Below are 115,343 nucleotides of genomic sequence, written 5' to 3' on the forward strand. Positions count from 1 at the left end.
CCGGTTCGAGGAAGAGAACCCGGCCATCGTCGTCACCCGGCTGCGGCCGGGATTCGTGTTCAGCCGTGACGCTGCCACCGAGATCGCCGGCCTCTTTGTCGGCAAGGTGGTCCCGCTCGGCTGGCTCAAGTTCGTGCCGGTGCCGTTCGTGCCGCTGCCGCCGCAATTCGTCGCGCAGATCGTGCACTCGAGCGACGTCGCCGACGCGTTCTGGCGTGCCATCGACCGCCGGGCAGCCGGTGCCTTCAACCTGGCCGCCGAGCCGGTGATCAACGGCGAGGTCGTTGCATCCGTTCTCGACGCCAAATGGGTGCGGATCCGGCTTCGTGTCGCCCGGGCCGTTGCCTCGGTGACGTGGAAGCTGCGGCTGCAGAACTCCGACCCGGGCTGGATCGACCTCGGCGCTCTCGTGCCGGTGATGTCGACGGAGCGGGCACGGCGGGAGCTGGGCTGGCAGCCGATGGTGTCGTCGACGGATGCGCTCGCTGAGATTCTCGAGGGCGTCGCCGAACACTCGCGGGTGGAGGCGTCGCCGCAGCTGCGCGGGGTGTAGGTACCCGCGCTCAGCGGGGGTGCCGTCCTACCGTCTGCTCGAGCGCTGCACTTCCAGCGTTGCGCTGCAGATGCTTCTGCAGCGCTGGGCAAGAATCTGCAGCGCTCGGCGCGCACCCGCGCACCCGCGCACCCGGTGACTGGGGCCGCTGCTAACCGACGAGGTTGGCGGCGGCCTCGTCCATGTGCGCGATGATTGTCGTGCGGGCCGTGGCTGCGTCGCCGGTTTCGATGGCGTCGACGATCTCGCTGTGCCGGTCGACCTGCATGTTGGAAATGGCGCGGTCGGCCCCAGCGAACATGATGGACATACGGACGGTGCCCTCGAGCGCCTGCCACGATCGCATCAGGGTCTCATTGTCGGTGAGTCGGCACAGGGTGCGGTGGAAGTTGAGGTCGGACTCGATCCGGTCTTCGAGGCCGTCTTTGGCTGCCCGCGTCATGCCCTCGATGGCGTCGCGGAGCTCGGCGATGACGGCGGAGCGATCGGGCAGGCCGCTGAGGATTCTGGCTGCGAGGGACTCAAGCACCGCCCGAACAGCAAAGACATCGCGGATCTCCTTGTCGCTCAGGCTGCGCACGCTGAGTCGCCCCCTGGCGCCGGCGGAGACGAGGCCTTCCTGCTGCAGTTCGCGCAGTGCCTCGCGCAGCGTGCCCCGGCTGATCTGCAGCGTCTCGGACAGTTCGGTTTCGACGAGGTGTGTTCCCGGGGGAAGCTCGCCGGTTGAGATGGCGCGGCGCAGGGCATCGAGAGCCTGCTGCCTGAGGCTCGTCCGCTCGAGTCCGAGCAGGGATGCCGGTGCCACCATGAGTGATTCCTTTGGTCAGTTGTCGACATTAAGAAGTTGACATTGATGCTAGCAAAGCGCGTGGCGCTCGAGCGGTGTAAAACCGCTCGAGCGCCGTGCTTCCCCCTGTGGCCGCATTCAATCGAGTTCGGAGAGGACTGTTGCGACGATTTTGTCGACCGACAGTCCGTAACGGTCGTGCAGTGTGGGCAGCGCCCCAGCGGCGAGGAACTCGTCGGGGAGCCCGATCGGCACCACCCGCTTGCCGAGTCCCGCCCGCACCGTCGCGCTCGCGACGGTCTCGAACAGCCCGCCGACGACCGAGTGGTTCTCAAGCGTCACGGCGAGGCGGTTGGTGTTGATCGCCCCGAGTACCGTCTCGCTGTCGAATGGCTTGATCGTCGGGGTGTGCACGACCGCGACGTCCACTTTGTGTTTGGCGAGAGCATCCGCCGCCTGAAGCGCGCGCATCGTCATCAGCCCGCTGGAGATAAAGACGACGTCGGTGCCGCCACGCAGCTCCTTGGCCTTGCCGAGTTCGAACGAGTAGTCATACTCGTCGAGCACGGTCGGCACCTTGCCGCGCAACAGGCGCAGGTAGGTGGGGCCGTCGCTCGCCGCGAGCTGCGGCACAGCCTGCTCGATATCGACCGAGTCACACGGGTCGACGATGGTGAGGTTCGGCATGCCGCGGAAGATCGCCATGTCCTCGGTGGCCTGGTGGCTCGGACCGTACCCGGTGGTGAGACCGGGCAGGCCGCCGACGATGTTGACGTTGAGGTTGGGCTCGGCGATGTCGAGGCAGAGGAAGTCATACGCACGCCGCGCCGCGAACACCGAGTAGGTGGATGCGAACGGCACGAGTCCGGTCTCAGCGAACCCGGCGGCCGCACCGAACAGCAGCTGCTCGGCCATGCCCATCTGGAAGAACCGCTCCGGGAACGCCTGGGCGAAGATGTGCATGTCGGTGTACTTGCCGAGGTCGGCGGTGAGGCCGACGATCCTGTCGTTCTCCTCGGCCGCCTTCACCAGCGCGTGCCCGAAGGGGGTCGGTGCCGTCTTCTGGCCGGGGTCGGCGAACGAGGCGATCATCGCCGAGGTCTTGAGCTTCGGTGTTGAGGTTGTCGTGCTCATGAGCGAGCCGTCCCTTCGTGTGCAGCGGCCTCGAAGCCCGCGGTCAGCTGGTCGCGGCAGATCTGCCACTCGCTCTCGTCGATGCGCATGAAGTGCGCCTTCTCCCGGTTCTCGAGCAACGGCACACCGCGGCCGACGAGCGTGTCACAGAGGATCATCGAAGGCCGGCCGGTGGCGGATGCCTGCTCGCTCGCGTTCGAGAACGCCCGGACGAGCTGCTCAGGATCGTTGCCGTCCACCCGCTGCGTGAACCAGCCGAACGCTTCCCACTTCTCGGTGACCGGTTCGGTGCTGAGCACGGTGTCGGTCTTGCCGTCGGCCTGGAGCGCGTTGATGTCGACCATCGCGGTGAGGTTGCCGAGCTGGTGGTGGTGCGCGCCCATCGCGGCTTCCCAGGTTGAGCCCTCGTCCAGCTCGCCGTCGGAGAGGAAGTTGAACACCCGGGCGTCCGAGCCCTGGAAGCGCAGGCCGAGCGCCATGCCGACGGCGACGCCGAGTCCGTGGCCGAGCGAGCCGCCCGAGATCTCCATCCCTGGCGTGTAGCTCGCCATGCCGGACATCGGCAGTCGCGAGTCGTCGGACCCGTAGGTGTCGAGTTCATCGACCGGGACGATGCCCGCCTCGGCCAGCGCCGCGTAGTGGCCGATGGCGTAGTGCCCGGTCGAGAGCAGGAATCGGTCCCTGCCCTCCCACTCGGGCTCGTCCGGCCTGAACCGCAACTGGTCGGCGTAGACGGCGGCCATGATGTCGGCGGAACCGAGCGCCTGGCCGACGTAGCCCTGGCCCTGCACCTCTCCCATGTTGAGTGCGTAGTGGCGCATCCGGTAGGCGGCTGCGCCGACCCGCTCGACGCGATCCTCGAGTGAGGCGGCGGCGGCCGGTGGCCGCTCGTGTGTGAGCTGGCTCATGTCAGGACACTCCTTCGTGGCTGGTGGGGGTGACGCGAGCGGCATCCGTGTGCTCCGAGGCATCCGCCCGGCGTGCGGCGTGCGAGTGCCGGGCGGCGCTCGAACCCTCGGTGGACACTGCCCGGTGCGCGACGTCGGCGGTCGTGGCCTGGTCGGCGAGCTGGCGTTCGCGCTTGCCCCAGGTCTCCCGGGTGATGAGCGCCGCCCAGAGGCCGATCGCCGCGTAGAAGCTGAACAGCAGCGCCGGTCCGACCCAGCCCATCCCGATGAAGAGGAGAGTGGTGACGAACGGGGTGAAGCCGGCGACCATAGCCGAGATCTGGTAGGCCAGTGATGCGCCCGACGACCTCGTGTTCGCATTGAACAGCTCGGGGAACCACGCGCCCTGTGCGCCGGCCAGTGAGTTCTGGCAGATGGCGTACGAGATCACCATCGTGGCGATGATGACCGGGAAGAGGCCGGTGTTGACGAGCAGGAACATCGGGATGCCGTAGAGCATGGCGAACAGGCACGACCAGATGTAGACCGGCCGCCGGCCGACACGGTCGGTGAGCCTGCCCCAGGCCATGGTGGCGAAGATGCCGATTCCGGATGCCACCACCAGGCCGATGAGGGTCTCCGACTTGTCTGCAAGCTCTGTGGTGTGCAGGTACGAGATCATGTACGTGATCGACACCGCGTAGCCCGCTGTCTCGGCGATCCGCAGGCCGATGCCGCGGACGATGTTGCGCCAGTCGGTCTTGATGACCTCGATGATTGGGTTCTTGACGATCTGGCCGTGTTCCTTGACGTCTTCGAAGACGGGGGACTCGGGGACCTTCGCGCGGATGATGAGTCCGACGGCGACGAGCACGATGCTCGCGAGGAACGGGACCCGCCAGGCCCAGTCGCCGCCGAGCGATCCGCTGGCGAGGAAGACGAGGTTGGCGAGCAGGAGCCCGACCGGGAAGCCGGCCTGGACGATGCTCGTGTACTTGCCCTTCTGCTTCCACGGCGCGTGTTCGTAGCTCATCAGGATCGCGCCGCCCCACTCGGCGCCGAACGCGAGGCCCTGGACGATGCGTACGAGCACCAGCAGGATCGGGGCGATGATGCCCGCCGTCTGATAGGTCGGCAGGAGCCCGATCGCGAACGTCGCGAGGCCCATCAGGATGAGGGATGCCACAAGCACGGGCTTTCGGCCGAGCTTGTCGCCGAGGTGACCGCCGATGATGCCGCCGATCGGGCGGGCGGCGAAGCCGACACCCAGCGTGGCGAAAGCCGCGAGGGTGCCGGTGACCGGGTCTCCGCCCGGGAAGAAGGCGGTGCCGAAGTAGAGGGCCGCTGCCGTGCCGAAGCCGATGAAGTCGTAGGTCTCGATGACTGCGCCCACACCGGAGCCGATGGCCACTTTTCGGGCATCTTTCGTTCCCGAGACTGGTCCGCGCATTGTCAGAGCGTCGTTGCTCATTGAAATACCTTTCAATCGCTGTGACTGTCGACCGCCGACAGCATCACGTTCAGGACAGTCTGAGCTTCTTGATCGAGCTTGTCAACAGGCAACATAAAACTGCTAGCCGTTGACTGTTGACAGTGAAATCCGTAGTCTCGATTCACCGCGGTTGTCACTCACCGCTGACACTCAGAGGATCACAATGACGTTTAACCCTCGCCTCGGCTGCTCGACGATCAGCTTCCGGCACCAGCGCCTGGCCGACGCGCTCGCCACAATTCGCGCGGCAGGCTTCGAGGAGGTCGACCTCGGCGCGCTGCCCGGCGTCTGCGACCACGTCCCCTTTGTTCTTGATGCGGATGCCGTCGGCGCTGTCGCCGAGACGGTACTCTCCTCAGGGCTGCGCGTGCGTTCGGTCAACGGCGATATCGGTGACCTGAACCGCGTGCTCTCAGCTCATGAGCGGGCGGCCCGGCGGGAGCACCTCGACATGCTGCTCTCGCTCACTCGGGCCATCGGCGCGCGGGCGCTCGTGCTGCCGTGCGGCGCGCTCGATCACGAACCCCTCCGCAGCCTCGACCAGGACCTCGACACCGTCGCCGCCGAATTGATCGCCGCGTCGGACCGAGCCCGAGAGGTCGGGGTGGAGCTCTGGACCGAGTCGCTCCACTTCCTCCGGCTGTGCTGGAACATCGACCGCGCGGCCCGACTCACCGGCCGGCTCACGGGTACCGGCGTGGGCATCGTGATGGACTTCAGCCACGTCACGGCATCCGGTGGATCGCCGATCGACTTCGTGGACCGCTTCGGCCCGGCCATCAGGCATGTTCACCTGCGTGACGCCGTGCCGGGCAACATCCGTCTCAGCATCGGCAACGGTGTCGCCGACTTCGCCGGTGGGCTGCGGGCGCTCGCCGAGTCGGGTTATCGCGGGCACTTCTCACTCGAGCTGGAGACCGGCGACGTGACGGATGCCGAGCGGCCGGCGGCGGCCGTCGCGGCGGCATCCGTTCTCTCGCCCCTTCTCGGAACTCGCACCGATCCCGCCCTTCACTCTCTACTCTTCTGACTGCCCAATCGATCTCAAGGAGACATCATGACCGACAACATCCAGCGCACCGCCGTTCTCACGGGCGCTACCTCCGACCGCGGAATCGGTGTGACCACCGCCAGGCGTTACGCCCGCGAGGGGTGGGCGATCGTCATTCTCGATCTCGACGGGGAGAAGTCCACGGCGGTCGCGGCGGAGATCAGCGCGGAGTTCGGGGTGCCGGCGTTTGGGCACCGGGTCGATGTGGCTGATGAGGCGTCGGTGCTCGCCGCCCAGGAAGCCGTTGCCGGCGAGGTGTCGGCCGGGCGGCTGCCCGCGATCGGAGCGCTCGCGAACATCGCGGGCATCACGTCGCCGGTGCCGTTCCTCGAGACCACGCTCGAGCTGTGGAACAAGGTGATGGCCGTCAACGCTACGGGCACCTACCTGGTGACGAAGGCGTTCCTGCCGGCGATGATCGAGAACCAGTGGGGGCGTATCGTGAACATGTCGTCGGTGTCGGCGCAGCGTGGTGGTGGCGTGTTCGGCAAGGTGCCGTACTCGGCGGCGAAGGCGGCGATCCTCGGGTTCACGAAGGCACTCGCGCGGGAGCTCGGCGACAACGGCGTGACGGTGAACGCGGTGACGCCCGGTGCGGTCGACACGAACATCCGCGTGGGCAGCACGCCGGAACAGGAGGAGGCGATTGCGGCGGGCATTCCGCTCGGGCGCACGGCGACTGCCGAGGAGGTCGCCGCCGTGATCACGTTCCTGTCGTCGCAGGACGCCGGCTACGTCACCGGGACCACCGTCGACATCAACGGTGGCAGCCACATCCACTAGTCACCCCGGCGCGCCCTCCACTCGAGCGCTGCACTTCCAGCGTTGCGCTGCAGATGCTTCTGCAGCGCCGGACAAGAATGTGCCGCGCTCGGTGCGTGAACCCGCTGGGTGCTCAACGGTCACGCCCGGTTTGGTGCCCGTTCACGCGGAGTTTGCCCGTGCCCGCTTGGGTGGGAGCGTCCGCCGCTCGACGGACGCGAGACTCTCACAGGGGAACAACCAACAATGCATGCACCTGACACCGTGCGCCGGCGCCGAATCGTGACGTCCGTGGCATCCGCAATGCTGATCGCGGGGATCAGCATTGCCTCTCCGCTCGCCGCCTTCGCGGCGCCCGACGACAATGGCGGAGCAGCGCGCAACGACTCGGACCAGACCGAGGCGCTGCGACAGTCGATTCTCGACAGCGACGCGAAGAACGTCATCCTGCTCATCGGCGATGGGATGGGCGACAGCGAGATCACCGTCGCTCGCAACTACGCCGAGGGCGCCGCTGGTGAGTTCGCCGGAATCGACGCACTGCCGCTGACCGGCCAGTACACGACGTACGCGCTCAACAAGGACGGCACCCCCAACTACGCGTCCGAGTCGGCGTCGACGGCATCCGGCTGGTCGACGGGAACCAAGACTTACAACGGGGCGCTCTCGGTCGACATCGCGGGTGAGGCCCAGTCGACGCTGCTCGAACTCGCCAAGGCGAACGGGCTGAAGACGGGCAACGTGTCGACGGCGGAGATTCAGGATGCCACGCCGGGCGCGGAGATCGCGCACGTGTCGGCGCGGTCCTGCTACGGGCCGACGGCCACCACGAAGACCTGCCCTGAGGCGGCGCTGGAGAACGGCGGGCTCGGCTCGATCTCGGAGCAGTTGCTCAACGTGCGCCCCGACGTGACGCTCGGTGGTGGGTCGAAGACCTTCAACGAAAAGGCGGTTGCAGGGCCGTGGCAGGGGCAGACGCTGTTCGACCAGGCCGAAGAGCGCGGCTACCAGCTCGTGAACGACGCTGCTTCGCTCGCCGCGGTGTCGGCGGCCGACGCGACGGCGCCGGTGCTCGGCCTCTTCACCGAGGGCAACTTTCCGACCCGCTGGGTCGGGCCCGAGGCCACGGTGGGCGGCGGAGACCTCGCTCCGGTCAGCTGCACCGAGAACCCCGCGCGGCTCGACACCGGACTCTCCCTCGGATCGTTGACCAGCAAGGCCATCGACCTGCTGGCATCCGACGACCAGGGCTTCTTCCTCCAGGTCGAGGGCGCGAGCATCGACAAGCGCGACCACGCTGCGGATGCCTGCGGCCAGATCGGTGAGACCGTCGACCTGGATGAGGCGGTGCAGGAGGCGCTCGAGTTCGCGAAGGCCGACGGTGACACCCTCGTCGTCGTGACCGCTGACCACGCGCACACGAGCCAGATCCTCGGTTCGACGCCTCCCGGTTTGAGCGCACACCTGCTCACCGAAGAGGGCCAGCCGATGATCGTTGGCTACGGCACGGCTGAGGCTGGCGAGTCGCAGCAGCACACGGGTTCGCAGGTGCGCATCGCCGGGTACGGACCGGGTGCGGCCAATGTCGTCGGGCTCACCGACCAGACCGACCTGTTCTTCACCTCCGCGAACTCACTGTCGTTGAACCGTGACCTGGCCTCATTGAGTGCGGATGCCACGCTGTCGCTGTCCGCGTCGGCCGTGAAGCCCGGCGAGGAATTCACGGCCACGGTCGACGGTCTGGACGCCGACTGGCAGGTGGGTGGCGTGATCGAATCCGACCCGGTCGACCTCGGCCAGGCCGACGTTCTGCGGGGTGACGCATCGTTCACGGTGACGGCGCCCGCCGAGTTGGGGGAGCACACGGTTACCCTCACCGGGGTGCAGACGGGAACCGTGCTGACGGCATCCGTCGTTGTCGCTGAAGACCCGGCGTCGGTGCCGGTGCCTGTGCCGGCGGCGCCGGCTGATCCTGCGGCGGGGGCTGCGGGTTCGGGTGCCGGGGGCGGCTCGGGTGTGGGCGGCTCGGGTGTGCTCGGCTCGACGGGTGCGGTGGTCGGTCCGCTGGCGGCGCTCGCCGCGCTGCTGATGGCGGCCGGCACGGTGCTCGCACTGCGGCACCGGCGCAGGCAGGGGCAGCTCGCGTAGGGGGTCGTTCGTTCAGCCGCTCAGCGGGGCCGGTGAGTCGCGGGGGCGGCTGCCGGCCCCGCTGGTCTCTGTCGGTCTCGCTGCCGGCAGCTGTGCCTCACGCGATCCACTCGAGCGCTGCACTTCCAGCGTTGCGCTGCAGATGCTTCTGCAGCGCTGGGCAAGGATCTGCAGCGCTCGGTGCGCACCCGCACTCGCGCGCACCCGCGCACCCGCACTCGGCGTGCACCCGCGCTCGCCGAACCCAGCCGCGCGACCGTCGGCATCCGTTTCGTGGGGATGCCGTCACGCCATTTACTTGAGCGCCGCACTTCCAGCGTTGCGCTGCAGATGCTTCTGCAGCGCTGGGCAATGATCTGCCGCGCTCGGTGCGCACCCGCGCTCGCCGAACCCAGCCGCGCGACCGCGGCATCCGTTTTCGTTGGGATGCCGTCACGCCATTTACTCGACCGCTGCACTTCCAGCGTTGCGCTGCAGATGCTTCTGCAGCGCTGGGCAAGGATCTGCCGCGCTCGATGCGCACCCGCGCTCGGGGACACCCGCGCACCCGTGCTGGCGGGCACCTGCGCTCGCCGCGCACCCGCGCTCGCCGAACCCAGCCGCGCGACCGCGGCATCCGTTTTCATTGGGTTGCAGTCGCGCCATCTACTCGAGCGCTGCACTTCCAGCGTTGCGCTGCAGATGCTTCTGCAGCGCTGGGCAAGGATCTGCCGCGCTCGATGCGTCCGCTAGAGCTGGCCCTGGATCTCGTCGCCCGCGGGGAGCGGCTCGAGGCGGGTGACCTCGACCGGGCGCGCCAGCTTGCCCTCGAGTGCGATGTTGAGCGCGGCGACCGCTGCGCCGCGGCCGTGGGCGTCGAGAAGCTCGGCGGACTCCCACTTTTCGATCATCATGATCGTGTTGTCGGGGGTGCGGTGGATCGCGTAGAGAATGCAGCCCGGCTCGTCGTGCACGGCGGCGATGGCGGGAACGAGTGCTTCATGCACCGCGTCGAACTGGCCGTCGACGGGAACGAAATGGGCGGTGACAACGATGGGCTGGGTCATCCTGCGATGTTACAGGCGGCCGGTTAGCTCGCGGAGATCGGGCCGCTCACGAGCGTGAAGCCGGCCGCGTCGATTTCTGAACCGACGGCATCCGGATCGAGGTCCGTTGCACTGATCACGGTAACGACCGAGGTTCCGCCGGGGTTGAGGTCGACATCGACCGAGTCGACACCCTTGATGCGTTCGAGCGTGTTCATCATCGTGGCGATGCAGCGCCCGCGGGTCATCCCGGTGACGCCGAGCACCGACGACACCCGTGCCCGCGAGCCGGACACGCGCGGCGCACCGATCACAGTGTCGGAGCGGACCATCGGAGCGGGCGCGGATGAGCAGGCGCATGCGCCGCCGTTTCCGCAGCCACCGGCGTTGCTTCCGCAGCCGCCCGCGTTACTCCCGCAGCCACCCGCACTGCTCCCGCCGCCACCCGCACTGCTCCCGCCGCTGCCGCAGACGCACTCGCCGCCGCAGCCGCCGCTCGGTTCGGAGTGTCCTGCGTCTTTGGCGGTCAGGCCGAGGTCGTTGAGGGGTCCTGTCGACATGGTGTCCCTGGCCTTTAGTCGGCCGAGAGCGGTGCGCTCACGAGCGCGTAACCGGCCTCTTCGATGGCCGCGGCAACGTGGGCTTTGTCCAGCGGAGCCTCGCTCATCACGACGACCGACGAAACACCCTCGGGGTTGAGCGTGATGTCGACACCGTTCACGCCGTAGATCTCGGCCAGTTCCTCGGTGACGCTCTTCACGCAGTGCTCGCAGGTCATGCCCGACACGGAAAGCTCAGTCACGACGCTGCCCGCCGGTACGGATGCCGTGCCGCGGCTGATATTGACGCCGTGACCAGCCCCGTGACCGGCTGCCGCGCCGTGACCGCCGCACATGCATCCGCCGCCGCCGCGGCCGCATCCGCAACCGCCGCCCGAGCCCCCGCTCGCGTGGACATCGGTGAGGCCGAGGTCACGAATGGGGCGCTGCTCGCCGCGCGCGGTCAGGCCGAGGTCGGTGTGGTCGGTCATGAAATCTCCTTGGGATGGAACAGGGTCGGTTAGGAGCGGACGAGTCGGGCAATCGCGGCCGACGCCTCGCGGATCTTCTCTTCGGCGACAGGACCACCCTCGCGGGTCGCCTCCGCGACGCAGTGGGTGAGGTGATCGTCGAGCAGCTGCAGGGCGACGGTCTCGAGAGCCTTCGTCGCCGCTGACACCTGCGTGAGGATGTCGATGCAATACACGTCGTCTTCGACCATGCGCTGGATACCGCGAACCTGGCCCTCCGCCCGGCGAAGCCGCTTCACGAGATCGGCCTTGTTGTCGACGTATCCATGCATGATGACCTCCGTATGCTCCCTCCAATATACCCGGCAGGGGTATTGGGGGCAATCGAGCGGATGCTGCCCGCTGAGCACTAAGCCTCTTGTGTAGATACCCCTAGGGGGTATATCTTTCCGGTATGAAAGACCATGAAATTCCGGATGCCGGTGCGTCGCGGTCGGATCGCCAGGCGCCGGTTTCCCGCAGCGAAGACACGCCACACGAGGCGGGTGCGGCGAGCGATTACGCGGCTCACTCCGGGAGTGACACTGACCACGCCACTCATCTCGGGATGGATCACGACGCCATGAGTCGCGGTGCCGGACATGGTGGTGGTGACGAGCGGGGCGACCGCGCCGGGATGGACCGCGGCGTCGGCGGTCACGAGAGCCACACCGGGATGGCGCACGGCGGCGGCGGTCACGAGAGCCACACCGGGATGGCGCACGGCGGCGGCGGTCACGAGAGCCACACCGGGATGGCCCGCGGCGGCGGCGGGCACGAGAGCCACACCGGGATGGACCACGCCGGTATGGGTCACGGTGGCATGAACCACGGGGGCGGGCTCGAGCACCACGCCGGGATGGATCACTCGGGTACGGACCACGCCGGGATGAACCACGTGGGTATGAACCACGCCGGCGGGCTCGAGAACCACGCCGGAATGGATCACTCAACCATGGGCCACGCCGGGATGGACCACTCGGCCATGGGCCACAGCGGGCACAGCGGTCACAGCGGACACGCCGGACACGCCGGCCACGGCGACCACGTCGGCCAGTTCCGCCGCCTGTTCTGGGTGATGCTCGTGATCGCGATCCCCGTCGTGGCGTTCAGCAGCATGTTCGCGTCAATCATCGGCTACTCGCTCCCCGACATCCCCTGGATCAGCTGGATCTCACCGGTCCTCGGCACCGTGATGTTCGTCTGGGGTGGCAGGCCGTTCCTCACCGGAGCGGTCGCCGAGATCAAAGCCCGCCAGCCGGGCATGATGCTGCTCATCGGACTCGCCATCTCGGTGGCGTTCGCCGCATCCTGGGGCGCGAGCCTTGGCATCCTCGACCACCAGCTCGACTTCTGGTGGGAACTCGCCCTCCTCATCGTGATCATGCTGCTCGGGCACTGGATCGAGATGCGATCGCTGGCCCAGACGTCGTCGGCGCTCGACTCTCTTGCCGCGCTTATTCCGGACGAGGCCGAGCGCGTCGACGGTGACAGCATCACCGTCGTGCCGCCGGCCGACCTTCGGGTGGGGGACCTCGTCGTTGTGCGGCCGGGAGGCCGGGTTCCCGCTGATGGACGTGTGGAGGACGGCACCGCCGACGTCGATGAGTCGATGATCACCGGTGAGTCGATGCCCGTCCGACGGGGGCCCGGCGACCCGGTCGTCGCCGGAACCGTCGCCACCGATTCGGCGCTGAGGGTGCGCGTGACGGCGGTCGGTGAGGACACGGCGCTTGCCGGCATCCGTCGGCTGGTGACCGATGCGCAGAACTCGACCTCGCGGGCGCAACGGCTGGCCGACAAGGCCGCGGGCTGGCTGTTCTGGTACGCGCTGGGTGCCGCCGCGATCACGGCTGTGGCGTGGACGCTCCTCGGCACGCCCGACGAGGCGATCATCCGCACGATCACGGTGCTGGTGATTGCCTGCCCGCACGCGCTCGGCCTGGCGATTCCGCTCGTCGTGTCGATCTCGACCGAGCGGGCCGCCCGCGCCGGCGTGCTCGTCAAGGATCGGCTCGCGCTCGAGAGCATGCGCACCGTCGATACCGTGCTGTTCGACAAGACCGGCACCCTCACCCGCGGCGAACCCGCTCTGGCTGGCATCGCGCCTGCTGACGGGTGGACCGAGGATGAGGTGCTCGCCCTCGCGGCAGCCGCCGAAGCTGACAGCGAGCATCCGCTGGCGCGCGCCCTCGTTGCGGCGGCGGCGAGTCGCGGGGTGGCACTCGCGGCGGCATCCGATTTTCGGTCATCTCCCGCGGTGGGCGTCGAGGCGATGGTCGAGGGTCGGCGGGTGGAAGTGGGCGGCCCCGGCCTGCTCGAGCGGACGGGCGCGGCACCGCTGCCCGCGACCGCGGAGTGGAGCGACCAGGGTGCGACGGTGCTGCACGCTCTCGTCGACGGGCGGGTCGCCGGTGCGTTTGCGTTGCGCGATGAGATCCGGCCGGAATCTCGGGATGCCGTCAGCGCGCTTCACGCCCGCCAGGTCCAGGTGGTGATGATTACCGGCGACGCCGAGGCCGTGGCACAGTCGGTGGCGGGTGAGCTGGGCATCGATCGGGTCTTCGCCGGCGTGCGCCCGGGGGACAAGGCGGCGAAGGTCGCCGAGTTGCAGGCCGAGGGGCGCAGGGTTGCGATGGTCGGAGACGGCGTGAACGACGCCCCGGCGCTCGCGCAGGCGGATGTCGGGCTCGCCATCGGGGCGGGGACCGACGTCGCGATCGCCTCCGCCGGCGTCATTCTGGCCAGCGATGACCCGCGAGCCGTGCTCTCCGTGATCGAGTTGTCGCGCGCGAGCTACCGCAAGATGCAGCAGAACCTCTGGTGGGCTGCCGGCTACAACCTCGTGTCGGTGCCGCTCGCCGCCGGGGTGCTCGCGCCGGTCGGTTTCGTGCTGCCGATGGCGGTCGGCGCCGTGCTCATGAGCCTGTCGACGATCATCGTCGCGCTCAACGCTCAGTTGCTGCGACGGCTCGACCTGCGGCCCGGTGCTGCTGCGGCGGTGTCGGCGCGGGCGGATGCCGTCCGCGCGAGATAGGCGGGCTGAGGATGCCATCGGCGCGAGATAGGGACAACGGCCTGAGATAAGGATCCTGGAGCCGGTTTGGTCCTTATCTGGGCGCTTTGTCCTTGTGTGGCGGTGCCTGCCGGCCCGTGCCGCGGCATCCGCCCGCTATACAACACCGCGAGTTGCTGACTTTGCCCGGGTTAGGGCACCGCGGACCCGTGCAAACCCAGCAACTCGCGAGCGGCGCGCTACGGCGCCTTGAACCCGATCGCCTTGTGTGTCCCGTCGCAGAACGGCTTGATCGCCGATACCCCGCACCGGCACAGAGCCACAGTCTTGCGGGTGCGCTCGATCGGCTCCCCGTCGGGCGTGGTGAGGTCCATCTCACCGCGCACGAGCAGCGGCCCGTTCGGGCAAGCGATGATCTGCGTGGGCTCGGGCTTACCAGCCATGCTCGTCACGCTGCGGTCCCGGATGTCGTTGCTCGCGGCATCCGCAACGCTGACGCGCCTGCGCTCCACGCCTCGACCATGACCTGCCCGGCCCAGTCGTCGACGGTGAGGCAGGCTGCGGCACCGAACAGGATGTCGGGGAGCAGGTCGGGCTCGTCTTCGGCGAGGGCACCGGCGAGGTCGCGGCCCGCGATCTGCTCGTGCACGGCGTCAGCTTCAACGTGCTCGTCGAAGTACCAGCACACGGCGTCGTCGAATCCGTTGCGGCGGAATCCGCGCGCGTACAGCCCGTTCGGAATCGACGAGGTCATCTCGAACGCGGCGAGGTGCCCGGCGATCGCGCCGCGGAGACGGCGGTTCAGCCCGAACATCGACATCATGTTCTGCGATGCGAGGGTCACGGCGGGCACGAAGTCGAGGTAGGCGCCGTAGGTGGTGTCGAGACCGAGGCCCGTCATGGTGCCCGCGAAGATGGCGGCGTGCATGCGGTCGGGGCGGCCTCCGCCGTACTCGTCGGCCTGGATCTCCACGAGGGCCGCCTTGGGCCGACCCGAGAGCCGCGGAATCGCCCAGGAGTGCGGGTCTGCTTCCTTGAGCGTGTAAATGGAGCGGTGGATGAGGAACTCTTCGAGCTGCTCGCGGTTCGCCTTCGCCGCGACGAAGCGCGACAGGCTGGGCCCACTGCTCTCGGCACCGGTCAGGGTGAAGAGGGTGTCAGCGACGGCGGCCATGGTGGGCTCGGGAGCGTCCGGCACCGGAACGTCGCGCCGCAGTTGAGCTTCGAACGCCGCCTCGATCACGCGGCGGGCGGCGATGAGGTGCGGATGCCATTCCCACGCGTCGTTCGCGTCGGCGAGCGATCCGTAGTGCAGGCCATAGAGCAGGAACAGCGCCAGCTGAATGTCGTCGTCGTTCACGATGTCGATCGACGCGGCGACGGCGGCAGCGGCGTCGGCGGCGAGGTCGGCGGTCGCGGAGTCGTCGTCAGTTGGCGTCGTGCGAACGAGAGTGAGGATGCGGTTGCTCAGCGGGCCCCGCGCGGTGGGCGTCCGGGGTGCGCCGGTGGTGGCCGCGAGGCCGTCTGTTGCGGTCGAGTCACTCGATGCAGCGGGGGCGTCGGCAGTGTTCATCGGACGGGAGTCGGTGGGAAAGGTCAGTGCCATATCTCTACTCTGTGCAGCCCCTGCAGCGTCGTCAACCCCCGCTCCCCGATGCGGTATTTCGGCGCTTTTCGTGCTACGCATCCGGGTTTTTTGGGGGTGCGGGTCGCGCGTGCCGCGCACCATTGCCGACCGCATCGCCGACCGCATCCGCACCGTCGACAGCATCCGCGCGCCGACAGCATCCGTCCCGCGGAATATGACGGCGTGAGACACGCAACCGGGCACACGGGAAGCGGTCGTTCTAGGGTGAAGGCAGATCCCGATGACGACAAGGACGTGCACCATGACAGGCATCCCCACTGTGGAGCTCGGCGACGGTCTCGCCACCTCCGCGCAGGGCCTCGGGGGCATGGCCCTCACCGACGTGTATGGCGCCGCCGACCCCGACCGGTCGGTCGCGACGATCAACCACGCGATCGACATCGGCGTGACCTTTCTCGACACCGCGAACGTGTACGGGCAGGGCGCAAACGAGGAGCTCTTCGCCCGCGTGCTCAGGCACCGCCGCGCGGAGGTCGTGCTCGCGACCAAGTTCGGCATCCTGCCGACGCCCGACGACGGTGGGTTCCGGGCGAGGGGCGACGCTGCCTACGTGCACGAGTCGATCGACGCGAGCCTCACGCGACTCGGCACCGACAGCGTCGACCTCTACTACTACCACCGCGTCGATTCGCGGGTGCCGATCGAGGAGACGGTTGGCGCGCTCGCCGAGCTGGTCACCGCGGGCAAGGTGCGGCACATCGGCCTCTCGGAGGTCACCGCCCTCGAACTCGAACGCGCACACGCGGTGCACCCGATCGCCGCTGTGCAGAGTGAGTGGTCGCTGTGGAGCCGCGACATCGAGGAGTATGTCATCCCCACCGCGGCGCGGCTCGGCATCGGGTTCGTCGCCTACTCACCGCTCGGTCGCGGGTTCCTGACGGGCGGGGTGACGGATGCCGCGGCGCTGGGTGAGAAGGATGCCCGGCGCAACTTCCCCCGCTTCAGCGACGAGAACTTCGCCGCCAACGTCGCGGCGGTTGAGGTTGTGCGGCAGGTGGCTGACGTCGAAGGTCTCGCGCCCGCGCAGGTCGCGCTCGCCTGGGTTTACGCCTCGGGCCGGCGGCTTGGCGTTCCCGTGGTGCCGATTCCCGGCACCCGCAAAGCGCACCGGGTCGACGAGAACGCCGCGGCTGTCACGGCGACGCTCAGCGACGCCAGCCTCGCCCGGCTCGATGGTATTTACGCCGGCATCGAGGGCGAGCGGGCCAGCGATCCGCTCTACATCTCCCGCGGCAGAGAGCAGCGGGAGCACGCGCACGAGCGTCGCGCATCCGGAACGGAAGGACCCCGATGACCGAGCCGAAGAAACTCATCGTCAACCTCTTCGAGATGAACTGTGTCAGCCACATCTCGCACGGGTTGTGGGTGCTGCCGGGCAACAACCGGCACCGGTTCAACGACATCGACTACTGGACCGAACTCGCCCAGCTCCTCGAGGCCGGCGGCTTCGACGGCATCTTCCTGGCGGATGTGGTCGGCGCGTACGACGTGTTCCGCGACGGTCCGGAGACGGCGTTGCGCGAGGGCGTGCAGATCCCCAACAACGATCCGCTGCTGGTGATCCCGGCGATGGCCGCCGTCACCAAACACCTCGGCTTCGGCGTCACCTTCTCGACCACCTACGAACCGCCGTTCGCCTTCGCGCGCCGGATGAGCACACTCGACCACCTCACTAAAGGCCGCATCGGCTGGAACGTGGTCACCTCGTACCTGCCCAACGCGGCGCGCAACTTCGGCCTCGACGGTGAAATGCCCAAGGCAACACGGTACGAGCGCGCCGATGAATACCTCGATGTGCTCTACAAGCTGTGGGAGGGCTCGTGGGATGACGACGCGGTGCTCAACGACCGCGACAACCGGGTCTACACCGACCCCGACAAGGTCCGTTACATCAACCACGAGGGCGAGCACTTCAAGGTCGCCGGGCCGCACCTGAGCGAGCCCTCGCGGCAGCGCACGCCGGTGATCTACCAGGCCACCGGCTCGCCGGAGGGGATCGAGTTCGCCGGGCGTCACGCCGAGGTCGTGTTCACCGGCGGTCGTACCGTCGAGGACTTCCAGAAGAACGCGAACGAGATGCGGGATGCCGCGATCCGGCAGGGACGCGACGGTGACGACATCCGTTTCATCGTCCAGGCTGGCGTTGTGGTCGGTCGCACCGACGAGGAGGTCGCGGCGAAGCTGCAGAGCTACCGCGAGAATACGAGCGTCGATGGCATCCTCGCGCACGGCAGTCTGCCGTTCGACCTGACCGCGTACCCGTCAGACGCGACCATCGCCACGGTGATCGACGACGTCGGACCGCACCCGATGCTCTCGAGCATGGGACCCGAGACCACGGTCGAAGAGGCGCTCGGCCGCATCACCGCGGGCCGGGAGGGCCGCTTCTTCGTGGCGGGGACGCCGCTCGAGGTCGCCGACACGATCGAGAGCTGGCTCGACGATGACGGGATCGACGGCATCAACCTGCGCCAGTACCACTCGTTCGAGACGGCGCGTGATTTCATCGAGCTCGTCGTTCCCGAGCTGCGCAAGCGCGGGCGGATGCGCGAGAGTTACCCCGAGGGTGAGACCCTCCGCGAGCGGCTCTTCGGCGAGGGCAACGCCCGCCTGCCTGAGCGCCACGTCGCGGCGCGGTATCGCGGGGGAGCGAACCTCGATGTGCCGGTGGAGCCGATCCGCTACCGCTGACGGGGCGGCATCGACAGGTTCGCAGGTGATCGCACGCTTATCAGGATGCGATGGCCGAGATGGTCCTGATAAGCGCGCGATGTCCTGTTTGCGGGCGGCTGGAGAGCGGCGGTGCTGCCACGGCGAGCCAGCGAACGGATGCCGCCGCGCTGGCACAAGGACAAAGCGCCGGGATAAGGACGGGATGGGGCCAACCGTCCTTGCCTCGGCGCTATTTCCTTGTCTCGGCTCGCTCGAGCGGGACGCGAGCGGGGAGTGGGCCTGGGTTTGCGGCATCCGCTCGACGGGTTTACAGGTGATCGCACGCTTATCAGGATGCGATGGCCGAGATCGTCCTGATAAGCGTGCGATGTCCTGTTTTGCGTGCGGCGCTGGGTGGTGCTCGAGCGGCGGAGAAGCAACGGCGGGATCGAACGGATGCTGCCGCGTCGGCACAAGGAGATAGCGCCGAGATAAGGATGGGATGGGGCCGACCGTCCTTGCCTCGGCGCTTTTTCCTTATCTCGGCTCGCTGGAGCGGGACGCGAGCGGGGAGAGCGCCTGGGTCGGCGGCATCCGGATGCCGCCGCGCCGACACAAGGAGAAAGCGCCGAGATAAGGATGGGATGGGGCCGACCGTCCTTGCCTCGGCGCTATTTCCTTAGCTCGGCACCGCCGCAGCCTCGCGCAGCTCCTTCCACGCGGCATTGGGCGCCCGATCGTTGAGGAAGAACTCGCCGACCGTGCGCTTCTTGTAGATCACCGGGTTGTGCGACGACACCGTGCGTGCGTTCCGCCAGTGCCGGTCGAGCTTGCGGGCCGACGACGCAGCGGATGCCCCACCCACCTCAAAAAGTCGGGTCGCGGCGGCAAGCACCACGTCGACGATCGCGACCTGGGCCGAATACACGGCGATCTCGGCCGCCGTAACCGCGGCGTCGTCGAGCGTGCCGTCCGTGTTCGTGCGGTACGCGGCATCCACCGCAGCAGCCGCGCTCGCCACGAGGGCATCGGCCGTGAATGACGCGGCCGCCACCTCGCCGACGACGCTCTGCACGAGCGGATCCTCGCGCGGCAACGGGTTACTCGCCGTGATGAACGTGCGCGTGCGCGGCCGAACGTACTCAACGGTGTCGGTGAGCACCGCCTTGCCGATCCCGGCGAGAGTGGCAACGAGCACCAATTGGAAGAACGCCGTCACATGGTTGATGCGGGCGTCGGTGTAGCGGGTGATGTCATCGGCGTCGACCTCCGCGTGGTCGAAGATCGTCGTACCGCTCCCGGTCAGCCGCTGCCCGAATCCGTCCCAGTCATCGAGGCGCTCGACGCCGGGGTCGTCGGTGCGCACCACGTACGAAACCCGCCCGCCGTCGGCATCCCGCGCGCTCCCGCTCACCCAGTCGGCAAAGATCGTGCCGGTGCTGTAGTACTTCTTCCCCGTGACGAAGAACCTGCCGTTCTCCTCCGAGACCACCGTGCTGACCTCGGCGAGTGACGCGCCGGTCAACTCGCTCGACGCGTTGCCGACGAGATCACCCGCGGCGACCCGGCGCAGCCACTTCTCCCGCACCTCGGCATCCGGATGAACGAGTCGCGTCTCAACGAACGCAAAGTGGCCACGCAGCAGCTGCGGGAGGTTCGAGTCGGCGGCCCCAAGCTCGCTCAACAGGCGCGCGAGCTGGCCGACCGTTGCACCGAAGCCGCCGTACTCCCGCGGGACCCGCACCGCACCGAAGCGCTCGGCCTTGAGCCACGCGACCGCCTCGAACGGAAGTGCCCGCTCGGCCTCCCGCTCGACGGCGCCCTCCCGAATGCGCTCGAAGACCGGCGCGAACAGGCCGCTGAGCTCGTCATCGCTGAGTGCCCGGGCTGTGGTGTCGGTTGTGGTGTCGAGAAGGGTGGTCATCGTCGTCTGCTTTCGTTGCGGTTCAGTAAGTGGGGTGCGGATGCCGTCAGCCGCGTGCGGAATCAAAGTGGGGCAACGCATCGAGCAGGCCCCTGGTGTACCCGTGTGCCGGCCGGCTGAAGACCTCGTCGACGGCGCCCGCCTCGACGACGCGGCCGTCTTTCATGACGAGGACCTCGTCGCTGACGTGGAAGATCACCCCGAGGTCGTGCGAGATGAAGAGGTACGTCAGATCGAGTTCGTCCTGCAGGTCGGCGAGCAGGTCGAGGACCTGCGCCTGCACCGACACGTCGAGCGCCGACACCGGCTCGTCGAGGACGAGCAGTGCCGGGTTCGCGGCCAGAGCCCGTGCGATCGCCACCCGCTGGCGCTGGCCGCCCGAGAGTTCAATCGGTCGCCGGTCGAGGTGTGCCGCCCCGAGCCTCACAAGCCCGAGCAGTTCGGACACCCGGGCCGCGCGATCAACGCGCGAGGCTCGTCCGCTGGCCGACACCGCCTCGCCGATGATGCGCGACACCGTGTACCGCGGATCGAACGAACTCAGCGGGTCCTGGTAGACCACCTGGACCTGCCGACGCAGCCGCGTGCGCTCCGCCGGCGTCGCCGATGCCCACGATACCGAGTCGATCGACACCGAACCCGAGTCCGGCGTCTCGAGGTTCGCGAGGATCCGCGCCGTCGTGGTCTTGCCCGACCCCGATTCGCCGACGATCCCGAGCGTGGTTCCGCGGCGGATGCTGAACGATACGTCATCTACGACGGTGCGCCGCGTGCGGTCGTGGCCGGGGAAGCTCTTGCTGATGCGTTCGACAACGACGAGAGGGGCGGCGTCACGGTCCCGTTTCGGCCTGGTGTGCGTGGCCGTGGGGTCGGAGCCGGTCGCGCCTGAGGTCGCGCCCAAACCGGTCAGGCCCGCGTTCGAGTCCGCGCGAGCCACACTCGCGCCCGCATCCGTGCCCTCGACCGGCGCCGACAGTCGCCTGCGCCGCGAGCTGGGGGAGGGCACCGCCGCGATGAGGGTCTTCGTGTAGCTGTGTTGCGGGTCGAAGAGCACGGCATCCGTTGTGCCTTCCTCCACGATCTCACCATGTTGCATGACGGCGATCCGGTCGGCGATGCGGGCGACGACAGACAGGTCGTGGCTGACGACGAGCATGCCGGTTGAGGAGCCTTTGAGCGTCTCGAGCAGCCGGATGATCTGCGCCGCGATCGAGGCGTCGAGTGCGGTCGTGGGTTCGTCGGCGATAAGGAACTCGGGGTCTGCGGCGATCGCGGACGCGATGAGGGCGCGCTGGCGGAGGCCTCCCGACAGCTGGGACGGGAGCTGGGCGTACCGCAGTTCCGGTTCGGGTACGCCGACGCGAGCGAGAAGGTCGAACACCTTCGCGGTGCGCTCGCGGCGCGACAGGGAGGTGTGCAGTTTGAGAGGCTCAGCGATTTCGGCACCGACCGTGCGGAGGACATCGAGCGAGGAGAGGGCATCCTGAAGCACGAAGCCGATCCGGTCGCCGCGGGTGGAGCGCCACTGCCGGTCCGACCAGGTGCGTGTGTCGGCGCCGTCGAAGCTGAGCCGGTCGGCGCGAACCGTCGAACCCAGCCCGGCGAGGCCGACGAGGCTGCGGGCGGTGACGGACTTGCCTGAACCGGACTCGCCGACGAGCGCGAGGCACTGGCCCCTGTCGATGCGGAAGGACACGTCGCGCACCACCGTCGTGGCGTCGTGACCCGCACCGAAGCCGACCGTGAGGCCCTCGACATTGACGAGAGCGGGGGCGGCGGCACCCGCGGCGGCACCGGCACCGGCGAAGGAATCGACCCGGGCCCCAACGGCGGACCCAACAGCGGAATCGCGCGCGCTCACCGGGCCACCCGCCCTTCGGAACGGCGGCGGAGGTCGCGGCCCACCGCGGTGATGGCGAGCACCGTCGCGACGAGGAACGCCGACGGTACGAGGATCAGCCAGGGCGCGTTGGAGATGAAGTTGCGACCGACCGAGAGCATCGCGCCCCACTCGGGAGCGGGTGGCGGCGTGCCGAGGCCGAGGAAACTCAGCGAGGCGCCGGCACCGATGGCCCCGCCGACACCGATCGTGGCGAGCACGAGAACCGGCTTGATGGCGTTCGGCAGCACGTGGGTGAGAACCACCCGCAGCCGCGAAAAACCGAGGGTCGTGGCAGCCTCGACGTACGCCGACTGTCGCACGATGTGCGTTTGCGCACGCACGAGCCTGGCGTAGTACGCGATGCCGGCGGCTCCGATCGCGAGAATGGCGTTGAGGGTCCCCCCGCCGATGAGCGCGATCACGACGAGCGCGAGAAGCAGCTCGGGAACGGCGAGCGTCACGTCGAGGAACCGCATGACGGCGCTCTCCACGAACCGGTTGCTGAGCCCGGCGAACAGGCCGATGATGGTGCCGAACACCACGCCGATCGCCGTTGCCGCGAGCCCGATCAGCAGCGACGTGCCCGCTCCGTGAACGACGCGGCTGTAGACATCCGCCCCCGATTCGTCGGTTCCGAAGATGTGGCCGGGTCCAGGGGGAGTGAAGCTGTCTGCCGGAGAAACCTCGAGGGGGTCGACGGATGTCAGTAGCTGCGGCGCGAGGGCGGCGACCGTCACCCAGACGAGAAAGAGCACGGCGAGCGTGAGGCCGGGGCGGAACTTCCGCCGCCGTGCACGCCGAACCGGATTGACCGGTGCCGGTGCGAGCGTGGGGACGACGAGCCCGTCGTCGATGGTGGCGCGGGGTGTCTGGTGCGAAATGTCAACGGTCACGATGTGACTACTCTCGGATCGACGAGCGTGTACAGAATGTCGACGACGAGGTTGACGACGACGTAGACGGCGGCGGAGATCAGGACGATCCCCATGACCACCGGAAGGTCCTTGTTGTAGACCGAGCTGAGCATGAGCCCGCCGACCCCCTGCCGGGAGAACAGCGTCTCCACGATCACCGACCCGCCGAGGAGGGTCGCGACGACGAAGCCGGACATCGTGATGGTGGGGAGGACGGCGTGCCGGAGGGCATGGATGATCCGCACCGGGGTGTCCCGCATCCCGCGCGCTCGGGCCGTGAGGATGAACGGCTGTTCGAGCACGTCCTCGAGTTCGTTGCGCAGCACCTGCGAGAGCGAACCGACGAGCGACAACGCGAGGGTGAACGCGGGCAGGATGAGCGGAACCAGTCCGTCGCCGCCACCGGCAGGAACGAGCCGCAGCGTGAACGAGAACACGATGAGCAGTCCGAAGCCGATGATGAAGCTCGGGGTCGCGGCGAGCACGACCTCGATGCCCGAGATGATCGACCGCAACCACGGGGTGCGCTGGGCGGTGAGCACCGCGATCGCGACGGTCAGGACGAGAGCGAGGACGGCGGCGGTTCCGGCCAGGACGGCGGTTGGGCCGACCTGCTGGCCGATGGCATCCGTTACCGGCATTCTCAGCCGGTAGGACTCACCGAGGTCGCCCTGCAGGAGGTGGGTGAAGTAGTGCAGGTACTGCACCAGGAAAGGCTGGTCGAGGAGGTAGTCGGCGCGAACCTGGGCGAGGGCCTCGGCGGAGGGACGAGCGTCCGCTCCGCCGAGGATGATCAGGGCCGTGTCGCCGGGGGTGATGTACAGCGCGAGGAACGTGAGCGTTGCAGCTCCCCAGAGTACGAAGACGCCGAGGAGAAGGCGCGTCGAGATGCGGCGGAGGATGGTCATTGCTCGAGCCAGGCTGTCGTGAAGACGGGCACCGGGTGTGAGGTGTCTGTCGTGATGCCCTTCAGCGCGCTCTTCGAGTACGCCCACTGGCTGTGGTTCTCGTAGAGCGGCAGGCCGGGAACCAGCTCGAGCAGGCGGTGCTGCACGAGCGAGTAGGCCTCGCGCGCCTCATCGCCATCGGGAGCCTGGCGGGTGGCGGTGAGCAGTTCATCGAGCTCAGGGTCCGACAGGTATGCCGCGTTCTGGCCGATCCGTTCGCCGGTGATTTCGCTGGAGTTGTAACGGATGAACAGGGCGTCAGGCGTGTTCGTGTGCCACACTCCGGCGATGCCGTCGTAGTCCCCGGCGTATCGGATCTCGGTGAGCTGCGCGAGCGGATACTGGTTGACCTGCAGTTCGATGCCCACCTTCTTGACCTCGCCCTGGAGCTGCACCAGGAGGGCACTCGGTGTCGCGCTCTCCACGGTCGGCACAACGACGGTGAGTCGCTTGCCGTCCTTCGTGCGGTAGCCGTCGCTGTCGCGCGTCGCCCAGCCCGCCTCGTCGAGGAGGTCGTTGGCCCTGTCAGGGTCGTAGGTGAGTACGCCCTCGGTCGACTCGTCGTAGTACGGCGTCTCGGACGAGAGGTAGTTGTCCTTGACGTTGAACGTGTTGAAGCCGACGCTGTCGGTGACGGCTTCGCGGTCGACAGCGGCGACAAACGCTTCACGAACGCGGATGTCGTCGAACGGCGCCCGCGAGAGGTTGAAGTGCAGCACGTTGGGGCTGCCGGCCCGCACGAGGTTCTCGTACACGAACTGGTCGTTGGCCTGGATGGCCTCCGCGTTCTGCGGCGGGAGGTTCTCGGTGATGTCGTACTGGCCGGAGACGAGCGTCTCGTAGCGGATGACCGCCTCGGGCACCACGGTGATCTCGATGCCGTCGAGGTGCGCCTCTCCGTCGTAATCGAGCCACTCGGGGCCCCAGTTGTAGCCCTCACGCTTGACGTAGCTGATGCTCTGTCCCACTTGGTAGTCCTCGACCACGAACGGCCCCGAACCGATCGGGTTCTGGCACAGCGTCTCGGGAGACTCGGTGATCGCCGTGCCCGAGGTCATGGCCAGCCAGGACTGGGCCAGCCCGTAGAGGAACGGGGTGTACGCGTAGGCGAGGTGTGCCTCGAAGGTGTACTCGTCGACGACGGTGCCGTCGACGTACGGCGCGATGTACGCGGCGGCGAGCGGCGACTTCGTGGCTGGGTCCCTCATGTGCTCGAGGTTCTGCCCGAGCACCTCGGCGTTCCACGGTGAGCCGTCGCTGAACGTCACACCCTCCTGGAGGTGGAAGGTGTACGTCTTTCCGTCGTCCGAGATCTCCCAGCTCTCCGCGAGATACGGCGCGATGTTGCCGTCGGCGTCGAGCGTGACGAGGTTGTCGTAGATGATGCGCCCGAGCAGCTGGTGCTGAGTCGCTGAGATCGAGTGGGCGTCGAGGCAGCCGGGTTCGGCCGAGATGGACAGTGCGAGGGTGCCGCCCTCGACCGGTTCGCCGGTGGTCGAGGTGTCGCCGGCACCGGAGCCCGATGCGCAGCCCGTGAGCAGCAGCGTCGTGCCCATGATGAGTGCGAGGCCTGAAACGAGGGCGGACCGTGCGCGTCGTGAAGTCATGGGTTCTTCTCCAGGGTGTCGGCGCCCCAGCGGAAAGCTCAGGCGAGTACCCCAAGAATGACGAGGTTCCCTCACCCGTCCAACTCACGGTTACGACATGTTGGCTCCCGTTACGTTCTGTTGTGCAGCGTTACGATTTCGCGCCGTTCTGCCCACAGTGCTTCGTCATATTTCGCACACCTGGGCCGTTGTAGGGCATACTCGCCCGGCATCCGTTCGACGGTTCTGCAAGAGATCGCACGCTGATCAGGGCGAGAACGCCGACTCTGTCCTGATCAGCGCACTATCTCCTGTCACCCGGGCGTGGCCGGTGGCGGTGGCGTGCGGATGCCGTCGGCCGGGCGTGCGGATGCCGTCACACCGGGACAAGGACAAAGGCCCGAGATAAGGACGCAAGCGCCGCGAACGTCCTTATGCCAGCGCGATGTCCTTGTGCGGGGACGCGGTGAGAGGATGCCGTGGCGCTGGCAGCAGCCGGCGGCCTCAGGAGAGAGCTACGCGGACGGCTCCGGCTTGGCCGCGGTTGCCGGCGGCTCGGGAACAATTTCGAGCCCCGACACGGAGTTCGACGACCGGACGAGCGCCTGCACCCATGCCGGGTTGATGATCGGGCTCTTGCCGCCGTAGTACTGGAAGGTCAGCGAAATCGCCGAGTGGATCCAGATCGTGGTGCGGCCAAGACCGTTGGCCTTCTCGCTCCAGGTGAAGGCAAACGATTCACCGCGGCGCAGCTTGGCAAGCATGACGATCTGCAGGTGGGAGAGGATACGATCGTCGATCGATGCTGTCACTTTTGAGTCGTAAGTGAGCGTTCCCACCGGGCGGACCTCCGTATTTACTCTGTCGCCTCTCGGGGTCTCCGACAGGGCTTCTTGATTCTAGGGCTGCGCACCGCCGATACCGGAATCGGCCACGCGCCCGGACGGGGACTTGACAGCGTTCCTGTCGGTCACACAGTGACGACGGTCACCCGGTCCTTGCCCGCGTTCTTCGACTGGTACATCGCGGCGTCCGCCAGTTTCAGGATGCCGTCTGTCGTGACCTCCGATTGAGCGTCAGGTGCGAGGAGCGCGACGCCGACGGAAGCAGACACCGGGAACTCGTCGGGAACGTCGATGAGCGGTTCTTTCACCGCGGCGCGGATCCTGTCGGTGACGTGGCCGACGGCATCCGCGTCTGTGTCTTCGCAGACGATCACGAACTCGTCGCCGCCGTACCTGGCGATGGTGTCGTTGGTTCGGACTGAGGTTTTAAGGCGCTCGCCGATCTGCCGCAGAACCTCGTCGCCGATGGCGTGGCCGCAATTGTCGTTGACAACTTTGAACCCGTCGAGATCAAGGAAAACGACGGCGAGGGGACGTCCGCTCCTGGTCGCTGTCGCGAGTGCCTGCGTCAGCCTGACCTGCAGCACCTTGCGGTTCCCGAGGCCGGTGAGCTGATCGCACAACGCCATCCTCGCCAGCTGCGCCTGCAAACGGATGCGGCCCAGAACGTGCGCCGCCTGCCTCGCGAGCGTTGTGAAGAGTTCGACGGCCTCGTCGTCGATATCCCGTCGCCGCCCGAAGAAGCAGACGACCGCGCCGATCGGACGTCCAGCCTCCATGAGCGGAACAGCGCTCACCGTTTCGAGACGGGCGGAACGCAGAACGGATGCCGTCTCTTCCGACCGAAGGTCTTCCTCCTCGGAGGTCGACACGGTGACGACCCTGCCGAGTTCCATCGCACGCTGCTCTGGCATGCCGGGAACATGCATCAGATGCCGGAGCGGGTGGGTGCCTGCTGCAACGGAAAGGGTCCCGGACTGGTCGGCGAAGAGAACTGCCGTGTGGGTCGCGGTGAATGCCTCGCGCGCGCTCTCGGCGAGTGCCTCGGCGAGTGCCTCCTCGGTTTCGGCGATCGTGAACGCGCTCGACGCCGACTGGAGCACCCGGATCCACGCCTCGGAGGCTTCTGCGGCGCGCCGGGCAGTAAGGAGTTCGCGCTCGTAGTCGCGACGCTCGGTCGAGTCGAAAACCGCGATCCGGACCTCGCCGGACTCGTCGGCCTGGACTCCGTTGACGAGAGTGGGCAGCGTCGACCCGTCTGCACACAACAGGGAGAGTGCGATCTCGTCGACCCGCCCCCGCAACCGCAGCACGGGGAGGTACCGCGTCTCGTGGAAGAGTCGGCTGCCGACGGTGAGGAGTGATTGAAAGGAGCGCCCGGTGACGTCGGCGGGCGTGAGTCCCACCATGCGAAGGAAGGTGGTGTTCGCCGCTGTGATCGTTCCATCGGCGTCAGTGACGAGGTACCCGCACGGCGCGTGTTCGAAGAGTTCCTCGAAGTCGAGCTGGCTCGCGGTCAACGCCTGGTTGGGCGCATCATCGCCGGTGATGGTCACCGCAGGTATGCCTTGATCTGGGTGGTCAGCTCGTCGGGGGCGGAGAGGTTGGGGCAGTGCCCTGTCGCCTCGAGTACGACGAGCGTGCTTCCGGGGATCGACCTGTGTACGTACTGTCCGACCGGGAGCGGAGCGATGATGTCCTCCTGGCACTGCAACACCAGGGTCGGCGTGGTGACGTTCGGCAGGTCGTGCCGGTTGTCGGAGAGAAAAGTCACCCGTGCAAAGTGTCCGGCGATCGTGGGATCGGTGCGGCAGAAGCTCTCGGTGAGAGATTCGCCCAACTCGGGACGTGAACTGTGGCCCATGATGAGCGGTGCCATCGCCGCCGACCAGCCCAGGTAGTTGGCATCGAGCGCGTCGAGCAGGGAGTCGATGTCTTCCTGTTCGAAACCGCCCGTGTAGTTTTCGGTGTTGACGTAACGCGGCGACGGGCCGACGAGGACGAGTGCTCCGAAGCGCCCGGCGTCCTGCGTCGTCGCGAGAACACCGATCATTGCGCTCACCGAGTGACCGACGAACACGACATCCGTCAGGTCGAGGTCCTCAAGAATCTCGAGAACATCGTCGGCGTACCCGTGCAGGGAGTCGTACTTACCCGCGTCGTACGCCGAGAGGTCGCTCGCTCCGGCGCCGACATGGTCGAACCGGACGACGAGGTAGTCGTCTTCGAACTGCGGCGCTACCTGGCTCCACATTTCGGAGCTGCACCCGAAGCCGTGTGCAAAAACAATGGGCCGACCGGCGGGGTTTCCCGTCACCGAAACGTTGTTTCGTTTGCGGACGGGTGTCGTTGCGTCTGTAATCATTTGCGGCTCCTGCTGTGCACCACTGAAATCCGAGAACCGCTCATCGGTACCGCCGTTTGGTGGCTCCAAAATATTAGTGGAGCCGGGTCGCGGCGAGCAACGCGTGTACCTTTCCGACAGAGAGGGCCCCCCACAGGCACCCCGTCGCGGATTATACGCACAAGGTGCCCGAAACGGCGAGCGTAGATTTCGTGTGCGGGGCGTTGCACGATGAGCTATGCGATTTTGCCAGCGAACTCTTCAGGCCGCTCTCCGAACTAACGGAGCGGCGAGATCGGGCAGGCCGCAATGACCCTCGAAGACGACCTCCAGGGTTCTGTCGCGAGGCACGAGATCGAGGCGTATTTCCAGCCACAGATCGACGTCGCAACCGGTGAGATCACCGCGGTCGAAGCGCTGGCACGGTGGCGGCATCCGGTGCAGGGGCTCATCCCGCCGGTTGACTTCATCCCCATTGCCGAGCGCACCGGCATCATCCACGAGATCGGTGCCTTCATGCTGGAGGAGGGAGTCCGTCACGCCGCCAGGTGGCGACGAGACGGACTCTCAATCCACGTCTCGGTGAACGTCTCCGCTGTGCAGCTCGCGACGCCCGACGTTTTCGAGCAGTTGCACGCACTCCTTGGTGAGCACCAACTGCCTAACGGCACACTCACCATCGAGATCACCGAATCGCAGGTGATCACGGATCTCGCCGATGTCGCCACCCGGCTCCACCGCCTGCGCGCGATCGGTCTCGGCGTCTCGCTCGATGACTTCGGGACCGGGCATTCATCGCTCGCCCAAATCAGGGACCTGCCGATCACCGAACTCAAGATCGACAAGTCACTGATCCAGGAAAACACGAGCAACGGGGCACTGATCGCCGTTGCAGTGGCGCTGCTCCAGGAGCGTGGTGTGCAGGTGGTTGCCGAGGGCGTCGAGACGGCGGAACACCTCGACCTCGTGCAGCGCATTCACTGTGACCGGGCGCAGGGCTACCTCTTCGGTCGCCCCGTGCCCGTCGACGAACTGGACCCGGTCCTGGCCGGTGCGCAGTGAGCGCACTGCCGCCCGGATGCCTGAGGGCGTCAGAGGCCGCTGAAGGAGTCGTCTTCGATCGGCACAGAGTTCTCGTTGCCGGAATCGGCTCCATTATCGCCGCCGACTTCGATCTGGCTCCACACAACGGGCATGCCGGGGGAGAACAGAATATCCAGGCCGGGCCCACCGCGTAGCGGTGGAATGGTGACGTAGCCGCCGCCAGCCTGAATGGCCTTGAGGATCTGTGCCCTCAGCTCGGACACCGGGTCCGGAAGAAAGTAGTCACGTCCGTCGACGGTCAGCCTGTGAACAATCACTTGGTATTTCCTGTCTGTGCCTGGCGAGGACTCACCCATCGCATCCTCACCAACGTTAGTGGCTCATGCAACCAGATCGGGTCTGGAGCGAGGGGCTTGCGCTTTCCGGGTGCGGTGGTAGTGCTGGTCGCTAGCTCGTGACGAGCTCGGGCTGCGGGGGGCGGGGAGCACCGGGGATGAGCCCGAGCGAGGCAAGCAGGAGGTCGGGTTCGTCGCGAACCTCGGCGTAGCAATACCAGGCCGGGCCCTCCGGGCCGATCATCTCGAACCGCGCCGTCGAGCCGCTCGCGAAGGGGGCGTCGCGTTGAACCACCATGGCGCAGCTCACGTCAGCGGTGCGGGTTGCCGTTGACACGGTGACGAGGATGCCGGGCAGGATCAGGGCGATGACGCCGATGATGACAAGGAAGCGCAGGGGGCGGAGCATCCGCTGTGAGGGCAGTGGCCTGCCGTCACTCGGTTCGTAGCCGTCGAGCTCCGGGTAATTGGTCACTGAGTCATTTTGTCATCGATGGCTGGGAACTGTGCGCGTCGCGTCGAGCGCAAGCCGCGGGGTTGCCCTGCTCGCGCGGCGTTTCACGCGACCGGTTCGCCGAGGCCGGTCAGGCGCCTGGACCGAGTGGCAGCGGATCTCACGGCTCCAACGCTGGCGAGGATGACGAGGCCGATGGCGACCCAGCCGAGAACCGTGAGGTGCTGGTGGAGCACGATCACTCCGACGACCGCCGCTGTCGCGGGTGCGAGGCTCATCAGGATGGAAAATGCCGACGCGGCGAGACGCCGAAGGGCGAACAGTTCGAGGGCGTAGGGGATAGCGGACGACAGGACGGCAACGGCTGCCCCGAGGGCGAGGATGCCCGGTTCGAAGAGCACGGCTCCGGCAGTCGCGATGCCGAATGGCAGGGTCACCAGCGCGCCGATGGTCATGGCAATGGCGAGTCCGTCGAGCTTTGGGAACCGTGCGCCCGTTCGCGCCGAGAGCAGGATGTACGCCATCCAGCAGGAGCCGGCACCGGCGGCGAAGAGCACGCCGATGGGATCGAGTTCGTCGACTCCGCCCCAGCCGAGCAGGCCAACACCGGCGACCGCGAGAACCGCCCAGAGCCAGCTCGATGCCCGGCGGCTCACGATTACCGAGAGGACCAGCGGACCGAGCACCTCGATGGTGACCGCCGCGCCAAGGGGGAGTCTCTCGAGCGCGAGGTAGAACAGGACATTCATCGCGGCGAGAATGAGGCCGAAGCCGCCGACGGTGATCCAGTCAGCCCGCGAGTATCCGCCGAGCGCCGGCCGGGCGACGATCAGGAGCAGCAGGGCGGCGAAGACGAGGCGCAGGGCCACCATGCCTACCGGATCGACGACAGGAAACAGGAGCACAGCAAACGACGCACCGATTTCCTGGCAGAGCAGGCCGCCGAGAACGAGAGCGACACCGAGAGTCGCGCCCTGCGATGCGGGGTGCGGTGCTGTCGAGGTCATGGTGTCGAGCGTAGGGCCGCACTGCCTGCTTCATGAAATGGCACGGCCTGCGGGCCTCGTTGTGAGGGCGGGTGACGGCGACGGAAGGTGGTGGGGTTCACGCGGCGCCGCCTCGGTGCCCTAGACGGCATCCGTGTGTGGGGAATATGGTCGCAGTCAACGCAGGTTTCTGAACGGACAGAACGGGGGTGCGATATGGGAGGCAGTCTCCTTACCGACACCGAGTTGCGTGAGATCGAACAAGCGAATGAGTCAGGACGCCCGCCGATTGTGTTTGTGCACGGTCTCTGGCTGCTGTCGTCGAGCTGGGACCGGTGGCGGACGCTGTTCGAAGATGCCGGGTATGCCACACTCGCACCGATCTGGCCCGACGACCCCGCCACGGTCGTTGCGGCGCGGCAGGACCCCGCCGTGTTCGCACACAAGATGGTCGGACAGGTCACCGAGCACTTTCTGGATGCCATCGGTCACCTGACCGCGAAACCCGCCATCATCGGTCACTCGTTCGGTGGCCTGATCGCCCAGAGCCTCGCCGGCACCGGTGAGGCGGCCGTGACCGTCGCGGTTTCGCCCGCTCCGTTCCGGGGCGTCCTGTCGCTGCCGCTGTCGTCGCTCAAGGCCGCAGCGCCGGTGCTCAGCAACCCGGTCAACGCCACGCGCGCGGTCTCGCTCACCTACGAGCAATTCGCCTACGGCTGGACGAACGCCCTCGACGACGAGGAGGGGCGGGCGCTGTACGACGAATTCCACGTCGCTGCGGCCGGCATCCCGCTGTTTGAAACGGCAACGGCGAATATCAACCCGTTCAGCAAGATCATCGTCGATACCCGGAACCCCGACCGCGGCCCGCTGCTGATCATCTCGGGGGAGCAGGACCACATGATCCCCTGGGCCATCGCGCAGGCCGGGTTCAAGCAGCAGGAACACAACCCGGGGCACACGGAGATCATCGAGATGCCGCACCGTGGTCACTCGCTCACGATCGACCACGGCTGGCGGGACGTCGCCGAGGTCGCGCTGTCGTTCGTCAGGGAGCACAGGTAGCCTGCGGGTCGCTGGTCGCTGCTCGGCGCGCTGAGGCGAGCCGTCGGGGGTGCCGAGCGTGGCCGGTAGGCTCGAGGGGACAGAAACTGGAGTCGCCACATGGGGCAACGCTCGACGCCCCGCGCGTCCACCCTGGTCGGAGCGCTCGTCGCTCTCACCGCCGCCATCGCGCTGGTGGTATCGATACTCAACCCGCAGGATGCGCCGCCAGCGACCCTGCCATCCACGTCGCAGACACCAATACCGGGTGAGCCGACCGACGAAGGCACGGCAAGCGGTACCGGCGGCACCGGCCCCATGGCATCCGTCCCGATCGTGGGAACAGCGAGCGAGACACTGGCCGCACTCCCGACCAAGGGTCGCGCGCCGAAGACCGGATACGACCGCACCGACTCCTTCGGCAGGGCGTGGATCGACGTCGACGGTAACGGTTGCGACACCCGCAACGATATCCTCGCCCGCGATCTCACCGAGATTCTCCTCGAGGGTGACTGCCGGGTGATGGCGGGCTCGCTCGACAACATCTACGGCGGCATCGACGTCGAGTTCACCCGTGGGCAGGACACCTCCACCGCTGTGCAGGTCGACCACGTCGTTGCACTCATGAACGCGTGGGAGACCGGTGCCCAGCAGCTCAGCCAGGCTCAGCGCGAGGCGCTCGCCAACGATCCGCTCAACCTGCAGGCGACGGATGCCTCCTCCAACGGACAGAAGCAGGCGGGCGACGCGGCAACCTGGCTCCCGCCCGCACACAGCTATCGCTGTGAATATGTGGCGCGGCAGGTGTCGGTGAAGGCCGTCTACCAGCTGTGGGTGACCGCTGCCGAGCGCGCCGCGATCGAAGGCGTGCTCGCGACCTGCCCTGGCCAGCCCGCCTACGGTTCGACGCTGGTGCCGGTGGCGCGATAGGGCCAGTGTGTGAGGGGCGATGCCCGGTTTGGGCGCGAACCCTCGGCGGCATTTACCTGCTCGCATTTGGCGGCATCCGCCCGCGTCATCCGCGAGGTGAATTATCGGCTATCCTTATTGAGGCCCTTGGGCCATCGGGGTGTGGCGCAGCTTGGTAGCGCGCTTCGTTCGGGACGAAGAGGTCGTGGGTTCGAATCCCGCCACCCCGACAGATAAGCCGTTCGGTTCTTACAGAACCGGGCGGTTTTTTTGTTTCCCGATTCCTGGCACAAGGAAAAAGCGCCGAGGAAAGGATGCCGGTGGCCGGCTGATCCTTTCCTCAGCGCGGTTTCCTTCGCTGGGGGCTGCCGCTCGCTAGTCGCGGGCGACGAGGGTGAGCAGAGTCGCCTCCGGGGGGCAGGCGAACCGTACCGGCGCGTAAATCGAGGTGCCGAGGCCCGCGCTCACGTGCAGGAACGCGGAACGGAAGGCGTGACGCCACAGGCTCAGGCCCTTGACCTGTTCGCGTGGAATGTCGCAGTTGGTGACGAGCGCACCGAACCGCGGAAGGCAGACCTGGCCTCCGTGGGTGTGCCCGGCGAGAATGAGGTCAGCGCCGTGGTTCACGAACGAGTTGAGCACCCGCTGGTATGGCGCGTGGGCCACCCCGATGTGCACAACGCTGTCAGGGTCGGTGCCAGTGCCGTCGAAGGACTCGTCATCGTTCTGCGCGTCGAGCAGGCCAGTGAGCAGGTCGAGGCGGTCGGCGCCGATGTGCGGGTCGTCGACGCCGAAGACGTTGAAAGTGGTGCCCTTGAGAGTGACGGTACCAACGGCGTTGTTCAGGGACTGCCAGCCGAGGGCATCCGTGAAGAATGACTCGAGGCGGGCGGTATCTAGGTTGCGTTGCGGCTTCTGGGGAGCAGATCCGTTCGACGACGGCCCCTTGAAGTACTTGAGCCAGCTCTTCCGCATCGGGCCGTAGTAGTCGTTGGATCCGTTGACGTAGAGCCCGCGGATGCCGCCGAAGTCGGCGAAGGCGCGCTCGATGCCGGGGATGCCGTCTTCGTGGCCGAGGTTGTCGCCGGTGTCAACGATCAGGTCGGGGTTGAGCTTCGCGAGCTCGCGCACCCAGGCCTGCTTGTCGCGCTGCCAGGGCGCCATGTGCAGGTCGGAGAGGTGGAGGACGGTGACGGGTGCTGCGCCCCTCGGCAAGACGGGAACGGTCTCCTCACGGAGCGTGAACCGTTTCCGTTCGACGAGTGAGCCCCACGCGAATGTAGCGGCACCAATCAGGGCCAGGGCGCCGAAGGCTGCCCCGACCCTGTTGGTCACGCGCTGCGGTGACCCGCTCAATCGCAGTTCTGTCGTGTGACGGTGATGGTCACTGTCTGGCCGGCAGCCAGCGTGGAATCAGCCGCTGGGTTCTGCTTGGAGACGACGCCCTTGCCCGGAGGGGCATCGGGATTCGCTTCACACTCCGCCGCCACCTCGTATCCGACGCCTTCCAGGGTCTTCTTCGCTGCATCCGGGTCTGCCTGAACCACGTTCGGGACCGCGAGCGGGGCGACGCCGGTGCTCGGGTGCAGAGTGATCGTCGAACCGGTGGCGGCGTCGGTGCCGGCGGCAGGATCGGTGGACGCGACGAGGCCTGCGCCAACGCTCGAGTCGACCGGGCTGCCAACCTGGACCGCGAAGCCTGACTTCTCGAGGATTGTCGATGCGGCTTCAACGGACTGGCCAGCGACCTCGGGGACGGCGACGCGCTTGGACTTGATCAGCGAGTCTGACGGGTTCGGGAATGCTTCCCCGCCGTACTTCGCGATCGATGCCTTGAGAATCCCGGCGAAGACCCCGAACTTGGCGCTGAAGCCGGACTGTCCCTTATTCACGCGGACGTTGTACATGTTCGATGTTCCGGACACGTTTCCGATCCAGAGGGAGGTGATGGCCTCGCTGGTGCCGCCGGTGACCCAGGAGTGCCTGGCCTCATCTGCGGTACCCGTCTTGCCCATCAGGGGAGCGCCAGGTACGGCTGCGCGAGCTGCGGTACCACCGGCTTTGAATACGGTCTCCATGGCAAACGTCGCAGCGTTGGCAACCTCAGGGGCTACCGCCTGCGTGCAGGTGCTCTTGGGCGCCGGGATTTCGGCACCATCGGGGCCGAACACCTTGTCGATGGCGATCGGTGTGCAGGTGAGACCGGAGGCGGCGATACCGGCCATTCCGGTTGCTACGGAAAGCGGGGACACTTCGTTGGCGCCGAGCAGGGTGCCGGGGAAGCGCTCAAGAGGCTTGCCGTCTGCGCGTTTCACTCCCATGGCTTCTGCGCCCTTGAAGATGGAGCACATGTCGAGCTTCTGAGCCATCGCGACGAACGCCGTGTTCACCGAGCGGCGCGTGGCGTCGATGGGGGTAATGGAGCCGGAGCTCGAGCCGTCGTAGTTCTTGGGGTTGTATGGCTCCGTGTAGTTTCCGACGCAGCTGTCCTTCCACTTGGTGAAGGTTCGCCTCTCGCCGTTCACAGACTCGTTGAGCGAGTGGCCCTCTTTCAACCAGTCGAGGAGAATAAACGCCTTGAAGGTCGATCCCATCTGGAACCCGGATGATCCGCCGTAAGCCTTGTCGGTGTTGTAGTTCACCGAGGTGTACTCGTTGCTCGTGGCGGTGAGTGCGGCGTCATTGCTGAATGTCTTGTTCTGGGCCATGGCCAGAACGCGACCGGTTCCCGGCTGCACGGTTGTTGCTGCGGCACCGATGTTGGTGCGAGCCATGGTGTGAGGAATCGATGCGTCGATCGACGCCTGGCTTGCGGCCTGAATGTCGAGGTCGAGCGTCGTGTAGATCTGAAGTCCACCGCGGCGAAGAGCTGCGGCACGTTCCTCCGGTGTTTCACCGAATGCGGCGTCCTGCTTGACGATCCAGGTCACGTAGTCACAGAAGTAGGCAGAGTTGCCTGCCGTCTGGCATCCGGTGCTTGGCTGCGTGATGGCGGGAGTGATGGGCGCTGCGATGGCCGCCGCGTGCTGCTCTGCAGTGATCTTGCCGTGCTCGAGCATGTCGTTGAGCACGTAGTCGCGTCGGATCTTGGTCTTCGAGTAACCGTCGGCCTCGCCGTTGATTTCGTTGGCCGGCTTGTCGATCCGAAGGTTGTTGGGGTTGTTGACCATGGCGACGAGGGTGGCTGCCTGCTCGACGTTGAGGTCGATGGCGTTCACGTTGAAGTAGTACTTCGCCGCCGCCTGGATGCCGTAGGTGCGGGCGCCGAAGTTGGCGATGTTCAGGTAGCCGAGGAGGATGTCGTCTTTCGAGTAGTCCTTCTCAACGCCGATCGCGAGCCGCATCTCCTTGAGCTTGCGGGCTGCTCCGTCGGCGCCGGATGCCTTCGTGGCCTCGTCAGCACACGCGTTCAGCTCTTCGGTGGATGGCGATTCGACCTCGCACTGCTGGATGAGGACGTTCTTCACGTACTGCTGGGTGATGGTTGACCCACCCTGCGTCGTGCCGCCGACCACGTAGGTCTTGAAGATTGCGCGCGCGGTACCGATCATGTCGACGCCACCGTGCTCGAAGAAGCGAGGGTCCTCTGCCGCTACGGCTGCGTCCTTCGCGAACTGCGACACCTGGTCGCTCGTCACTTCTTCACGGTTCTGGTCGTAGAACGAGGCGAGCAGGGGAGTGCTGCCGTCGGACGCCGTGGCGTAAATGTTGGTCTTCTCCATCGACTGGCCCACCTTGAGGTAGTCGGGGAGTTCGTTGAAGACGCCAATCGTGCTGTTGGCGGTCATGCCGGTGACGGCAAGTGCGGGCGTGACGGCAGCGGTAACGAGTATTCCGGCTGCGACACTCAGGCCGATGAACCCGAGGAAGCCCCCGAGCACACCACTAGCCGTGCGTTTTTGTTCAGGCATAGGATCACTTTAAGCGACAAATCTGTAAAAGCGCCTTAATGGGTGCTCTGGTGGGTCCTCGGTGTGCCGCTGTAGCCGCACTTTCGGGCATCCCGCCGTCGCGATTCGCACCGACACAAAAGGATAAACATGCCTCGCTGGGAGTACCTCACGACCCCCCTCATGATTCACAACACCGCCGCGATCCTCAACAACTGGGGTTCAGACGGCTGGGAGCTCGTCCAGGTTGTGAACGGGCCGGAAGGTGGCCTCGTTGCCTACCTGAAGCGCCCAGTCGCCGAGGCCAGCTAGTGTCGCGCATCGCCGACCGGCTCGCTGAACTCGGCTTTACGCTTCCGCCCGTTGCAGCACCCGTCGCCGCCTACGTGCCTGCCGTCGTTCAGGGGAACCTCGTGTACACCTCGGGGCAGCTCCCGTTCGTCGACGGTGCCCTGCCCGCGACCGGCAAGGTCGGTGGGGCCGTGTCCGCTGAGGACGCCCAGTCGTACGCGGCGACCTGTGCGCTCAACGCGCTTGCCGCTGCCGAGAGCGTGATCGGCTCGCTCGACCGCGTCACCCAGGTGGTGAAGGTCACGGGCTTCGTGGCATCCGACACCGCGTTTACCGGGCAGCCGGGCGTCATCAACGGGGCGTCCAAGCTGCTCGGCGAGATCTTCGGTGAGTCGGGCATCCACGCCCGCTCGGCTGTGGGTGTCGCTGTGCTGCCCCTGGATGCGCCCGTCGAGGTGGAGCTCATCCTCGCGTTCGCGTAGTCGGGTTTGCGCCCGCTTCTCACGTTTGAGTAGTCGAGTTTTCAGGCAGTCGCACGATTAGCAGGACCAAAAGCCGAGAAAGCACCTGTAAATCGTGCGATTGCCTGTTAACCGGTCGGCGTCCCTGCCCTCACCAGAGCCCGCTCAGCGTTCTCTTGTCCCCAGATCACCGGGCGAGCACCCTCGGGGTCGAGCGCGCCTCACACTCGACCCATGGACGTCGAACGGTGGCTCACGCAGCATCAGAGGATCGCACATACCGCCGATCTCCTCAATCAGGGTGCGACGGGGTACAGCATCCGCCGGGCGGTCGCGAAGGGCTCAGTCCGCCGCGTTCGGCGCGACTGGATCGCGACCGCCGACTGTGACCCTGCGCTCGTGCTCGCTGCCGAGTTCGGCGGCCGTCTCACCTGCCTGACGGCGGCGAGGAGGATCGGGCTTTGGACACTCGATGATGATGACCGCCTGCACATCGTCGTGCCGCCGAACGCCGGGCGGCTGGGCACGCACCTCGGCGTCCGCGTCCATTGGGGCACTGCGCGGGTTCCGATCGGCAGGTATGACCTCGTGGATCCCATCGAGAACGTGCTGCTGCATGTCGCTGAGTGCCAGGGGTTCGAGTCGGCGGTGACGGTGTTCGATTCGGCGCTGCGGAAGCATGTCATCAGCGTCCAGCAGCTCGCGCTCTTGCCGTCGCGGTCGCGCCAGTTCATTCGAGCGAGGGATGCCGCCACCGAGCTGTCCGATTCCGGCATCGAGTCATTGCCCCGGTTGCGCTTGAGGAGGCACGGCATCGTGATGCGCCAGCAGGTGGTCATAGACGGGCACCCTGTCGACGGGTTGATCGGCGATAAATTGGTGATCCAGATCGACGGCTACGGCCCGCATTCCGATGCGAAGCAACGCAGGCGCGACCTCGCTCAGGATGCTCGCCTCCGCCTCATGGGCTACACGGTGTTGCGGTTCGACTACCACCAGATCCTCGGGCAGTGGGAGTTCGTCGAGTCCACCATCCTCAGCGCCATGGCCCAGGGCCTGCATGTCGCTTAGACCGAACCGACGCGCGTCACGGCATCCGGTTAACAGGAAATCGCACGATTAGCAGGATGCTTTTGCGAAAGCGGTCCTGATAAACGTGCGATTTCCTGATAAACGTGCGTAGCGCTACTTCGCCGTCACCTGGCCCGTGATGATCTGCATCACCGTGGTGTCAGCAAGCGTCGTCGTGTCGCCTACATCGCGGCCCTCGGCGACATCCCGCAGCAGGCGCCGCATGATCTTGCCCGAGCGGGTCTTCGGCAGCTCGTTGACGACGAAGACGTCGCGGGGCCGCGCGATGGGTCCGATCTGCTCACCGACGTGCGACCGCAGCACAGCCGCGATGTCCTCGACGGCGGCAGACTCCTCGAGCATGCTCTCCTTGATGATGACGAAGGCGACAACGGCTTGCCCCGTCGTGTCATCGTGGGCGCCGACGACTGCAGCTTCAGCGGTGAACGCGTGCGCCACAAGCGACGACTCGATCTCGGCTGTCGAGAGCCGGTGTCCGGAGATGTTCATCACGTCGTCCACGCGTCCGAGCAGCCAGATGTCGCCGTCGTCGTCGAGCCGGGCGCCATCGCCGGCGAAGTAGAGGTTCTTGTCGCCGAACTTCTCCCAGTAGGTCTCCTTGAACCGCTCCGGGTCGCCCCAGATCCCGCGGAGCATCGACGGCCATGGCTCGGTGACCACGAGCAGTCCGCCGTTACCACTGCCGACATGCTCACCGTCATCGTCGACGACGTCGATCGAGATGCCGGGGATCGGCACCTGGGCGCTGCCGGGCTTGGTCTCGGTGACACCGGGCAGTGCCGAGATCATGATTGCCCCGGTCTCGGTCTGCCACCAGGTGTCAACGATCGGCGCCAGCTTGTCGCCGATGACCTTGCGGTACCACATCCACGCCTCGGGGTTGATGGGTTCGCCGACGCTTCCGAGCAGACGAATCGACGACAGATCGAACTTCTTCGGGATCTTGCGACCCAGCTTCATGAACGAACGGATGGCGGTCGGCGCGGTGTAGAAGGTCGTCACCTTGTACTTCTCGATGATTTCCCACCAGCGACCGGGGTGCGGTGTGTCTGGAGTGCCCTCGTACAGCACCTGCGTCGTGCCGTTCGCGAGCGGACCGTAGACGACGTAGCTGTGGCCGGTGATCCAGCCGACGTCCGCGGTGCACCAGTACACGTCAGATTCGGGCTTGAGGTCGAACACCATCTTGTGGGTGAACGCCGACTGGGTGAGGTACCCGCCCGAGGTGTGCAGGATGCCCTTCGGCTTCCCGGTTGTGCCCGAGGTGTAGAGGATGAACAACGGGTTCTCAGCCGGGAACGGCTGTGCCTCGTGTTCGGCCTCCGCCTTCGCCATCTCCTCGTGCCACCACAGGTCGCGATCGGTCCAGTCGACCTCGTTCTCACCGCGCTTGACCACGAGCACATTGGTGACCGTCTCCTGGGGGCCGAGGTCGCCGCGTGCCTCGAGTGCGGCATCCACCGCGGGCTTCAGGGCACTGACCTTGCCCTTGCGCCAGCCACCGTCTGCGGTGATGACGAGCTTGGCGCTCGCGTCGTCAACGCGAGAACGGATGCTGTCGGCGCTGAATCCTCCGAAGATCACCGAGTGCACGGCGCCCAGTCGGGCGACGGCGAGCATCGAGATGACCGCCTCGGGGATCATGGGCAGGTAGATCGCGACCCGGTCGCCCTGGCCGATGCCGAGCCCGGCGAGGACGTTCGCGGCGCGCTTGACCTCGGCTGTCAGTTCGGCATAGGTGACCGTGCGGCTGTCACCCTGCTCGCCCTCCCAGTGGAATGCGACGCGCTCGCCGTTGCCAGCCTCGACGTGCCGGTCGAGGCAGTTGTACGCCACGTTGAGTTCGCCGTCGTCGAACCACTTGGCGAACGGCGGGTTCGACCAGTCGAGGGTCCGGGTGAACGGGGTGTTCCAGTGCAGCAGCTCACGCGACTGCTTTGCCCAGAACTCGAGGCGGTCAGCGCTGGCCTCGTCATAGAGTGCGGCTGTGGCGACGGCATTCTGCGAAAATTCTTCGCTCGGAGGAAACTTGCGGGTTTCGTGCAGGAGGTTGTCGATTTGGGGATTCATGTTGTGGGTACTCGCTCCTTTGCGACGCGTGGTCCGGGTCACTTCTGTGTAACTCATACAGACTGTACCGCGAATGATCCCGGGTGGGCGGGTGTCGAAAATGGGCCCACAATGGGCGGTCCTCTCTTTGGGGGACTTTGGGGGCCTTTTCCGCTTGCGTGCGGACCTATTCCGCGTACACTGGGCTTCGGCCGAATTCACAATTCGATCATGCGGTGTGCGGATTATCCCCCAGTCCAGCACCGCCAGTGGCGGCATCCATTTCCCCCGATGGATGCCGCCGCTCTCATTTTTGCCGTCGACCGGACGCGACCGCTCGTCGGGTGGAGTCCTCCCCAGCCAAGGCGTGGGCGTGAGTTTTCCACAGAAGTTTGAGACCACGCGGAACACGGCCCCGTCCTCACTAGCGTTGCCGCTATGAGTACTCGATTCGTCGCCACCCCGGCTGCGTTCGCCGACTCTGCATCGGGTGCCCCGCCTCCTGCCGCCAGCCCACATCCGGTGACCATCACCGCTTCGGTAGCCACAAACACGGCCGAAGTTGCGAAAGATCGGTTCGTTCCGTCAGCACCGCCGACTTCGGTCGGACCCCGTCGGTCAGGCGGCTTGCCTCGCTCAGGGGGAGCGTCGCAGAACAGTACCGGTGAAGCCCCAGTCGGGCTCGTCGACGCGTCCCCCGACGTCGGCGGCCCGGCTGGCCCGGCTGGCCCGGCGGGCTCGCCGGGTTCCGTGGGAGAGGATGGCCCACCGGGTTTCGCCGGGCCGGACGGCGCACCCGGCCCGACGGGGATCGCGAATGCCGGACGACCGCTCGCGGTAGCGGCCCATCGGGCTGGCTCCCCGGGCGCGCGCCCAGCCCGTGTCGGCAGGTCCTCGCCGACAGCTGTACGTCTCCGCCTGAGCCTTGCCGCTGAGTTCGGTCCGCTCGGTCAGTACCTGGTCGAGGACGCCGTCACCGACATCTTTATTAACGGCGAGTATGGCGGCCTGTGGATCGACCGCGGAGACGGCCTGCAGCACGATCAGCGGGTGACGCTCTCCGAGCGGGAAGCCCGCGACCTGGCTGTGCGTCTGGTCGGCCTCGGCGGGCGACATATCGACGAAGCAACGCCGTGTATGGACGTGAGGCTGCCCGGCGGCATCCGTGTCCACGCCGTCCTTCCTCCGGTGTCGGTCACCGGGACCCTGATCAGCATCCGCGTGCCGCAGGTGCGGCGACTGGATCTCTCCGAACTGGGCGCGGCAGGCATGTTCGGCAGCGGGACGGCGATCGAACTTGCCGCGGCGGTCCGGGAGCGCACCAACCTGCTCATCACCGGCGCTGCCGGCACGGGTAAGACGACGTTGCTCGGGGCGATGCTCGCGAGCGCGCCGTCAACCGAACGCATCGTGGCCATCGAGGACGTCGCCGAGCTCGGTGTGGAGCACCCGCACTTCGTCTCGCTGGAATCGCGGCAGCCCAATCTGGAGGGTGCCGGTGCGATCAGCATGGACCGGCTCGTGCGGGAGGCACTGAGGATGCGCCCCGACCGGCTCGTGGTGGGGGAGTGCCGCGGCGCTGAGGTGCGCGAATTGCTTGCCGCACTGAATACGGGCCATGACGGTGGTGCAGGAACCCTCCATGCCAACTCGCTCGCCGATGTTCCCGCGCGGATCGAAGCGCTTGGCGCCCTCGCAGGAATGACAGCGGATGCCGTCGCCAGGCAAACAGTGAGTGCCATCGGCCTGGTCATTCACCTCGAGCGTGTCGACGGGGTGCGTCGGGTTGCGCGCCAGGGCCGGTTCGCTCTTGACCCAGCCGGGCGGCTGGCCATTACCGAGGCGCCGGGGTGAGAGACCCAACGCCCGGGGTCGAACACATCGCCGCCATCACCGAGCGACTCGCCGTGTTGCTCGGTGCCGGGGTCACGCCGACAGCGGCATGGCAGTACCTCGCCGACTCCCAGGCGCGCGCTGCCCCCCGTGGCGACGAGCTGATTCGCGAGGTGGTCACGGCCGCCGCGCTCGCAGCGAGAGACGGGATCGACGTGCCAGCGGCGATCGTCGGGGTGGCGCCGAAAGGGCCGGACGGCCACGCCTGGCGAGCTGTGGCGGCAGCGTGGGCTGTTGCCGTTGGAACCGGCGCACGGCTGGCGCCGTGCCTGAACCAGCTGGCCCGGTCGCAGCGTGCGCTCGGCCAGGCTCAGCGCGATATCGACGCCGCGCTCGCTGGTCCCCGGTCCACCTCGCGGTTCGTGACGGTGCTGCCGGTCGTCGGGCTGCTCTTCGGTTCCGTACTCGGCTTTGACACGCTCGGCACCTTGTTCACCACGCCACCCGGTCTCGTCTGCCTGGCGGCCGGCACCATGCTCACTATCCTTTCGTGGCGCTGGTCGAACCGGATGGTGAACCGTGCGCTTCCCATGACGAGCGCCCCCGGCCTCGAGATCGACCTGCTGGCCATCGCGCTGTCGTCGGGCGCGTCAGTAGAGCGCTCACGAGCCGCCGTGAATGAAGCCCTCGAGAGATGCGAGCTGAGTCCAAAGAACGATCAGGCGCGGTCGGCCGCCGCCGATACCAGGGTGCGGTCGGAAGGCGGGGCTCTCGACGCGACGACTGTGCCGGTGGGCCGGGCGGCGGTGCGGCACTCCAACGCCACGCGGCACCGTCACCGAGCAGGCTCGGAGAGCACAGCGGCAGCCATCGAGGATGTCCTCGCCCTTTCACGCTCCGCCGGGATCCCTGCCGCCGATCTTCTGCGTGGCGAGGCCGCCCGGATGCGCCGCGACGCGAGGTCCGAAGCACAGCGAGCCGCAGCCGCCCTCGGTACGCGCCTCATGATTCCACTCGGTGCATGCATTCTTCCCGCCTTCATGCTCGTCGGTGTCGCACCGGTTTTGCTGAGCGTGTTGTCCTCCACAGTGTCGGGGTTTGGGTGATGTCTTCACGAGGTCGGACCCGGCCCGCCACGGCCGATCGCGCGGCGGCACGATGGGAGCCCAGGCAACACCATCGAGCATCGTCGCGATGCGGAAGGAGAACAGAATGAGCACGCCACGGGAGACTTTCGGACAGGAATCAACTGCCACCGGATCAGCGAGTACCGGGCACCCCCGCGCGCGGTGGAGGGCAGTCCTCGCGAGGCTCGGCGACGAAGAAGGCGCCGCGACGGCGGAGTACGCGATTGCGACTATGGCTGCGGTTGGCTTCGCCGGCTTGCTCGTTGTCATCATGAGATCCGACGAGGTCAGGACCATCCTGACCGACCTCGTGCGACGCGCACTGACCTTCAACGGGTGACCACGGTGACCTCCTGGGCGAGAGCGGCCCACCGCGTGGGCGCCGACGCCGGAAGCGTGACGGCGGAGTTCGCCGTGGCGCTGCCCGCCGTCATTCTCGTGCTGGCGGGGTGCCTCGGTGCCGTTCAGGTTGCGTCCCAGCAGGTTCGGTTAGCGGATGCCGCCGCAGACGCGGCCCGTACCCTCGCGCGTGGCGATTCCGTTGAGGTTGCCAGCGCTCGGGTGTCACGGGTGGCGGGCGCCGCAGCGATGACGACGTCCACGAGCGGGGATTTCGTTTGTGTTGAGCTCAGCGCACCTGCAGGTATCGGTCCGACGGCGCTTGCGGGCATCCGCATTCGGGCGTCTGGCTGTGCACTGGCCGGCGGACTGTGACCGGGGTGGCACGTGACTGAGGAGGTGGGTCGCACGCGGTCGCCAGGGGCAGGTTGGCGCTGGGCAGGCAGGGGCGATCGGGCCGTTAGGGGTAGCCGGGCCGCTGGAGGTAGCCGGGACGGTAGAGAAGAGGGGAGCGGGTCCATTCTCATCGTCGCAGTGGTGGCGTCCCTGCTGCTCCTGACCGGGCTGGCCCTTCCCCTCAACCAGGCGCTGACCGTGAGGCAGCAGGTGGCCAACGCGGCAGACGCCGCAGCGCTCGCCGCGGCCGACACGGCGTCCGGTGTCGTGGCCGGAATACCGTGTGAGAACGCGGCGGAGGCCGCGCGGCTCAACGGCTCGGTCCTGGGCGACTGCACCATCGACGGGGTTGAAGCGAGAGTAATCGCCACCCGGTCTGTTCTCGGACTGACCGTGAGCGTCGCGTCGCGGGCCGGGCAACCACCGGGGGAGGTCGCAGGCGGTGGGCGGGGTCCTCCCGGGTAGCGGTGGGTAGCTGCGGAATCACTCAGCGCGGGCAAGGGCGAACCACACGCCGACGAAGGACCCACGGGTGTGTGAGGACTGGCAAACAGGGGCCCCGGAGAAGCTGAAAGGGGCTGGTGCCTGCCTTCGGCCCCGGCGATACTCGGTCGAAACGGCAGAGTCCGTGCACGAGATCGAAAAAAAGGAGAACCGCGATGGCCGCTCTTGTCACTCCGGTGGATCCGCCGGAAATGTATCAGAACCCGGCGTTTGCCCAGGGCATGATCGCCCCCGCCGGGCGGATGTTGTATGTCGGCGGGCAGAACGGCGCTGATAGTTCTGGTGCTCTCCTGACCGGACTCGGCGCGCAAACGGAACAGGCGTTGCATAACCTGATCGCTGTCCTCAACGAAGGAGGAACCGGCCCGGAGAACGTGGTGAAGCTGACCATCTACCTCGCTGCGGGCGTCGATCCGCACGAGGCATACGCGGCAACCGGCGCGGTCTGGGGTGACCGACGAACGGCCATTACCGTGCTCGCGGTATCGCCGGCCCGGGAAGATGCGCTCGTGGAGATCGATGCTATCGCCGCAATACCGTGATCCGCGGAGCCGGGTCGGGGTCAGGACTCCGGTGCGTCGTCGAAGTTCGTGGTGAGGTACCGATAGTTCACGGCGCTGGGGCGATCCGAGTCCTCGGCTTCGAACTCCTGGCCCGCGGTACGTGCATAGACATAGGTCTTGCCTCCGCTGGCGGCGATCTCCACAGTCGGGCGGGGGTCGCCGGACTCAAGGAAATCGGCGGCCATGGTTTTGCCCTCCAGCGGCCCGTCGGTGAGTTTTGCGGTGTAGTTGCTCGTCGAGGATGCGCTCATAGAGCCATTCTGCTCTTTCCCTTTGTCTTTTCAAGGGGCGAAGGTGCTTCTTCGCGACGCGCCCGATGCGTCTTATGCGGAGCCGGGGATTAGGTGTCCCCCAGCAAAGGGTGTGTATGGTGTGCACGACGAAAGGAGTCGGGTGCCAGGCACAAAAAAGCTGGTCATTGTTGAGTCACCGACCAAAATGAAGTCCATCGCCGGATACCTCGGTGAGGGCTATGAGGTTCTGAGTTCCGTGGGACACATTCGTGATCTCGCCGAGCCGAAAAACCTCCCGGCTGAACTCAAGAAGGGCGCGTTCGGTAAGTTTGCCGTCGACGTCGACAATGACTTCGAGCCCTACTACGTGGTCTCCGACAACAAGAAGAAGACGGTGGCAGAGCTCAAGCGAGCGCTGAAGAACGCCGACGAACTCCTGCTCGCGACTGATGAGGACCGCGAGGGCGAAGCCATCGCGTGGCACCTGCTCCAGGTGCTGCAGCCCAAGGTTCCTGTGAAGCGCATGGTGTTCCACGAGATCACCAAGGACGCGATCCTCGCCGCGAAAGACAACACCCGCGACCTCGACGTCGCCCTCGTCGACGCGCAGGAGACCCGACGAATCCTCGACCGTATATATGGGTATGAAATTTCACCCGTTTTGTGGCGCAAGGTCGGCCCGAGCCTCTCCGCCGGTCGCGTGCAGTCTGCTGCCACCCGGCTGATTGTCGACCGCGAACGTGAGCGCCTCGCGTTCACCGCTGCCCAGTACTGGGACCTGACGGCCCAGGCCGCACCGGATGCCGACGCTACTCACTTCGAAGCGCGACTCGTTCGTCTCGACGGGCAGCGTGTTGCCACCGGTCGCGACTTCGATGACACCGGAAAGCTGACGAGCAAGGCTGTACCGCTCGACGAGCAGGCCGCGCAGGCCGTCGCCGCAGCGCTGGCGAGCCCCTCGGCATCCGCTGTCGTCTCCAAGGTCGAGTCGAAGCCGTACTCACGTCGCCCCGCTGCCCCGTTCACGACGTCGACGCTCCAGCAGGAGGCGGCGCGCAAGCTGCGCTTCTCCGCTCGCCAGACCATGAGCGTTGCCCAGTCTCTGTACGAGAACGGGTACATCACCTACATGCGAACCGACTCGCCCTCGCTCTCGAGCCAGGCGATCAAGGCGGCCCGCGACCAGGCAACTTCCCTCTACGGCGCAGACACGATTCCTGACAAGCCGCGCATCTACGCCGGCAAGAACAAGAGCGCGCAGGAAGCCCACGAGGCCATCCGGCCCTCCGGCGACACCTTCCGCACACCGTCATCGCTGTCCTCGAGCCTCCGCGGCCAGGACTTCAAGCTCTACGAGCTGATCTGGAAGCGCACCGTCGCCAGCCAGATGGCCGACGCCAAGGGCCAGACCGCAACGGTGACCATCGAGGCGCAGGCAGACGGCAAGACCGCCGAGCTGACGGCATCCGGAACCGTCATCACCTTCCGCGGATTCCTCCACGCCTACGAAGAAGGCCAGGACGAAGAACGCAACGCGAGTGACAACGCCGCCCGCGAAGCCAAGCTCCCGCCGCTGACCCAGGGCCAGAAGCTGATCCTCACCGACGTCGAGGCCAAGGGGCACGAGACCTCGCCGCCCCCGCGCTACACGGAGGCGAGCCTCGTCAAGACGCTCGAAGAGCTGGGTATCGGTCGCCCGTCGACGTACGCGCAGACCATCGCGACGATCACCGACCGCGGGTATGTGACCGCGCGCGGCCAGGCGCTTATCCCGTCGTGGATCGCGTTCAGCGTGATCCGTCTGCTCGAGGAGCATTTCACCGACCTCGTCCAGTACGACTTCACAGCGGAGATGGAAGAGGACCTCGACCGCATCGCCGGTGGAGAGCAGGACCGCACCGAGTGGCTCAAGTCCTTCTATTACGGTGGCGGTGACCACCGAGGCCTCCGCACCGTCGTCGACAACCTGGGTGAGATCGATGCCCGCGAGATCAACTCGCTCCGGCTCAGCGACACCGTGACGATCCGGATCGGCAAGTACGGCCCCTACCTTGAAGTGACGGATGCCTCGGCACCGGCTCAGGAAGACGGATCGCCGGCTGTTCCGCGACGCATCAACATCCCCGAAGACCTGGCTCCTGACGAGCTCACGCTCGGCAAGGCTCAGGAACTCATCGACGCTCCGGTGCTCACCGACCGTGTCATCGGAGTGAACCCGGAGAACGGCAAGGAAATCCTCGCGAAGGACGGACGGTTCGGACCGTACGTCACCGAGGTCGAGCCCGAGCCTGGGGCCGCCGAGGAGAAGGTCGACCTCACCACCGGTGAAGTCACCGACGCTCCGAAGAAGAAGGCACCGGCGAAGAAGAAGGCTGCAGCGGTCAAACCGCGGACGGCATCCCTCTTCAAGTCGATGTCGCTGGATTCGATCGACCTCGACACGGCGCTCAAGCTGCTCGACCTGCCGCGCGTCGTTGGAGTCGACCCCGAGTCAGGTGAAGAGATCACCGCGCAGAACGGGCGGTTCGGTCCGTACCTGAAGAAGGGCACTGACTCGCGGTCGCTCGAGAACGAAGACCAGATCTTCGAGATCGAACTTCCGGCCGCGCTCGAGATCTTTGCCCAGCCGAAGTACGGCAACCGCCGTGCATCGAGCGCGCTCAAGGAATTCGAGGCTGACCCGGTCAGCGGCAAGCCGATCAAGGTGAAGGACGGCCGATTCGGGCCGTACGTCACCGATGGCGTCACGAACGCGACGATCCCCAAGGCCGAGTCGGTCGAGGAGGTCGACTTCGACCGTGCGGTCCAGCTGCTCGCCGACAAGCGCGCCAAGGGCCCGGCTGCTCCGCGCAAGAAGGCCGCTGCGAAGAAGCCCGCTGCGAAGAAGCCTGCGGCGAAGAAACCCGCTGCCAAGAAGCCCGCTGCCAAGAAGGCGACGACGACCACAGTGAAGAAGCCAACAGCCGCAGCAGCGGCGAAGGCAGCGGCCGCGTCGAAGACCGGAGTGTCGACAAAGACGGCGGCTGCCAGGAAGCCGGCCGCGAAGAAGACCGCCGCTTCGGCAACCGCTGAGTAATGGCGGCATCAGACGGATACCCCGGGCTGTTCATCACCCTCGAGGGTGGTGACGGCTCGGGCAAGTCGACGCAAGCCGCCGAGCTTGAGTCGTGGTTGCTGGAACAGGGGCGCGTCGTCGTGCGCACCCGTGAACCGGGCGGCACCGACTTCGGCGTCGAGGTGCGGGAGATCGTGCTGCACCACCGTGGCGATATCACTCCGAGGGCAGAGGCCCTGCTCTATGCCGCAGACCGTGCGCACCACATAGCAACGAAGGTGCGGCCAGCCCTCGAGCGTGGTGAAGTGGTCCTCCAGGACCGCTATATCGACTCCTCTCTCGCCTACCAGGGTGCTGGGCGCGAGCTCGGCATCGACGAGGTGCGACAACTGTCGATGTGGGCGACCGGGGGACTGCTGCCAGACCTCACCGTCCTGCTCGACCTCAACGAGGATGCCGCACGGCTTCGGCTCGACGCGTCCCGTACCCGGTACGACCGCCTCGAAGCGGAGAAGTCGGCGTTCCATCGTCGCGTGCGCGAGGTCTACCTCGAGCTTGCTGCTGCGGAACCTGAGCGATTTTTGGTGCTGGATGCCACGGCATCCGTCGCATCGCTCGCCGAGGGCATCCGTTCGCGGGTGGCGACGCTCCTGTAGCCGCACACGAGGGCAGTGCTCCTGGTACGCGCGGGCGCTGTCAGTCGTCACGGGTAGGCTGGGACCATGGCCACCTGGGATGACGTCATTGGGCAGGGCGACGCTGTATCGCTCCTGCGCGACGCCGCATCCGACCGCGGAGGCGAGTCTCACGGGTCGATGACTCACGCATGGCTGATCACCGGTCCGCCGGGGTCAGGGCGCTCCAACCTCGCCTATGCATTCGCCTCGGCATTGCTCAGTTCCGAGCCCGACGGCGACCCGGTCACCTCGAGGCAGGTCGACGCCCGCACCCACCCCGACCTGACCGTCCTCTCGACATCGAACGTCATCATCAAGATCGACGAGGTCCGCGAACTCGTGCGCAGTTCGCAGTTCTCACCCGCGATCGGCCGGTACCGCGTCATGGTCATCGAAGACGCCGACCGCATGGCGGAACGCACCTCGAACGTGCTGCTCAAGGCACTCGAAGAGCCACCGGAACGCACCGTTTGGGTGCTGTGCGCGCCCAGCGAAGCCGACCTCATCCCCACGATCCGGTCACGCGTGCGTGCTGTTCGGCTGCGGGTGCCGTCGGTCGACGAGGTCGCCGGCCTGATCTCCCGCCGCGACGGTGTCGACGCCGAAACCGCTGAGCGCGCCGCCCGGCTTGCGCAGAGCCATGTGGGCATGGCGCACCGGTTGGCGACGGATGCCGGCGCCCGCGAGAGGCGCGACGAAACGCTCACCGCTGCCCTCGGCATCCGCAGTGTGTCTGATGCTGTGCGTGCCGCTGCGCGCATGATGGAGATCGCCGGAGACGACGCGAAGGCGTTCACCGAGCAGAAGGATGCCGAGGAGCGGGAGCATGCGCTGCGTTCGCTCGGCGTCGAACCGGGCCAGAACCTGCCGCCAGCGCTCCGGTCGCAGATCCGATCGCTCGAAGAAGACCAGAAGCGCCGCGCGACCCGCAGCCTCCGCGACGGAATCGACAGGATCCTCGTCGACCTGCTCTCGCTCTATCGCGACATCATCATGTTGCAGCTCGGGCGAAGCGAGACCGTCATCAACCGCGAACTCCTCGACCAGCTCGAGGAGGCAGGCGAGGCCCGCACCCCGGCCGAGACCATGGCGACGATGGATGCCATCCAGCAGACCCGACGGCGCATCGAGGGCAACGTTGCCCCTGCCCTCGCCCTCGAGGCCATGCTGGTGACCGCGATCCGGTGACCGGTCAGCGATACTGAACACGAACACACTGAACACAGCAGAGACACCGAACAACAACGGCACCGACCAGGCGGAGATGACTCGAGTGACAGATCCACAGCGACGCGGCGGGATGCGTCAGGCACACACCGGCAGGAAAGTCACGGGCATTGTCGCTCTGACGGTCGCTCTCGTCATGACGATGAGCGGATGCGTGACGGCGTTCTTCCCCGACACCAAGCCGGGCGCTGTGTCGACCTCGACGCCAAGCGCGGAAGACGTGGCGGAAAACCTGCGCGAGTTCTACGGGCAAAACGTCGTCTGGTCGAACTGTGAGCGGTCGTTCGAGTGCGCGACCGTCGCCGCGCCGATGGACTGGGAGAACCCGGAAGACGGTGAGATCGAACTGGCCCTCATCCGGCAGCAGGCGCCAGGAGACGCGATCGGTTCGCTGTTCGTCAACCCCGGCGGGCCGGGTGCCTCCGGCTACGACTTCGTGCGCGACTCGGTGGACTATGCCACCGACAGCAGGCTGCAGGAGCGCTTCGACATCGTCGGGTTCGACCCCCGCGGCGTCGGGCGATCGACGCCCGTCACCTGCCTCGACGCCGAGGAGATGGACGAGTACCTCTACGGGCTCGCCGCCTCTGAGCGCGGCAGCGAGGCCTGGATCGATGAGCTCGAAGCGAGCGCCAAAGAGTACGGTGACGCCTGCGCCGCCAACACCGGGGAGTCCCTCGAATTCACCGACACGGTCAGCGCCGCGCGTGACCTGGACCTGATGCGCGCCGTGCTCGGAGACGACAAGCTGTACTACCTCGGCTACTCGTACGGAACGTTCCTCGGCGCCACGTACGCGGAGCTGTACCCGAAGAAAGCCGGACGGCTCGTGCTCGACGGCGCCATCGACCCGTCGACGAGCAACTTCGAGGTCAACCTCACGCAGGCCAAGGGCTTCGAGAGTGCGCTCCGCGCCTATCTCGAAGACTGCCTCGGTAGCTCTGAATGCCCGTTCAGCGGAACGGTCGACGACGCGATGGCCACCATCGGCGCCCTGCTCACCTCGGTCGACGCGTCCCCGATCAAGAACACCGATGGTCGCATGCTCGGCGCGAACAGCCTGCTCACCGCCATCATCTACCCGCTGTACTCACCCGAGTCCGGCTGGCCGCTGCTCAGCGAGATGTTCGCGGACGTCATGAGTGGCAGCGCTGAGTACGCGTTCTCCTTCGCGGATGCCTACAACGGCAGAAACGAAGACGGCACGTACAGCGACAATTCCACTGAAGCATTCAGCGCGTACAACTGCCGGGATTACACCTACAACGACGACCCGGCGAAGATGGCGGAAGAGGCGGCGGCGCTGGCTGAGGCCGCACCGACCATCGGGCCGTTCTTCGGCTACGGCGACATCGGCTGCGCGAACTGGCCGTACCCCGACGGCGCAGAACGCAAAAAGATCACTGCCGAGGGCGCGCCCCCGATTCTTGTCGTCGGTACGACCAACGACCCGGAAACGCCGTATGTGTGGGCTGAAGCACTCGCCGACCAGCTGGAAAGCGGCGTTCTCGTGACCTACGAGGGCGAGGGTCACACCGGATACAACAAGGGCAGCGAGTGCGTGAACTCGGTCGTCGACGACTACCTGATCTCCGGCGAGGTGCCGACGGAGGACCCGAAGTGCTCCTGACATGGTCGTGACTGTCTCGAAGACAATGTAAGATCGATAGCTGTGTGCGTCGCATCCGTTCTCGGAAGCGGAACACGCCGCCTTAGCTCAGTCGGCAGAGCGTTTCACTCGTAATGAAAAGGTCGTGGGTTCGATTCCCACAGGCGGCTCCACACAGAAACAGGGATCGAAGCTTCGGCTTCGGTCCCTGTTCTCGTTAGCGCGCGATCCGTACCGGGGCATCACAGCGGAGCGCTGGCTCGGTGGTGTCAACCCCATCCGGTACCGCAGCCTGACGCTTATGCTCTCTCCGTGATCGAACTCGATCTACCCGGTTTGGTATTCGCGGCAATCGGGCTGACAACGCTGGCTGCCGCGCTTCTCCCACGTTTCCTGTGGCGTCTCCCGATATCGACACCCATGGTGTTTCTCGCCGCCGGGATCGCGGGGTTCGCGTTGATACCCGACCTGCCGGACCCTGACCCTCTCGCGCACACGGAGATCGCACTTCACCTGACCGAGGTCTGTGTCATCGTCTCGCTGATGGGCGCAGGGCTGGCGATCAACCGACCAGTCGGCTGGAAACGGTGGTCGACCACGTGGCGTCTTCTCGCCATCACCATGCCGTTGTCCATCCTCGCCGTTACAGTACTCGGCGTCAGTGCGCTTGGACTTGGTGTCGCGAGCGCACTTCTTCTTGGGGCGGCGCTGGCGCCGACCGACCCGGTTCTCGCCACGGAGGTGCAGGTCAGCGAACCGGTCGTCGACGAGGAGGTGGATGATGACGAAGCCCGACTCGCACTCACCTCCGAAGCGGGGCTCAATGACGGGCTGGCATTCCCGTTCACCTACGCGGCGATCGCCATCAGCATTGCCGGTATCGCGCCGGGCGGCTGGCTGGGGGAATGGGTCGCTGTGGATCTCGCCTGGCGCCTCAGCATGGGGTTTCTCGGCGGAATCGCCGTGGGGTGGTTGCTGGGAAAGTTGTTCTTCTCCCGTGCCGGCGAACGTCTGAAACTGACCGAGCGGGCCGAGGGATTCATTGCCCTCGCCGCGACCTTCCTCGCGTACGGCGTCACAGAATTGGTCGAGGGTTACGGGTTCGTCGCAGTGTTCGTGTGCGCGTGCACCATTCGAGCTGCCGAGCGGGCGCACGGATATCACCGGGTGCTGCACAATTTCGTCGAGCAGGTCGAGCGGCTGCTCACCGTCGTTGTGCTCATCCTCCTCGGCGGTGCCATCGCCCGGGGAGTGTTTGACAGCCTGCAGTGGGTCGATGTGGTCGTTGCGGCGCTGTTTCTTCTCGTCATCCGTCCTTTGGCGGGTTGGATCGGGCTGGCTTTCGGGAAGACCGGCCCACGAGAACGCGGCGTTATCTCGTTCTTCGGGGTTCGAGGCGTCGGATCCCTGTTCTACATCGCGTATGGACTTCAGCACGGGAACTTTACGCATCCGGATCGTCTCTGGGCCATTGCGTCACTCGTCGTCCTCGGATCCATCGTTATCCACGGTGTCGTCGCGACGCCCGCGATGAACTATCTGGATCGCCGACGGGCCAGGGCGGCGAAACAGTCGGCTGAGGACATCGGACCCACTGAGACCCACGTCTGAACGTATCGGCTCGTAAGCAGGCGGCAGTGGCGGCCGTAAACTGATCGCCACCCGATTCGACCTCGTGGAAAGAGGGCCTTTGCGATTCGTTCTTGCCGCCGTGCGCATCGTGGTTCTCGCCGTGACCGTCTGGGCGTTGCTCTCCCGCACAAGCTGCTTCTACCTCTACGGCTCCTGCATAGCGATCAATGTCCTGAGTTACTTCACCATTCAGAGCCACATCATCATGGTCGTCGCGTTGGCGTTGTCCGTGGTCTGTGGAATCGCCGGCCGTACGGAGCCGCAATGGCTGACCGTCCTCCGGCTTCTCGCGACGACCTACGTCGTGGTATCCGGTGCTGTGTTCGCGCTCCTGATCGTCGACGACACACTGTCGCCCTTCCTGCTGCAGGCGCCCATGTCATCGAAGCTGCTCCACTTTGTGCTGCCGATCTATGCGGTGGGAGATTTCATCTTCGGAACGCGAAGTCGCCTGCCATGGTCCGCCATCTGGGTGTCGTTGGCGTTTCCCATCCTGTGGGCGGCGTACACGCTCGTGCGGGGAAGAACGGCCAATTGGTATCCGTACTTCTTCCTGGATCCAGACGCTGCCGGCGGGTACGGGATGATCAGTATTTACGCGCTGGTGTTGGCGATCGCGATAGTCGCTCTTGCCTCCCTCCTGGTGGCGTCCACCAGAACCAGGTCGCGGCTGCGCTAGCCGGGCCGCGCGCAGTGCGGGGGACGAGGCGGGCATCGCAGGCGCAGGGCGCGCCGCTTGCCGGGACGGGATCGGACGTGACCCCCGAAGGGTGGGCTATCGAGCCGCGGCGCCGCGCTGATACGGTCTATCCTGGCACGCGAACCCTCCGGGTTGGCGTGCACCCGACTGTGCCCCCAATCGGGAGCCCCTCCAGTCGCCATTCTGGCGGTGGGAGGGGTTTTTCTCTCATCGACCTGTATCCGACTCAGCCTAAATCAGCGCGTTCGGTGAGCCCAGTCCCCTATGAGGGGGACCGGCTGAGGCGGCAGGAGACGACGGCGTTCTCGTCCCTGTGGGGGATTGTCCCTTCCGCGGCGGATTGCCGCCAGTAGTGTAGACCCGTGACTACAACTGGGCTCCGCTGGGGCATTCTCGGACCGGGCGGCATCGCCAAGGCATTCGCATCAGACCTCGTTCTCCACAACTTCACTGTTCAGGCCGTCGGGTCGCGGCGTCTGGACAGCGCGCGTGAGTTCGCCGAGCAATTCGATATCCCGAACGTCCACGGAAGCTACGAGGATCTGGTGGCCGACCCGGAGGTCGATGTCATCTATATCGCCACCCCTCATCCCTTCCACGCGGAACAGGCGCTTCTCGCCCTCGACGCCGGCAAGCACGTGCTGGTCGAAAAGCCCTTCACCCTCAACAAACCCGAAGCCGAAGCGGTTGCCGAGCGCGCACGCGAGCGCGGTCTCGTCGTGCTCGAAGCGATGTGGACCCGATTCCTGCCGCACATGATCCGCATCCGCGAGGTCATCGAGTCCGGAGCCATCGGCGAGGCGCACTCGATCATTGCCGACCATACCCAGGATCTTCCCGATGACCCGGAACACCGGATCAACGACCTTGCACTCGGTGGCGGCGCCCTGCTCGACCTCGGAATCTACCCGATCTCATTCGCGAACGACCTGTTCGGTACGCCGGACAGGGTGCAGGCATCCGCAACGTTCAAAGCCACTGGCGCCGACGCAAGCGTCGCAACGCTGTTCGGCTACGGTGACAAGCGCATCGCCACCACGCTGTCGGCGAGCGACACCAAGGGCCCGAACGTGGCGAGCATCATCGGTACCGAAGGTCGCATCGACATCGACGCGGTCTGGTACACCCCCACGTCATTCACCGTGTATGACGCCACCAGCACAGCGACCGAGACCTATGAGTCGACGGTGACCGGTCGCGGCATGCACTTCCAGGCTGCCGAGCTGGAGCGCGTTGTTGCCGCCGGCGAGTCGGAGAGTCCTCTCATTCCGCTCGACGAGACAGTCGCGATCATGGGAACCCTCGACGAGATTCGGCGCCAGATCGGCCTGGTTTACCCCGGCGAGTAACCGGTCGCAGCAGCCGAACGGAAAGCATCCAGCGCGCCGACGCCGGAGGCAGCTAAAATGCCCGGGTGCGTGAAAAACCACCGAGCGACAAGCCGGGCTCAGGCGACGACGACTGGACTCTGAGCGGCGACGACGAGGCCAGCTGGTTGCTCAGCGAATCCGAACCGATCGACGGTGCGGAACCCCTCGACACTCGGTCACAGAACGAGGGGGATCGCCCCGAAGACGCGCTGATGGACGAACCGCCGCTGACCGCAGAAACCGCAACGGTCGTGGCGATCGCACCGGTGGCTGCCGCAGCCTCCGTTGGTGCCGGCCTGATCACCGGACCCGACGACCAGACGCCCCTCGCGAGCGTGGGTACCGAGGAGCCGCCCCACCCGGCCGCGCACCGGACAGGCGGGATCGGCGCCCTGTTCGCCCGGCATCCGCGGACGTGGCTCGTCGCCGCATCGGTTGCTGCCTTCGCGGTCTTCGGCTCGGGTGTTGTCGCTCTCGGCGCGGCGGTCGCCACCCCCGGCCAGGCCGCGCCCTTCGCGATCGTCGATGTTGACGAGACGGCGACCCCCACCCCGACGGCGAGCACACCCCCGCCGCGACCCCTTCCCGCGACCGAGGCACCAGCATCGGCGCTCCGCAGCTGTTCCGTCGCCAGCTTGCTCGGCGATTCCCGGTTCGGGACGCTGCAGGCTCAGGTCCTCAACGCGGCGACCGGTGAACTCCTGTTCGAGCGTGACCCCTCCACCGCGTCGCAGACCGCGAGCTCGATGAAGGTGCTCACGGCAGCTGCGGCGCTCAGCGTGCTCGGCCCGGACTTCCGTGCGCAAACGCGGGTCGTGGCCGGAAGTGAGCCCGGCACGATAGTGCTCGTTGGTGGTGGAGACCTCACCCTGACGCGATTGCCAACGGGGCAGGAGCCGGTCTACACCGGTGCGGCGCACCTCGATGAACTGGCGTCGAAGGCGAAAGCGGCCTATGACGCCGCGAACCCGGGTACCCCGGTGACAAAAATTGTGCTCGATTCCACCTACTTCAGTGGAAAGACCTGGGGAGACACCTGGCCCGCGACCGAGCGGGCAGCTGGCTGGCTCTCGCACATCACGGCACTCCAGGTCGACGCTGACAGGGCCAACCCACAGGTCTTCCTCTCGCCACGCGGCGATGATCCAATCGGTCGTGCTGGCAGTGCTTTCGCGTCGTACTTCGGCGACGTGCCGACCGAGCTGGGATCGGCGCCGGCCGGTGCGGCCGAACTGGCATCCGTCTCGTCCCAGCCGCTCTCCGTCCTGATCCCGCAGGCGCTGATCCCCTCCGACAATTCGCTCGCGGAGATGATCGGCAGGCACCTCGCGATCGCCCAGGGGCTCGGCAACAGCATCGACGCGATAGCAGCGGCGATCCCGCAAGGCCTGGCAAAGTACGGCATCGACACGTCCGCGCTTCGCACGGCCGACGCCTCCGGGATGAGCCGCAACAACGCGGTGCCGCCCGAGTACTTCACCAAACTGTTCCTCAAGATTCACGCGGGGGAGGGTGACCTCGCCATCATCCGTGACGGTCTCCCGGTCGCGGGGGAATCAGGAACCCTCGACTACTCGAACCGGTTCTTCGGAGCCAACGCTGTCGCCCGTGGTCATGTGCGCGCGAAGTCCGGGTCGATCTCAAGCGCGTATACCTTGACGGGAATGATCGACGCCGTCGACGGCTCGACGCTCATCTTCGCGATCTACGCGACGGGCAATGTTGGTTCAGGGGCGAGGACAGCCATCGATACCCTCACGACAGGCTTTTACAAGTGCGGCGCGAATCTCTCAAACACGTAGCCGGATGCCAGAGGCTGCAGCGTGCAGTCCCGGTTGCGGACGCCGACCTGAGTACGCTGGCGTAAGAGCGCGAATACCCGAATCGGAGGAGCGATGACCAAAGCACTGTTCATCATCGACGTGCAGAACGACTTCACCGAGGGCGGTGCACTCGGCGTCGACGGCGGGGCAGCAGTTGCCGCTGACATCTCGCGCTACCTGGAAGCGCATGCAGACGACTACGCGCTCGTCATCGCGAGCCGCGATTGGCACGACCCCGAGTCAGACAACGGCGGGCACTTTGCTGCTTCCGATACCGACCCTGACTATGTCGTCACGTGGCCAGCGCACTGTGTCGCCGGCACCGCTGGAGCCGACTACCATCCGGCGCTCGATCTCTCTCGTGTGACGATGCACGTGAAAAAGGGCCAGGGTGAGCCGGCGTACTCGATTTACGACGGCGAGGTGGAGGGCGGGGCGTCCGACGGAGCGGGTATCTCAGCCGTGCTCGATGAGTACGGGGTGACCGAGATCGATGTCGCCGGGATCGCCACGGACTACTGCGTTCGCGCGTCGGTGCTCGACGCCATCGAGCATGGGCGGCATGTGCGGGTGTTCACCGATCTCATCGCCGGTGTCGCTCGTGAGACGAGCGACGCGGCGCTCATCGAGATGGGCCACCTCGGAGCGGAGCTTGCCTCGAGCGACGCCGGTTAGGGAGTCCACCACGGACGGAGGGGCAGCGTGTCCGACGTCGAGCCGTCATTCGGTCTGACCGCGAGCACCTGATGCAACTGGATCCCGCCGCTTTCGAACGCGAGACGGGAGCCGGCCATATACAGGCCCCACACCTTCGCGGTCGGAAGCCCCACCTCGGCGACCGCTGCATCCCAGTTGTGGACCAGGTTCGCGCACCAGTCCCGCAGCGTCAGCGCGTAATGCGGGCGGAGGTTCTCCTCGTGCAGGACCTCCAGACCGGCATCCTGTGCCTCGCCGATGATTCGACCTGAGCCCGTGAGTTCCCCGTCGGGAAAGACGTACCGGTCGATGAATCCGCGTGCTGAGGGTTCCGATTTGTTGTCAGGCCTCGTGATGCAGTGGTTGAGCAGCAGCCCGCCGGGACGCAGCCTGGACCGCAGGAACGTGAAGTAGGCGGCGTAGTTACGCACCCCGATGTGCTCAAGCAGTCCGATCGACGACACCGCGTCGAAGCCGTTCTCAGGGACGTCTCGGTAGTCGCCGAAACGGACCTCTGCGACGTCGCCAAGGCCTTCTTCCGCGATCGCGCGCTGCGCCCACGAGGTCTGCTCCGCAGAAAGCGTCACCCCGGTCGCCCGAACACCGCGGCGCGCGGCATAACGGACCATTCCGCCCCACCCGCAGCCAACGTCGAGCAAGCTGTCACCGGGCTTCAGGCGCAGTTTTTCGAAGACCAGCCGGTACTTGTTCTCCTGCGCCTCGTCGAGAGTCGCGTCGGGTCGCGGGTAGCACGCGCACGTGTACGTCATCGTGGGTCCGAGCACCCACTCATAGAAGGTGTTCGAGACGTCGTAGTGGTGATGGATCGCCTCGGCGTCACGGCCCTTGCTGTGCCGAATGCCCCCGGCGACGCGGCGCCACCTCGCGGGAATCTCCTCCGGCGGCGGAGCGACGGGCCGCAGATGCTCGACGCCGATCGATCGGATCACCTGCGCCATCACCCGTGGCGGTGGCAGTTTGAAGACCAGTGCGTCGGCGAGGGCTTTGAGCAGGTCGTATGGGTCCCCGGGGTGAACCCCATGAACATCGAGGTCGCCCGCGATGTAGGCGCGGGCGAGGCCGAGGTCGCCCCGACCGGTGGCCAGATAGGTGGTGCCGCGCGGCGTTTTCAGTTCCAGCCCGAGCGCGGCATCCGGTGGCCCCGCCGAACTCCCGTCGTACGCGGTGAACCGGAGCGGCAGCCGTCCACCCGCGAAAATCTCCAGGATCTCAGCGAGCGTCAGCCTGTCAGTCTTCTGGGTCGTTTCCGGCGTACCGTCGTGTACCGTCGTCATCGTCGTTGCACCGCCTTCTGATAGAGGTCGAGGAGTCGTGAGTCCGGGTCGTAGCGTTTCTTCGCCTCGCGATATGTCTCGCCACCGTAGAGGTCGTCGAACTCGTCCCGGGAGTAGTACGAGTCCGAATACAGGGACTTGTGCCCGTCGAACTGTCCGACCGTCCGTTCGATGAGGCGGTTCGTCGCGCCCTCGCTCAAACCGACCGGAACCGCGGACCAGAAACCGACGTTGACGTACGACTCGCGTGGCCTGATCGGGTAGAGCGGCCACCCCGTATCGTCGCGCAGGGCCAGCGGGCACAGCCAGACCGGGGAGATGGGCACCGCCCTGAGGAACCACTCCAGGAAGTCAGCGGACCGGTCCATCGGAACTTCCACGTCCTGCACAACACGCTCGAGTGGCGGGCGCCCTTTGAGGCTTTCGAGACGGTTTCCGATGTCGAACCTTCGCTCGAGCTTCATCAGCGCGGCGTAGCTGCTGCTGCGCCGGTAACGCCTGGGCCAGAGACGCCTGACCAGCGGATGCTGGGCGCCGAACGCGGCGGAACACCAGAACCAATCGGCATCCCACCGCCACAGGTAGTCAGATGTAGTGAGCCGATCGTGGGTGACGCCGCTGGCGTGCTGGATCGAGCGATAGAAGATGCGCTGCCCGGTGTAGTTGCTCACCGTTCCGGGGGTCGCGGTCTGCGTCCCAAGACACAGGTAGCTTTCGTTTGCGCTGAAGACGACTCCGTCGAGGTAGTCGACGGTGGTGCCGTCGAACTCGCGGGTCGCGATGATCCGCTGCATGGTTGCCACCAGGTCAGCGATTGAGTCGAACCGCACATGCCTCAGCGCGACGAAGGGCTGCACACTCTCGAGTTCGATGCGGAGGCGTACCGCATAGCCGAGGGTGCCGTACGAGTTCGGGAACGCGCGGTACAGGTCCGCGTTCTCGGCCGGAGACGCGGTGAGGAGCTCGCCGGAACCGGTGAGGATGTCCAGCTCGAGCACGGACTCGTGCGGCAGGCCGTTTCGGAACGATGTCGACTCGATCCCGAGACCGGTGACGGCACCGCCGAGGGTGATGGTCTTGAGCTGTGGCACCACGAGGGGTGCCAGGCCGAAGGCCAGTGTCGCTTCGACGAGATCCTCATAGGTGCACATACCGGCCACATCGGCGGTTCGTGCGACGGGGTCGACGGCGATGACGCCGGTCAGTCCCGACGTGTCGAGCCCAGCGGTGTGTGTCTTGTCGCGCGCCCGGAAGAGGTTGGACGTGGGTTTGGCGAGCCGCACGGTTGCCGTCGCCGGGAGCGCCCGATAGCTCTGCAGAAGTCGCTCGACGCCGGTGGCGTGAGCGTCCCGTGCGTCGGTGGCGGTAACGGACACGCCCTCACGCTACTCCGCAGAGTGTCGCGAGGCGACCCTAGGCCAGAACCCCAGCTGACGCAGTCGTGTGCTCGACGATCTCGCGGTAGAACGGCGCAACGACCGCGGGGGAGACCCGGCAGTCGAGCAGGTATACGCCATTGCTTCCCGACGCGACCCACGCTTCGAAGTCCACCAGGTCGTCGAGCGAACGGATGACGTCACCCCTGCCGCCGAGAGACCTCGCGATGCCGGCGAAGTCGACCTCGTCGATGAGCATCGGCGCCGTCCCGAGGCCCAGCCTCCCGTACTGGTGAATCTCGGCACCGTAGGCGGCGTCGTTCCACACAACGATGATCCCCCGCCTGGCCGTGCGGATGACCGAATCGAGGTCGGCGAGAGCCATCAGTCCACCGCCGTCGCCGGTAGACACCACGAGCGTCGCGTCGGGGAGGGCAGATGCCGCGCCGACGGCGCTGCCGAACCCAAGGCCGATCGACTGGAACGCGGTTCCGACCATGAGCGAGCGGTTGGGCGATGCGACACTCCAGTAGGTGTTGGACCAGCCGAGGAAGTGTCCGCCGTCGGTCACCGTCACCCGATCCTCGGGCAGAACACCGGCCAGTCTGATGGCGACGCTGCGGGGGTCGAGTCTGCCGTCTTCCATCGTGCCGACTCCCGATTCGCGAACGCGGAACCTCGCGGCATCTGCTGCCAGGCGGTCGCGCCAGCCCGCTGAGTGGCGCGGAGCGGGCGGGACGGCGGCCAGGAGGGTGTTCGCGGCGAGGGCGACGTCGCCGTGGACAGAGTGCGTGACGGCGGGATGTGGCGTGGGCTCGCGATCATCGATCCGGATTACTGCGGCGGCCGGAGCGAACAACGTGTTGAACTTCGTGGTGAAGTGGTTGAGACCCGCGCCGGCAACGAGGACGACGTCGGCCTCGCCGATCAGCCGCATTGCCTCGTCCTGGCCGAACCCGCCGACGGTGCCGAGATCGAACTCCGGGCGGGCGAACAGTGAGCGCCCGAGTGCTGTCGTTGCGGTGAGGGCGCCGAGCGCGTCCGCGAGACGGCTGAGCGGTTCGCCGGTCCCGGCCAGCCAGGCGCCTCGGCCGGCGAGAATGACCGGGCGCCTGGCGCCGGAGAGCACACGCGCGGCAGCGGCGATGTCCGCCTCCGTCGGTTCCAGAGGCGCGGGGTACGCCACGCGGGGGAGCGCTCCCTCCTCGGCGGCGTCTGCAGTCGCAAGGTCGGAGGGGATCGCCAGCACAACCGCCGTGCGGTGGGTGAGCGCGTGGCCGATGGCGGCGACCGTGACGGAACCGGCATCCGCTGTGCTCACGGTAAATGTGGGCGCACCGACGGATGCCGCCAACGCACGCTGGTCGACGTCCCACGGCCGTGGCCCTGTTGTGGGTGAATCGCCGACGAGCAGCACCAGCGGGGTGCCGGCCTGCACCGCCTCGGCCAGTGCCGTGACCGTGTTGGTGAAGCCGGCGCCGTAGGTTGTGGTCGCGACGGCGAGCCTGCCGCTTGCCCGGTAGAACGCGTCTGCGGCCGCCACCGCTGCCGCCTCGTGCCGAACAGCGATATAGACGACGGGGATGTGGCCGAGAGCGTCGATGACGTGGGCGTTGCCGTTGCCCATCACGCCGAAGGCGTGAGAGACGGATGGCGCGAGGGCCTCGGCGATGCGGGTGGCGACGGTGGTCATGGCTGTCCTCGAGGTCATATAGCGGCGTGTGAGTTCCGTATATGTCTCGCGGGGCCTGTGCCGACCTCGTTCAACGCCCCTTTTCCGAGCGCACGGCGCGATGCCGTTGACACCGGGCAGTCTAGTCCTGGCCCTGTGGTCGGTAAACTCGCGCAGTGCCCGTTATCGAGATTTCCGACCTCAACGACCCGCGCCTCACCGATTATGCGCACCTGACCGACGTCGCGCTGAAGAAGGCTCGCGGGACAGAGCACGGTCTGTACCTCGCCGAATCTTTGCTCGTGTTCCAGCGCGCCTTGCGTGCCGGTCACCGACCGCGTTCCGTCCTCGCGCTCGGGACGAGCGCTGATGCGGCCATCGAGGCACTCGGCGAGGACGCTGCCGACGTCCCCGTCTTTGTCGGCCCGGGGGAACTGCTCGCCGGTCTCACCGGCTATGTGCTCCACCGTGGTCTCATCGCGTCGATGCACCGGCCGGCGCTGCCAGAGCCGGCAGAACTGCTCGCCGGCGCTCGCCGCATCGTGATCCTCGAGAATGTTGCAGACCCCACCAATGTCGGCGCCATCTTCCGTTCAGCGGGCGCGATCGGGGCGGATGCAATCCTCGTGACGCCGCGCTGCTCCGACCCGTTCTATCGACGCGCCATTCGCGTGTCGATGGGCACGGTGCTCCAGGTGCCATGGACCAGGGTCGGAGACTGGTCATCGACCCGCGCCCTGCTGACAGAGCACGGTTTTCATGTTGCCGCCCTCGCGCTGAACGACAAGGCTGTGAGTCTGCGGGACTTCGATGGGGCATCGCACGAGCGCCTGGCCCTCGTGCTCGGCGCTGAAGGTGACGGGCTGACCGCAGACGCGATAGCGGCATCCGATACCGTCGTGCAGATCCCGATGAAACACGGCATCGATTCGCTCAACGTTGCCGCAGCCAGTGCCGTCGCCATGTGGGCTCTCGGCTGAGTCGAGTCCGGCAGGGCTCTGCGTCATAGCCCCAGATTTCCCGTGCCATCCGGGCGTGTGTCAACACAGGTGGTAACCAGTGCGCCGATGGGCGTCAACGAGCTAAGGAGAGATGAAGAGATTGGGAAGTTTGGTCTACGGCTTCGGCGAGACTTATGAGTTCGAGGACCGACTCCTCGCCCACCTGAAGGTGGTCATCGGGTCAAAGCTTCGTCGCAGGGAGGGCTTCTACCTCAGTTGGCCACTCGATCCCGACCAGGAACTCGGGCGCACTTCGCTGTGGCTGTCGCCGGCCATACCGCTGCAGTTCCATTTCAGCGCCGACGAGTCGCCCACGTTGAACAAGCACTGGCTCGAGTCAATGATGAGTTCGTCGTACGGTCCCCTGGGCCTGACGATTACCGAGGAGCCGGAGGACACGTCCCGAGCAGGTCGGCCCGCCTGACCCGACGCGGCGCCTACTCGGTGGAGTGCCGCTCCAGGAAGGTGTACACCTCGGAGTCGTCGACGCCGGGGAAGGTGCCGCTCGGAAGCGGAGCGAGCACGTGCGCGTGCAACCTCGCACTGGGCCAGGCGTTGTCGCGCCAGCGCTCGGCGAGCGTCGACGGCGGACGGCGGCAGCACGAGGGGTCGGGGCAGGTCGACGTCGCGCGCCTCGTCGTCTCCCGCCCGCGGAACCATTTCGCCTGGTTGAACGGCACCCCGACTGAGATCGAGAATTCGCCAGCGCTCGTCGTGCCCGTCTGGGTTGCGCACCAGAACGTGCCGGCGGGGGTATCGGTGTACTGGTAGAGCTCCGTCGTGCGGTTGGTGCGCTCGAACGCGCTTCGTGCGCTCCACTTGCGGCACACCAGCTGGCCCTCGATCGCACCGGTGACGTCGACGGGAAGCGGGAGGTTGTCGTTCTCGTAGCCCTTCGCGAGGGAACCGTCCTCGCCGACCCGCAGGAAGTGGAATGGCATGTCGAGGTGTCTCGTCGCGAGGTTGGTCAGCCGGAGCGCCGCGGCCTCATGGGTGACGCCGAACGCGTCACGGAAGTCTTCGACCGCCAGGTTCCGCTCACGCTTGGCCTGGGTCAGGAAGTCGACGGCAGCTTTCTGCGGCATGAGGCAACACGCGGCAAAGTAGTTGATTTCGAGCCGTTGCTGGAGGAAAGCGGCGTAGCTCGTCGGCCGAGTGTGGCCGAGCAGCCGGTGCGCCATCGCCTGGAGCGCCATCGAGCGGAGGCCGTGGCCACCCGGAATGGAGGCAGGCGGCAGGTAGATTCGGCCGTTGGCGAGGTCGGTCACGCTTCTCGCTGAGTGCGGCAGGTCATTGACGTAGATGAGGCTCAAGCCGAGTTGCTCGGCCATGATGCTCACCGTGCGGTGGGTGAGCGCTCCGCGTACGTGACCCGCCGCCCTGAGGCGGTCTTCGGCCAGGTCCTCGATGTCCGACAGGTAGTTGTCGCGCTCGCGCATCATTTCCCGCAGCTCGGTGTTTGCGCGACGGGCCTCCTCGGGGGTGGCGATGGCCTCCGTCGCCTTCCGCTGGAGTTCGCGGTGCAGGCCGACGAGCGCTGCGAGAGCGTCGTCGCTCATGCCCTTCGTCGGTTTGATGCTGGGCAGACCAAGCTCGGTGTAGAGCGAGCTCTGCTGGAACCGGCGCAGTTCGATCTCGAGCGCCGCGCGTGGGTTCGGTGCCTCGGCGGACAACAGGTCGGTCAGGGCCACACCAAGAGCCGTCGCAATCGCCTGGAGCGTCGAGAGCTTCGGTTCGCGCTTGCCGTTCTCGATCAGAGAGAGCTGGCTGCCCGCCAGGTCAACGCGCTCGCCCAGCTCGTCGAGCGTCAGGTTGTGCTCGGTCCGAAAGTGACGGATGCGATGCCCGAGCGTCGAGAGATCGGAGGCCTGTGGAGTCATGCGTTTACCGTAACCGAAAGAAGAGCAGTTCTTAACGGTACTTTTCTGATTTTTCAGCGAACTTCTTTGTGACAGTGGAAGCAGGACAAAAACTTGTGCATCGCGCACCGCAGCAGAGGAGCTCCCATGTCGATCGCCGAAATCGACCGTCAGACGGTCACCACTCCGACGTCCGGGCGCGCGGAGACGGGGGCCGTCCCGACCGCTGGCACCCGGGCATCCACCCCGCTCGACACGCTCCGTGCGTGGGTCGACTCGATTGCCGCGCTGACGCAGCCCGACGACATCGTCTGGTGTGACGGGTCAGTCCGTGAGAGCGACAGGCTGACCAAACAGATGGTCGCCGAGGGCAAGTTCATCAAGCTCAACCCGGAATGGCGCCCCAACAGCTACCTCGCGAGGAGCGCGCCGAGCGACGTCGCCCGGGTCGAATCCCGCACCTTCATCTGCTCAGATCGGGAGGAAGACGCCGGGCCGACGAACAACTGGCAGGACCCGGAATCCATGCGCGGCGAACTGGATGTTGTCTTCTCCGGCAGCATGCGCGGGCGCACGATGTACGTCGTTCCGTTTTCGATGGGTGCGGTCGGCGGCCCGCTCTCACAGCTCGGGGTGCAGATCACCGATTCCGTCTACGCCGTGCTCTCCATGGGCATCATGACCCGTGCGAGCGACAAGGTTCTCGACCTCATCGCCGACGGCGTCCCCTGGGTGAAGACCGTGCACTCGGTCGGTGCTCCGCTGGGCGCCGACGATACCGACGTGCCCTGGCCGTGCAACGACACCAAGTACATTGTGCAGTTTCCCGAGTCGCGCGAGGTGTGGTCGTACGGCTCCGGATACGGCGGCAACGCCCTGCTGGCCAAGAAGTGCTTCGCGCTGCGCATCGCGAGTGTCATGGGGCGCGACGAGGGCTGGCTTGCCGAGCACATGCTGCTCGTCCGCATCATCTCTCCCGAAGGCAAGAAGTACCACGTCGCCGCCGCGTTCCCGTCCGCCTGCGGCAAGACGAACCTCGCGATGCTGCGCCCCACGATCCCGGGCTGGCGTATCGAAACCCTCGGCGACGACATCGTCTGGCTCCGCCCCGGTGAGGACGGCAGGATGTGGGCCATCAACCCCGAAGCCGGGTTCTTCGGCGTGGCACCCGGCACCGGCCAGTCGACCAACGTCACCGCCGTCGAAACGCTCTGGGGCAACACGATCTTCACGAACGTCGCGCTGCGTGACGACGGGGACGTCTGGTGGGAGGGCCTGACCGACGAGGCTCCCGCCCACCTCACCGACTGGGAGGGCAACGACTGGACGCCCGACTCCGGGCGGCCGGCCGCACACCCGAACTCCCGCTTCACGGTGGCGGCAGCCCAGTGCCCGTCGATCGCCGATGACTGGGAGGACGCCGTTCCTCTCGACGCTGTGCTGTTCGGCGGACGCCGTGCCACCAACGTGCCGCTGGTCGTCGAGGCCACCGACTGGACCCACGGCGTGTTCATGGGCGCGACCATCTCGAGCGAGAAGACGGCGGCCGCCGAGGGAACCGTGGGCGAGCTGCGCCGCGATCCGTTCGCCATGCTGCCGTTCTGCGGGTACAACATGGCGGATTACTGGGCGCACTGGCTCGCGGTCGGTGAGAAGCTCCGGTTCGACCGGGCCCCGCGCATTTTCCAGGTCAATTGGTTCCGCAAGGATGCCGACGGCGGATTCCTCTGGCCGGGATTCGGCGAGAATTCGCGAGTGCTCGAGTGGATCGTCCGGCGCATCGAGGGACAAGTACCGGCGCAGGAAACCCCCGCGGGTCGCATACCGGTGCTCGCAGACCTCAACCGGAACGGTATCGACGTCTCCGATGACGCTCTTGAGGCGCTGTTCGCCATCGATCCTGAGTCATGGCTCGTCGAGGCCGACCTGACCGAAGAGTTCTTCAACACCTTCGGCTCGAGGGTGCCACCGGCCCTCCGTGCCGAGCTCGCGTCGCTGCGTTACAGGCTGCAGCGGAGCCGGTAGCCAGAACCAGCAGGCGGATGCCGCGAGGTGCCCGGAAGTGTTCTGAGACACCTTGGCGGGACCGTCTCAGAGCACTTCCCGGCACCTCGCGGCCGCTGGCATCCTGATCGGGGCACGTCAGCCGGGTCGAGGCACGCCCCGCTGACGTAAGAGACGGGCAAACGCAACCCCTCCTCACCGCCGCCGCGCGTTACCTACACTCGACGGATGCTCCTTATTTTCGGAACAACGCTCCGCAACCGGGTTCTTGTCGTTGTGAACTTCCTCTGCCAGTTCTGCGGCACACATGCCGCGCAGGACGTTATCGAGAGCGCAACGAAGGTCTCGGTGTTCTTCATTCCCCTGTTCACGCTGCGCAAGCAGTACTACGTCACCTGCTCGAACTGCGGCGGAACCACCTCGCTGACCAAGGAACAGGCCACCCACGGAATCGAGTGGGCCGCCCGCAACCGCCAGGTCAGCTGACCAGGCGCGCCTAGACCAGGAGCTGGTGCTTGGCGAGTTCCTTGTAGAGGGGCACGGATGCCACTAGCTCGGAGTGCGTACCCGAACCGATCACGCGGCCCTGGTCGAGAACCACGATCGCGTCGCTGTCGACGACCGTCGAGAGCCGGTGCGCGATCACGATGAGTGTGCGATCCTCAGCGACGGCGTCGATCGCGAGCCGCATCTTCTGTTCGTTCACGCCGTCGAGCGACGACGTGGATTCGTCGAGCAGGAGAATCGGGGGAGCGGAGAGCAGAGCGCGCGCAATGGCGAGACGCTGACGTTCTCCACCGGAGAGCATGATGCCCTCCTCGCCGACCGGGGCGTCGAGCCCAAGCGGGTTACGGTCGAGCACATCGGTGAGGTTGACCGCGTGCAGTACGCGGATGCAGTCCTCGTCGGTAGCGTCAGGGGTCGACAGCAGCAGGTTGTCGCGGATGGACCCGGCGAGCACGGGAGCGTCCTGTTCCACGTACCCGATCTGCGAGCGCAGTTCCGTGCGCGGCATCGTGCGGATGTCGACGCCGCCGAAGCGGATTGACCCGGCCTCAGGGTCGTAGAACCGCTCGATCAGACCGAGGATCGTCGATTTGCCTGCGCCGGACGGGCCGACGAGCGCGGTGCGCTTCCCCCGTGCAGCCGTGAAGCTGACGCCGCGCAGCACCGGGTCGCCCGGTCGGCGTTTGTCGGCGGGGGTCGCGGGGTCGCTCGCCGTCAGGTTGCTCGGTGTGAGCGGCGCGCTGTGCGGGGCGACGCCCGCTGCGGCATCCTGGTCCGTTTCGGATGGGGTCTCGACGGCCGCAGCCGGGTAGGAGAACACCACCGAATCGAACTCGATGGCGGGCGCGCTGGTGGAGCGGATGCCGGGGGCGGCGACGGTCGCGGCGATGGCGGCATCCGCGTCGTCTTCGCGGGGCAGGTTGATGATCTCCTGGATGCGGCCGAGGGCGCCGAGCGCCTGGTTGGTCGCGGAGATCGCACCGAACGCCTGGCCGAGCGGCATGATCATCATGAAGAGGAACAGGATGAAGGCAACGAGGCTCGCGATAGTGATCGCGCCGCTCGCCACCCGGAACCCGCCGACTCCAAGAACCACGAGGAACGACACCTGCATGGCGATGCCGGCGACGGGGACGACGAGAGCTGACACCTTGGCGACCTGGATGCCCATTCGCCATGCGCCCGTGGCGTCGTCGTCGACGGTGGCGATCTCGCGATCCGTAGCGTTCGATGCCCGCACGGTTCGAACCGAGCTGATGGCGCGCTCGACGGATGCGGCAAGGTCGCCCACCCTGGCCTGCGCGCGCTGGCTGGCGACCCTGATCTTTCCGGAGAGGGCGACGACCGTGACGACCGAGACAGCGATGACGAGAACGGTAAGGCCAAGCAGCACCGGGTCGATGATGAGCATGGCGATGAGGGCGCCAACGAAGGTGATGGTGCCGCCGACCGCTTCGACCAGTCCCTGTGTGAGGACCGCGCGGAGCAGTGTCGTGTCACTGCTGACTCTCGACACAAGGTCGCCCGTGCGGCGCGTGTCGAACTCGGAGATCGGCAGGTGCAGCATGCGGGCGACAAGTTTGCGGCGGCTGGAGAGGACGACGCCCTCACCGGTGCGCTGGAGGAGGTAGTGCTGGTAGCCGGAGATGACGCCAGAGACCACGACGAGCGCAATCAGCGCCCAGACCAGGCCGCCGAGTGACTTGCCCTGTTCGACGATGCCGATGACCTGGCTGACGAGAAGTGGCTGGGCGAGTGACGCGGCCGAGCCCAGGATGCTCAGGCCGATGATGAACCAGAGGATCCGTTTGTGCTCGAACAGATAGGGGATCAGCTCGCCGAATCGGGCACGAGGGCCCTCATCGGCTTTCGGCGGACGTCCGAACGGAGAGCGACGGGCGGGCCGGGTACTGCTGGGGGCTGACATGCGGGTGTCCTTGGATCCTTGGGGAATGACGGGAGGTCAGCTTCGACCATACTTCTTGTGAACTGCTTGTTTGCTCACACCGAGTGTGAGAGCGATGAACTGCCAGGATGCGTTGGAGTTTCGTGCCCGACGGACCGCTACCGCTTCGACCCGGTCGATCTCCCTGCGGAGTTTTGCAATCGCCCGCAGCGCGGCGATGGGGTCGTGCGAATCGGCCTCTCCTGCCAGCGTCGCCATGGTTCCTGTGCTCATGGCGTCAACACTCGTTGACGCCGCGTGGTTCGTCAATCAATGTTGACGCGTCATTCCCTGCACTGTTGCCGTGAGGTTTGCAACCCACCTCGGCGCTTCACTCGCGCGGATAAGCTGGATATCTTCCAGAAGGAGTACACATGGGTTCGGTGATCGGCGAAATTCTCACGGCCGCTATTGGTATAGCACTCAGCCCGGTGCCGCTCGTGGCGGCGATCACGCTGATGCTGGTCCCGAAGTCTGTGCCCGCCGGTCTGGGTTTCCTGGGCGGGTGGCTGCTCGGCGTGATCGTGCCCGTTGTCGCCGTCACCGCGATCGCCAACGTCCTGCCGGAAGACGCCGGCGATGACTCGACGCCGATCGCGGGAATCGTCCGGCTCGTGCTCGGCGCGCTCCTCGTTTACCTCGCCGTCGCACAGTGGCGACTCCGCCCGCTGCCCGGTCGAGCGGGCGTGCTGCCACGGTGGATGGCCGCTGCCGAGGAGATGACCGTCGCGCAGGGGCTCACGCTCGGTTTCGGACTCGCAGCGCTCGCGCCCAAGAACCTGGCGCTGGGAATCGCCGCCGGACTGACCATCGGCGGTGCCGAACTCAACCTCCGCGACACGATCGTCAGCGTCCTGATCTTCGTCGTCATCGCGATTTCCACCGTGCTGATCACCATCGTCGGCTATCAGATGGCAACGGATGCCTGGCAGAAACCGCTTGCGGACCTGCGCACCTGGCTCGTCCGCAACGGACCGACCGTGCTCGCGGTTGCGATGCTCCTTCTTGGCGCCGAACTCATCGGGGATGGCATCAGCTCGTTCTGAGCCTGCCACGCTGGCGCGAGAGCATCAGTTCCGGTCGAAACCATCCCGCAGAACTGATGCGTTCGACCGGAAGTGATGTTCTCATGGCCAACGGATGCTGCCCCCGCGACGCCGGGACGGCATCCGGTCCCTTAGCCCGCCTTCGTGGCGGTGACCAGCAGGTACTCCCACTCGAGGTTCGTCGAGCCCAAGTCGAATCGACGCACCAGTTCGACGAGATCGCTGTCGAGTGCCGCGTCGCTGGCAACGACAGTCGCCCCTGCCTGTGCCGCGGGGATGGCGGCGTTGAATGACCCCGCCGCGATGTCGAGCACGCGTTGCCCCGGCCCGATATGGAGCGCGTCGACCATCGTTGTTCCCAATTCGGAGATGAGGTCGGCGAACGGCACTGGATAGTTTCCCAGGGCCCACATTGCGCGGTGTTTGCCTTTCAATGCCTTGTCGGCATCGGTGGTGACGTCGGTCATTGTCTTCCTTTCGTTCATGCCGGGGCATGCGCCGCAGGCTTCCGCCCTCAGTATGCAACCGGGAGAACGATGGCGAAACGGGGTGCGTCGCAGGTGCAAAAAACGGATGCCGTCCCTCGCGAGGCGAGGAACGGCATCCGTTTGTGGCAGATGACCCTATCGGTCGATGTCGACGTCCTTGGTTTCCTTGCCGATGATGAGCGCCACCAGTGTGATGACGCCCATGACGGCGAGGTAGACACCGACGAGGACCGGGCTTCCGTCGGCTTCAGCCCACAGCCACACGGCGATGAACGGAGCGACAGCGGCGCCGAGGATCGACGACACGTTGTACGAGATGCCGGATCCGGTGTAGCGGACGTTGGTCGGGAACAGCTCGGGGAGGAGCGCACCCATCGGACCGAAGGTCATACCCATGAGGCTGAACCCGATGATGAGGAACGCCATCACGCCGACGAACCCACCGCTGAGGAGGGGGACCCAGAGCAGACCGAACACGATGATGCCCGACGTGACGATGATCAGTGTCTTGCGGCGGCCGAACTTGTCTGCCCACGGGCCGGACAGCAGGGTGAAGATACCGAAGAAGACCACGCCGGCGATGAGCATGAGCACAAAGGTGTTGTAGCTGTAGCCGAGGCCGGGCTGCTGGCCCTCCGCCGGGTCAACGGGTGCACGGCCGTAGCTCAGCGAGAACGTCGTCATCAGGTAGAACAGCACGTAGGTGGCGAGCATGAAGAAGGTGCCGAGGATGAGCTCGCGCCAGTTGGTCTTGAAGACCAGCTTGAGCGGCAGCTTGGAGACCTTGCCGGACTTCACGGTCTTGGTGAAGGCATCACTCTCGACGAGCCTGAGTCGTACCCAGAGTCCGACGATGACCATGACGGCCGAGAACAGGAACGGGATGCGCCAGCCCCAGTCGAGGAACGCGTCAGACGGTCGCGACGGGTCTTCGGAGGGGAGAGCGAAAGCGATGAGAAGGAACAGGCCGTTCGCGATGATGAAACCAATGGGAGCGCCGAGCTGCGGGAAGGTGCCGTACCAGGCGCGCTTGCCCGCGGGTGCGTTCTCGGTCGCGACGAGCGCCGCGCCACTCCACTCGCCGCCGAGCGCAAAGCCCTGGGCGAGGCGCAGCACGACGAGCAACAGCGGGGCGAACCAGCCGATGACGAGGTACGTGGGAAGCAGACCGATGAGGAAGGTGGCGATACCCATGGTGAGGAGGGCTGCAACGAGTGTGGTTTTGCGCCCGACCCTGTCACCGAGGTGACCGAAGAAGACGGCTCCGAGCGGGCGGGCGACCATGGCGGCACCGAAGATGGCGAATGACGACAGCAGCGCGGTGGTCTCGTTGCCTGCGGGGAAGAAGAGATACGGGAAGACCAGGACGGCGGCCGTCGCGTAAACGTAGAAGTCGTAGAACTCGATGGTCGTCCCGATGAGTGACGCAAGGACAACGCGCGACTTCGGGTTGGCCGGAGCCTGTGAGGGGATGGTGGCTGAGACTGACATGGTGCTCTCTCGTCGGTGAAGGAGCCGTTGGAGGCGCGGGCCGGTCGCGTCTGCCACCCCAAAGGCAGGAAATACTGTGTGGTCGCGCTTGTGGCGCGGCCTTCACACCTTACGCTCAGTTTTCGCGGGAGCAAAAACTTTGCGGCGGCACACGCGCCGGACAGCGGCGCGGTGCCTGGCGCCTATCCGCGCAGCTGTCGGAGCAGCACGGCCGTGGCGACGGCAGCCTCGGCGGCTTCGCGACCCTTGTCCTCCTTCGAGCCTGGCAGGCCGGCGCGGTCGAGTCCCTGCTGCTCGTCGTCGAGGGTGAGCACGCCGAAGCCAACGGGTTTGCCCGTCTGGAGCGTGACGTGCGTGAGACCCGAGGTCGCGGCGTCCGATACGTACTCGAAGTGCGGCGTGCCGCCGCGGATGATCACACCGAGCGCGACGACCGCATCAGCCCCGGCCTCCAGGGCGACCTTCGCCGCGACGGGCAGCTCAAAGCTGCCAGGAACCCTGACCAGCGTGTGGGTCGCTCCGGATTCGTCGAGAGCCTTCGTTGCTCCCGCGATCAGCCCGTCGGTGATCTCGGTGTGCCACTGGCCAGCCACCACGACGATGTTGAGTCCGTCGCCGCTCGCGGCGATAGCGGGGGAGCCGTGTCCACTCATGAGCGGGTTCCTGCTTCCTGGCCTTCGGCCATGATCTGTGTCGGTGTGTACTCGTGACCCATCCGGTCGCGCTTGGTTTGGAGATACGACTCGTTGAGCGCTCCAACGCCGACGACGAGCGGCACCCGTTCGGTGACGGCGATGCCGAACTCTTCGAGCTGACGGGCCTTCTCCGGGTTGTTGGTGAGCAGGCGGATCTCGGTCAGCCCGAGGTCCTGAAGAATGGCGGATGCCGCCTGGTAGCTGCGGGCATCTCCCGGGAGCCCGAGCGCGAGGTTGGCGTCGAGGGTATCGAGTCCCTCCTCCTGCAGCTGGTATGCACGCAGCTTGTTGATCAGTCCGATGCCTCGACCCTCGTGGCCGCGCAGATAGACGACAACACCGTCGTGTCTCCTGATGGTGTCGAGTGCTGCATCGAGCTGTGGGCCGCACTCGCACTTGAGCGAACCGAACGCTTCGCCGGTCAGGCATTCAGAGTGCACGCGAACAAGCGCGCCCGGTTTCGGGTCGCCCGCGATGATGGCGACATGGTCGGCCCCCGTGTTCCTGTCCCGGTACGCACGCATGCGGAAGGTGCCGTGCGTTGTCGGCACGTTCGTCTCGACCTCGAAGAGAACGGGAGAAGACGGCGCAACGGGTGCCAGTTCCTCCGACGGGTGCGAGTCGGCCTCGTGGTCGGTGACAAAGTCGATGAGCGCAGCGATCGTGATGACGGGAAGGTCATGCTCGAGTCCGAGCTCGATGAGGCCGGGCAGGCGCATCATGTCGCCGTTCTCGTCGATGACCTCGCAGATGGCGCCGACGGGGCTGAGCCCGGCGAGCTTCATCAGTTCGACGGCGGCTTCGGTGTGACCGGCCCGTTCCCGTACTCCTCCGTCGACGGCGCGGAGCGGCACGATGTGCCCCGGGCGGATGAGGTCCGTCGCCAGTACGCCCGGGTTGCCCAGTACCCGCAGTGTCGTCGCGCGGTCGGCCGCGCTGATGCCCGTCGTGACATGCTCGGCGGCGTCGACGGTGATCGTGTATGCCGTGCGGCGGATGTCCTGGCTCGCGGCAACCATGATCGGAAGCTCGAGTCGGTCGGCGAGCTCGTTCGACATCGGAGCGCAGATATAGCCGCTGGAATGTCGGACGGTCCAGGCGACCCAGTCCCTGGTGGCGAGTTCGGCGGAGAGAATGATGTCTCCCTCGTTTTCGCGGCCTTCATCGTCGGCGACGAGCACCGGTTTTCCCTCGCGCAACGCTCGAAGCGCCTGGGGGATTGTGGCGAGGCTCATGCGTCGCTCCTTTCGCCGGCGAGTTGAATCGTCGGCATCCGTTCTGCCGTCGACCGCAGGGCGAGCATCCGCTCGACGTGCCGTGCGACGATGTCGGTTTCGATATTGACGGTGTCTCCGACGCCGCGCGCGCCGAGGGTGGTCGCGCTGAGCGTCTCGGGAATGAGGGAGACCTCGAACCACTGGTCGGTCTCGGCGGGGGGCGACACGTCGCTCACGGTGAGGGAGATGCCGTCGACGGCGATGGATCCCTTCCTGGCGACGAGGGGGGCGAGCTCCGGCGCAAGGCTGAAACGCACCACGCGCCAGGCGCTGCCATCGGTCACGTCGAGGATCGTCGCGGTCCCGTCGATGTGGCCCTGCACGATGTGGCCGCCAAGGCGTCCGCCGACCTCAGCGGCCCGCTCGAGGTTGACGGCGCGGCCGGGGGCGACGTCGTTGAGTGTGGACATCCTGAGTGTCTCAGCCATCACGTCGACGGTGAAGGTCTCGTCGGTGCGGTCCACAACCGTCAGGCATACGCCCGACACGCTGATCGAGTCTCCGTGGCGCGCACCGGTCACGGCGACCGGCCCCCGCACGGTGATGCGAGCGGCATCCGTCGAGCGGTCCACGGCGACGACTTCGCCCATCTCTTCAACGATTCCGGTGAACATGTCAGTGGTTTCCTTTCGGGAATGCGACGATCAGCCGATCGTCGCCCAGCGTCTCGACCGACTCGATCTCCAGGCGGCGCATCTCGTCGATCGAGCCGACACCGATATTGCCGAGTGCCGTGCGAGGGCCGCCCAGAAGTGTGGGGGCAACGTAGAGGAGATATTCGTCAACGAGGCCGGCGGCCGTCAGCGCGCTGATCAGCGTCGGACCCCCTTCGACGAACAATGAACGGATGCCGCGCTCCGCGAGACTTTCGAGGTCGGCGGCCAGGTCTGTGCCGCTCAGGAAAACCGGTGGGTGCGGGTGGGCGAGGAGCCGTGCGTTGCTGGGAACCGCGCGCGTCCCGAAGATGACGGGGATGGGCTGGTCGGGGAGAAGCGTGCCGTCCTCAGCGCGGGCGGTAAGAGCTGGGTCGTCGGCGAGCACCGTTCCCGTGCCGACGGCGATTGCGTCCGCGTCCCCGCGTCGGCGGTGAACATCCGTTCGCGCAACCGGTCCGGTGATCCACTGGCTCGAGCCATCGGCGGCAGCGCTGCGGCCGTCGAGCGACTGTGCCCACTTTGCGGTCACGTAGGGGCGTCCGAGGCGTGCGGCGCGCAGCCAGTCGGCGATGAGCGCCTCTCCCTCGGCCGTGAGCACGTTCGGGATCACGTCGACGCCAGCGGCCCGGAGGCGTTCGGCGCCGCCGCCGGAGTGCCGGCCGGGGTCGGCGACCGAGTACACGACGCGCGAGATTCCCCGGTTGATGAGCGCCTGCGTGCACGGACCGGTTCGCCCTGTGTGGTTGCACGGTTCGAGGGTGACCACCGCTGTCGATCCGGCCGGAAGCGGCCCGTCGAGGTGAGAAAGTGCATCGACTTCGGCGTGTGCAGTGCCGGCGCCGCGGTGCCAGCCTTCAGCGATCACGGCGCCGTCCGCGTCGGTGATGACGCAGCCCACCCGCGGGTTCACTCCGCGTTTCGGCCCGCGGCGAGCGAGGGTGAAAGCCTGGCGCATGGCCGCCTCGATGGCAGCGCTGCCGGCGCCGGCAGTCGCTTCGGCGGTGTCGCTCACCATTCGGATCTTCTCTCGTTTCGCAAGAGCTCCGGGGATTGTCGCGACCGGCGGGTAGCGCCGTTCGATCCGCGCCACCGAGGGCAGGTGGCTGCCCGAGTGTCGCGCGTGCTGCCTCCCATCCGGACTGAGTGTCGCTTTCGCAACCCATTACCGTCGGTGCTGGAGTTTCACCAGCTCAACCAGCCGCATTGCTGCGACCGGCTCGCGGACTGTCACCGCCGGTTCGGACTTTCACCGACCCCGGAGCACGTTTTCTGTTTCCATCGTAGGTCAACACCGACCGAGCGGGTCTATTCCCGGCGAAGTCCGCTGCGCTTGTCTCCGGCGTTCTTGCCGACGAGCATCCTGGCCGTGCCCGAGTCGACAATGAGGTCTGTGACGAGCCCGGCGGCGAGGGCGCCCCTGAGGCTCTGCAGCTTGGTGTGGCCCGCGACGACGCACACCCGTCGCGGGGTGGCGGCGAGCACCTCGACGCTTGGCCCGCTCGAGCGATCGTTGAGCGGGATGCCGTCGGTCGAGCCGTCTTCGCGGTAGAACACGGTGGCGAGGTCGCCGACGACGCCGGCCGCGCGAAGCTGGGCGAAGTCGTCATCGTCGAGGTAGCCGCCGATGTAAACGTGGCTCGGCACTCCCGCGAACGGCGAGCCGAGGCCGAAGACGACCACGTCGAGGCTGTTCTGCAGTTCGACGACGCGGCTGATGCTGCGTTCCCGCCAGAGAGCCGCCTTCGTCGCCGGGTCGTCGAACACCGCCGGTACCGGGAACTGCTGGACTGTCGCGCCGTAAGCGGCACCGAAACGCTGAAGAATTTCGCTCGCGTAGAGAAGGCCTGTCGTGCGGGGATTCGCTGCACCGTTGAGCTGGACGATCGATGTATTGTGCGTTGGCTTTGCGAGCAAGTGACGCGACAGGGCGCTCATGGTCGATCCCCACGCCACTCCCATCGACATGTTCGAGTCGAAGAAGCCCCGAGAATCCGTGCAGCCGAAATGGCGACCCGCTCCAGGCGATCGACGTCGCTCGTCTGGTCGGGGACCGGGACGACGTGGGCGACGACACCGAATGCTGCCTGGATGTCGCCCTCGAGCTGGCGGGGCATGTCGAGGGGGACTTCACCTGGATCTCCACGAGACCGGTTTCGCGGGCATGTCCGAGCAGCCGCGACACCGATGACCGCGAGGTGTGCAACTCGTGGGCGATGGCCTCCATCGTCAGGTCCTGCAGGTAATACAGCTGGGCGGCCGTCAGGGCATCCCTGGTTTTGGGGGAGAGGGAAACACCCGGTGACTGGTTCATGAACACTCCTTGCACATTTGTGCACTGAGTTTGCACAGAAGTGAATATAGCCGAAGAATCTGTGGAGGCGAACTAAGAGCGTCAGCCCCTCGGGGTGCTGCGCCAGGGCACCGTAACCGGTGCGTCCGCCGAAACCACATCGAGTTCCTGCCGGCAGCATGGCGCCGACCGAGCGCAGCACTAAGGAGTCACACAATGAACGACCACGACACCCGCCGGCCGGAGCGCAGGAAAGCTGTGGAAGCGCTTCGCGCCCACCCGAGCGCGAAGGTTCTCATCATCGGTGGCGGGATCAACGGTCTGGCGACCTTCCGTGACCTGGCTCTGCAGGGCGTCGACGTCGCGCTCGTCGAGCGAAATGACTACTGCTCAGGAGCATCCGCCGCGTCGAGCCACATGATCCACGGTGGCATCCGTTACCTCGAAAACGGCGAGTTCCGCCTGGTCAAGGAATCGGTCACGGAGCGTAACGGGCTCATCAAGATCGCGCCTCACTACGTCAAGCCGCTCGAGACCACAGTGCCGATCTTCTCCACCTTCTCCGGCATCATCAGCGCGCCCATGCGGTTCCTGACCCACAAGCAGGGCAAGCCCCAGGAACGCGGTGCGCTCCTGATCAAGGTCGGTCTCACCCTCTACGACGCGTTCTCCCGTGACGGCGGCAGTGTTCCGCGGCACCGCTTCGTCGGCAAGAAGAAGGCGCTCAAGGCGTTGCCGCAGCTCAACGACGGTATCAAGTACACGGCGACCTACTTCGACGCATCGGTCCACGACCCGGAGCGCCTCGCCCTCGACGTCCTGCACGACGGGCTGGCGGCAGGTCCGCACGCACGTGCAGCGAACTATGTCGAGGCAGTGGGAGTCGACGGCGGGTCGGTGCGTCTCCGTGACACGGTCTCCGGCGAAGAATTCGTCATGACGGCAGACGTCGTGATCAATGCGTCAGGGCCGTGGACAGACCTCACGAACGCCGCTCTCGGCCAGGAAACCGAGCTCATGGGCGGCACCAAGGGCTCGCACATCGTTCTCGACAACCCGGAACTCCTCGCGGCGACGGGCGGACGCGAGATCTTCTTCGAGCACAAGGACGGCCGCATCGTCCTCATCTACCCGCTCAAGGGCAAGGTCATGGTCGGCACGACCGACCTCGAGGCCGACCCGCGCGAGAAGGCCGTGTGCACCGAAGAAGAGGTCGACTACTTCTTCGAACTCATCGAGCACGTCTTCCCGAATGTTTCGGTCGACCGCAGCGAGATCGTGTACCGGTTCTCCGGCATTCGCCCGCTTCCCGGCCACGGTGACCTCGCCCCCGGCTTCGTCTCGCGCGACTACCGGATTGTGTCATCGCAGCTCGGCAACTCGACGATGCTCAGCCTGGTCGGTGGAAAGTGGACCACGTTCCGTGCACTCGCCGAGCACCTGGCCAACGATGCTCTCGCGCTGCTCGGAACGAGCCGCTCCGTGTCGACGCTCGGTACGCCGATCGGTGGCGGAGTCGGATTCCCCAGGACGGATGCCGCTATGCGCGTCTGGATTGCCGACAACTCCCGTGAGGTCGGCAGGGTGCGGGCGACGCAGCTGCTCGAGCGCTACGGAATGCACGCGAGCGCAATCATCGAGGAACTCGCCGAATCCGGTGACACCCCGCTCAGGTTCGCTCCCGAGTACAGCGTTCAGGAGATCCAGCGGATTGCACGCACCGAGTCGGTGGTTCACCTGACCGACGTCCTCCAGCGCCGGACGAGCATCGCCTTCACCGGGGGTGCGTCGATGGGTCTCCTGACGGAACTTGCCGGCATCCTTGCCCCCGTGCTCTTCTGGACCGAAGAGGAGACACTGCGGCAGGTCACGTCTGCGGCGAGTGTTCTTCGCACGGAGCACGGCGTTGCCCTGGCGACGGACGAGGCGATTTCGAGCCGATAACCGCTCCCGTGGAATCCGGGCGATAACCCTGTGCATTCTCACTTCGTGCCCTTGTCTCGCCCCGTACTTCGTCTGTACGTTTCACAGTGAATCGAAATACACCCCTATCCGGGGGCATTCGGCTCGGAGCTAAATAAGGAGGTCAACGTGGACATCACTTTAGGACAGGTCTTTCTCTCGGAGGTCGTCGGAACGGCGCTCCTCATCCTTCTCGGTGGCGGAGTCGTCGCCAACGTTGTGTTGTCGAAGACGAAGGGATTCAACGGCGGCTGGCTGCTGATCAACTTCGGTTGGGGCTTCGCTGTCTTCATCGGTGTGCTCGCCGCCTACCTCTCGGGTGCCCACCTGAATCCCGCCGTCACTGTGGGCCTGGCCGCAGCGGGGACCGAAGAGTTTGTTCCTGGAATTCCGGTGGACTTCGTTTCGGTCCTCACCTACTTCGGCGGGCAGATGCTCGGTGCGTTCCTCGGCGCGGTTCTCGTGTTCCTTACCTACAAGCAGCACTTCGACGAGTCGGATGACCCGGCTGCAAAGCTCGCCGTTTTCTCGACGGGCCCCGCCATCCGCGGCTATGTGTGGAACACCATCACCGAGGTCGTCGGCACGTTTGTACTGGTGTTCGCCGTGATCTCGTTCAGCCGACAGGGTGAGACGCCCGGGCTCGCTGCCCTCGGCGCGCTGCCCGTTGCTCTCGTGGTTGTTGCCATCGGTATTTCGCTCGGCGGGCCAACCGGATACGCCATCAACCCGGCCCGTGACCTCGCCCCCCGAATTGCCCACGCCGTCCTGCCGATCAAGGGCAAGGGCTCGAGCGACTGGAGCTACGCTTGGGTGCCGGTCGTCGGCCCGCTTCTCGGTGGAGCGATCGCCGGCTGGTCCTCGCTCGTTCTGCTGCCGGTGATTTAGCCGGCCCCCGGCACGGCGGAGTTCACACCGCCGCGCTGCACACACCTGTTCACTACGAAGACACGACACATACAAGGGAGTACGACATGGCGGATTACATCATCGCAATCGACCAGGGAACCACGAGCACCAGGGCGATCATCTTCGACAAGTCGGGATCGATCATCTCAACGGGGCAGCTCGAGCACGAGCAGATCTTCCCGAAGGCCGGTTGGGTGGAGCACGACCCGTCGGAGATCTGGAACAACACGCGTGAGGTGATCGGACAGGCGCTCTCGAAGGCCAACCTCACCAGGCACGACATCGCATCCGTCGGTATCACCAACCAGCGTGAGACTGCCGTTGTCTGGGACAAGACGACCGGAAAGCCCGTTTACAACGCGATCGTCTGGCAGGACACCCGCACCCAGTCGATCGTTGACCGCCTTGCCGCCGACGGTGGTGTCGAGCGGTTCAAGCCGACGGTCGGGCTGCCGCTCGCCACCTACTTCTCTGGTACGAAGATCGTCTGGATCCTCGAGAACGTCGAAGGCGCACGTGAGAAGGCGGATGCCGGCGACCTGCTCTTCGGCACGACCGACAGCTGGGTGCTGTGGAACCTGACCGGTGGGACCGATGGCGGTGTCCACGTCACCGACGTGACCAACGCGTCGAGGACCCTGTTCATGGACCTCGAGACCCTGCAGTGGGACGACGAGATTCTCGCGGCATTCAACGTCCCGCGGTCGATGCTCCCCGAGATCAAGTCCTCGAGCGAGATCTACGGACACGCCCACAGCCACAGCCTCCTCCGTGAGACGCCCATCTCCGGAATCCTGGGTGACCAGCAGGCTGCGACGTTCGGCCAGGCCGCGTTCGACACCGGTGAGTCGAAGAACACCTACGGCACCGGTAACTTCCTCATCTTCAACACGGGCGAAGAGATCGTGCACTCGAAGAATGGGCTCCTCACCACACTGGGCTACAAGCTCGGAGACGCCAAGCCGCACTATGCGCTTGAGGGATCCATCGCCGTGACCGGGTCGCTCATCCAGTGGCTGCGCGACAACCTCGGCATCATCAACTCGGCTCCGGAGGTCGAAACGCTCGCGACGACGGTCGACGACAACGGCGGCGTTTACATCGTGCCCGCGTTCTCGGGGCTCGTCGCACCGTACTGGCGGCCTGAGGCACGCGGCGTCATTGTCGGCCTCACCCGCTTCGTCAACAAGGGTCACATCGCGAGGGCAGCGCTCGAAGCCACCGCGTTCCAGACCCGTGAGGTCCTCGACGCGGTCAACGCTGACTCCGGGGTCGACCTGACGGAGCTCAAGGTTGACGGCGGCATGGTCCAGAACGACGCGCTGATGCAGTTCCAGGCCGACATTCTCAACGTTCCGGTTGTCCGACCGGTTGTCGCTGAGACCACCGCGCTCGGTGCGGCATACGCAGCCGGCCTTGCCGTTGGCTTCTGGGAGAACCTCGATGACCTCCGCGGGAACTGGCAGGAAGACAAGCGCTGGGAGCCGAAGATGGATTCCGAGGAGCGCGACCGGACACTCCGACTGTGGAAGAAGGCAGTGACCAAGTCGTTCGACTGGGTGGACGAAGACGTCCAGTAGTTCCGGCGCAGCGGGCCCGTCCTCTCCTGAGGCGGGCCCGCTCGCGTTTGCCCTGGGGGCTACAGCTCGTCGAGCGAGGTGATGATGCGCACCCCGGCCGCCGCCGCCGCTTCCCGGGCTGCGGCAAGCGCGCTTGTCCCGACCGGCGTTCCGTGCCCGAGAGCCCCGGCGACGACGTTCTCACCGAACCGGTTGAGCCACACGCCGGTGAGTCCGGCATGTGCGGCGCCAATGGCGTCAGTTTCCAGACGATCGCCCACGTAGGCGGCATCCGATGGCGCAACACCGAACAGGCGGCACGCCTCGTGGAAGATCCGCGGGTCCGGCTTCGCGAATCCGACCGCGCCAGACGCGACGACGTGTTCGAATCGGTCGGCGAGGCCGATCCGGTCGAGCTTGAGCTGCTGGTGGTCCGGTTCACCGTTGGTGATGATGCCGACGCGCGTACCGGCATCCTGCAACCGGTCGAGGCAGGGGAGTGCGTCGTCGAACAGCTGCCAGCTCGTCCGGTAGCTGTCGAAGTAGGTGTCGAACCAGGTATCGGCCTCGGCGTCGCCGAGCGAGACCCCGTGCGCGGCAGCGAAATCGCGGGCACGCGCCCGGCGCTGGCCGGCGAAGGTGAGTTCTCCGGAGAGGTAGCGGTGATAGTGCTGTTCCTCGAGGGAGTGCCACAGGGTTACGGCGGCATCGCGATCGTCGACGACGAGATGCCCGGGGGAGAGGTCGACGTGGCGAAGGATGCCGCGGGAGACCGCACCGCGATGGTCGAGGAGTGTGTCGTCGAGGTCGAACAGAACGACGGAAGGCGTACTCACCGTGACAGGACTTCCGCTGGCCAGCCCGCCGCGGGGCCAGGCCTGTCGGAGACGGTGAGCTCGGCGCGGTGGCTCGGTGCGAACTCACCGAACCGCGCGACCTCGCCACTGCCGGTGCCCGTGTACCGGAACCCGACCTTGCGGGCGACGAGAGCCGATGCCGGATTGCCGATGAGTGCTTCCCACACGATCGTCGTCTTCGGCCTGGCGCTGTCGGCGAACCACTCACTCTCGAATGCCCAGTCGCAGACGGCGGCAACGGCCTCGGGCATGTAGCCCTGGCCCCGCCACGGTGCGCCGAGCCAGAATCCGATCATGGCCTGGGAGTCGTTCCAGTCGCGCAGCGAAACCACGCCGAGGATCGTCGGTTCATTCCGCCGCCGGAGGGCCCAGGTCAGTTCCTTGCCGCTCGTCCAGCCCGGCTCGACCACCCTGGTCAAAAAGTTCTCGGCGTCGCGCAACCGATACGGCTGCGGAACGGTCGTGAAGTCCTGGATGAGCTGATCCTGGCAGTACGCAAAGATGAACGGGACGTCCGCGTTTGCCGGCTCGTCGAGGATCAACCGGTCGGTTTCGATGCGCACTACGTCCATGGAGTCAGCCTACCGGCGAGCTCCAACACCTCGACGGGCTGCGCCGATCGATGGCCGCGCCGATCTCAGGCTACGAGCGCGGCAGCAACCCGACACGCTCGTACGCTGCTGCCAGCGTCTTCTCGGCGACCTCGTTGGCCTTCGCGGCGTTCTGGGCGAGCAGGCGGTCGAGCTCGGCCGGGTCGTCGAGCAGCTCCAGGGTGCGTGTACGCACCGGCTCGAAGACGGCATTCACGGCGTCGACGACGCCCTTCTTGAGGTCGCCGTACCCGCGGCCCGCGTACTCATCCACAATCGCGTCGATGGTCCAGCCCGACATCGCGGCGAAGATCGTGAGCAGGTTCGACACTCCAGGCTTGGCCTCGCGGTCGAACCGAATCGACGCCTCGTCGTCGGTGACCGCACGCATGATCTTCTTCTGGTTCACCTTGGGGTCATCGAGAAGCTTGATCAATCCGGCCTCGCTCTCGGCCGACTTGGACATCTTCGACCCCGGGTGCTGGAGGTCGTAGATCTTCGCCGTTTCCTTGAGGATGATCGGTTCTGGCATGGTGAAGGTATCGCCGAACCGGCTGTTGAACCGGCCAGCCAGGTCGCGGGTCAGCTCGAGGTGCTGCCGCTGGTCTTCTCCGACAGGCACGACGTTGGTCTGGTAGAGCAGGATATCGGCCGCCATGAGCACCGGGTAGGTGAACAGGCCCACCGTGGTCGAGTCCGCACCGAAACGCGCAGACTTGTCCTTGAACTGGGTCATCCGCCCTGCTTCACCGAAGCCGGTGATGTTGTTGAGTACCCACGACAGCTGTGCGTGCGCGGGCACGTGCGACTGCACATACAGAGTGCTCTTCGACGGGTCGATTCCCGCCGCGATGTACTGCGCGGCTGTCGACCTGGTGCGTGCCCGCAGTTCTTCGGGATTCGGGGAGCTGGTCAGGGCGTGCAGGTCGACGACGCAGTAGTACGCGTCGTACTCGGCCTGCAGCGCCACCCACTGCTGCAACGCTCCCACGAAGTTGCCGAGGTGCAGTGAGTCATTCGACGGCTGCATTCCGGAGAACAGTACGGGCTTGGTCATGAGGGTCCTTTGGTTGCTGTGCCCGGTTAGGGCGAGAGTTTTCTTCGGTAACACGGATGCCGCGGGGCGCTCGAATCGATCGGCTCACGATATCGCGTTGCGGCGGTGCAGCCGCGAGGGCTGTCAGATCGCGTAGTCCACGACGACGGGGGCGTGGTCGCTCCATCGCTCGGCGTGACTGGCCGCGCGGTCGACCCGGTAGTCCTTCACCGTTGCCGCAAGCTCGGGGGTCGCGACGTGGTAGTCGAGACGCCAGCCGGTGTCGGTGTCGAACGCGCGCCCGCGCTGCGACCACCAGGTGTATGGCCCATCGACCTCACCGGCCCAGGTGCGACCGACGTCGACCCAGCCGAGGCCGGGGCCTGTCGTGCCGTCGACCCCCGTCACCTCTTCACCCCGAGGGCCGAAGAACCTGTCGAAGTACGCCCGTTCCCTGGGAAGGAAGCCGGCGTTCTTCCTGTTGCCTTTCCAGTTCTTGATGTCGAGTTCGCGGTGGCCGACGTTGAGGTCCCCGAGCACGACCGCATATTTCGAGTGCGAGGCAATCTCGGGAAGGCGAGCGGTCATGGCATCCAGGAACTTGTACTTCTCCACCTGCTTCGGGGTGTTGTCCTCGCCGGAGTGAACGTAGGTGGACACGACTGTGACGATCTGGTCGCCGACCTCGTAGTCGGCTTCGAGCCAGCGGCCCGCGCTGTCGAAGTCTTCGGCACCGAACTCGACCCGGTGAATGTGGGCCTTGGCGCGACTCACTATGGCGACACCGGCACGTCCTTTGGCCGTCGCCGGGTCGTGCAGGATGTCCCACTCAGGCCCCAGCAGGTTTTCGAGGTCACTCGTCGCGGCGCGGACCTCCTGGAGAGCCAGGATGTCGATGTTTGAGGCGTCGAGCCAGTCGCCCATTCCTTTTCGGAATGCCGCACGGACTCCGTTCGTGTTGACGGAGGCGATGCGAAGCGGGGAGGAAACTGACATTCCTCCAGTTTAGGCGAGGGCAGTGACAGAGCCCTGGACGGCAGGATGCAGAGACTGCCAGAGTCGGGCGGTTCGCGTCAATGGAATACCACATTGGGTGGATGAGGGGGCAGAATGGTGCGACAGGCGCGCTCCGTGGGCTGAGGGGTGGACCCAGCCTGTACTGCTTTGAGACGGTTTGAGGGACGAAGTGACGACAGTGCAGCGCGCAGGAATATCCGCCGACTACCGGTATGCCATGACAAACCAGGGCACGCCCTGGATCTGCATCGCCGGCGAATCGATACTCGTGGCCATCCGTACGCCCTCTGAGCCGGCTGTTGTCGAAGCTCTGTGGGCGCTGGTCCGTGACGGTTCTGCGACCTTCGACCAGGTGACATCGAAAGTGCCCAACGCGCGCGACGGAGCGCCAGCGTCCTTTGTCGTTGTCGAGCTTCTCGATGACGGGGACGAGGCAGGCGGACCGGCGATCACCCTGCTCGTGCACGGCGATGGTGTCCTCGATCTGCAGTCGAACGGCGAATGGCGTCGCGTCGCCCCTCCCGCCGGCCAGGCCTGGTTGCGTGACTCCGTCAGCGGTGTCTCTGCGCTCGCCACCGGAGCACTGACATCGGATCCCGGTTCCCCCGCCGGCGGAGTCTCCTTCCCGCTCGGCGCCGGAGTCATCGTCGCCAACCGCATCGACTGGTCGACTCTCGCCTCGCGAACGGATGCCGCAGCATCCGCCGTTGCGGCCCAGGCCGACCGCGCCGCGGCGACGGTCGCTCCACCGGCGGAGGCCGACGCTCACGCAGCCCCGGCTCAGCCCCCCGTCGCGGAGCCCCCCGTCGCGAAGGTTCCCGCTGGCGCACCCGCTCCGGCTGCCGGAACGTCCCCGGTGCCTCCGGTGGACGTGTCCATCGCAACCGCTGCAGGCCAGCCGCCCGTTCCGCCAGCCCCGGCACCCGCAGGGACCCCGCCCCTGACGCATCGCCCCGCCGCCACCAGGCAGTACTCGCCCGCCGAGACGGACACCATCATCCGCCCGCCGGTTAAGCGGGTAAAGGCGCAGGACGACCCGCAGATGCGCCATGACGGCCAGACTGTGCTTCGCCGCGACATCGCACCCCCGATCGAGGACGAGACCGTGCTTCGCGAGGCCCCGCTCGTTCCGGATGACCCGAAAACTCTTCTCTACGGTTTCCGCATCAACGGTGGCCAGGCCTACCCGCTCGACGCCGTGCACTACTTCGGCCGCAACCCCCGCCAGCCTCGCATCCCGCTCCCTGATCCGTCGCGCCTCGTTCCCGTCGTCTCGGCCTCGAAGTCGGTATCTGCGACGCACCTCGAGATCAAGCAGATCGGTGACTCGATTGTTGCCACTGACCTGAAATCGACAAACGGTACGTCGGTGATCGCCCCGCAGAGCCACTGGCAGCGCTTGCGCGCCGGCGAGAGTGTCGTCGTCATTCCGGGGACGTTCATCGACATCGGTGACGGAAACGTGATCGAGATCCTGCCCCCCTGGCCGGGGGTATAGAAGTTTTCGTTTCTCCATAGAATGGAAGTAAGGCCAACGGGACCGCGGTAACTGTTCCTTCGTGCCCGTGAGCCGTCCTCTCGACGCGTAATTTCAGATTGTCGACGCGCAATTTCCAGAACGGGAGGACCATTTGCGCCGCTTGCCATCGCAGCCTCCCGCTCTTCCCGGTTTCTCCTTTGTGCGCATCCTCGGGTCGGGTGGCTTCGCCGATGTCTTCCTGTACGAACAGGACAGTCCGCGCCGCCAGGTCGCCGTCAAGGTGATGCTCAGCGAGTACGTCAACGTCGAAGTCCGCCGGATGTTCCAGGCCGAGGCAGACCTGATGGCACAGCTGAGCCCTCACCCCGCGATTCTCACCGTGTATCAGTCCGGGGTCGCGTCAGACGGTCGCCCGTATCTGGTGATGGAACTGTGCTCGGCGACGATCGGTGAAACGTACCGGGATGACCCGTTGTCCGTCTCAGAAGCGCTTCGGATCAGCATCAAGATCGCCAGTGCCGTCGAGACCGCCCACCAGGCCGGGGTGCTGCACCGCGATATCAAACCGGCGAACATCCTCATGACGGCGTACGGCAACCCGGTGCTCAGCGACTTCGGGATCGCCGGGACACTCGGTGAGTCCGTCATCGACGACACGGTCGGAATGAGCATCCCGTGGTCGGCACCTGAGGTGCTGCACAGCGAGACGAACGGGACAATCGCCAGCGAGGTGTTCTCCCTCGCCGCGACAACGTATTCGCTGCTCGCCGGTCGTGCCCCGTTCGAGGCCGTGCGACAGGACAACTCATCGGCCTCGCTGATTTCGCGGGCGAGCAAGGGCCGGCCCGAGCCCCTCGGTCGCGCAGACGTTCCCGACAAGCTCGAGCGCGTTCTTGCCCGCAGCATGTCGCGTCGGCCTGAGCAGCGCCCGCAATCGGCCATGGAATTCATCCGCGAGTTACAGGGCGTCGAAGCCGAACTGGGCTTCGCGCAAACGCAGCCTGATGTCGCGGTTCACGCCTGGGCGCAGGCCGCTGTCGTTGACGAAGCGGATAGCACCCGCGTGCACTCGATTCGCACGGTGGATCCGGGTCGACGTCGTCGTCGATCAGCACAGGACGCATCCCAGAACCCCGGCGCGACCCGCGTTGCCGCTCGGGATTCCCGCGCAACGCCGGTCGGCGAGCGGAGTTCGGGAACGGGGGCTCCACTGCAGCACGGGCGCGCTTTCGTCGCTGCCATCGTCACCTGCAGCGTCCTCGTTGTGCTCCTGGCCGTGACCACGGTGTTCGTCCTGGTTCGGACAGCGGCGTCAGATGCCATCCCGACCGTCGCGGACGTGGCCGCAGACCTCCGGGGATCAAGTGTCGTGTTCAGCTGGCCCGACCCGGGAATCGCTGACAGGGATTCGTTCCAGATCCGCACGCCCGACGGCGCGGCATCCATCCAGAAATCCACCGAATTCACCGTCGATGCTGAGCCGGGTGAACGGGCGTGCGTCACGGTTCGAGTGATGCGCGATGGTGTTCTCGGCCCGTCGAGCAGTGAGAAGTGCGTCGACGTTCCGGCTGGGACCGGCTGATGTTCGTGGCCTGGATCCGCAGGCACCGGTCCCTGCTCGCGACGCTGATGAGCGGCACAGTGATCTGTGCCCTCATCGCGACGGTGGCGGTGATCTCTGACGGGTACCGGGCGCAGAAGCTCGAACTGGGCGACGGTGCGGTCTGGGTGGTCAATCAGGAGAAACAGGCGATTGGCCGCGCCAATACACAGGTCTTTGAACTGAACACGGCTGTACGCGGTACCTCTTCGCAGATCGAGGTACTGCAGTCAGGAGAGACCGTACTCTTCGTCGACCGGGTACGCAGCACCCTCGACATCGTCGATCCCACGACGTCAGAGATCACCGAGAGCGTCCCGCTGCCACCCGGTGAAGCGGCCGTTGCGCTCGGCACCGAACGGCTGGTGGTCGAGGCCGGTGGTGACATCTGGTTTGTCCCGCTGGGCGATCTCGCCGCATTCGATTCTGAGTCAGCGCCGGCGCTTTCACTCGGTGCGGATGCCGTCACCTCGGTCAACGCGGATGGCGACCTGTTCGTCTTCGCCCCGGAGACCAGCAGCGTGTACCGGGTGCCGGCAGACTCAGATGCAGCCACCGATGTGACCGAAGTGCCTGAACCGGCCGGCGGGGTTCAATTGACGTCCGTTGGCGAGGACTTCGTGCTCCTCGATGAAGCGGAATCCAGCGTTCTGTTCAACGGACGCACGGTGCAGCTCCCTGTCGCAACCGGGGCGCGACTGCAGGCCGCTTCGCTGTCGGGTGACCGGGCTTTGGTGGGAATTGACGATGGCCTCGTGGCCGTCGACAGGAGGTCGGGAAACCTGCGGGTTCTCACCGACACGGCGACGGGCGCCGCGACCCCGCCCATGAGCGTGGGCGACTGCGCTTTCGGGGCGTGGTCGGATGGCTCGGTGTTCACCGAGTGTGCCGGCTCCGGTGCGATGTCCGCGATCGAGGGCGTCAGCGCCGGTGCTGATTTCGCCTTCCAGACCAACGGCGGCCATGTGCTGCTCAACGACGTCGCGGGCGGAACCGCGTGGGCTGTGCAGTCAGATAACCGCGTTATCGACAACTGGGACGACCTCATCGCTGTCGACGAAGACGAACTCAAGGTTGAGGACAACAACGAAGACACGCCTCCCGAGTATGAGGAGATGCAGCAGCCCCCGACCGCGGTCGCCGACGAGCTCGGCGCGAGGCCCGGGCGCACGTCGGTGCTTCCTGTTTTGCTCAATGATTTCGATCCGAACGGCGACGTGTTGATGATCGACTCCGTTGCGGCGCTGCCGGAGAGCGAAGGCCGGGTCGACGTCGTCAACAACTCGCAGCAGCTCCAGGTCACCCTCGCTGCGTCTGCGAGCGGTGTCCACCGATTCGATTACACGATCTCGGACGGCCGCGGCGGAACAGCGTCGACGACCGTCACTCTGACGGTGCGCGACCCGTCAGAGAACGGGCCGCCCGCTCAGGTGCGGACGACCAAGGGGTCTGTTGCAAGTGGGGCCAGGCTCTCGCTCGCGGTCCTCGGGGACTGGATCGACCCGGACGGTGACCCGTTCTACCTGACCGAGGCCAGCGTCGCTGCACCCGACCTCGTGCAGCACACTCCTGACGGCACGGTGATCTACAGCGACGCCGGGGCCGGAGGCGCTCTGAAGGAGGTGGGGCTCGTCGTCTCGGACGGCCTGCTCGACGGTACGGGCGCACTCGCCGTCACCGTTGCGCCGGCCGGGAGCGTGCCCATCATCGCCGAGTCCTTCCCCATGATCGCGCACGCGGGCCAGGAACTCGAAGTCTCGCCGCTCATGCACGCTCGAGGCGGATCGGCCCCGCTCCGGCTCGCGAACGTGCCCGCAAAAGACGGCGCAACCATCACCCCGGACTATGACGGGGGAACCTTCCGGTTTACGAGCGCCGAACCGCGCACCCACCACATCGACTTCTCCGTGACGGACGGGACGCAGACGGCGACAGCCACGGTTCGCATCGAGGTCATCGCTCCGCCGGACGCGGGGACAAAGCCGGTCACAGTCCCTCACACGGTCTTCATCCGGGAGCAGAGCACCGAGACCGTCGACGTCCTGGCCGGTGATTTCGACCCAGCCGGTGGTGTTCTCGTACTCACCGGAACCTCCGACATTCCGCCGCTCTCCGGCATCCGTGTGGAGATTCTTGAACAGCGGATGCTGCGAATCACGCTGACCGCACCGCTGGAGAGCCCGGTGTCGTTCAGTTATCGGGTCTCGAACGGAGTGGCCGATGCATCGGGCACGGTGACCGTTGTCGAGATCCCGAACCCGGTAAAGAGGCAGCCACCCGTCGCCTTCCCTGACACAGTTTCCGTTCGTGTCGGCGATGCCATCGACATCCCGGTTCTCGCCAACGACACGCACCCGGATGGTGACCCGCTGACGCTCGCCCCCGAACTCGCCGGTGCGCTGCCCGATGGCGGTGGGCTGCTGTTCACGGCGGGGAACGTGCTGAGATACCTGGCACCGGAGACGCCGGGCAACTACACCGCGTCGTACAGGGCAACGGCGCCAGACGGACAGTGGTCTGATGCGCAGGTGGTCCTCAACGTGCGCGAGGCCGATGTCGCGACGAATGCAGCGCCAGCGCCGAAGACGGTGATCTCGCGCGTCTTCTCCGGCGAACGCGTCAGGATCTCGATTCCACTCGTTGGCATCGACCCCGACGGTGATTCGGTGCAACTGATCGGACAGAGCTCGAACCCAGGCAAGGGGGCCGTGGTCGGCGCCGGAAGCGACTGGTTCGATTACGAGGCCGGTGCATACTCGGCAGGAACCGACAGCTTCGAGTACACAGTGGTCGACGCGTTGGGCAAGCAGGCGACGGGACTCGTACGCATCGGGATCAGCGCCAAACTCGATGGCTCACGCGTGCCAACAGCGACACCGGATGAAGTCCTGACGCGCCCGGGGTCGAGCGTCGCCGTCCGGGTCCTGGCCAACGACTCAGACCCCGACGGCGGGGCGCTCACCGTGACGAGCGTCGAGCCGACGGGAGAAGGAGCGCGCGCGGTCATCGACGGCGAGATCGTCCGTGTCACGGTTCCCAAGGGTGAGGGCCGGTACGGGTTCATCTACGAGATCCAGAACAAGGGCGGAAACACAGCGAGCACCTTCCTCACCGTCGTCGTGCGCAAGGACGCCCCGCTCGCACGCCCCCTCGCATCCGACGTTGTGCTCACGATCGATGAGATCACCGGCAAGTCCACTGTCGACGTGAACGTCCTGAAGAGCGTGTTCTGGGCGGATGGCCCCTCGTCAGAACTCGATGTCTCTGTAGCGGGCGGTTACGGCGATCGGGCCTCCGTGACGGCGTCCAAGCGGGTTCGGGTCGCCCTCGGCGCCGCGTCGCAGATCATTCCGTTCCGGGTGAGCAATCCCGAGGACCCGGATGTGAACGCCATCGCCTTCATCTGGGTGCCCGGTTTCGATGATGCGCTGCCGCAGTTGCGCACCGGCATCAAACCGATCAGTGTCGTCAGCGGAGAAGCCGTCGAGATCCCGCTCAACGATTACGTCATCGCTGCTGGTGGCAAGAGCGTCCGCCTGACGGATGCCGCCAAGGTTCGGGCGACGAACGCCAACGGCTCCGACCTGGTCATCGACCCAGCGACGTTGCGGTACACCAGTGCTGACCTCTATTTCGGCCCGGCATCCATCTCGTTCGAGGTCACCGACGGGGAAAGTGCCGACGATTCAAACGGGCGGGTGGCAACACTCGTCCTCCCGATCGAGGTGTCGTCCCGCGACAACCAGCCCCCCGTTTTCACCGGAGGGTCGATCGACTTCGAGCCGAGCCAGGTGAAGACCATCGACCTCACCAGGCTCACGACCTATCCGTACGACGATGACGTCGACGAGCTCGAGTACCGCGTGCTGGATCCACGACCGGCAGGATTCACGGTGTCGGTCTCCGGGCAGGAGCTCACGGTGACCGCGGCGGCCGATGTCGAGCTCGGGGCAACGCCCAGCATTCTTCTCGGGGTCCGTGATGCGGTGAACGACGGAGTCGCAGGCCGCATCCAGCTCACCGTGGTGCCGTCGACGCGACCTCTCGCTGTGCCGGCCGAGGATACGGTGATTGCGCAGCGGGGAGCGTCGACACCCGTCGATGTGCTCACCAATGACAGCGCAACTAACCCATTCCCCGGTTCGCCGCTTCGGGTCGTCGCCGTTCGCGGGCTGGACGGTGGCAACCTCCCGGCCGGTGTCAGTGTCGCGCCGAGCGCCGACAACTCCCGGTTGACGGTCACCGTTGCACAGGACGCGGCGGCCATCGACACCTCACTGCAGTACCAGGTCGCTGACGCGACGGGCGACCCGGCGAGGTACACCTGGGGCGCGGTCCGGATCTCGGTGCAGGACCGGCCGGACCCCGTTTCGGCCGTGCGCGTGACGGGGTTCGGTGATCGGAAAATCTCCCTGGGCTGGACGCCGGGCGCGGCCAATAACTCAGCCATCTCCGGGTTCGACGTCGAGTTGTTCCGTGATGGCACCCAGACATCGCTCGGTGTGACGACCTGCACATCCACGGCGTGTGACGTCCCCACAGCCGCCAATGGCAGGGCAAACGCGGTGCGGGTCGAGGTCAGCGCGCGCAACGCGAGGGGCGAGTCAGACCCGGTCCGCTTTGGCGACGCTGTGTGGTCGGACGTCATCCCCGCCGCTCCAGCCGGTCTGTCGGCAGCGCCGCTCGACGGTGCGCTGATGCTGAAGTGGAACCCGGTACCGAAACCGGGGCAGGGCAGCGACGTGACTAAATATGCGGTGACCGTCGGGGGAGCGGCACGCGAGATCAACGCGTCTGCGTGCTCCGCGACGTGCTCGCTACGGGTCGGCGACCTCAGCAATGGCACGACCGTTGAGTTCTCGGTGTCAGCGCGCAACGACGCACTCCCGGCGCTCGCCGCCTGGAACAGCGCGTCCGGATCTGGGAAACCGTTTGGCCCGCCGAGCCCCGGCAGGATTACGGTCGACGCCAATCCGGAGAATGCAAGCGCAACTGTGCGGTGGGACGGGTTCCTGGAGAACGGAGATCCCATCCGGAAATACTTTGTCCAGCGGCTCACGGTCAACTCCGTCCCTACCGGGGATCAATCGTGCTCCGGCTCGACTCCTAACCCGGTTCCCGGAGGGATAGTCGCCGCGCAACGGGAGACGGACGGGGCGGGGCGCGAGGCGACCTTTGGGGGCCTCGAGGGTGCGGACACCGTCTATTATTTCGTCGTATGGGGCTATAACGGAGCGGGGTGTGTATCGACAGTGGTGGCAACACGCACCGTCTTCGAAACCCCACCGTCGATCTCGCAGGTGGACGGTGGTATGGCGTACACCGACGCCCGCGCGAGCTTTGACTACGTCATTTCTCGCGTGAGTCCGACGGACTACGACTATTACAAGATCCGTTCGCTTGCCGGCGCGACGCCCTCGGAGTGGACTCGGTTCTCTGGCAACGGAACCCCGCGAACCGTCCTGGGGCTCGGAACTGGTTCGGTTGTCAACTTCGAGATCGTGGGCTGCAGAGCGTGGGGGTCGTATGAACTCTGTGGCGGTTCAAAGACGGTGATCGCCGACGAGCCTTCGGTGTCGCTGGTCCCGGCGGGCGTCCAATTCGACTTGACCACCCAGACGTTCAGCTGGACTGCCGACCCTCCCAACGGAGGTATAGCGGCAACCTACCGTTGCGGATCAGAGGGCGACTCCGCGGTTACGGTGGCCGACATCAACTCGTGTGTGCTTCCACCAACTCACTCCGGTCGGGCCTGGCTCGAGGTAACTGTCAACGGCCATACCAACACCTATTTCAGGCCATGATGGAGTTTAGGGAATACCGCGTGAACGCGGCGTCACGAAAGGCACAACCCGGATGACAATGACATCAGAGCAGGCCACCTGGTTTGCGGGCGTGTGCGACCAGCTCGTTGAGAACGTCGAGCAGGTGCTCCTTGGCAAGAACCATGTGATCCGGCTGTCCTTCGTCGTGCTCCTTAGCCGCGGGCACCTCCTCCTCGAAGACGTGCCAGGCACGGGGAAGACCTCGCTCGCCCGCGCCATGGCAGAGAGCATCGCCGGCGTTGCCAGTCGAGTGCAGTTCACGCCGGACCTTCTCCCCGGCGACATCACCGGCGTGAGCATCTACGACCAGCGCAGCGGGAACTTTGATTTTCACAAAGGCCCCATTTTCGCGAACATCGTGCTCGCCGACGAGATCAACCGTGCCAGCCCCAAGACCCAGTCAGCGTTGCTCGAGGTCATGGAAGAGGGGCACGTCACCGTCGACGGAGTCACCCACCCGGTTGGCGCCCCATTCATGGTGATAGCGACGCAGAACCCGGTTGAGCAGGCCGGTACCTACCGCCTGCCGGAAGCACAGCTCGACCGGTTCATGATGAAGACCTCGATTGGTTACCCAGACCACCAGTCGACGATCCGGATCCTCGAGGGATCAGATCAGGCCCAGGCGACAGAACTGACCCCCGTAGTGCCCGCATCGACCATTGCCGAAATGACCCGGCTCGCGACGACAGTCCACGTTGACGCGTCGCTCAACGACTACGTCGCCAGGATCGTCGACGGCACGCGGCAGGCCGCGGAGGTGAGGCTCGGGGCGAGTGTGCGCGGCGCGCTGTCGCTTGTGCGAGCGTCGAAAACGCTCGCGGCGGCATCCGGTCGGTCATTCGTGATCCCCGACGACGTCAAGTCGCTCGCGGACACCGTGCTCGCACACAGGCTCATTCTCGATGCCGAAGCGGAGTTCGACGGTGTGAACCCCTCCAACGTCATCGCCCAGGTGCTCATCGACACCCCACCACCGCGCGACGCGGCTGCGGCGTAGGGCCGGGACGTGGCCGGGCCGGGCGGCGTCAGGGAGGTGACGGCCGAAGACAAGAAGATCCAGCCGTCGCACACGGCGCCGACCCCTGCTCGGGCAACGCCGGAGGCAGGCAACGCCGTCGCCCCTCCCGGTGGCGCAAGGGACGGTGTACTCGCGGCCGGGGTGGTCCTGGCTATTCGCTTCGGACGCGCCGTTCGCGCTGCGATCGCCCGCTGGGCAAACGCCGCTGCCGTCGTGACCTGGCTCGGCTGGGCCGTTGTGGTGAGCGTCGTGCTTGCCTTTCTCGCCGGGTACGCGCTCGGCTGGCAGGAATTCGTTGCCGGGGCGTGGGCCGGCGCCGTTGTGCTCGCGGCTGCCGCTGTGTTCCTCATCGGCCGGATGAGCCACGAGGCGGTCCTGACACTGCCCGTCAACAGGATCACTGCGGGCGAGCGCGCCGTTGCGCAGATCGAGGTACACAATCCGTCGCGACGGCTGTTACCCGGTGTTCGGCTCGAGGTTCCGGTCGGCGAGGGAGTCGCCGGGTTCCAGATCCCATCGCTTGGCCAGGGAGGCACACACGAGGACGTGTTCACGGTGCCTGGGCTTCGCCGAGGGGTGATTCCCGTTGGCCCGGTTCGAGTGGTGCGGACCGACCCGCTCGGACTGGTCAGGAGGGAGAAACAGTGGGAAGAGCGGGTTGAGCTGTTCGTTCACCCCCGCACGATTCCCGTACCGAGTCTGAGCACGGGATTCGTGCGCGACCTGGAGGGCAACCCGACTCGGGAACTCACCGCCACCGACGTGTCTTTTCACGCCATCCGCGAGTACATGCCCGGTGACGAACGCCGGTCGATTCACTGGAGGAGCACGGCAAAAACCGGGCAGTTCATGGTGCGGCAGTTCGAGGAGACCCGCCGAAGCCACCTCATGGTCGCGCTGAGTCTGGCGAGGGCTGATTACTCCGGCGACGAGGACTTCGAAATGGCCGTGAGCGTGGCCGGCTCCCTCGGCGTGCGCGCCATTCGAGACGCCAGAACGGTTTCGGTGGTGGCGAGCGAGTCGACCCCGGAGTTCGCGCGTCGCAAACTCTTCGCGATGAAGAACCTTGCCTCGATGAGTCCATCGCGCCTGCTCGACGACCTCAGCCGGGTCGAACCGACGGAGAGGGCCTTGAACGTCTCCGACCTCGCCAGGGTCGCCGCTGACTCGATCGTCGGCATCTCGCTCGCGTTCCTCGTCTGCGGGTCAGCTGTGACGCCGGCGACACTTCGCCAGGCGTCGCGGCACTTCCCCGCGGGCGTCGAGGTCATCGCCGTCGTGTGTGACCCCGAGATCGTGCCGAGCTTCAAGACGGCGGGGGAGTTGTCGGTCCTGACCATTGGCTTCCTCGAGGACCTCCAGCAGGCGATGTCGAAAAGGACCGCGGCGTGAGGACCCCGACGCCGTCCACCCGGAACGCTCTGTGGAACACCGTGTTCACCGTGCTCGCCGTGGCCGCAGCGTCAGCGCTGTGGTGGCCGATCTACCAGGTGCCGCGCTTCATCACCGTCGCGGTTGTCGCGATTGCCATCGGGGTTGCGATTGTCATTCTCGGGCGGGCCCTGCGGTTACCCGGCTTCGCCGTCGTCGGAATAACCGTTGTGGCTTACCTGCTCGTCGGAGTCCCGCTCGTCTTTCCTGACGCAACCATCTTCGGGGTCCTGCCGACGTGGCAAGGCCTGGTCGAGCTCGTCACCGGCACTGCGAACAGCTGGAAGCAACTGGTCACCATCCTGCTCCCTGTCGGAACCTACCAGGGGCTGCTCATCCCGCCGCTCGCCGGCATCCTCACCGTCACAGTGCTCACGCTGTCGATAGCCCTGCGGACCAGGTGGACGGCGTTCGCCGTGGTCTGGCCGATGGTGCTCGGTGTGCTCGGTATCGTCTTCGGTGGGGAGATCGGCTGGGAGTCGGTGCCGCTCGGTCTCGCGGTCGCGGTCATCACGCTGGTCTGGCTGGTCTGGCTCGGTCGACACACGCGCAACAAGGGCCGTGACACGGATGTGGTCGGTGCCGTTCGCACGTCGCGGCGGGAACGCAGGCGTGTCGCGATCGTCAGCGGGTTGACCGCTGCAATGATCGTGGCCCTCGCGGCGTTCGGAGGCGCTGTGATGGCATCCGTCGCTCCCGCAACCGCCGACCGCCAGGTCCTCCGCTCACTCATCGAGCAGCCGTTCAATCCACGTTCATACCCGAGTCCGCTGTCCGCTTTCCGGAGTTTCCACCAGCCGGACACCGCCGGCATGGAACTCCTCACCGTCTCCGGCCTGCCCGAGGGCGGGCGGTTGCGTATGGCGACCCTCGACTCATACGACGGTGTTGTCTTTTCGGCCGGAACGGAGGAAGACACGGTCGGCTCCGGGACGTTCGTTCGCGTGCCGTACCGCCTCGACCAGCAGGCGAGCGGGCGAATCGTCACTCTCGACGTGACAATCGCCGGCTACTCGTCCATCTGGGTTCCCGGCGCTGGACACCTCAGGCAGATCGACTTCGATGGTGCCCGCGCGGCGGGTCTCGCCGATGACTTTTTCTACAACGACATCACGGGAAGCGCGGCGGTCGTCGGTGGATTCGCCTCCGGTGACAGCTACCAGGTGGAATCGGTGGTCGCCGCAACGCCGTCTCTCACTGACCTCGGCCGGATCCGGCCTGGCCCTGACCCTGTCGACCGCTCAGTTGAACTACCGAGGGTCATGACCGAGCGGCTGGAGTCCTACACGGCCGGTATCTCGGGGGAGGGCGCGAAGCTCGTTGCGATGATCGATGGGCTCACGAGCGACGGCTACATCAGTCACGGCGTGGGGGATGACGAGCCGACGAGCCTCTCCGGACACGGCATCGACCGTATTACCACCCTGTTCACTGACCGCCCGATGGTGGGCGACGAGGAGCAATACGCCGTTGCGGCTGCGCTGATGGCACGCCAGCTCGGGTTCCCTGCGCGGGTGGTCGTCGGCTTCCTCCCTGCGGTCGGCCCTGAGTCAGCGGCGACACCGGTATCTGGCGACGACATCAGCGCGTGGATCGAGGTGCAGTCGAGTGACGGGACCTGGTTGACCGTCGACACCACCCCGCCGATCAGGGAGATCCCCGAGAAGGAACCGGACGAGCCGACAACGGTCTCCAGACCACAGTCCGTCGTGCAGCCGCCGATCGAGGAGCCCGAGACCGACGCAGAGCAGATACCGGCTGATGACAGCCTCGACGAGGAAGACGAACCACTCGACCCGCTGCTCGCTGCGCTCCTGCTGGTTGCGCAGGTCCTCGGTGGGCTTCTTCTCCTCGCCGCTGTGTTCGCCGCACCATTTCTCGCCGTGATCGCGGCGAAGGTCAGGCGGCGCACCCTTCGGCGCTCACGCCGCACACCGTCTGAGCGGATCCGCGGCGGGTGGCAGGAGTTCCAGGACACCGCGGTCGACTACGGCGTCCAGCCGCCGTCATCGGCAACCAGGCGTGAGGTCGCAGCGGCCGCGGGCAGCAAACGCGCGCTCGCGCTGGCATCCGTCGCAGACCGTGCGACTTTCTCGCTTCAGAAACCGAGCGATGAGGACGCCGATCTGGTCTGGACGGCGGTGGACGACCTGCGACGTTCGTTCAGCCGGGGGCGTTCACGCCGCGAACGGTTCAGAGCGGCAACCTCGCTGCGCTCGTTCGGAATCAGGCCGCGCCGCCCGTCGGCGTGAGTCGCGGCCGCGGCGGGGTATGGTCGAAAGCACCGGAGAAAGGTGCACCATGTTGCTGCGCGGCACTGGAGTCGGCCGGGGTATCGCGATTGGACCCGTCGTCCGAATGCCGGACCCGCTGTCCGAACCCGATGAGAAGCGGCGGACGACCGACGCCGACAGCGAGTATTCGCGGGCGCGTGCCGCGCTCACCACAGTGGCTGCTGACCTCGCCGATCGGGCGGCGCTGGCGGGCGGTGAAGCCGAAGGCGTGATTCACGCGCAGGCGATGATGACCCAGGATACTGCACTCCTCGATGACGTTCGATCGAGGATCGAAGCCGGATCCACTGCCGAGCGTGCGGTCTTCGAAGCGTTCCACAGCGTGAGGCAGTTGCTGCTGTCGATGGGCGGCAGCCCTGCGGATCGTGCCGTGGATGTCGCTGACGTCTCCCAGCGCGTCATCGCACAGCTCCGCGGAGTGGCACCGCCCGGTGTCCCCAACGTCGACCATCCGTTCGTTCTCCTCGCCAGTGATCTTGCACCCTCCGACGCCGCGATGCTCGACATCGGGCAGGTGCTCGGGCTTGTCACGCTCGGGGGAGGACCGACATCGCACACCGCGATCCTCGCGAGGTCGAAGGGAATCGTCGCTGTCGTCGGCGTCGCGGACGCCGCGGGAATCGACGACGGAGCGACGGTGCTCCTCGATGCGGGGGACGGCACCGTCACCGTTGCGCCGACGCCGGAGGAAATCGCCGCGTCGCGTGAGCGGCTCCTGGCACGCCGGGTCGCCGTGCCGGTCGGGCCGGGCACGCTCGCTGATGGCACCGGGATCGAACTGCTCGCCAACATCGGCAGCCCGGACGAGGCGGAGGCCGCCCTGCGCCAGGGCGCAGAGGGTATCGGGCTGTTCCGCACGGAGTTCCTGTTCTTCGGCGCGCGCACCGCGCCGACAGTGGCAGAACAGCAGGCCGTCTACCGGCGGCTGTTTGCAGCGTGCGAGGGCAAACGGGTGGTCGTGCGAACCCTCGACGCCGGCAGTGACAAGCCGCTGGCGTTCCTCGGAACGGGTGTGGAAGAGAACCCCGCGCTCGGGGTCCGCGGCATCCGTGCCCTTCGCGCCCACGAATCGGTCCTTCGCGACCAGCTCACAGCCCTCGCCGCCGCAGACGCCGAAACCGATGCCGATGTCTGGGTGATGGCTCCGATGGTCGCGGATGCCGATGAGACCGGGTACTTCGTGGCCCTGGCGCGCTCGCTCGGGATCCGGGTCGCCGGCGTGATGGCAGAGGTTCCCTCGTGCGCACTCATGGCGGGTCAGGTACTCGGGATCGCTGACTTCGTATCGATCGGCACCAACGACCTCACCCAGTACACACTCGCGGCTGACCGGAGGCTCGCCGCTGTTGCCGGGTACTCGGACCCGTGGCATCCGGCCGTCCTCCGGCTGGTGAAGATGCTCGGAGACGCGGGGACCCAGTCGGGGCGCCCGGTGGGTGTGTGCGGGGAGGCAGCGGCGGACCCGATGCTGGCCGTCGTGCTCGTCGGGCTCGGAATCTCCAGCCTGTCGATGGCGCCGTCTGCCCTCGACGCTGTGCGTACCCAGCTGAGGCAGCACACACTCGAACACGCCAGGGCGCTCGCGGTGGCCGCGCTCGGCGCGTCGACGGCTGCGGAGGCACGGGCACGCGTGAGTGAACAGAGTTAGGCCCGGGAGCAAACAGGTGGAGAAACGACGAAACCCCGCTCACGAGGAGCGGGGTTTCGGCAGGCCTTTGCGGCTGGCAGATCGTTACGGCTTGCCGCGCATGATCGCCTGCTTGACCTCGGCGATTGCCTGGGTGACCTGGATTCCGCGGGGGCAGGCATCCGTGCAGTTGAAGGTGGTGCGGCAGCGCCAGACGCCTTCTTTGTCGTTGAGGATGTCGAGGCGAACCTTGGCGGCGTCATCCCGGGAATCGAAGATGAACCGGTGCGCGTTCACGATCGCTGCCGGGCCGAAGTACTGGCCGTCGGTCCAGAAGATCGGGCAGGACGAGGTGCACGCTGCGCAGAGGATGCACTTGGTCGTGTCGTCGAAGCGAGCGCGATCGGCGACGGACTGGATCCGTTCCTTGCCCGCACCGGGCTTCGAGGACGGGATCAGGAACGGCTGGACCTCGCGGAACGACTCGAAGAACGGGTCCATGTCGACGATAAGGTCCTTCTCGAGCGGAAGTCCCTTGATCGCTTCGACGTAGATCGGCTTCGAAATGTCGAGGTCCTTGATCAGCGTCTTGCAGGCCAGGCGGTTGCGGCCGTTGATGCGCATGGCATCCGAACCGCAGATGCCGTGCGCACAGGAGCGGCGGAAGGTCAGCGACCCGTCCTGTTCCCACTTGATCTTGTGCAGTGCGTCGAGGATGCGGTCGGTGGAGAACATCTCGACGTCGTAGTCGACCCACCTGGGCTCGTCGTCAACTTCCGGGTCGAACCGGCGAACGATGAGGGTGACGATGAACGGCTTCAGGGCGTCGTCCACCGGTGCCGCAGCGTCAAGAGTGGCTGTTGACATGTCTAGTACTTCCTCTCCATCGGCTGGTAGCGGGTCATCACGACGGGCTTCCAGTCCAGGCGGATGTGGTCGGCGGCATCCGAAGAGTGCGGGTCGCCGGTCAGGTACGCCATTGTGTGTTTCATGTAGTTCTCGTCGTCGCGGTCGGGGAAGTCGTCGCGCATGTGGCCGCCACGGCTTTCCTTGCGGTTGCGGGCCGAGTAGACGACGACCTCAGCGAGGTCGAGCAGGAAGCCGAGCTCGATGGCCTCGAGCAGGTCGGTGTTGTACCGGCGGCCCTTGTCCTGGACGCCGACGTTCATGTACCGATCGCGAAGGTGCTGAATCGTGTCGGTGACCTCGGCGAGCGACTCGTCGGTGCGGAAGACCTGGGCCTTCATGTCCATCTGTTCCTGGAGCTCCTTGCGGAGCACCGAGATGCGCTCGGTTCCCGGGTTGCTGCGCATGCCCTCGATCATCTCGCGCACAAAGGCGGCGGGGTCCTCGGGCAGCGGCAGGAACTCCGCGGTCTGAACGTACTGGACCGCGTTGTTCCCGGCGCGCTTGCCGAAAACGTTGATGTCGAGCAGGGAGTTGGTGCCGAGTCGGTTGGAGCCGTGCACGGAAACGCAGGCGCATTCGCCGGCGGCGTAGAGGCCGGGAACAACTGTGGTGTTGTCGCGAAGTACCTCGGCGTTGACGTTGGTGGGGATGCCACCCATCGCGTAGTGCGCGGTCGGCATGACCGGCACCGGTTCGGTGACCGGGTCGACGCCGAGGTAGGTGCGGGCGAACTCGGTGATGTCAGGCAACTTGGTCTCGAGGACCTCGGCGCCCAGGTGGGTGCAGTCGAGGTAGACGTAATCCTTGTTCGGGCCGGCACCGCGTCCTTCGGCCACTTCCTTGACCATGCAGCGCGCAACGATGTCGCGGGGAGCGAGGTCCTTGATGGTCGGGGCATAGCGCTCCATGAACCGCTCGCCGCTCGCATTGCGGAGGATGGCGCCCTCACCGCGGGCGCCCTCGGTGAGGAGGATGCCGAGACCGGCGAGGCCGGTCGGGTGGAACTGGAAGAACTCCATGTCTTCGAGCGGGAGTTTCTTGCGCCAGATGATGCCGACGCCGTCGCCCGTGAGGGTGTGCGCGTTCGAGGTCGTCTTGAAAATCTTGCCGAATCCACCGGTGGCGAAGATCGTCGCCTTCGAGTGGAAGACGTGCAGGTCGCCCGTCGAGAGTTCGTATGCGACGACGCCCGCGGGCTGCTCGACTCCGTCGACCTCGCTCATGATCACGTCGAGCACGTAGAACTCGTTGAAGAAGTTGATGCCGAGGCGGACACAGTTCTGGAACAGCGTCTGGAGGATCATGTGGCCGGTGCGGTCGGCGGCGTAGCAGGCACGGCGAACCGGGGCCCTGCCGTGGTCGCGGGTGTGGCCACCGAACCGGCGCTGGTCGATCTTGCCCTCTGGCGTCCGGTTGAACGGCAGGCCCATGTTTTCCAGGTCGATGACCGCGTCGATGGCTTCCTTGGCAAGGATCTCCGCAGCGTCCTGGTCGACGAGGTAGTCGCCACCCTTGACCGTGTCAAAGGTGTGCCACTCCCAGCTGTCTTCTTCGACGTTGGCGAGGGCCGCAGCCATGCCGCCCTGAGCCGCGCCGGTGTGCGAGCGGGTCGGGTACAGCTTGGAAATCACCGCGGTCTTCGCGCCGGGGCCTGCTTCGATGGCCGCCCGCATACCGGCGCCGCCGGCGCCAACGATGACGATGTCGAACTGGTGGTAGTGAACTCCATCGATGATGGTGGAGTCGCTTGGGTCCTGAGTCACAGATGCATCCAAAATGTTCAGTTGTTCGTTACGCGGCGCAGAACGAGGGGAGGAGATCGGCGGGCTGGCCGACGGGGCACGGGTCGAAGGTGAAGACCACGAGGGTTCCGAGGAGGATGAGGATGGCGACGGCAGCGAAGATCGCGCCCTTGAGGATGCCGCGTGTCATCTTTCCGCGAGCGTAGTCGTTCACGATGGTGCGCATGCCGTTGCCGCCGTGAATGAGGGCGAGCCACAGCATCGCAACGTCCCACCACTGCCAGAACGGAGACGCCCACTTGCCGCCCACGAACGCGAAGTCGATGGCCTTGACGCCGTCACCGACGATGAGGTTCATGAAGAGGTGGCCGAAAATGAGCACGACAAGGATGACGCCGGAGGCGCGCATGTAGATCCAGCCCCATTTTTCCCAGTTGACTCCCTTTTTGCGGGCGGGACGTACCGGGGTACGGGGAGCTTCGATTGTTTGCGACATGAGGTTCTCCCCTTTCTAGTGGCTGAAGACGTTGATGAGGTGGCGGGGCACGAAGCCGAGCATCGTGATGACCCAGAGCGCGATGACCACGTAGAACATCACCTTCTGGTACTTCGAGCCCTTCTGCCAGAAGTCGATGAGCACGATGCGCAGTCCGTTGAAGGCGTGGAACACGATCGCGCCGACGAGTGCGACCTCACCGAGGCCCATGATCGGCGTCTGGTAGGTGCCGATGACCGCGTTGTACGCCTCGGGTGACACGCGAACGAGCGCTGTGTCGAGGACGTGAACGAGGAGGAAAAAGAAGATGGCGACACCGGTGATGCGGTGCAGGACCCACGACCACATGCCTTCACGGCCCCGGTACAGGGTTCCTGCCGGGCGTCGGGAGGTGGTCGTGCTCAATGGTGGTGTTCTTTTTTCAGTCTGCACTGACACGAACGGCCCTCCCTGATCGAAGCCAAGAAACCGCCAATTCCGGCGGTCGTGCGTCACAACGGCGCGTTCTGACAGTCTACGTTCACCGTCGGCGGTTCGCCGGTTAGGCGAACCTAAGTGTCTCGACATCAAGACAAAAGGCGTCCTCGGGCGGTCCTTCAGCCGCTCACGATACTCTGGGCCTCATGACCAGTCCTCTCGAGCGCTTCTACAGCGTCATCCCCGCCGGCGGTATCGGCTCCAGGCTCTGGCCGCTTTCCCGCGCGGACGCACCCAAATTCCTTCACGACCTCACGGGTTCGGGCAGCACGCTGCTGCGGGCCACCTGGGACAGGCTCGCTCCGCTCTCCGGTGACCAGCGCATCATGGTTGTCACCGGGCGGTCGCACCGCGCCGCCGTCGAATCGCAGCTTCCCGCCCTCGCAGACCACAACGTCGTCCTCGAGAGCGACCCCCGGGATTCGTCCGCGGCCATCGGTCTGGCAGCAGCAATTCTCATGAAGCGTGAGCCTGATGTGATCATCGGTTCGTTCGCGGCTGACCACGTCATCCGTGGTGACCGGCTTTTCCGCTCCGCCGTCACCCAGGCGGTTGCGACGGCCGACGCGGGCTACATCACGGCGATCGGGATCCAGCCGACCGAACCCGCGATCGGATTCGGGTACATCCACAGCGGAGGTGCACTCGACGTTGTCGGTGCCGAATCGGCGCTTCTCGTCGACTCCTTCGTGGAGAAACCCAATCTCGCCACGGCGAAGAAGTACCTGTCCGGCGGCGCGCACCTCTGGAACGCCGGCATGTTCATCAGCCGCGCCGATGTACTCCTCGAGGAGCTCGCGCGTAACCGGCCAGCACTCCACGCCGGTCTGATGGAGCTCGCGGCGGTCTGGGACGACCCCGCTCTTCGTGGCCCCGCCGTCGATCAGATCTGGCCGAACCTCGAGAAGATCGCCATTGACTATTCAATCGCCGAGCCTGCGGCGCTGGCGGGCCGCCTCGCCGTGGTTCCCGGTCTCTTCGACTGGGACGACGTTGGAGACTTCGCGTCACTTGCCAAGCTCAACTCTGGTGGCCGCAAGACAGACCTCGCGATCCTCGGAGAGAGCGCACGCATCCTCTCCGACTCGTCGAGCGGTATCGTCGTGAGCCAGACCAGTCGAATCATCAGCCTGATCGGCGTCAAGGACATCGTGGTCGTTGATACCCCGGATGCACTGCTCGTCACCACGAGCGCAAACGCGCAACGGGTGAAGAGCGTCGTCGACGCACTCAAGCTGTCGGGCCGCGACGACGTCCTGTAGGACTATGTTGCGGTGACGTCGTTGCCGAGAGCGCGAAGTGCGCGGTCGGCGGCGCCCCCGAGGCCCAGATCGACAGCGAGCCGCCTCGCCGCAGTGAGCTTGTCGATCGCCAGCGGGGTGATGCGTGCATCGGGAACGTCCAGGTCGAGCGTGCGGACGACGCCGACGACGGTTGGGGCAACCGTGAGGTAGTCGGCAGCGGCCAGAATCTTTGCCCTGACAGACTCGGACATCCCCTCATTTCGTTCTGCGCTGGCGGCGATGATCGCGTCGAGGTCGCTGAATGTGCCGATGAGCCCGGCCGCGGTCTTGTCGCCGACGCCGGTGACGCCGGGCAATCCGTCGGAGGGATCGCCCCGAAGCGCCGCGAAGTCGGCGTACTGGGAAGCCTCAACCCCGTACTTGTCCCGCACAACGCTCTCGGTGACTACCTCGAGCTTGCTCATTCCGCGCGCGGTATAAATCACACGGATGCCGCTGGCGTCATCCACAAGCTGGAAGAGGTCCCGATCTCCTGTCACGACGTCCACAGGTCCGCTCGCCTGCGTTGCCAGGCTCCCGATCACGTCGTCTGCTTCGTGCTCGGGTGCGCCAACGACGGCGATGCCGAAGGCGTCGAGGACCTGCCTGATGATCGGGATCTGGGTGACCAGCATCGCCGGTGTCTCCTCGATGTCAGGTCCGCCGGACACGGCCTCGGTGACGCGATGCTCCTTGTAGCTGTGAAGAAGATCGACCCGCCACGCAGGCCTCCAGTCATCATCCCAGCACGCGATGAGCTCGGCGGGCTGGTACTCGGTGACCAGCTTCGCAATGAAATCGAGCAGGCCGTGCACGGCGTTGATGGGAGTGCCGTCCGGCGACCGGAGGGTGTCAGGCAGCCCGTGGAACGCACGGAAATACAGGGACGCCGTGTCGAGGAGCATCAGTGGTCCGGTCATGAGTCGATTCTGGCACGCGGCGCTGCAGGACGGGGGTCCGGGCAATCGTTCGAACGGAAGCCAGTGACGCGCATTTGTGCGCATCTGCGTCGATCCGTGCTCATAAGAGCACCGCGAACCTCGCACGGGGGGTTCCGTTTAGGCTCACGGGAGCAGCTATGTAACGCTTCTGTTTCGAGAGATGCTCACGGCGTCGTGCGCATCTCTACTTTCGGTAACGTGGCCGATACCCGCCCTCGCGAGCCCCGCAGGGCAGCATCCTGGAGGATACATTGACAATCAACACCCGTAAGGCTGCCTTCGTCAGCCTTGCCAGCGCAGGCGTTATCGCCCTGCTTGCCGGCTGTGGTCAGGCGCCTGCCGAGAGCGGCAACTCAAACGAGGCCGCATCCGACTTCCTTCCCTGCATCGTGTCTGACGCAGGCGGATTCGACGACAAGTCCTTCAACCAGTCCAGCTATGAGGGCATGGTCGAGGCGGCTGACGAACTCGGCGTCGAGATCAAAGAGGTCGAGAGCGACACCGAAGACGACTACGCGCCCAACATCACGAGCCTCGTCGACCAGGGCTGCAGCCTGATCGCGACCATCGGCTTCGCCCTCGCTGACGCAACGAAGGCCGCCGCCGAGGAAAACCCCGACGTCAACTTCATCATGCTCGATGACAACTCGATCGAGGCTGACAACGTCAAGCCGATCATCTACGACACGGCCGAGGCAGCATTCCTCGCTGGCTACGCGGCGGCTGACTACTCCAAGACCGGCGTCGTCGGTACCTTCGGTGGAATGCAGTTCCCGACGGTTACCATCTTCATGGATGGCTTCGCCGAGGGTGTTGCGTACTACAACGAGCAGAAGGGCACCGACGTCAAGGTTGTCGGCTGGGATGTCGAAAGCCAGACCGGTTCGTTCACCGGCGGCTTCGAGGCCAATGACACAGCGAAGCAGCTGGCGACGACGCTCATCGGACAGGACGCAGACGTTCTGCTCCCGGTCGGTGGACCGATCTTCCTCAGCGCCATCGAGGCCATCAACGACTCGGGCAAGGATGTCGCGATGATCGGTGTCGACGCCGACCTGTACGAGACCGCTGATTCGGGCAACGAGCTCTTCCTGACCTCGATCCTCAAGCAGATGAAGTCCGGCGTCAACGACGTCGTCCTCGAAGCAGGCGACGACGCGTTCGACGCGACCCCGTACGTCGGAACGCTCGAGAACGACGGAGTCGGCATCGCGCCGTTCCATGACTTCGAGGGCAAGGTCAACGACACGCTGCAGGCTGAGCTCGACGAGATCAAGGCAGGCATCATCGACGGGTCGATCGAGGTCAACTCTCCGTCATCACCGGCGGCTGAGTAGTAGTTCTCGGCTCAACCCACTCCCAGGGCGGGGGGATCGGCTTCGGCTGGTCTCCCCGCTCTGCATGAACGTAGGATTCACCCATGAAGCTCGAACTGCGCGGCATCACGAAGAGGTTCGGTTCTCTCGTCGCCAACGACCACATCGACCTGGTCATCCAGCCCGGAGAGATCCACTGCCTCCTCGGCGAAAACGGCGCGGGCAAATCCACCCTCATGAACGTGCTTTACGGGCTCTACCAGGCCGAAGAAGGCGACGTGCTGCTTGACGACGTCGTCCAGCACTTCCAGGGGCCGGGCGACGCCATGCGCGCCGGCATCGGCATGGTGCACCAGCACTTCATGCTCATCCCCGTTTTCACCGTCGCCGAGAACGTCATGCTCGGTCATGAGCAGACCGGCTTCGCCGGGAAGCTCGATCTCGACGCCGCTCGCGCGAAGGTGCGCGAGATTTCAGCGCGGTTCGGCTTCCACGTCGATCCCGATGCACTCGTCGGTGACCTTCCTGTCGGAGTCCAGCAGCGCGTCGAGATCATCAAGGCGCTTTCCCGCGACGCGAAGGTGCTCGTTTTCGACGAGCCGACGGCCGTGCTCACGCCGCAGGAAACCGATGAGCTCATGGGCATTATGCGCCAGCTCAAGGCCGACGGGACCTCGATTGTCTTCATCACCCACAAACTGCGAGAGGTGAGGGAAGTCGCTGACCGGATCACCGTGATCCGCCACGGCAAGGTCGTCGGCGAAGCGTCGCCAACGGCATCCAACTCCGAACTTGCCGCGCTCATGGTCGGCCGTGCCGTCGAGCTGACCGTGCAGAAGGCGCCCGCGCAACCGGGAGCAGCGAGCCTCGTCGTGCAGAACCTCGATGTGATCGACCCGCAGGGCCTCAAGGTTGTCAACAACGTCAGTTTCGACGTGCACGCGGGGGAGATCCTCGCGATCGCCGGGGTGCAGGGCAACGGCCAGACCGAGCTCACCGAGGCTATCCTCGGTCTCCAGCCGCGCGTCACAGGCAGCATCACACTCAATGGCGAGAAGCTCACCGGGCTCAGCGTTCGGAAAATCCTCAACGCGGGCGTCGGGTTCGTTCCGGAGGACCGGACCGAAGACGGGCTCGTCGGTGAGTTCACCATCGCGGAGAACCTCATGCTCGACCGGGCAGACTCCGAACCGTTCGTACGCAGGGGAAACCTGCAGCTCGCCTACCTCGCCGAGTTCGCGCGGGAGAAGAAGGACGAGTTCGATATCCGCGCTGAGTCCATCACCACTCACGCTGGCAGGCTTTCCGGCGGTAACCAGCAGAAGGTCGTTCTCGCACGCGAACTCAGCCGTGACCTCAAACTCTTCGTTGCCTCGCAACCCACACGGGGCATCGACGTCGGATCCATCGAATTCGTACACAAACGAATGGTGGAGACTCGCGATGCCGGCATCCCGGTCATCGTTGTATCAACGGAGCTCGACGAGGTCGTCGCTCTGGCAGACAGGATTGCAGTGATGTACAGAGGTTCCATAGTCGGCATCGTCCCCGGCGACACCCCGAGGGACATCCTCGGACTCATGATGGCGGGCGAAACCCCGGCTGGAGTTGCCGCGTGAGCGGGACCACAGCACCAATCGCGCCGGGTGCAGACAGCCCCAAGCGGTCGGACAAACCGGATGCGCCGCGCGCGAACCAGGTTCTCAGTGACATCCTGAACGGCAACGTCGTCATCTCGATCCTCGCGGTGCTCTTCGCCCTCGTCATCGGCGCTGTGCTCATTGCCGTCACCAATGAAGACGTTCAGGAGGCGGCGGGCTACTTCTTCGCCGCACCTGGTGACACACTGTCCGCGATCTGGAACGCCATCTCAGGAGCGTACGGCGCGCTCTTCCAGGGCGCGATCTACAACTTCCGCCGCGATTCCTTCCTGGACGGCATCAAACCGCTCACCGAAACCCTGACCTTTGCGACGCCGCTCATCGTCGCCGCGCTCGGTATCGGAATCGCCTTCCGGGTCGGGCTGTTCAACATCGGCGGGCGCGGCCAGATGCTCGTCGCCGCGGCGTGCGCCGGCTGGGTCGGCTTCTCGTTCGAGCTGCCATGGGGCGTGCACCTTGCGCTGGCCGTCATCGCCGGAATCGTCGGAGGTGCCCTGTGGGGTGGTCTCGTCGGCCTCCTGAAGGCGCGCACGGGAGCGCACGAAGTGATCCTCACGATCATGCTCAACTATGTGGCGTTCTATCTGATCTCGTGGATGCTCAGGACCCCCGGTCTGCTTCAGGCTCCGGGATCGGTCAACCCGAAGTCGCCGGCCATGCTCGAAACGGCTGTGTTCCCTGACCTCCTTGGACCGCGGTACAACCTCCACCTCGGCTTCATCTTCGTCATTGCCGCGACGATCTTCGCCTGGTGGCTGCTCAACCGCTCGGCTCTCGGCTTCCAGTTCCGCGCCGTCGGTGAGAACCCGAACGCCGCACGTGTTGCCGGAATCAACGTCAAGAACACGTATGTCCAGGCGATGCTCATCTCGGGTGGGCTCGTCGGCCTCGCCGGGGTTATGCAGGTGCTCGGAACAGTGACAACGGGCTTCTCTGCCGGGATCGACGCCGGCATCGGTTTCGACGCCATCACCGTTGCGCTGCTCGGCCGGAGCCGCCCGCTCGGTATCTTCGTCGCCGGCGTGCTCTTCGGCGCTTTCAAGGCTGGAGGGTTTGCGATGCAGGCGGCCGAGGGCATCCCCATCGATATCGTCACCGTCGTTCAATCACTCATCGTGCTGTTCATTGCCGCACCACCGCTGATTCGTGCCGTGTTCTTCCTGCCCAAGCAGGGCGCACCGAAGCGACTGAAGCTCAACGTTTCACAGGAGGTGGCGGCGAAGTGACAACCACAACCGCTGAAGAATCCGTCTCCGCCAGCCTCGAGTCGGCAACGATCAAGAGCTGGAAGGCGCCGATCGCGTACGCGATCTTCACCCTGATCGCCATTCTCCTGTTCGTGGTCAACGGTCGTGACGGCACCAGCCGCTTCCGCCTGTCGAGCGACGCTGATGTCATCCAGCTTCCGGTGATCGACGCGCCGACGCGACTGACCTGTGTCGTCGTTGTCGTCCTGCTCCTCGCCATCACGGCATACGCCACCTGGCTGTCGAGCCAGGCGAAACGCGTGCCGCTGTGGCTCACGATCATCTTCGCCGCTGCCCTCATGTGGGCATTCCTCACCTGGGCGGCTGCGGGCGAGACCATCCCGGTCACGGGCCTGCTCCTCGGAACCGTTGCCCTCAGCGCCCCGCTCATCTTCGGTGCGCTCGGCGGCGTGATCTCCGAGCGCGTCGGTGTCGTCAACGTCGCCATTGAGGGTCAACTCCTGGCCGGTGCTTTCCTCTCGGCCTTCGTGGCATCCATCACCGGGAATCCCTGGGTCGGCCTGATCGCCGCGATGGTGGCCGGCGTGCTCGTGAGCTTCCTGCTCGCGGCGTTCAGCATCAAGTACATCGTCGACCAGGTCATCGTCGGTGTTGTGCTCAATGTGCTCGTCGCCGGTCTCACGAGCTTCCTCTACTCGACGGTGCTCACCAGCAACACTCCTCTGTTCAACTCGCCGCCGCGGTTCCCGCGCATCAGCATCCCGTTCCTCAGCGAGATCCCGATTCTCGGGCCTGTGCTGTTCCGCCAGACCGTCATCATCTACTTCATGTACATCGCCGTCTTCGTCGTCTGGTGGGCCCTCTTCCACACGAAGTGGGGCCTCAGGGTCCGCGCCGTCGGCGAGCACCCCCAGGCCGCTGACACCGTCGGCATCAAGGTCAACGCCACCCGGTTCTGGAACGTCGCACTCGCCGGTGCGATCGCCGGATTCGGTGGCGCGTACTTCACTCTCGGCAGCGTCGGCGGATTCACCAAGGAGATGACGGCGGGTGCGGGCTTCATCGCCCTCGCCGCGGTGATCTTCGGCCACTGGGATCCCATCCGCGCGACACTCGCCGCCCTGCTGTTCGGGTTCGCCACGAACCTGCAGAACGTGCTCGGTGCCATCGGCTCCGGCGTTCCGAGCGAGTTCCTCCTCATGCTGCCGTACGTCGTGACCATCTTCGCCGTCGCCGGCCTGGTCGGTCATGCACGAGGGCCAGCCGCATCCGGCAAACCATACGTAAAGGCGTAACTGTGACAGATTCAATCGACTGGGGTGCGTTGCGCGAAGCCGCGACGGATGCCATGACGAAGGCATACGTTCCATACTCAAAGTTCCCGGTTGGCGTCGCCGCGATTGTCACCGACGGTCGCGTCATCACCGGGTGCAACGTCGAGAACGCCAGCTACGGCCTGACCCTGTGTGCCGAGTGCGCGCTCGTCTCGATGCTGCACCTCACCGGCGGCGGCCAGCTGGTCGCATTCACGTGCGTCGACGGCGAAGGGAACACCCTGATGCCGTGTGGCCGCTGCCGCCAGTTGCTCTTCGAGCACGCTGTCCCCGGGATGCTCCTCGAGACCGTTTCCGGCATCCGAACCATTGATGAAGTACTGCCTGACGCCTTCGGCCCGCGCACACTGAACGAGTACGCGGGAGAAACGCGCAATGACTGAAGCACCACTCGAAGCATTCGACGCCGTCGACCTCATCCGCACCAAGCGTGACAAGGGTGAACTGTCGACGGATGAGATCAACTGGCTCATCGACGCATACACGCGTGAGTACGTCGGCAACGAGCAGATGGCCGCACTGGCCATGGCGATCCTGCTCAACGGGATGAGCCGCCGGGAGATTCGCGACCTGACCCTCGCGATGATCGCGTCCGGTGAGACGATGGACTTCTCCGGGCTCGGCAAGACCACGGTCGACAAGCACTCGACCGGCGGCGTCGGTGACAAGATCACGCTGCCCCTCATGCCACTCGTCGCGTCGTTCGGCGTCGCGGTTCCACAGCTCTCCGGGCGCGGTCTCGGCCACACGGGTGGGACGCTCGACAAGCTCGAATCGATTCCCGGCTGGCGCGCTGACATCTCGAACGAGGAGATGTTCGCCATTCTTCGCGACGTCGGCGGTGTGATCTGCGCCGCTGGCAAGGGACTCGCTCCCGCAGACAAGCGGCTCTACGCGCTGCGGGATATCACGGGCACCGTTGAGGCGATCCCGCTGATTGCCTCGAGCATCATGTCGAAGAAGATCGCCGAGGGGACGAGCGCGCTCGTCCTCGACGTGAAATTCGGCTCAGGCGCGTTCATGCAGGACTACGACAAGGCCGAGGAACTGGCGCGCACGATGGTCTCGCTCGGTCAGGACGCGGGAGTGAAGACCTCAGCGCTGCTCACGAACATGAGCGTGCCGCTCGGCCTCGCGATCGGAAACGCCAACGAGGTACGGGAATCGGTCGAGGTGCTCGCCGGTGGCGGTCCGGCCGATATCGTCGAACTCACCGTCGCGCTCGCTCGCGAGATGCTCACGCTCGCCGGGCAACCCGACGCCGACGTCGAGGAAGCGCTCAAGGATGGTCGCGCCATGGACACCTGGCGCCGTTCGATTCGCGCTCAGGGTGGCGATCCGGATGCCGAGCTCCCCGTCGCCCGCGAAACGCACACGGTGACGGCGGAGGCCGACGGCATCCTCATCCGCCAGGAGGCGCTGCCGTTCGGGATCGCCGCGTGGCGCCTCGGTGCAGGACGCGCTCGTGCCCAGGACCCGGTGCTGCACGCCTCGGGCATCGACCTGCACGCCAAGCCCGGTGACGTGGTGCGTGCGGGGCAACCGCTGTTCACGCTCTCCGCCGACGACGCCGGCCGTTTCCCGCGGGCGCTCGAGGCGCTCGAGGGCGCGTTCGAACTCGCAGCACCGACAACAGCGTTCACGCCTGAGCCACTGGTACGCGCCAGAATCGAGTGATCCGGACCGGCGCACACGGGTGAACCGGCGTGCGCCGCAGGCGGTCGAGAGGCAGGAGGCGTTTCCGCGGAGTCTTAGCGCCCCGCTGCCTCAGCGCGGAGTTCGGGAATGAGCTTCTCGACGTACGCGGCGGTCTCTTCCCAGTCCGCGACGGCGTGGGTGCGGACGCCGAGTGCCTTGACCGGGTAGTCGTTGCCGTTCTCGTCGAGCCGGTCGCCGATGAAGAGCATGTCGTCGAGCGGAATCCCGGTGAGTTCTGAGAGCTTCTTCATGCCGTACGCCTTGTCGATTCCCTGGCGGGTGATGTCGACGGAGGTTGACCCGCCGGAACGGACCTCAAGGTCAGGCAGGTCACGCTGGACCGCTTCGCGGAGGGTGTTCTTCTTCTCACCGGTGGGATCCCAGGCCTGTTTCGCCGACACGGGGGCTGCCTGGCCGAGAGCGGAGAAGGTGATCTGTGAACCCCGGTCTTCGAGGATCGGACCCCAGGTGTCGCTTTCCCAGT

The 115,343-nt window shown here is 66.0% G+C and carries 97 protein-coding genes, 2 tRNA genes, 1 pseudogene and 1 riboswitch (2 of these 101 cut by a window edge); of the genes and pseudogenes, 52 read left to right on the forward strand and 48 right to left on the reverse strand.

Features of this window, described 5'->3' with window-relative positions; all coding sequences use genetic code 11:
* A protein-coding gene (locus C3E77_RS02955; RefSeq protein WP_108390271.1) for an NAD-dependent epimerase/dehydratase family protein crosses the window boundary here: on the forward strand, positions 1-553 show its 3' portion. 467 nt of this gene lie to the left of the window's left edge; 553 of the gene's 1,020 nt are visible here — the last part of the coding sequence; its start codon lies off the left edge, out of view; it ends in the stop codon at positions 551-553.
* A 151-nt stretch (positions 554-704) separates the two neighbouring features.
* Here the strand turns inward: C3E77_RS02955 and C3E77_RS02960 are convergent, their stop codons facing one another.
* From C3E77_RS02960 to C3E77_RS02975, 4 genes are all read right to left on the reverse strand, one after another.
* Positions 705-1,361: a GntR family transcriptional regulator gene (locus C3E77_RS02960; RefSeq protein WP_108390272.1), complete on the reverse strand. Its 657-nt coding sequence runs from the start codon at positions 1,359-1,361 to the stop codon at positions 705-707.
* 117 nt (positions 1,362-1,478) lie between these two features.
* Positions 1,479-2,474, reverse strand: coding sequence for a transketolase family protein (locus C3E77_RS02965; protein ID WP_108390273.1), 996 nt, complete (start codon positions 2,472-2,474; stop codon positions 1,479-1,481).
* Entirely contained in the window at positions 2,471-3,382 is a 912-nt protein-coding gene (locus tag C3E77_RS02970) for a transketolase (RefSeq protein ID WP_108390274.1), read from the reverse strand. Before C3E77_RS02970 ends, C3E77_RS02965 begins: the two co-directional genes overlap by 4 nt.
* Before the next feature lies 1 nt (position 3,383).
* The gene (locus C3E77_RS02975; protein ID WP_108390275.1) at positions 3,384-4,832 is read right to left on the reverse strand and encodes an MFS transporter; all 1,449 of its coding nucleotides are present in this window, start codon (positions 4,830-4,832) and stop codon (positions 3,384-3,386) included.
* A 184-nt stretch (positions 4,833-5,016) separates the two neighbouring features.
* Here C3E77_RS02975 and C3E77_RS02980 point away from each other — a divergent pair, with 184 nt between their 5' ends.
* From C3E77_RS02980 to phoA, 3 genes are all read left to right on the forward strand, one after another.
* Positions 5,017-5,883, forward strand: coding sequence for a sugar phosphate isomerase/epimerase family protein (locus C3E77_RS02980; protein WP_108390276.1), 867 nt, complete (start codon positions 5,017-5,019; stop codon positions 5,881-5,883).
* A gap of 27 nt (positions 5,884-5,910) precedes the next feature.
* Positions 5,911-6,687 carry an SDR family NAD(P)-dependent oxidoreductase gene (locus C3E77_RS02985; RefSeq protein WP_108390277.1) on the forward strand — a complete coding sequence of 259 codons (777 nt, stop codon included), beginning with the start codon at positions 5,911-5,913 and terminating at the stop codon, positions 6,685-6,687.
* Between the two features lie 270 nt (positions 6,688-6,957).
* Positions 6,958-8,814 carry an alkaline phosphatase gene (gene phoA, locus C3E77_RS02990; protein WP_234031271.1) on the forward strand — a complete coding sequence of 619 codons (1,857 nt, stop codon included), beginning with the start codon at positions 6,958-6,960 and terminating at the stop codon, positions 8,812-8,814.
* Between the two features lie 728 nt (positions 8,815-9,542).
* Here the strand turns inward: phoA and C3E77_RS02995 are convergent.
* The 4 genes from C3E77_RS02995 to C3E77_RS03010 are packed head-to-tail and all read right to left on the reverse strand — an operon-like array spanning position 9,543 to position 11,180.
* Complete coding sequence (locus C3E77_RS02995) at positions 9,543-9,860, reverse strand: putative quinol monooxygenase (RefSeq protein WP_108390278.1); 318 nt, start codon at positions 9,858-9,860, stop codon at positions 9,543-9,545.
* A gap of 23 nt (positions 9,861-9,883) precedes the next feature.
* The gene (locus C3E77_RS15360) at positions 9,884-10,399 is read right to left on the reverse strand and encodes a heavy-metal-associated domain-containing protein (protein ID WP_162924899.1); all 516 of its coding nucleotides are present in this window, start codon (positions 10,397-10,399) and stop codon (positions 9,884-9,886) included.
* A gap of 14 nt (positions 10,400-10,413) precedes the next feature.
* Positions 10,414-10,869 carry a heavy-metal-associated domain-containing protein gene (locus tag C3E77_RS03005; RefSeq protein WP_234031272.1) on the reverse strand — a complete coding sequence of 152 codons (456 nt, stop codon included), beginning with the start codon at positions 10,867-10,869 and terminating at the stop codon, positions 10,414-10,416.
* A gap of 29 nt (positions 10,870-10,898) precedes the next feature.
* Positions 10,899-11,180: a metal-sensitive transcriptional regulator gene (locus C3E77_RS03010; RefSeq protein ID WP_108390280.1), complete on the reverse strand. Its 282-nt coding sequence runs from the start codon at positions 11,178-11,180 to the stop codon at positions 10,899-10,901.
* Between the two features lie 611 nt (positions 11,181-11,791).
* On the opposite strand from C3E77_RS03010, the gene C3E77_RS03015 reads away from it, so the two are divergent.
* Positions 11,792-13,924 carry a heavy metal translocating P-type ATPase gene (locus C3E77_RS03015; protein WP_418288070.1) on the forward strand — a complete coding sequence of 711 codons (2,133 nt, stop codon included), beginning with the start codon at positions 11,792-11,794 and terminating at the stop codon, positions 13,922-13,924.
* Positions 13,925-14,142: 218 nt separating this feature from the next.
* Here the strand turns inward: C3E77_RS03015 and C3E77_RS03020 are convergent, their stop codons facing one another.
* Positions 14,143-14,346: a CDGSH iron-sulfur domain-containing protein gene (locus C3E77_RS03020; RefSeq protein ID WP_108392990.1), complete on the reverse strand. Its 204-nt coding sequence runs from the start codon at positions 14,344-14,346 to the stop codon at positions 14,143-14,145.
* 5 nt (positions 14,347-14,351) lie between these two features.
* On the reverse strand, positions 14,352-15,509 hold the full coding sequence (locus tag C3E77_RS03025; RefSeq protein WP_232528906.1) for an iron-containing redox enzyme family protein: 1,158 nt from the start codon (positions 15,507-15,509) through the stop codon (positions 14,352-14,354).
* A gap of 283 nt (positions 15,510-15,792) precedes the next feature.
* Here C3E77_RS03025 and C3E77_RS03030 point away from each other — a divergent pair, with 283 nt between their 5' ends.
* The gene (locus C3E77_RS03030; RefSeq protein ID WP_108390281.1) at positions 15,793-16,845 is read left to right on the forward strand and encodes an aldo/keto reductase; all 1,053 of its coding nucleotides are present in this window, start codon (positions 15,793-15,795) and stop codon (positions 16,843-16,845) included.
* Positions 16,842-18,242, forward strand: coding sequence for an LLM class flavin-dependent oxidoreductase (locus tag C3E77_RS03035; protein WP_108390282.1), 1,401 nt, complete (start codon positions 16,842-16,844; stop codon positions 18,240-18,242). The genes C3E77_RS03030 and C3E77_RS03035 overlap by 4 nt, the downstream gene beginning before the upstream one ends.
* 640 nt (positions 18,243-18,882) lie before the next feature.
* Here C3E77_RS03035 and C3E77_RS03040 read toward each other — a convergent pair.
* The 8 genes from C3E77_RS03040 to C3E77_RS03075 all read right to left on the reverse strand — a co-directional run bounded on the left by C3E77_RS03040 (position 18,883) and on the right by C3E77_RS03075 (position 28,666).
* A complete protein-coding gene (locus tag C3E77_RS03040; RefSeq protein WP_108390283.1) occupies positions 18,883-20,127 on the reverse strand; it encodes an acyl-CoA dehydrogenase family protein in 1,245 nt (414 codons plus the stop codon).
* Positions 20,128-20,173: 46 nt separating this feature from the next.
* A complete protein-coding gene (locus tag C3E77_RS03045) occupies positions 20,174-21,988 on the reverse strand; it encodes a dipeptide ABC transporter ATP-binding protein (RefSeq protein WP_108390284.1) in 1,815 nt (604 codons plus the stop codon).
* Positions 21,985-22,902: an ABC transporter permease gene (locus C3E77_RS03050; protein ID WP_198412187.1), complete on the reverse strand. Its 918-nt coding sequence runs from the start codon at positions 22,900-22,902 to the stop codon at positions 21,985-21,987. The genes C3E77_RS03045 and C3E77_RS03050 overlap by 4 nt, the downstream gene beginning before the upstream one ends.
* Positions 22,899-23,831, reverse strand: coding sequence for an ABC transporter permease (locus tag C3E77_RS03055; protein WP_108390285.1), 933 nt, complete (start codon positions 23,829-23,831; stop codon positions 22,899-22,901). Before C3E77_RS03055 ends, C3E77_RS03050 begins: the two co-directional genes overlap by 4 nt.
* On the reverse strand, positions 23,828-25,477 hold the full coding sequence (locus tag C3E77_RS03060) for an ABC transporter substrate-binding protein (RefSeq protein ID WP_108390286.1): 1,650 nt from the start codon (positions 25,475-25,477) through the stop codon (positions 23,828-23,830). Before C3E77_RS03060 ends, C3E77_RS03055 begins: the two co-directional genes overlap by 4 nt.
* Positions 25,478-25,971: 494 nt before the next feature.
* On the reverse strand, positions 25,972-26,295 hold the full coding sequence (locus tag C3E77_RS03065) for a DUF7882 family protein (protein WP_108390287.1): 324 nt from the start codon (positions 26,293-26,295) through the stop codon (positions 25,972-25,974).
* Positions 26,296-26,426: 131 nt separating this feature from the next.
* Positions 26,427-27,857 (reverse strand): diguanylate cyclase, encoded by a 1,431-nt coding sequence (locus C3E77_RS03070; protein WP_158270266.1) that lies wholly within the window; start codon positions 27,855-27,857, stop codon positions 26,427-26,429.
* Positions 27,854-28,666 carry an alpha/beta fold hydrolase gene (locus C3E77_RS03075; protein ID WP_108390289.1) on the reverse strand — a complete coding sequence of 271 codons (813 nt, stop codon included), beginning with the start codon at positions 28,664-28,666 and terminating at the stop codon, positions 27,854-27,856. The genes C3E77_RS03070 and C3E77_RS03075 overlap by 4 nt, the downstream gene beginning before the upstream one ends.
* A gap of 288 nt (positions 28,667-28,954) precedes the next feature.
* On the opposite strand from C3E77_RS03075, the gene C3E77_RS03080 reads away from it, so the two are divergent.
* Entirely contained in the window at positions 28,955-29,707 is a 753-nt protein-coding gene (locus C3E77_RS03080; protein ID WP_108390290.1) for an EAL domain-containing protein, read from the forward strand.
* Between the two features lie 29 nt (positions 29,708-29,736).
* On the opposite strand, the gene C3E77_RS03085 is transcribed toward C3E77_RS03080, so the two are convergent.
* From C3E77_RS03085 to C3E77_RS03095, 3 genes are all read right to left on the reverse strand, one after another.
* The gene (locus C3E77_RS03085) at positions 29,737-30,006 is read right to left on the reverse strand and encodes a hypothetical protein (RefSeq protein ID WP_232528905.1); all 270 of its coding nucleotides are present in this window, start codon (positions 30,004-30,006) and stop codon (positions 29,737-29,739) included.
* Positions 30,007-30,136: 130 nt separating this feature from the next.
* Positions 30,137-30,499 (reverse strand): hypothetical protein, encoded by a 363-nt coding sequence (locus C3E77_RS03090; protein ID WP_108390291.1) that lies wholly within the window; start codon positions 30,497-30,499, stop codon positions 30,137-30,139.
* 83 nt (positions 30,500-30,582) lie between these two features.
* On the reverse strand, positions 30,583-31,485 hold the full coding sequence (locus tag C3E77_RS03095) for an EamA family transporter (RefSeq protein ID WP_108390292.1): 903 nt from the start codon (positions 31,483-31,485) through the stop codon (positions 30,583-30,585).
* A gap of 195 nt (positions 31,486-31,680) precedes the next feature.
* Between C3E77_RS03095 and C3E77_RS03100 the strand changes: the two genes are divergently transcribed.
* The 3 genes from C3E77_RS03100 (at position 31,681) to C3E77_RS03110 (ending at position 33,647) form a co-directional block, all read left to right on the forward strand.
* Positions 31,681-32,529, forward strand: a complete 849-nt coding sequence (locus C3E77_RS03100; RefSeq protein ID WP_108390293.1) for an alpha/beta hydrolase — start codon at positions 31,681-31,683, stop codon at positions 32,527-32,529.
* Positions 32,530-32,628: 99 nt separating this feature from the next.
* Positions 32,629-33,438: an HNH endonuclease family protein gene (locus C3E77_RS03105; protein ID WP_108390294.1), complete on the forward strand. Its 810-nt coding sequence runs from the start codon at positions 32,629-32,631 to the stop codon at positions 33,436-33,438.
* Positions 33,439-33,573: 135 nt separating this feature from the next.
* Positions 33,574-33,647, forward strand: a tRNA-Pro gene (locus tag C3E77_RS03110).
* A 145-nt stretch (positions 33,648-33,792) separates the two neighbouring features.
* On the opposite strand, the gene C3E77_RS03115 is transcribed toward C3E77_RS03110, so the two are convergent.
* Both C3E77_RS03115 and C3E77_RS03120 read right to left on the reverse strand, forming a co-directional pair.
* Entirely contained in the window at positions 33,793-34,773 is a 981-nt protein-coding gene (locus C3E77_RS03115) for a metallophosphoesterase (RefSeq protein WP_234031273.1), read from the reverse strand.
* Positions 34,770-37,328: a transglycosylase domain-containing protein gene (locus tag C3E77_RS03120; protein ID WP_108390295.1), complete on the reverse strand. Its 2,559-nt coding sequence runs from the start codon at positions 37,326-37,328 to the stop codon at positions 34,770-34,772. The genes C3E77_RS03115 and C3E77_RS03120 overlap by 4 nt, the downstream gene beginning before the upstream one ends.
* A gap of 129 nt (positions 37,329-37,457) precedes the next feature.
* Between C3E77_RS03120 and sp36 the strand changes: the two genes are divergently transcribed.
* The 3 genes from sp36 (at position 37,458) to C3E77_RS03130 (ending at position 39,130) form a co-directional block, all read left to right on the forward strand.
* The gene (sp36, locus tag C3E77_RS15365) at positions 37,458-37,619 is read left to right on the forward strand and encodes a Sp36 family protein (RefSeq protein WP_162924900.1); all 162 of its coding nucleotides are present in this window, start codon (positions 37,458-37,460) and stop codon (positions 37,617-37,619) included.
* Entirely contained in the window at positions 37,619-38,080 is a 462-nt protein-coding gene (locus C3E77_RS03125; protein WP_108390296.1) for a RidA family protein, read from the forward strand. The genes sp36 and C3E77_RS03125 overlap by 1 nt, the downstream gene beginning before the upstream one ends.
* A gap of 213 nt (positions 38,081-38,293) precedes the next feature.
* Entirely contained in the window at positions 38,294-39,130 is an 837-nt protein-coding gene (locus tag C3E77_RS03130; protein ID WP_108390297.1) for an endonuclease domain-containing protein, read from the forward strand.
* Positions 39,131-39,244: 114 nt separating this feature from the next.
* Here C3E77_RS03130 and acs read toward each other — a convergent pair whose 3' ends face one another.
* Positions 39,245-41,221, reverse strand: coding sequence for an acetate--CoA ligase (acs, locus tag C3E77_RS03135; protein ID WP_108390298.1), 1,977 nt, complete (start codon positions 41,219-41,221; stop codon positions 39,245-39,247).
* A 417-nt stretch (positions 41,222-41,638) separates the two neighbouring features.
* Between acs and C3E77_RS03140 the strand changes: the two genes are divergently transcribed.
* The 6 genes from C3E77_RS03140 to C3E77_RS03165 all read left to right on the forward strand — a co-directional run bounded on the left by C3E77_RS03140 (position 41,639) and on the right by C3E77_RS03165 (position 45,941).
* Positions 41,639-43,054, forward strand: a complete 1,416-nt coding sequence (locus C3E77_RS03140) for a TadA family conjugal transfer-associated ATPase (protein WP_198412188.1) — start codon at positions 41,639-41,641, stop codon at positions 43,052-43,054.
* On the forward strand, positions 43,051-44,139 hold the full coding sequence (locus C3E77_RS03145) for a type II secretion system F family protein (protein ID WP_108390299.1): 1,089 nt from the start codon (positions 43,051-43,053) through the stop codon (positions 44,137-44,139). Before C3E77_RS03140 ends, C3E77_RS03145 begins: the two co-directional genes overlap by 4 nt.
* 106 nt (positions 44,140-44,245) lie before the next feature.
* Positions 44,246-44,500: a DUF4244 domain-containing protein gene (locus C3E77_RS15570; RefSeq protein ID WP_234031274.1), complete on the forward strand. Its 255-nt coding sequence runs from the start codon at positions 44,246-44,248 to the stop codon at positions 44,498-44,500.
* Positions 44,497-44,874: a TadE family type IV pilus minor pilin gene (locus C3E77_RS03155; protein ID WP_234031275.1), complete on the forward strand. Its 378-nt coding sequence runs from the start codon at positions 44,497-44,499 to the stop codon at positions 44,872-44,874. The genes C3E77_RS15570 and C3E77_RS03155 overlap by 4 nt, the downstream gene beginning before the upstream one ends.
* A 24-nt stretch (positions 44,875-44,898) precedes the next feature.
* Positions 44,899-45,360 (forward strand): Rv3654c family TadE-like protein, encoded by a 462-nt coding sequence (locus C3E77_RS03160; RefSeq protein WP_108390300.1) that lies wholly within the window; start codon positions 44,899-44,901, stop codon positions 45,358-45,360.
* Between the two features lie 194 nt (positions 45,361-45,554).
* Positions 45,555-45,941, forward strand: coding sequence for a RidA family protein (locus tag C3E77_RS03165; protein ID WP_108390301.1), 387 nt, complete (start codon positions 45,555-45,557; stop codon positions 45,939-45,941).
* A 20-nt stretch (positions 45,942-45,961) separates the two neighbouring features.
* Here the strand turns inward: C3E77_RS03165 and C3E77_RS03170 are convergent, their stop codons facing one another.
* The gene (locus tag C3E77_RS03170; RefSeq protein WP_108390302.1) at positions 45,962-46,213 is read right to left on the reverse strand and encodes a hypothetical protein; all 252 of its coding nucleotides are present in this window, start codon (positions 46,211-46,213) and stop codon (positions 45,962-45,964) included.
* Between the two features lie 142 nt (positions 46,214-46,355).
* On the opposite strand from C3E77_RS03170, the gene topA reads away from it, so the two are divergent.
* The 10 genes from topA (at position 46,356) to C3E77_RS03220 (ending at position 58,963) form a co-directional block, all read left to right on the forward strand.
* Complete coding sequence (topA, locus tag C3E77_RS03175; RefSeq protein ID WP_108390303.1) at positions 46,356-49,271, forward strand: type I DNA topoisomerase; 2,916 nt, start codon at positions 46,356-46,358, stop codon at positions 49,269-49,271.
* On the forward strand, positions 49,271-49,906 hold the full coding sequence (gene tmk, locus C3E77_RS03180) for a dTMP kinase (RefSeq protein ID WP_108390304.1): 636 nt from the start codon (positions 49,271-49,273) through the stop codon (positions 49,904-49,906). Before topA ends, tmk begins: the two co-directional genes overlap by 1 nt.
* Positions 49,907-49,972: 66 nt before the next feature.
* A complete protein-coding gene (locus C3E77_RS03185) occupies positions 49,973-51,115 on the forward strand; it encodes a DNA polymerase III subunit delta' (protein ID WP_108390305.1) in 1,143 nt (380 codons plus the stop codon).
* 76 nt (positions 51,116-51,191) lie between these two features.
* Positions 51,192-52,784 (forward strand): alpha/beta hydrolase, encoded by a 1,593-nt coding sequence (locus C3E77_RS03190; protein WP_418288057.1) that lies wholly within the window; start codon positions 51,192-51,194, stop codon positions 52,782-52,784.
* A 76-nt stretch (positions 52,785-52,860) separates the two neighbouring features.
* Positions 52,861-52,936 (forward strand) — tRNA-Thr (locus C3E77_RS03195).
* A 139-nt stretch (positions 52,937-53,075) separates the two neighbouring features.
* On the forward strand, positions 53,076-54,374 hold the full coding sequence (locus tag C3E77_RS03200) for a cation:proton antiporter (RefSeq protein ID WP_234031278.1): 1,299 nt from the start codon (positions 53,076-53,078) through the stop codon (positions 54,372-54,374).
* Positions 54,375-54,453: 79 nt separating this feature from the next.
* Positions 54,454-55,074, forward strand: coding sequence for a Pr6Pr family membrane protein (locus C3E77_RS03205; RefSeq protein ID WP_108390307.1), 621 nt, complete (start codon positions 54,454-54,456; stop codon positions 55,072-55,074).
* A gap of 383 nt (positions 55,075-55,457) precedes the next feature.
* Positions 55,458-56,444 carry a Gfo/Idh/MocA family protein gene (locus C3E77_RS03210; protein ID WP_108390308.1) on the forward strand — a complete coding sequence of 329 codons (987 nt, stop codon included), beginning with the start codon at positions 55,458-55,460 and terminating at the stop codon, positions 56,442-56,444.
* 65 nt (positions 56,445-56,509) lie between these two features.
* Complete coding sequence (locus tag C3E77_RS03215) at positions 56,510-58,267, forward strand: D-alanyl-D-alanine carboxypeptidase/D-alanyl-D-alanine-endopeptidase (protein ID WP_108390309.1); 1,758 nt, start codon at positions 56,510-56,512, stop codon at positions 58,265-58,267.
* Positions 58,268-58,360: 93 nt separating this feature from the next.
* Positions 58,361-58,963, forward strand: coding sequence for an isochorismatase family protein (locus C3E77_RS03220; RefSeq protein WP_108390310.1), 603 nt, complete (start codon positions 58,361-58,363; stop codon positions 58,961-58,963).
* Here C3E77_RS03220 and C3E77_RS03225 read toward each other — a convergent pair.
* Genes C3E77_RS03225 through C3E77_RS03235 form a run of 3 tightly spaced genes read right to left on the reverse strand, consistent with a single transcriptional unit; the run spans position 58,960 to position 63,348 of the window.
* Positions 58,960-60,279 (reverse strand): class I SAM-dependent methyltransferase, encoded by a 1,320-nt coding sequence (locus C3E77_RS03225; RefSeq protein ID WP_108390311.1) that lies wholly within the window; start codon positions 60,277-60,279, stop codon positions 58,960-58,962. The genes C3E77_RS03220 and C3E77_RS03225 overlap by 4 nt on opposite strands.
* On the reverse strand, positions 60,276-61,655 hold the full coding sequence (locus tag C3E77_RS03230) for an FAD-binding oxidoreductase (protein ID WP_108390312.1): 1,380 nt from the start codon (positions 61,653-61,655) through the stop codon (positions 60,276-60,278). Before C3E77_RS03230 ends, C3E77_RS03225 begins: the two co-directional genes overlap by 4 nt.
* A gap of 37 nt (positions 61,656-61,692) precedes the next feature.
* Positions 61,693-63,348 carry a thiamine pyrophosphate-binding protein gene (locus tag C3E77_RS03235; protein WP_108393002.1) on the reverse strand — a complete coding sequence of 552 codons (1,656 nt, stop codon included), beginning with the start codon at positions 63,346-63,348 and terminating at the stop codon, positions 61,693-61,695.
* Between the two features lie 155 nt (positions 63,349-63,503).
* Here C3E77_RS03235 and C3E77_RS03240 point away from each other — a divergent pair, with 155 nt between their 5' ends.
* Together C3E77_RS03240 and C3E77_RS03245 are read left to right on the forward strand one after the other, a co-directional pair.
* A complete protein-coding gene (locus C3E77_RS03240; RefSeq protein ID WP_108390313.1) occupies positions 63,504-64,307 on the forward strand; it encodes a TrmH family RNA methyltransferase in 804 nt (267 codons plus the stop codon).
* A gap of 112 nt (positions 64,308-64,419) precedes the next feature.
* A complete protein-coding gene (locus tag C3E77_RS03245) occupies positions 64,420-64,752 on the forward strand; it encodes a DUF7882 family protein (protein WP_108390314.1) in 333 nt (110 codons plus the stop codon).
* A gap of 13 nt (positions 64,753-64,765) precedes the next feature.
* Here C3E77_RS03245 and C3E77_RS03250 read toward each other — a convergent pair whose 3' ends face one another.
* A complete protein-coding gene (locus tag C3E77_RS03250) occupies positions 64,766-66,208 on the reverse strand; it encodes an XRE family transcriptional regulator (RefSeq protein ID WP_108390315.1) in 1,443 nt (480 codons plus the stop codon).
* Between the two features lie 126 nt (positions 66,209-66,334).
* Between C3E77_RS03250 and C3E77_RS03255 the strand changes: the two genes are divergently transcribed.
* Positions 66,335-68,212, forward strand: coding sequence for a phosphoenolpyruvate carboxykinase (GTP) (locus C3E77_RS03255; RefSeq protein ID WP_108390316.1), 1,878 nt, complete (start codon positions 66,335-66,337; stop codon positions 68,210-68,212).
* A gap of 207 nt (positions 68,213-68,419) precedes the next feature.
* Positions 68,420-68,677, forward strand: coding sequence for a zinc-ribbon domain-containing protein (locus C3E77_RS03260; RefSeq protein ID WP_108390317.1), 258 nt, complete (start codon positions 68,420-68,422; stop codon positions 68,675-68,677).
* Between the two features lie 10 nt (positions 68,678-68,687).
* Here C3E77_RS03260 and C3E77_RS03265 read toward each other — a convergent pair whose 3' ends face one another.
* A complete protein-coding gene (locus C3E77_RS03265) occupies positions 68,688-70,625 on the reverse strand; it encodes an ABC transporter ATP-binding protein (RefSeq protein WP_108390318.1) in 1,938 nt (645 codons plus the stop codon).
* A 36-nt stretch (positions 70,626-70,661) separates the two neighbouring features.
* Positions 70,662-70,877, reverse strand: a complete 216-nt coding sequence (locus C3E77_RS03270; RefSeq protein ID WP_108390319.1) for a hypothetical protein — start codon at positions 70,875-70,877, stop codon at positions 70,662-70,664.
* 140 nt (positions 70,878-71,017) lie between these two features.
* Between C3E77_RS03270 and C3E77_RS03275 the strand changes: the two genes are divergently transcribed.
* Positions 71,018-71,689, forward strand: coding sequence for a GAP family protein (locus tag C3E77_RS03275; RefSeq protein WP_108390320.1), 672 nt, complete (start codon positions 71,018-71,020; stop codon positions 71,687-71,689).
* A gap of 131 nt (positions 71,690-71,820) precedes the next feature.
* Here C3E77_RS03275 and C3E77_RS03280 read toward each other — a convergent pair whose 3' ends face one another.
* The 7 genes and pseudogenes from C3E77_RS03280 to C3E77_RS03310 form a co-directional block, all read right to left on the reverse strand.
* On the reverse strand, positions 71,821-72,156 hold the full coding sequence (locus tag C3E77_RS03280) for a hypothetical protein (protein WP_108390321.1): 336 nt from the start codon (positions 72,154-72,156) through the stop codon (positions 71,821-71,823).
* Between the two features lie 156 nt (positions 72,157-72,312).
* Positions 72,313-73,668, reverse strand: a complete 1,356-nt coding sequence (locus C3E77_RS03285) for an MFS transporter (protein ID WP_108390322.1) — start codon at positions 73,666-73,668, stop codon at positions 72,313-72,315.
* A gap of 182 nt (positions 73,669-73,850) precedes the next feature.
* The gene (gene ribH / locus C3E77_RS03290) at positions 73,851-74,321 is read right to left on the reverse strand and encodes a 6,7-dimethyl-8-ribityllumazine synthase (RefSeq protein ID WP_108390323.1); all 471 of its coding nucleotides are present in this window, start codon (positions 74,319-74,321) and stop codon (positions 73,851-73,853) included.
* Entirely contained in the window at positions 74,318-75,598 is a 1,281-nt protein-coding gene (gene ribB, locus C3E77_RS03295) for a 3,4-dihydroxy-2-butanone-4-phosphate synthase (protein ID WP_108390324.1), read from the reverse strand. The genes ribH and ribB overlap by 4 nt, the downstream gene beginning before the upstream one ends.
* Positions 75,595-76,254, reverse strand: coding sequence for a riboflavin synthase (locus C3E77_RS03300; RefSeq protein WP_108390325.1), 660 nt, complete (start codon positions 76,252-76,254; stop codon positions 75,595-75,597). Before C3E77_RS03300 ends, ribB begins: the two co-directional genes overlap by 4 nt.
* A 1-nt stretch (position 76,255) precedes the next feature.
* Positions 76,256-77,311 carry a bifunctional diaminohydroxyphosphoribosylaminopyrimidine deaminase/5-amino-6-(5-phosphoribosylamino)uracil reductase RibD gene (gene ribD, locus C3E77_RS03305; protein WP_108390326.1) on the reverse strand — a complete coding sequence of 352 codons (1,056 nt, stop codon included), beginning with the start codon at positions 77,309-77,311 and terminating at the stop codon, positions 76,256-76,258.
* 102 nt (positions 77,312-77,413) lie between these two features.
* Positions 77,414-77,563: riboswitch (FMN riboswitch) on the reverse strand.
* A gap of 38 nt (positions 77,564-77,601) precedes the next feature.
* Positions 77,602-78,607 (reverse strand): annotated as a pseudogene (locus tag C3E77_RS03310) (sugar-binding transcriptional regulator).
* Positions 78,608-78,802: 195 nt separating this feature from the next.
* On the opposite strand from C3E77_RS03310, the gene C3E77_RS03315 reads away from it, so the two are divergent.
* The 3 genes from C3E77_RS03315 (at position 78,803) to glpK (ending at position 83,037) form a co-directional block, all read left to right on the forward strand.
* The gene (locus C3E77_RS03315) at positions 78,803-80,530 is read left to right on the forward strand and encodes a glycerol-3-phosphate dehydrogenase/oxidase (protein WP_108390327.1); all 1,728 of its coding nucleotides are present in this window, start codon (positions 78,803-78,805) and stop codon (positions 80,528-80,530) included.
* Between the two features lie 153 nt (positions 80,531-80,683).
* Positions 80,684-81,436 (forward strand): MIP/aquaporin family protein, encoded by a 753-nt coding sequence (locus tag C3E77_RS03320; protein ID WP_108393004.1) that lies wholly within the window; start codon positions 80,684-80,686, stop codon positions 81,434-81,436.
* An 86-nt stretch (positions 81,437-81,522) separates the two neighbouring features.
* Positions 81,523-83,037, forward strand: coding sequence for a glycerol kinase GlpK (glpK, locus tag C3E77_RS03325; protein WP_108390328.1), 1,515 nt, complete (start codon positions 81,523-81,525; stop codon positions 83,035-83,037).
* Positions 83,038-83,096: 59 nt separating this feature from the next.
* On the opposite strand, the gene C3E77_RS03330 is transcribed toward glpK, so the two are convergent.
* From C3E77_RS03330 to C3E77_RS03345, 4 genes are all read right to left on the reverse strand, one after another.
* A complete protein-coding gene (locus C3E77_RS03330; protein ID WP_108390329.1) occupies positions 83,097-83,852 on the reverse strand; it encodes an HAD family hydrolase in 756 nt (251 codons plus the stop codon).
* A complete protein-coding gene (locus C3E77_RS03335; RefSeq protein ID WP_108390330.1) occupies positions 83,849-84,445 on the reverse strand; it encodes a GNAT family N-acetyltransferase in 597 nt (198 codons plus the stop codon). The genes C3E77_RS03330 and C3E77_RS03335 overlap by 4 nt, the downstream gene beginning before the upstream one ends.
* 70 nt (positions 84,446-84,515) lie before the next feature.
* Positions 84,516-85,520 carry a tryptophan--tRNA ligase gene (gene trpS / locus C3E77_RS03340; RefSeq protein ID WP_108390331.1) on the reverse strand — a complete coding sequence of 335 codons (1,005 nt, stop codon included), beginning with the start codon at positions 85,518-85,520 and terminating at the stop codon, positions 84,516-84,518.
* A 123-nt stretch (positions 85,521-85,643) separates the two neighbouring features.
* Complete coding sequence (locus tag C3E77_RS03345) at positions 85,644-86,495, reverse strand: exodeoxyribonuclease III (protein ID WP_108390332.1); 852 nt, start codon at positions 86,493-86,495, stop codon at positions 85,644-85,646.
* Positions 86,496-86,733: 238 nt separating this feature from the next.
* On the opposite strand from C3E77_RS03345, the gene C3E77_RS15320 reads away from it, so the two are divergent.
* The 7 genes from C3E77_RS15320 to ptsP all read left to right on the forward strand — a co-directional run bounded on the left by C3E77_RS15320 (position 86,734) and on the right by ptsP (position 101,815).
* A complete protein-coding gene (locus C3E77_RS15320) occupies positions 86,734-88,014 on the forward strand; it encodes an FHA domain-containing protein (RefSeq protein ID WP_120694490.1) in 1,281 nt (426 codons plus the stop codon).
* A gap of 142 nt (positions 88,015-88,156) precedes the next feature.
* Positions 88,157-89,578 (forward strand): serine/threonine-protein kinase, encoded by a 1,422-nt coding sequence (locus C3E77_RS03360; RefSeq protein ID WP_232528898.1) that lies wholly within the window; start codon positions 88,157-88,159, stop codon positions 89,576-89,578.
* On the forward strand, positions 89,548-95,400 hold the full coding sequence (locus tag C3E77_RS03365; protein ID WP_108390336.1) for an Ig-like domain-containing protein: 5,853 nt from the start codon (positions 89,548-89,550) through the stop codon (positions 95,398-95,400). Before C3E77_RS03360 ends, C3E77_RS03365 begins: the two co-directional genes overlap by 31 nt.
* 52 nt (positions 95,401-95,452) lie before the next feature.
* A complete protein-coding gene (locus C3E77_RS03370) occupies positions 95,453-96,421 on the forward strand; it encodes an AAA family ATPase (protein ID WP_108390337.1) in 969 nt (322 codons plus the stop codon).
* 9 nt (positions 96,422-96,430) lie between these two features.
* Positions 96,431-97,834, forward strand: coding sequence for a DUF58 domain-containing protein (locus C3E77_RS03375; RefSeq protein ID WP_234031279.1), 1,404 nt, complete (start codon positions 96,431-96,433; stop codon positions 97,832-97,834).
* Complete coding sequence (locus C3E77_RS03380; protein WP_108390338.1) at positions 97,831-100,125, forward strand: transglutaminase TgpA family protein; 2,295 nt, start codon at positions 97,831-97,833, stop codon at positions 100,123-100,125. Before C3E77_RS03375 ends, C3E77_RS03380 begins: the two co-directional genes overlap by 4 nt.
* Before the next feature lie 49 nt (positions 100,126-100,174).
* Positions 100,175-101,815 carry a phosphoenolpyruvate--protein phosphotransferase gene (gene ptsP, locus C3E77_RS03385; RefSeq protein ID WP_108390339.1) on the forward strand — a complete coding sequence of 547 codons (1,641 nt, stop codon included), beginning with the start codon at positions 100,175-100,177 and terminating at the stop codon, positions 101,813-101,815.
* An 84-nt stretch (positions 101,816-101,899) separates the two neighbouring features.
* On the opposite strand, the gene C3E77_RS03390 is transcribed toward ptsP, so the two are convergent.
* From C3E77_RS03390 to sdhC, 4 genes are read right to left on the reverse strand one after another with little or no spacing between them, the layout of a single operon-like run.
* Positions 101,900-102,661, reverse strand: coding sequence for a succinate dehydrogenase iron-sulfur subunit (locus tag C3E77_RS03390; protein WP_108390340.1), 762 nt, complete (start codon positions 102,659-102,661; stop codon positions 101,900-101,902).
* A 2-nt stretch (positions 102,662-102,663) separates the two neighbouring features.
* Complete coding sequence (gene sdhA, locus C3E77_RS03395; RefSeq protein ID WP_108390341.1) at positions 102,664-104,466, reverse strand: succinate dehydrogenase flavoprotein subunit; 1,803 nt, start codon at positions 104,464-104,466, stop codon at positions 102,664-102,666.
* Positions 104,467-104,494: 28 nt separating this feature from the next.
* On the reverse strand, positions 104,495-104,941 hold the full coding sequence (locus tag C3E77_RS03400; RefSeq protein ID WP_108390342.1) for a succinate dehydrogenase hydrophobic membrane anchor subunit: 447 nt from the start codon (positions 104,939-104,941) through the stop codon (positions 104,495-104,497).
* A gap of 15 nt (positions 104,942-104,956) precedes the next feature.
* The gene (gene sdhC, locus C3E77_RS15575; RefSeq protein WP_232528915.1) at positions 104,957-105,289 is read right to left on the reverse strand and encodes a succinate dehydrogenase, cytochrome b556 subunit; all 333 of its coding nucleotides are present in this window, start codon (positions 105,287-105,289) and stop codon (positions 104,957-104,959) included.
* A gap of 275 nt (positions 105,290-105,564) precedes the next feature.
* Between sdhC and C3E77_RS03410 the strand changes: the two genes are divergently transcribed.
* On the forward strand, positions 105,565-106,680 hold the full coding sequence (locus C3E77_RS03410) for a mannose-1-phosphate guanylyltransferase (RefSeq protein WP_108390344.1): 1,116 nt from the start codon (positions 105,565-105,567) through the stop codon (positions 106,678-106,680).
* A gap of 2 nt (positions 106,681-106,682) precedes the next feature.
* Here the strand turns inward: C3E77_RS03410 and C3E77_RS03415 are convergent, their stop codons facing one another.
* Positions 106,683-107,621, reverse strand: a complete 939-nt coding sequence (locus C3E77_RS03415) for a 5'-3' exonuclease (protein ID WP_108390345.1) — start codon at positions 107,619-107,621, stop codon at positions 106,683-106,685.
* Positions 107,622-107,893: 272 nt separating this feature from the next.
* On the opposite strand from C3E77_RS03415, the gene C3E77_RS03420 reads away from it, so the two are divergent.
* The 6 genes from C3E77_RS03420 to C3E77_RS03445 all read left to right on the forward strand — a co-directional run bounded on the left by C3E77_RS03420 (position 107,894) and on the right by C3E77_RS03445 (position 114,838).
* A complete protein-coding gene (locus tag C3E77_RS03420; protein WP_108390346.1) occupies positions 107,894-108,979 on the forward strand; it encodes a BMP family lipoprotein in 1,086 nt (361 codons plus the stop codon).
* Between the two features lie 83 nt (positions 108,980-109,062).
* Positions 109,063-110,577, forward strand: coding sequence for an ABC transporter ATP-binding protein (locus C3E77_RS03425; protein ID WP_108390347.1), 1,515 nt, complete (start codon positions 109,063-109,065; stop codon positions 110,575-110,577).
* Entirely contained in the window at positions 110,574-111,845 is a 1,272-nt protein-coding gene (locus tag C3E77_RS03430; protein ID WP_108390348.1) for an ABC transporter permease, read from the forward strand. The genes C3E77_RS03425 and C3E77_RS03430 overlap by 4 nt, the downstream gene beginning before the upstream one ends.
* A complete protein-coding gene (locus tag C3E77_RS03435) occupies positions 111,842-113,122 on the forward strand; it encodes an ABC transporter permease (RefSeq protein WP_108390349.1) in 1,281 nt (426 codons plus the stop codon). Before C3E77_RS03430 ends, C3E77_RS03435 begins: the two co-directional genes overlap by 4 nt.
* A 2-nt stretch (positions 113,123-113,124) precedes the next feature.
* Positions 113,125-113,544 (forward strand): cytidine deaminase, encoded by a 420-nt coding sequence (locus C3E77_RS03440; RefSeq protein WP_108390350.1) that lies wholly within the window; start codon positions 113,125-113,127, stop codon positions 113,542-113,544.
* The gene (locus C3E77_RS03445; RefSeq protein ID WP_108390351.1) at positions 113,537-114,838 is read left to right on the forward strand and encodes a thymidine phosphorylase; all 1,302 of its coding nucleotides are present in this window, start codon (positions 113,537-113,539) and stop codon (positions 114,836-114,838) included. The genes C3E77_RS03440 and C3E77_RS03445 overlap by 8 nt, the downstream gene beginning before the upstream one ends.
* A 74-nt stretch (positions 114,839-114,912) precedes the next feature.
* Here C3E77_RS03445 and C3E77_RS03450 read toward each other — a convergent pair whose 3' ends face one another.
* Positions 114,913-115,343, reverse strand: the 3' portion of a protein-coding gene (locus C3E77_RS03450) for an HAD-IIB family hydrolase (RefSeq protein ID WP_108390352.1). 346 nt of this gene lie beyond the right edge of the window; 431 of the gene's 777 nt are visible here — the last part of the coding sequence; its start codon lies beyond the right edge, outside the window — the gene reads right to left on this strand; its stop codon occupies positions 114,913-114,915.

Origin of the sequence: Mycetocola zhujimingii, from assembly GCF_003065425.1 — a bacterium.
GTDB lineage: Bacteria > Actinomycetota > Actinomycetes > Actinomycetales > Microbacteriaceae > Mycetocola_A > Mycetocola_A zhujimingii.

Excerpts from the sequence above, each read along its gene's own strand:
- C3E77_RS02960 (WP_108390272.1), bottom strand. The coding sequence starts at position 1,361 with ATGGTGGCACCGGCATCCCTGCTCGGACTCGAGCGGACGAGCCTCAGG.
- C3E77_RS02965 (WP_108390273.1), bottom strand. The coding sequence starts at position 2,474 with ATGAGCACGACAACCTCAACACCGAAGCTCAAGACCTCGGCGATGATC.
- C3E77_RS02970 (WP_108390274.1), bottom strand. The coding sequence starts at position 3,382 with ATGAGCCAGCTCACACACGAGCGGCCACCGGCCGCCGCCGCCTCACTC.
- C3E77_RS02975 (WP_108390275.1), bottom strand. The coding sequence starts at position 4,832 with ATGAGCAACGACGCTCTGACAATGCGCGGACCAGTCTCGGGAACGAAA.
- C3E77_RS02980 (WP_108390276.1), top strand. The coding sequence starts at position 5,017 with ATGACGTTTAACCCTCGCCTCGGCTGCTCGACGATCAGCTTCCGGCAC.
- C3E77_RS02985 (WP_108390277.1), top strand. The coding sequence starts at position 5,911 with ATGACCGACAACATCCAGCGCACCGCCGTTCTCACGGGCGCTACCTCC.
- C3E77_RS02995 (WP_108390278.1), bottom strand. The coding sequence starts at position 9,860 with ATGACCCAGCCCATCGTTGTCACCGCCCATTTCGTTCCCGTCGACGGC.
- C3E77_RS15360 (WP_162924899.1), bottom strand. The coding sequence starts at position 10,399 with ATGTCGACAGGACCCCTCAACGACCTCGGCCTGACCGCCAAAGACGCA.
- C3E77_RS03005 (WP_234031272.1), bottom strand. The coding sequence starts at position 10,869 with ATGACCGACCACACCGACCTCGGCCTGACCGCGCGCGGCGAGCAGCGC.
- C3E77_RS03010 (WP_108390280.1), bottom strand. The coding sequence starts at position 11,180 with ATGCATGGATACGTCGACAACAAGGCCGATCTCGTGAAGCGGCTTCGC.
- C3E77_RS03015 (WP_418288070.1), top strand. The coding sequence starts at position 11,792 with ATGAACCACGCCGGCGGGCTCGAGAACCACGCCGGAATGGATCACTCA.
- C3E77_RS03020 (WP_108392990.1), bottom strand. The coding sequence starts at position 14,346 with ATGGCTGGTAAGCCCGAGCCCACGCAGATCATCGCTTGCCCGAACGGG.
- C3E77_RS03025 (WP_232528906.1), bottom strand. The coding sequence starts at position 15,509 with ATGGCACTGACCTTTCCCACCGACTCCCGTCCGATGAACACTGCCGAC.
- C3E77_RS03030 (WP_108390281.1), top strand. The coding sequence starts at position 15,793 with ATGACAGGCATCCCCACTGTGGAGCTCGGCGACGGTCTCGCCACCTCC.
- C3E77_RS03035 (WP_108390282.1), top strand. The coding sequence starts at position 16,842 with ATGACCGAGCCGAAGAAACTCATCGTCAACCTCTTCGAGATGAACTGT.
- C3E77_RS03040 (WP_108390283.1), bottom strand. The coding sequence starts at position 20,127 with ATGACCACCCTTCTCGACACCACAACCGACACCACAGCCCGGGCACTC.
- C3E77_RS03055 (WP_108390285.1), bottom strand. The coding sequence starts at position 23,831 with ATGACCATCCTCCGCCGCATCTCGACGCGCCTTCTCCTCGGCGTCTTC.
- C3E77_RS03060 (WP_108390286.1), bottom strand. The coding sequence starts at position 25,477 with ATGACTTCACGACGCGCACGGTCCGCCCTCGTTTCAGGCCTCGCACTC.
- C3E77_RS03075 (WP_108390289.1), bottom strand. The coding sequence starts at position 28,666 with ATGATTACAGACGCAACGACACCCGTCCGCAAACGAAACAACGTTTCG.
- C3E77_RS03080 (WP_108390290.1), top strand. The coding sequence starts at position 28,955 with ATGACCCTCGAAGACGACCTCCAGGGTTCTGTCGCGAGGCACGAGATC.
- C3E77_RS03095 (WP_108390292.1), bottom strand. The coding sequence starts at position 31,485 with ATGACCTCGACAGCACCGCACCCCGCATCGCAGGGCGCGACTCTCGGT.
- C3E77_RS03100 (WP_108390293.1), top strand. The coding sequence starts at position 31,681 with ATGGGAGGCAGTCTCCTTACCGACACCGAGTTGCGTGAGATCGAACAA.
- C3E77_RS03105 (WP_108390294.1), top strand. The coding sequence starts at position 32,629 with ATGGGGCAACGCTCGACGCCCCGCGCGTCCACCCTGGTCGGAGCGCTC.
- C3E77_RS03120 (WP_108390295.1), bottom strand. The coding sequence starts at position 37,328 with ATGCCTGAACAAAAACGCACGGCTAGTGGTGTGCTCGGGGGCTTCCTC.
- sp36 (WP_162924900.1), top strand. The coding sequence starts at position 37,458 with ATGCCTCGCTGGGAGTACCTCACGACCCCCCTCATGATTCACAACACC.
- C3E77_RS03130 (WP_108390297.1), top strand. The coding sequence starts at position 38,294 with ATGGACGTCGAACGGTGGCTCACGCAGCATCAGAGGATCGCACATACC.
- acs (WP_108390298.1), bottom strand. The coding sequence starts at position 41,221 with ATGAATCCCCAAATCGACAACCTCCTGCACGAAACCCGCAAGTTTCCT.
- C3E77_RS03140 (WP_198412188.1), top strand. The coding sequence starts at position 41,639 with ATGAGTACTCGATTCGTCGCCACCCCGGCTGCGTTCGCCGACTCTGCA.
- C3E77_RS15570 (WP_234031274.1), top strand. The coding sequence starts at position 44,246 with ATGAGCACGCCACGGGAGACTTTCGGACAGGAATCAACTGCCACCGGA.
- C3E77_RS03165 (WP_108390301.1), top strand. The coding sequence starts at position 45,555 with ATGGCCGCTCTTGTCACTCCGGTGGATCCGCCGGAAATGTATCAGAAC.
- C3E77_RS03170 (WP_108390302.1), bottom strand. The coding sequence starts at position 46,213 with ATGAGCGCATCCTCGACGAGCAACTACACCGCAAAACTCACCGACGGG.
- tmk (WP_108390304.1), top strand. The coding sequence starts at position 49,271 with ATGGCGGCATCAGACGGATACCCCGGGCTGTTCATCACCCTCGAGGGT.
- C3E77_RS03185 (WP_108390305.1), top strand. The coding sequence starts at position 49,973 with ATGGCCACCTGGGATGACGTCATTGGGCAGGGCGACGCTGTATCGCTC.
- C3E77_RS03190 (WP_418288057.1), top strand. The coding sequence starts at position 51,192 with ATGACTCGAGTGACAGATCCACAGCGACGCGGCGGGATGCGTCAGGCA.
- C3E77_RS03220 (WP_108390310.1), top strand. The coding sequence starts at position 58,361 with ATGACCAAAGCACTGTTCATCATCGACGTGCAGAACGACTTCACCGAG.
- C3E77_RS03225 (WP_108390311.1), bottom strand. The coding sequence starts at position 60,279 with ATGACGACGGTACACGACGGTACGCCGGAAACGACCCAGAAGACTGAC.
- C3E77_RS03235 (WP_108393002.1), bottom strand. The coding sequence starts at position 63,348 with ATGACCACCGTCGCCACCCGCATCGCCGAGGCCCTCGCGCCATCCGTC.
- C3E77_RS03245 (WP_108390314.1), top strand. The coding sequence starts at position 64,420 with ATGAAGAGATTGGGAAGTTTGGTCTACGGCTTCGGCGAGACTTATGAG.
- C3E77_RS03250 (WP_108390315.1), bottom strand. The coding sequence starts at position 66,208 with ATGACTCCACAGGCCTCCGATCTCTCGACGCTCGGGCATCGCATCCGT.
- C3E77_RS03255 (WP_108390316.1), top strand. The coding sequence starts at position 66,335 with ATGTCGATCGCCGAAATCGACCGTCAGACGGTCACCACTCCGACGTCC.
- C3E77_RS03260 (WP_108390317.1), top strand. The coding sequence starts at position 68,420 with ATGCTCCTTATTTTCGGAACAACGCTCCGCAACCGGGTTCTTGTCGTT.
- C3E77_RS03265 (WP_108390318.1), bottom strand. The coding sequence starts at position 70,625 with ATGTCAGCCCCCAGCAGTACCCGGCCCGCCCGTCGCTCTCCGTTCGGA.
- C3E77_RS03270 (WP_108390319.1), bottom strand. The coding sequence starts at position 70,877 with ATGAGCACAGGAACCATGGCGACGCTGGCAGGAGAGGCCGATTCGCAC.
- C3E77_RS03275 (WP_108390320.1), top strand. The coding sequence starts at position 71,018 with ATGGGTTCGGTGATCGGCGAAATTCTCACGGCCGCTATTGGTATAGCA.
- C3E77_RS03280 (WP_108390321.1), bottom strand. The coding sequence starts at position 72,156 with ATGACCGACGTCACCACCGATGCCGACAAGGCATTGAAAGGCAAACAC.
- C3E77_RS03285 (WP_108390322.1), bottom strand. The coding sequence starts at position 73,668 with ATGTCAGTCTCAGCCACCATCCCCTCACAGGCTCCGGCCAACCCGAAG.
- ribH (WP_108390323.1), bottom strand. The coding sequence starts at position 74,321 with ATGAGTGGACACGGCTCCCCCGCTATCGCCGCGAGCGGCGACGGACTC.
- ribB (WP_108390324.1), bottom strand. The coding sequence starts at position 75,598 with ATGAGCCTCGCCACAATCCCCCAGGCGCTTCGAGCGTTGCGCGAGGGA.
- C3E77_RS03300 (WP_108390325.1), bottom strand. The coding sequence starts at position 76,254 with ATGTTCACCGGAATCGTTGAAGAGATGGGCGAAGTCGTCGCCGTGGAC.
- ribD (WP_108390326.1), bottom strand. The coding sequence starts at position 77,311 with ATGGTGAGCGACACCGCCGAAGCGACTGCCGGCGCCGGCAGCGCTGCC.
- C3E77_RS03315 (WP_108390327.1), top strand. The coding sequence starts at position 78,803 with ATGAACGACCACGACACCCGCCGGCCGGAGCGCAGGAAAGCTGTGGAA.
- glpK (WP_108390328.1), top strand. The coding sequence starts at position 81,523 with ATGGCGGATTACATCATCGCAATCGACCAGGGAACCACGAGCACCAGG.
- C3E77_RS03335 (WP_108390330.1), bottom strand. The coding sequence starts at position 84,445 with ATGGACGTAGTGCGCATCGAAACCGACCGGTTGATCCTCGACGAGCCG.
- trpS (WP_108390331.1), bottom strand. The coding sequence starts at position 85,520 with ATGACCAAGCCCGTACTGTTCTCCGGAATGCAGCCGTCGAATGACTCA.
- C3E77_RS03345 (WP_108390332.1), bottom strand. The coding sequence starts at position 86,495 with ATGTCAGTTTCCTCCCCGCTTCGCATCGCCTCCGTCAACACGAACGGA.
- C3E77_RS15320 (WP_120694490.1), top strand. The coding sequence starts at position 86,734 with ATGACAAACCAGGGCACGCCCTGGATCTGCATCGCCGGCGAATCGATA.
- C3E77_RS03370 (WP_108390337.1), top strand. The coding sequence starts at position 95,453 with ATGACAATGACATCAGAGCAGGCCACCTGGTTTGCGGGCGTGTGCGAC.
- ptsP (WP_108390339.1), top strand. The coding sequence starts at position 100,175 with ATGTTGCTGCGCGGCACTGGAGTCGGCCGGGGTATCGCGATTGGACCC.
- C3E77_RS03390 (WP_108390340.1), bottom strand. The coding sequence starts at position 102,661 with ATGTCAACAGCCACTCTTGACGCTGCGGCACCGGTGGACGACGCCCTG.
- C3E77_RS03400 (WP_108390342.1), bottom strand. The coding sequence starts at position 104,941 with ATGTCGCAAACAATCGAAGCTCCCCGTACCCCGGTACGTCCCGCCCGC.
- sdhC (WP_232528915.1), bottom strand. The coding sequence starts at position 105,289 with ATGTGGTCGTGGGTCCTGCACCGCATCACCGGTGTCGCCATCTTCTTT.
- C3E77_RS03410 (WP_108390344.1), top strand. The coding sequence starts at position 105,565 with ATGACCAGTCCTCTCGAGCGCTTCTACAGCGTCATCCCCGCCGGCGGT.
- C3E77_RS03415 (WP_108390345.1), bottom strand. The coding sequence starts at position 107,621 with ATGACCGGACCACTGATGCTCCTCGACACGGCGTCCCTGTATTTCCGT.
- C3E77_RS03425 (WP_108390347.1), top strand. The coding sequence starts at position 109,063 with ATGAAGCTCGAACTGCGCGGCATCACGAAGAGGTTCGGTTCTCTCGTC.
- C3E77_RS03445 (WP_108390351.1), top strand. The coding sequence starts at position 113,537 with ATGACTGAAGCACCACTCGAAGCATTCGACGCCGTCGACCTCATCCGC.